Annotated in this window: 111 protein-coding genes, 3 tRNA genes and 1 pseudogene (1 of these 115 running past the window's edge); 64 read left to right on the top strand and 51 right to left on the bottom strand. The window is 68.6% G+C overall.

Going from position 1 to position 115343, the window contains the following annotated elements:
• On the top strand, window positions 1-570 hold the 3' end of the coding sequence (locus PUT80_RS16465) for a TNT domain-containing protein (RefSeq protein WP_275292647.1). The gene continues 1323 nt to the left of window position 1, outside the view; the window shows 570 of its 1893 coding nt (coding positions 1324-1893); its start codon lies beyond the left edge, outside the window; it ends in the stop codon at window positions 568-570.
• On the opposite strand, the gene PUT80_RS16460 is transcribed toward PUT80_RS16465, so the two are convergent.
• The 3 genes from PUT80_RS16460 to PUT80_RS16450 all read right to left on the bottom strand — a co-directional run bounded on the left by PUT80_RS16460 (window position 556) and on the right by PUT80_RS16450 (window position 4256).
• Complete coding sequence (locus PUT80_RS16460) at window positions 556-1389, bottom strand: class I SAM-dependent methyltransferase (protein WP_275292645.1); 834 nt, start codon at window positions 1387-1389, stop codon at window positions 556-558. The genes PUT80_RS16465 and PUT80_RS16460 overlap by 15 nt on opposite strands.
• A complete protein-coding gene (locus PUT80_RS16455) occupies window positions 1374-2699 on the bottom strand; it encodes an ATP-binding protein (RefSeq protein ID WP_134664165.1) in 1326 nt (441 codons plus the stop codon). Before PUT80_RS16455 ends, PUT80_RS16460 begins: the two co-directional genes overlap by 16 nt.
• Before the next feature lie 111 nt (window positions 2700-2810).
• Window positions 2811-4256, bottom strand: coding sequence for a CCA tRNA nucleotidyltransferase (locus tag PUT80_RS16450; protein ID WP_043831411.1), 1446 nt, complete (start codon window positions 4254-4256; stop codon window positions 2811-2813).
• A 101-nt stretch (window positions 4257-4357) separates the two neighbouring features.
• Between PUT80_RS16450 and PUT80_RS16445 the strand changes: the two genes are divergently transcribed.
• The 9 genes from PUT80_RS16445 (at window position 4358) to PUT80_RS16405 (ending at window position 15548) form a co-directional block, all read left to right on the top strand.
• The gene (locus PUT80_RS16445) at window positions 4358-4864 is read left to right on the top strand and encodes an NUDIX hydrolase (protein WP_037809118.1); all 507 of its coding nucleotides are present in this window, start codon (window positions 4358-4360) and stop codon (window positions 4862-4864) included.
• A gap of 14 nt (window positions 4865-4878) precedes the next feature.
• Entirely contained in the window at window positions 4879-7041 is a 2163-nt protein-coding gene (locus PUT80_RS16440; protein WP_275292642.1) for a DUF6049 family protein, read from the top strand.
• Window positions 7042-7743: 702 nt separating this feature from the next.
• Window positions 7744-9522, top strand: coding sequence for a murein biosynthesis integral membrane protein MurJ (gene murJ / locus PUT80_RS16435; protein WP_235146700.1), 1779 nt, complete (start codon window positions 7744-7746; stop codon window positions 9520-9522).
• A gap of 79 nt (window positions 9523-9601) precedes the next feature.
• Window positions 9602-11200 (top strand): protein kinase family protein, encoded by a 1599-nt coding sequence (locus tag PUT80_RS16430; protein ID WP_037809120.1) that lies wholly within the window; start codon window positions 9602-9604, stop codon window positions 11198-11200.
• Window positions 11201-11231: 31 nt separating this feature from the next.
• Window positions 11232-11897: an RNA polymerase sigma factor SigM gene (gene sigM, locus PUT80_RS16425; protein ID WP_043831404.1), complete on the top strand. Its 666-nt coding sequence runs from the start codon at window positions 11232-11234 to the stop codon at window positions 11895-11897.
• Window positions 11894-12691: a hypothetical protein gene (locus PUT80_RS16420; protein ID WP_134728051.1), complete on the top strand. Its 798-nt coding sequence runs from the start codon at window positions 11894-11896 to the stop codon at window positions 12689-12691. The genes sigM and PUT80_RS16420 overlap by 4 nt, the downstream gene beginning before the upstream one ends.
• 95 nt (window positions 12692-12786) lie before the next feature.
• Window positions 12787-13779, top strand: a complete 993-nt coding sequence (gene trxB / locus PUT80_RS16415; RefSeq protein WP_037809124.1) for a thioredoxin-disulfide reductase — start codon at window positions 12787-12789, stop codon at window positions 13777-13779.
• 28 nt (window positions 13780-13807) lie between these two features.
• Window positions 13808-14131 (top strand): thioredoxin, encoded by a 324-nt coding sequence (trxA, locus tag PUT80_RS16410; RefSeq protein ID WP_009085330.1) that lies wholly within the window; start codon window positions 13808-13810, stop codon window positions 14129-14131.
• 268 nt (window positions 14132-14399) lie between these two features.
• Complete coding sequence (locus PUT80_RS16405; RefSeq protein ID WP_037809125.1) at window positions 14400-15548, top strand: N-acetylmuramoyl-L-alanine amidase; 1149 nt, start codon at window positions 14400-14402, stop codon at window positions 15546-15548.
• Between the two features lie 797 nt (window positions 15549-16345).
• Here the strand turns inward: PUT80_RS16405 and PUT80_RS16400 are convergent.
• A complete protein-coding gene (locus PUT80_RS16400) occupies window positions 16346-16990 on the bottom strand; it encodes a GNAT family N-acetyltransferase (protein WP_106961273.1) in 645 nt (214 codons plus the stop codon).
• A gap of 182 nt (window positions 16991-17172) precedes the next feature.
• On the opposite strand from PUT80_RS16400, the gene PUT80_RS16395 reads away from it, so the two are divergent.
• A complete protein-coding gene (locus PUT80_RS16395) occupies window positions 17173-18492 on the top strand; it encodes a PLP-dependent aminotransferase family protein (protein ID WP_043831398.1) in 1320 nt (439 codons plus the stop codon).
• A gap of 30 nt (window positions 18493-18522) precedes the next feature.
• Entirely contained in the window at window positions 18523-19473 is a 951-nt protein-coding gene (locus tag PUT80_RS16390) for a D-alanine--D-alanine ligase (protein ID WP_009085339.1), read from the top strand.
• 131 nt (window positions 19474-19604) lie between these two features.
• Here the strand turns inward: PUT80_RS16390 and PUT80_RS16385 are convergent, their stop codons facing one another.
• From PUT80_RS16385 to rpmH, 8 genes are all read right to left on the bottom strand, one after another.
• Complete coding sequence (locus PUT80_RS16385) at window positions 19605-20615, bottom strand: ParB/RepB/Spo0J family partition protein (protein WP_037809127.1); 1011 nt, start codon at window positions 20613-20615, stop codon at window positions 19605-19607.
• Entirely contained in the window at window positions 20612-21535 is a 924-nt protein-coding gene (locus tag PUT80_RS16380) for a ParA family protein (RefSeq protein WP_037809129.1), read from the bottom strand. The genes PUT80_RS16385 and PUT80_RS16380 overlap by 4 nt, the downstream gene beginning before the upstream one ends.
• A gap of 86 nt (window positions 21536-21621) precedes the next feature.
• On the bottom strand, window positions 21622-22302 hold the full coding sequence (gene rsmG / locus PUT80_RS16375; protein WP_037809131.1) for a 16S rRNA (guanine(527)-N(7))-methyltransferase RsmG: 681 nt from the start codon (window positions 22300-22302) through the stop codon (window positions 21622-21624).
• Between the two features lie 539 nt (window positions 22303-22841).
• Window positions 22842-23381: a R3H domain-containing nucleic acid-binding protein gene (locus PUT80_RS16370; RefSeq protein WP_037809133.1), complete on the bottom strand. Its 540-nt coding sequence runs from the start codon at window positions 23379-23381 to the stop codon at window positions 22842-22844.
• 28 nt (window positions 23382-23409) lie between these two features.
• Window positions 23410-24567, bottom strand: coding sequence for a membrane protein insertase YidC (gene yidC / locus PUT80_RS16365; protein WP_037809135.1), 1158 nt, complete (start codon window positions 24565-24567; stop codon window positions 23410-23412).
• Window positions 24568-24571: 4 nt separating this feature from the next.
• Complete coding sequence (gene yidD / locus PUT80_RS16360; protein ID WP_037809137.1) at window positions 24572-24898, bottom strand: membrane protein insertion efficiency factor YidD; 327 nt, start codon at window positions 24896-24898, stop codon at window positions 24572-24574.
• A gap of 6 nt (window positions 24899-24904) precedes the next feature.
• Window positions 24905-25336: a ribonuclease P protein component gene (gene rnpA / locus PUT80_RS16355; protein WP_037809139.1), complete on the bottom strand. Its 432-nt coding sequence runs from the start codon at window positions 25334-25336 to the stop codon at window positions 24905-24907.
• A 22-nt stretch (window positions 25337-25358) separates the two neighbouring features.
• The gene (rpmH, locus tag PUT80_RS16350) at window positions 25359-25502 is read right to left on the bottom strand and encodes a 50S ribosomal protein L34 (RefSeq protein WP_037363527.1); all 144 of its coding nucleotides are present in this window, start codon (window positions 25500-25502) and stop codon (window positions 25359-25361) included.
• A gap of 600 nt (window positions 25503-26102) precedes the next feature.
• On the opposite strand from rpmH, the gene dnaA reads away from it, so the two are divergent.
• The 13 genes from dnaA (at window position 26103) to PUT80_RS16285 (ending at window position 40993) form a co-directional block, all read left to right on the top strand.
• Window positions 26103-27785: a chromosomal replication initiator protein DnaA gene (gene dnaA, locus PUT80_RS16345; protein ID WP_037809141.1), complete on the top strand. Its 1683-nt coding sequence runs from the start codon at window positions 26103-26105 to the stop codon at window positions 27783-27785.
• 910 nt (window positions 27786-28695) lie between these two features.
• Window positions 28696-29829, top strand: coding sequence for a DNA polymerase III subunit beta (dnaN, locus tag PUT80_RS16340; RefSeq protein WP_037809143.1), 1134 nt, complete (start codon window positions 28696-28698; stop codon window positions 29827-29829).
• A gap of 49 nt (window positions 29830-29878) precedes the next feature.
• The gene (gnd, locus tag PUT80_RS16335; RefSeq protein ID WP_037809145.1) at window positions 29879-30769 is read left to right on the top strand and encodes a phosphogluconate dehydrogenase (NAD(+)-dependent, decarboxylating); all 891 of its coding nucleotides are present in this window, start codon (window positions 29879-29881) and stop codon (window positions 30767-30769) included.
• 18 nt (window positions 30770-30787) lie between these two features.
• Entirely contained in the window at window positions 30788-31942 is a 1155-nt protein-coding gene (gene recF, locus PUT80_RS16330) for a DNA replication/repair protein RecF (RefSeq protein WP_037809147.1), read from the top strand.
• A 109-nt stretch (window positions 31943-32051) separates the two neighbouring features.
• Window positions 32052-32687, top strand: coding sequence for a DciA family protein (locus PUT80_RS16325; RefSeq protein ID WP_275292625.1), 636 nt, complete (start codon window positions 32052-32054; stop codon window positions 32685-32687).
• A 197-nt stretch (window positions 32688-32884) separates the two neighbouring features.
• Complete coding sequence (gene gyrB, locus PUT80_RS16320) at window positions 32885-34852, top strand: DNA topoisomerase (ATP-hydrolyzing) subunit B (RefSeq protein WP_037809150.1); 1968 nt, start codon at window positions 32885-32887, stop codon at window positions 34850-34852.
• 48 nt (window positions 34853-34900) lie between these two features.
• Complete coding sequence (gene gyrA, locus PUT80_RS16315) at window positions 34901-37513, top strand: DNA gyrase subunit A (RefSeq protein ID WP_037809152.1); 2613 nt, start codon at window positions 34901-34903, stop codon at window positions 37511-37513.
• A 35-nt stretch (window positions 37514-37548) separates the two neighbouring features.
• A complete protein-coding gene (locus PUT80_RS16310; protein ID WP_275292622.1) occupies window positions 37549-38199 on the top strand; it encodes a DUF3566 domain-containing protein in 651 nt (216 codons plus the stop codon).
• 50 nt (window positions 38200-38249) lie between these two features.
• A tRNA-Ile gene (locus tag PUT80_RS16305) sits at window positions 38250-38323 on the top strand.
• Between the two features lie 89 nt (window positions 38324-38412).
• Window positions 38413-39792 carry a hypothetical protein gene (locus tag PUT80_RS16300; protein WP_275292620.1) on the top strand — a complete coding sequence of 460 codons (1380 nt, stop codon included), beginning with the start codon at window positions 38413-38415 and terminating at the stop codon, window positions 39790-39792.
• A complete protein-coding gene (locus PUT80_RS16295; RefSeq protein ID WP_134664673.1) occupies window positions 39789-40559 on the top strand; it encodes a phosphotransferase in 771 nt (256 codons plus the stop codon). The genes PUT80_RS16300 and PUT80_RS16295 overlap by 4 nt, the downstream gene beginning before the upstream one ends.
• A gap of 160 nt (window positions 40560-40719) precedes the next feature.
• Window positions 40720-40890 (top strand): DLW-39 family protein, encoded by a 171-nt coding sequence (locus PUT80_RS16290; RefSeq protein ID WP_020663676.1) that lies wholly within the window; start codon window positions 40720-40722, stop codon window positions 40888-40890.
• Window positions 40891-40920: 30 nt separating this feature from the next.
• A tRNA-Ala gene (locus PUT80_RS16285) sits at window positions 40921-40993 on the top strand.
• Between the two features lie 43 nt (window positions 40994-41036).
• Here PUT80_RS16285 and PUT80_RS16280 read toward each other — a convergent pair.
• Entirely contained in the window at window positions 41037-41360 is a 324-nt protein-coding gene (locus PUT80_RS16280; RefSeq protein ID WP_275292616.1) for a hypothetical protein, read from the bottom strand.
• A gap of 321 nt (window positions 41361-41681) precedes the next feature.
• Between PUT80_RS16280 and PUT80_RS16275 the strand changes: the two genes are divergently transcribed.
• Window positions 41682-42329 (top strand): antibiotic biosynthesis monooxygenase, encoded by a 648-nt coding sequence (locus PUT80_RS16275; RefSeq protein ID WP_275292614.1) that lies wholly within the window; start codon window positions 41682-41684, stop codon window positions 42327-42329.
• A gap of 1 nt (window position 42330) precedes the next feature.
• On the opposite strand, the gene PUT80_RS16270 is transcribed toward PUT80_RS16275, so the two are convergent.
• Complete coding sequence (locus PUT80_RS16270; protein WP_275292695.1) at window positions 42331-42612, bottom strand: ester cyclase; 282 nt, start codon at window positions 42610-42612, stop codon at window positions 42331-42333.
• Between the two features lie 47 nt (window positions 42613-42659).
• On the opposite strand from PUT80_RS16270, the gene PUT80_RS16265 reads away from it, so the two are divergent.
• The 4 genes and pseudogenes from PUT80_RS16265 to PUT80_RS16250 all read left to right on the top strand — a co-directional run bounded on the left by PUT80_RS16265 (window position 42660) and on the right by PUT80_RS16250 (window position 44819).
• Complete coding sequence (locus tag PUT80_RS16265) at window positions 42660-42971, top strand: hypothetical protein (protein WP_275292612.1); 312 nt, start codon at window positions 42660-42662, stop codon at window positions 42969-42971.
• Window positions 42972-43234: 263 nt separating this feature from the next.
• Window positions 43235-43558 (top strand): annotated as a pseudogene (locus PUT80_RS16260) (alpha/beta hydrolase); the annotation flags it as partial.
• Between the two features lie 109 nt (window positions 43559-43667).
• Window positions 43668-44066, top strand: coding sequence for a hypothetical protein (locus tag PUT80_RS16255; protein WP_275292698.1), 399 nt, complete (start codon window positions 43668-43670; stop codon window positions 44064-44066).
• 105 nt (window positions 44067-44171) lie between these two features.
• A complete protein-coding gene (locus PUT80_RS16250; protein ID WP_275292610.1) occupies window positions 44172-44819 on the top strand; it encodes a hypothetical protein in 648 nt (215 codons plus the stop codon).
• Window positions 44820-44889: 70 nt separating this feature from the next.
• Here the strand turns inward: PUT80_RS16250 and PUT80_RS16245 are convergent, their stop codons facing one another.
• Window positions 44890-45513, bottom strand: coding sequence for a TetR/AcrR family transcriptional regulator (locus PUT80_RS16245; protein WP_275292608.1), 624 nt, complete (start codon window positions 45511-45513; stop codon window positions 44890-44892).
• 64 nt (window positions 45514-45577) lie between these two features.
• Here PUT80_RS16245 and PUT80_RS16240 point away from each other — a divergent pair, with 64 nt between their 5' ends.
• A complete protein-coding gene (locus PUT80_RS16240; protein ID WP_275292606.1) occupies window positions 45578-47641 on the top strand; it encodes an AAA family ATPase in 2064 nt (687 codons plus the stop codon).
• Here the strand turns inward: PUT80_RS16240 and PUT80_RS16235 are convergent.
• Both PUT80_RS16235 and PUT80_RS16230 read right to left on the bottom strand, forming a co-directional pair.
• A complete protein-coding gene (locus PUT80_RS16235; RefSeq protein ID WP_275292604.1) occupies window positions 47623-48822 on the bottom strand; it encodes a glycosyltransferase 87 family protein in 1200 nt (399 codons plus the stop codon). The genes PUT80_RS16240 and PUT80_RS16235 overlap by 19 nt on opposite strands.
• Window positions 48823-48843: 21 nt before the next feature.
• Window positions 48844-49662, bottom strand: a complete 819-nt coding sequence (locus PUT80_RS16230; protein ID WP_275292601.1) for an AraC family transcriptional regulator — start codon at window positions 49660-49662, stop codon at window positions 48844-48846.
• Between the two features lie 97 nt (window positions 49663-49759).
• Between PUT80_RS16230 and PUT80_RS16225 the strand changes: the two genes are divergently transcribed.
• Complete coding sequence (locus tag PUT80_RS16225; protein WP_275292599.1) at window positions 49760-51169, top strand: amidase; 1410 nt, start codon at window positions 49760-49762, stop codon at window positions 51167-51169.
• On the opposite strand, the gene PUT80_RS16220 is transcribed toward PUT80_RS16225, so the two are convergent.
• Genes PUT80_RS16220 through PUT80_RS16210 form a run of 3 tightly spaced genes read right to left on the bottom strand, consistent with a single transcriptional unit; the run spans window position 51166 to window position 54452 of the window.
• Window positions 51166-53544 (bottom strand): excinuclease ABC subunit UvrA, encoded by a 2379-nt coding sequence (locus PUT80_RS16220; protein ID WP_275292597.1) that lies wholly within the window; start codon window positions 53542-53544, stop codon window positions 51166-51168. The two genes, PUT80_RS16225 and PUT80_RS16220, sit on opposite strands and share 4 nt — an antisense overlap.
• Before the next feature lie 43 nt (window positions 53545-53587).
• The gene (locus tag PUT80_RS16215; RefSeq protein WP_037809456.1) at window positions 53588-53998 is read right to left on the bottom strand and encodes a VOC family protein; all 411 of its coding nucleotides are present in this window, start codon (window positions 53996-53998) and stop codon (window positions 53588-53590) included.
• A gap of 10 nt (window positions 53999-54008) precedes the next feature.
• Window positions 54009-54452, bottom strand: a complete 444-nt coding sequence (locus PUT80_RS16210) for a helix-turn-helix transcriptional regulator (protein WP_009085513.1) — start codon at window positions 54450-54452, stop codon at window positions 54009-54011.
• Window positions 54453-54559: 107 nt separating this feature from the next.
• On the opposite strand from PUT80_RS16210, the gene PUT80_RS16205 reads away from it, so the two are divergent.
• Complete coding sequence (locus PUT80_RS16205) at window positions 54560-55444, top strand: hypothetical protein (RefSeq protein ID WP_275292594.1); 885 nt, start codon at window positions 54560-54562, stop codon at window positions 55442-55444.
• Here PUT80_RS16205 and PUT80_RS16200 read toward each other — a convergent pair.
• Together PUT80_RS16200 and PUT80_RS16195 are read right to left on the bottom strand one after the other, a co-directional pair.
• Entirely contained in the window at window positions 55441-56079 is a 639-nt protein-coding gene (locus tag PUT80_RS16200) for a pyridoxal 5'-phosphate synthase (RefSeq protein ID WP_275292592.1), read from the bottom strand. The genes PUT80_RS16205 and PUT80_RS16200 overlap by 4 nt on opposite strands.
• Window position 56080: 1 nt before the next feature.
• Window positions 56081-56752: a hypothetical protein gene (locus PUT80_RS16195; protein WP_134664711.1), complete on the bottom strand. Its 672-nt coding sequence runs from the start codon at window positions 56750-56752 to the stop codon at window positions 56081-56083.
• A 95-nt stretch (window positions 56753-56847) separates the two neighbouring features.
• Here PUT80_RS16195 and PUT80_RS16190 point away from each other — a divergent pair, with 95 nt between their 5' ends.
• Window positions 56848-57375 carry a DUF2020 domain-containing protein gene (locus tag PUT80_RS16190; protein WP_275292590.1) on the top strand — a complete coding sequence of 176 codons (528 nt, stop codon included), beginning with the start codon at window positions 56848-56850 and terminating at the stop codon, window positions 57373-57375.
• Window positions 57376-57516: 141 nt separating this feature from the next.
• Window positions 57517-57969: a hypothetical protein gene (locus PUT80_RS16185; protein WP_037809176.1), complete on the top strand. Its 453-nt coding sequence runs from the start codon at window positions 57517-57519 to the stop codon at window positions 57967-57969.
• A gap of 109 nt (window positions 57970-58078) precedes the next feature.
• Here the strand turns inward: PUT80_RS16185 and PUT80_RS16180 are convergent, their stop codons facing one another.
• Complete coding sequence (locus PUT80_RS16180) at window positions 58079-58720, bottom strand: hypothetical protein (RefSeq protein WP_238603689.1); 642 nt, start codon at window positions 58718-58720, stop codon at window positions 58079-58081.
• A 206-nt stretch (window positions 58721-58926) separates the two neighbouring features.
• Here PUT80_RS16180 and PUT80_RS16175 point away from each other — a divergent pair, with 206 nt between their 5' ends.
• Together PUT80_RS16175 and PUT80_RS16170 are read left to right on the top strand one after the other, a co-directional pair.
• The gene (locus tag PUT80_RS16175; RefSeq protein ID WP_009085526.1) at window positions 58927-59451 is read left to right on the top strand and encodes a peptidylprolyl isomerase; all 525 of its coding nucleotides are present in this window, start codon (window positions 58927-58929) and stop codon (window positions 59449-59451) included.
• A gap of 43 nt (window positions 59452-59494) precedes the next feature.
• On the top strand, window positions 59495-60448 hold the full coding sequence (locus tag PUT80_RS16170; protein WP_275292587.1) for a rhomboid family intramembrane serine protease: 954 nt from the start codon (window positions 59495-59497) through the stop codon (window positions 60446-60448).
• On the opposite strand, the gene PUT80_RS16165 is transcribed toward PUT80_RS16170, so the two are convergent.
• Together PUT80_RS16165 and crgA are read right to left on the bottom strand one after the other, a co-directional pair.
• Window positions 60437-60862 (bottom strand): PH domain-containing protein, encoded by a 426-nt coding sequence (locus tag PUT80_RS16165; RefSeq protein ID WP_275292585.1) that lies wholly within the window; start codon window positions 60860-60862, stop codon window positions 60437-60439. The genes PUT80_RS16170 and PUT80_RS16165 overlap by 12 nt on opposite strands.
• A gap of 85 nt (window positions 60863-60947) precedes the next feature.
• Complete coding sequence (crgA, locus tag PUT80_RS16160; RefSeq protein ID WP_037809181.1) at window positions 60948-61214, bottom strand: cell division protein CrgA; 267 nt, start codon at window positions 61212-61214, stop codon at window positions 60948-60950.
• Window positions 61215-61815: 601 nt separating this feature from the next.
• On the opposite strand from crgA, the gene PUT80_RS16155 reads away from it, so the two are divergent.
• The 4 genes from PUT80_RS16155 to PUT80_RS16140 all read left to right on the top strand — a co-directional run bounded on the left by PUT80_RS16155 (window position 61816) and on the right by PUT80_RS16140 (window position 64495).
• On the top strand, window positions 61816-62760 hold the full coding sequence (locus tag PUT80_RS16155) for a class E sortase (protein ID WP_275292582.1): 945 nt from the start codon (window positions 61816-61818) through the stop codon (window positions 62758-62760).
• Complete coding sequence (locus tag PUT80_RS16150) at window positions 62760-62918, top strand: hypothetical protein (protein WP_162836037.1); 159 nt, start codon at window positions 62760-62762, stop codon at window positions 62916-62918. The genes PUT80_RS16155 and PUT80_RS16150 overlap by 1 nt, the downstream gene beginning before the upstream one ends.
• Window positions 62870-63883 (top strand): LLM class flavin-dependent oxidoreductase, encoded by a 1014-nt coding sequence (locus tag PUT80_RS16145; RefSeq protein ID WP_275292580.1) that lies wholly within the window; start codon window positions 62870-62872, stop codon window positions 63881-63883. Before PUT80_RS16150 ends, PUT80_RS16145 begins: the two co-directional genes overlap by 49 nt.
• 120 nt (window positions 63884-64003) lie before the next feature.
• Complete coding sequence (locus tag PUT80_RS16140; RefSeq protein WP_134728033.1) at window positions 64004-64495, top strand: hypothetical protein; 492 nt, start codon at window positions 64004-64006, stop codon at window positions 64493-64495.
• A gap of 55 nt (window positions 64496-64550) precedes the next feature.
• Here the strand turns inward: PUT80_RS16140 and PUT80_RS16135 are convergent, their stop codons facing one another.
• Window positions 64551-64937 (bottom strand): SCO5389 family protein, encoded by a 387-nt coding sequence (locus tag PUT80_RS16135; RefSeq protein ID WP_037809185.1) that lies wholly within the window; start codon window positions 64935-64937, stop codon window positions 64551-64553.
• Window positions 64938-65067: 130 nt separating this feature from the next.
• On the bottom strand, window positions 65068-65667 hold the full coding sequence (locus tag PUT80_RS16130; RefSeq protein ID WP_275292577.1) for a TetR/AcrR family transcriptional regulator: 600 nt from the start codon (window positions 65665-65667) through the stop codon (window positions 65068-65070).
• A gap of 61 nt (window positions 65668-65728) precedes the next feature.
• Here PUT80_RS16130 and PUT80_RS16125 point away from each other — a divergent pair, with 61 nt between their 5' ends.
• Complete coding sequence (locus PUT80_RS16125; protein WP_275292575.1) at window positions 65729-66631, top strand: NADP-dependent oxidoreductase; 903 nt, start codon at window positions 65729-65731, stop codon at window positions 66629-66631.
• Window positions 66632-66633: 2 nt separating this feature from the next.
• Here the strand turns inward: PUT80_RS16125 and PUT80_RS16120 are convergent, their stop codons facing one another.
• Window positions 66634-67959: an FAD-dependent oxidoreductase gene (locus PUT80_RS16120; protein ID WP_275292693.1), complete on the bottom strand. Its 1326-nt coding sequence runs from the start codon at window positions 67957-67959 to the stop codon at window positions 66634-66636.
• 111 nt (window positions 67960-68070) lie between these two features.
• Between PUT80_RS16120 and PUT80_RS16115 the strand changes: the two genes are divergently transcribed.
• From PUT80_RS16115 to PUT80_RS16100, 4 genes are all read left to right on the top strand, one after another.
• Entirely contained in the window at window positions 68071-68715 is a 645-nt protein-coding gene (locus tag PUT80_RS16115) for an aminodeoxychorismate/anthranilate synthase component II (protein ID WP_134664629.1), read from the top strand.
• A gap of 14 nt (window positions 68716-68729) precedes the next feature.
• A complete protein-coding gene (locus PUT80_RS16110; protein WP_240014434.1) occupies window positions 68730-69533 on the top strand; it encodes an ATP-binding cassette domain-containing protein in 804 nt (267 codons plus the stop codon).
• Window positions 69521-70165, top strand: a complete 645-nt coding sequence (locus PUT80_RS16105; protein ID WP_134664625.1) for a hypothetical protein — start codon at window positions 69521-69523, stop codon at window positions 70163-70165. Before PUT80_RS16110 ends, PUT80_RS16105 begins: the two co-directional genes overlap by 13 nt.
• A gap of 104 nt (window positions 70166-70269) precedes the next feature.
• Window positions 70270-70599, top strand: coding sequence for a hypothetical protein (locus tag PUT80_RS16100; RefSeq protein ID WP_043831325.1), 330 nt, complete (start codon window positions 70270-70272; stop codon window positions 70597-70599).
• Window positions 70600-70668: 69 nt separating this feature from the next.
• Here PUT80_RS16100 and pknB read toward each other — a convergent pair whose 3' ends face one another.
• The 7 genes from pknB to PUT80_RS16065 form a co-directional block, all read right to left on the bottom strand.
• Window positions 70669-72663, bottom strand: a complete 1995-nt coding sequence (pknB, locus tag PUT80_RS16095) for a Stk1 family PASTA domain-containing Ser/Thr kinase (RefSeq protein WP_275292571.1) — start codon at window positions 72661-72663, stop codon at window positions 70669-70671.
• Window positions 72660-73904, bottom strand: coding sequence for a serine/threonine-protein kinase (locus PUT80_RS16090; RefSeq protein ID WP_037809201.1), 1245 nt, complete (start codon window positions 73902-73904; stop codon window positions 72660-72662). The genes pknB and PUT80_RS16090 overlap by 4 nt, the downstream gene beginning before the upstream one ends.
• Before the next feature lie 3 nt (window positions 73905-73907).
• Window positions 73908-75371, bottom strand: coding sequence for a penicillin-binding transpeptidase domain-containing protein (locus tag PUT80_RS16085; RefSeq protein ID WP_134664619.1), 1464 nt, complete (start codon window positions 75369-75371; stop codon window positions 73908-73910).
• The gene (locus PUT80_RS16080) at window positions 75368-76855 is read right to left on the bottom strand and encodes an FtsW/RodA/SpoVE family cell cycle protein (RefSeq protein ID WP_037809207.1); all 1488 of its coding nucleotides are present in this window, start codon (window positions 76853-76855) and stop codon (window positions 75368-75370) included. The genes PUT80_RS16085 and PUT80_RS16080 overlap by 4 nt, the downstream gene beginning before the upstream one ends.
• Complete coding sequence (locus PUT80_RS16075; RefSeq protein ID WP_037809208.1) at window positions 76855-78231, bottom strand: PP2C family serine/threonine-protein phosphatase; 1377 nt, start codon at window positions 78229-78231, stop codon at window positions 76855-76857. Before PUT80_RS16075 ends, PUT80_RS16080 begins: the two co-directional genes overlap by 1 nt.
• On the bottom strand, window positions 78228-78689 hold the full coding sequence (locus tag PUT80_RS16070; RefSeq protein WP_037718919.1) for an FHA domain-containing protein: 462 nt from the start codon (window positions 78687-78689) through the stop codon (window positions 78228-78230). The genes PUT80_RS16075 and PUT80_RS16070 overlap by 4 nt, the downstream gene beginning before the upstream one ends.
• 102 nt (window positions 78690-78791) lie before the next feature.
• Window positions 78792-80021, bottom strand: a complete 1230-nt coding sequence (locus tag PUT80_RS16065; protein ID WP_275292565.1) for a DUF3662 and FHA domain-containing protein — start codon at window positions 80019-80021, stop codon at window positions 78792-78794.
• Window positions 80022-80151: 130 nt separating this feature from the next.
• Between PUT80_RS16065 and PUT80_RS16060 the strand changes: the two genes are divergently transcribed.
• Window positions 80152-80237: transfer RNA gene (locus PUT80_RS16060), tRNA-Leu, on the top strand.
• Between the two features lie 204 nt (window positions 80238-80441).
• On the opposite strand, the gene PUT80_RS16055 is transcribed toward PUT80_RS16060, so the two are convergent.
• The 4 genes from PUT80_RS16055 to PUT80_RS16040 are packed head-to-tail and all read right to left on the bottom strand — an operon-like array spanning window position 80442 to window position 83070.
• The gene (locus tag PUT80_RS16055; RefSeq protein WP_275292563.1) at window positions 80442-81287 is read right to left on the bottom strand and encodes a hypothetical protein; all 846 of its coding nucleotides are present in this window, start codon (window positions 81285-81287) and stop codon (window positions 80442-80444) included.
• A complete protein-coding gene (locus PUT80_RS16050) occupies window positions 81284-81772 on the bottom strand; it encodes a hypothetical protein (protein ID WP_275292561.1) in 489 nt (162 codons plus the stop codon). The genes PUT80_RS16055 and PUT80_RS16050 overlap by 4 nt, the downstream gene beginning before the upstream one ends.
• Window positions 81773-81787: 15 nt before the next feature.
• Window positions 81788-82702, bottom strand: a complete 915-nt coding sequence (locus PUT80_RS16045) for a hypothetical protein (RefSeq protein WP_043831317.1) — start codon at window positions 82700-82702, stop codon at window positions 81788-81790.
• A complete protein-coding gene (locus PUT80_RS16040) occupies window positions 82699-83070 on the bottom strand; it encodes a hypothetical protein (RefSeq protein ID WP_275292691.1) in 372 nt (123 codons plus the stop codon). Before PUT80_RS16040 ends, PUT80_RS16045 begins: the two co-directional genes overlap by 4 nt.
• 323 nt (window positions 83071-83393) lie before the next feature.
• Between PUT80_RS16040 and PUT80_RS16035 the strand changes: the two genes are divergently transcribed.
• Window positions 83394-85448, top strand: a complete 2055-nt coding sequence (locus PUT80_RS16035; protein ID WP_275292559.1) for a hypothetical protein — start codon at window positions 83394-83396, stop codon at window positions 85446-85448.
• Here PUT80_RS16035 and PUT80_RS16030 read toward each other — a convergent pair.
• Window positions 85410-86942, bottom strand: coding sequence for a hypothetical protein (locus PUT80_RS16030; protein WP_275292557.1), 1533 nt, complete (start codon window positions 86940-86942; stop codon window positions 85410-85412). The two genes, PUT80_RS16035 and PUT80_RS16030, sit on opposite strands and share 39 nt — an antisense overlap.
• Before the next feature lie 231 nt (window positions 86943-87173).
• On the opposite strand from PUT80_RS16030, the gene PUT80_RS16025 reads away from it, so the two are divergent.
• On the top strand, window positions 87174-89183 hold the full coding sequence (locus tag PUT80_RS16025; protein WP_275292555.1) for an NB-ARC domain-containing protein: 2010 nt from the start codon (window positions 87174-87176) through the stop codon (window positions 89181-89183).
• On the opposite strand, the gene PUT80_RS16020 is transcribed toward PUT80_RS16025, so the two are convergent.
• The 5 genes from PUT80_RS16020 to PUT80_RS16000 form a co-directional block, all read right to left on the bottom strand.
• Entirely contained in the window at window positions 89184-90776 is a 1593-nt protein-coding gene (locus PUT80_RS16020; RefSeq protein ID WP_275292553.1) for a hypothetical protein, read from the bottom strand. It lies immediately after the preceding gene.
• A 48-nt stretch (window positions 90777-90824) separates the two neighbouring features.
• Window positions 90825-91160, bottom strand: a complete 336-nt coding sequence (locus PUT80_RS16015) for a hypothetical protein (RefSeq protein ID WP_037809218.1) — start codon at window positions 91158-91160, stop codon at window positions 90825-90827.
• Window positions 91161-91196: 36 nt separating this feature from the next.
• The gene (locus PUT80_RS16010) at window positions 91197-91931 is read right to left on the bottom strand and encodes a trypsin-like serine protease (RefSeq protein ID WP_037809220.1); all 735 of its coding nucleotides are present in this window, start codon (window positions 91929-91931) and stop codon (window positions 91197-91199) included.
• Between the two features lie 124 nt (window positions 91932-92055).
• Window positions 92056-92814, bottom strand: a complete 759-nt coding sequence (locus tag PUT80_RS16005; RefSeq protein ID WP_238603674.1) for a trypsin-like serine protease — start codon at window positions 92812-92814, stop codon at window positions 92056-92058.
• 122 nt (window positions 92815-92936) lie between these two features.
• Window positions 92937-93311, bottom strand: a complete 375-nt coding sequence (locus PUT80_RS16000) for an FKBP-type peptidyl-prolyl cis-trans isomerase (RefSeq protein WP_037809223.1) — start codon at window positions 93309-93311, stop codon at window positions 92937-92939.
• A 163-nt stretch (window positions 93312-93474) separates the two neighbouring features.
• Here PUT80_RS16000 and PUT80_RS15995 point away from each other — a divergent pair, with 163 nt between their 5' ends.
• The 4 genes from PUT80_RS15995 (at window position 93475) to PUT80_RS15980 (ending at window position 99423) form a co-directional block, all read left to right on the top strand.
• Window positions 93475-96690, top strand: a complete 3216-nt coding sequence (locus PUT80_RS15995; protein WP_275292548.1) for a penicillin acylase family protein — start codon at window positions 93475-93477, stop codon at window positions 96688-96690.
• 146 nt (window positions 96691-96836) lie between these two features.
• The gene (locus PUT80_RS15990) at window positions 96837-97868 is read left to right on the top strand and encodes a PLP-dependent transferase (RefSeq protein WP_134728020.1); all 1032 of its coding nucleotides are present in this window, start codon (window positions 96837-96839) and stop codon (window positions 97866-97868) included.
• Between the two features lie 236 nt (window positions 97869-98104).
• On the top strand, window positions 98105-98824 hold the full coding sequence (locus PUT80_RS15985; protein WP_238603671.1) for a hypothetical protein: 720 nt from the start codon (window positions 98105-98107) through the stop codon (window positions 98822-98824).
• Entirely contained in the window at window positions 98824-99423 is a 600-nt protein-coding gene (locus PUT80_RS15980) for a class F sortase (RefSeq protein WP_037809225.1), read from the top strand. The genes PUT80_RS15985 and PUT80_RS15980 overlap by 1 nt, the downstream gene beginning before the upstream one ends.
• A 105-nt stretch (window positions 99424-99528) precedes the next feature.
• Here the strand turns inward: PUT80_RS15980 and PUT80_RS15975 are convergent, their stop codons facing one another.
• Entirely contained in the window at window positions 99529-100266 is a 738-nt protein-coding gene (locus PUT80_RS15975; protein ID WP_037809227.1) for a FadR/GntR family transcriptional regulator, read from the bottom strand.
• Window positions 100267-100343: 77 nt separating this feature from the next.
• On the opposite strand from PUT80_RS15975, the gene PUT80_RS15970 reads away from it, so the two are divergent.
• The 8 genes from PUT80_RS15970 to PUT80_RS15935 are packed head-to-tail and all read left to right on the top strand — an operon-like array spanning window position 100344 to window position 108658.
• Window positions 100344-101834, top strand: a complete 1491-nt coding sequence (locus PUT80_RS15970) for an ABC transporter substrate-binding protein (protein WP_275292543.1) — start codon at window positions 100344-100346, stop codon at window positions 101832-101834.
• Entirely contained in the window at window positions 101831-102775 is a 945-nt protein-coding gene (locus PUT80_RS15965) for an ABC transporter permease (RefSeq protein ID WP_037809230.1), read from the top strand. The genes PUT80_RS15970 and PUT80_RS15965 overlap by 4 nt, the downstream gene beginning before the upstream one ends.
• Window positions 102775-103590 (top strand): ABC transporter permease, encoded by an 816-nt coding sequence (locus PUT80_RS15960; protein WP_043831301.1) that lies wholly within the window; start codon window positions 102775-102777, stop codon window positions 103588-103590. Before PUT80_RS15965 ends, PUT80_RS15960 begins: the two co-directional genes overlap by 1 nt.
• Window positions 103587-104321 (top strand): ABC transporter ATP-binding protein, encoded by a 735-nt coding sequence (locus tag PUT80_RS15955; protein WP_275292538.1) that lies wholly within the window; start codon window positions 103587-103589, stop codon window positions 104319-104321. The genes PUT80_RS15960 and PUT80_RS15955 overlap by 4 nt, the downstream gene beginning before the upstream one ends.
• Window positions 104318-105085, top strand: coding sequence for an ATP-binding cassette domain-containing protein (locus PUT80_RS15950; RefSeq protein WP_275292536.1), 768 nt, complete (start codon window positions 104318-104320; stop codon window positions 105083-105085). Before PUT80_RS15955 ends, PUT80_RS15950 begins: the two co-directional genes overlap by 4 nt.
• Entirely contained in the window at window positions 105078-106502 is a 1425-nt protein-coding gene (locus PUT80_RS15945) for an aldehyde dehydrogenase family protein (RefSeq protein WP_275292534.1), read from the top strand. The genes PUT80_RS15950 and PUT80_RS15945 overlap by 8 nt, the downstream gene beginning before the upstream one ends.
• Complete coding sequence (locus tag PUT80_RS15940) at window positions 106499-107257, top strand: SDR family oxidoreductase (protein WP_037809250.1); 759 nt, start codon at window positions 106499-106501, stop codon at window positions 107255-107257. The genes PUT80_RS15945 and PUT80_RS15940 overlap by 4 nt, the downstream gene beginning before the upstream one ends.
• A gap of 15 nt (window positions 107258-107272) precedes the next feature.
• The gene (locus tag PUT80_RS15935; protein WP_275292532.1) at window positions 107273-108658 is read left to right on the top strand and encodes an amidase; all 1386 of its coding nucleotides are present in this window, start codon (window positions 107273-107275) and stop codon (window positions 108656-108658) included.
• Window positions 108659-108663: 5 nt separating this feature from the next.
• Here the strand turns inward: PUT80_RS15935 and PUT80_RS15930 are convergent, their stop codons facing one another.
• From PUT80_RS15930 to PUT80_RS15915, 4 genes are read right to left on the bottom strand one after another with little or no spacing between them, the layout of a single operon-like run.
• Window positions 108664-109335: a DUF4276 family protein gene (locus PUT80_RS15930; protein WP_037809254.1), complete on the bottom strand. Its 672-nt coding sequence runs from the start codon at window positions 109333-109335 to the stop codon at window positions 108664-108666.
• Window positions 109328-110446, bottom strand: a complete 1119-nt coding sequence (locus tag PUT80_RS15925; protein WP_275292530.1) for an AAA family ATPase — start codon at window positions 110444-110446, stop codon at window positions 109328-109330. Before PUT80_RS15925 ends, PUT80_RS15930 begins: the two co-directional genes overlap by 8 nt.
• Before the next feature lie 39 nt (window positions 110447-110485).
• Window positions 110486-111346 (bottom strand): CoA ester lyase, encoded by an 861-nt coding sequence (locus tag PUT80_RS15920; RefSeq protein ID WP_037809256.1) that lies wholly within the window; start codon window positions 111344-111346, stop codon window positions 110486-110488.
• The gene (locus PUT80_RS15915) at window positions 111343-112413 is read right to left on the bottom strand and encodes a CoA ester lyase (RefSeq protein ID WP_037809257.1); all 1071 of its coding nucleotides are present in this window, start codon (window positions 112411-112413) and stop codon (window positions 111343-111345) included. Before PUT80_RS15915 ends, PUT80_RS15920 begins: the two co-directional genes overlap by 4 nt.
• Window positions 112414-112832: 419 nt before the next feature.
• Between PUT80_RS15915 and PUT80_RS15910 the strand changes: the two genes are divergently transcribed.
• Genes PUT80_RS15910 through PUT80_RS15900 form a run of 3 tightly spaced genes read left to right on the top strand, consistent with a single transcriptional unit; the run spans window position 112833 to window position 115131 of the window.
• The gene (locus PUT80_RS15910; protein WP_037809258.1) at window positions 112833-113495 is read left to right on the top strand and encodes a hypothetical protein; all 663 of its coding nucleotides are present in this window, start codon (window positions 112833-112835) and stop codon (window positions 113493-113495) included.
• A 41-nt stretch (window positions 113496-113536) separates the two neighbouring features.
• Entirely contained in the window at window positions 113537-114187 is a 651-nt protein-coding gene (locus PUT80_RS15905) for an SDR family oxidoreductase (RefSeq protein WP_134664582.1), read from the top strand.
• Window positions 114187-115131 (top strand): ribose-phosphate pyrophosphokinase, encoded by a 945-nt coding sequence (locus PUT80_RS15900; protein WP_037809261.1) that lies wholly within the window; start codon window positions 114187-114189, stop codon window positions 115129-115131. Before PUT80_RS15905 ends, PUT80_RS15900 begins: the two co-directional genes overlap by 1 nt.
• Before the next feature lie 12 nt (window positions 115132-115143).
• Here the strand turns inward: PUT80_RS15900 and PUT80_RS15895 are convergent.
• Window positions 115144-115343: D-arabinono-1,4-lactone oxidase (locus PUT80_RS15895; protein ID WP_275292523.1), on the bottom strand; the 200-nt coding region annotated here is incomplete at its 5' end.

Below are 115343 nucleotides of genomic sequence, written 5' to 3'. Positions count from 1 at the left end.
GCGCTGTTGCAGCAGCGGCTCGTCGAACACGGCGTGCCGTCGTCGGCGTACCGGATCGGCGCGAACGAGGTGCCCGCCGAAGGCGTGTGGACGTTGCGCCGCGCGGAAAACGGCTGGGAGGTGTCGCGTCCGCCCGCAGTGGAGCCGGTGGCGTTCGCCAATCTCGCCGACGCGGCCCGGTTCCTCCTCGGCACGCTGCTGATGCTGCCGCCGCAGGCCCCGGACGAATCCGATCAGCCCGCGGACTGGCCGATCCTGCCGATGCGCGGCGAGCCGCCGCTGTCGTTCTTCCGCGGCAAACGGATCGTCGTGCTGCCCGCCGGAACCACGGTGGTCCGCTTCGGGCCCGAGACCGGGAACCTGGTGCACGCGAATTCGGTGCGGTTCCTGGAAACCTCGCTGACGCCGGACCGCGAACGCGACCGGCACGAGTACCGCGTGCAGCGCACTATCCGGGTGCTGACCGGCGTCACCGCGCCGTGGGCGCAACAGCCCGGCGGGGCCACCGCGTACCTGCTGCCGCGGCCGATCGCGCAGCACCTCGAGCAGGGCGCGCTATCCCGGCTGTGAAGCCGTGATCAGCACGGCGGGCGACCACCAGTAGTCCGCGAGCGGTTCCACCGTCACGTCGGCGAACCCGGCGGCCTCGAGCTGCCGGGTCCACTGCGCGGCCGGATGTTCCCAGTTCGTCCGTGCCGTCCCGGCGGCAACGCCGAGCAGCACCGGCAGCAGAAATCCTTGTGCCACCAGGGAAGCCTGCTCGCCGTATTCGGCGACGCCGCGTTCGTACCTACGCACGAGCGACTCCAGGTCAGCGGTGTCCGGCACGTCGAATTCGGCCAGCACCAATCGTTCCGTCCGCGCTCGCAACGCACTCAGCACCTCAGCGCGGACGGAGGGCTCGATCGACTGCAGCGCGAACGTCGACTGCGTGAGGTTCCACGTGGAACCATCCGCGGCGAGAAAGTCCTGCGCGGTCAACGAAAACCGACGCGCACCAAGCACTTCGACGTCCGCGAGCAGTGCCTCCGACGGCTCCACCAGGTCGATCCGCTCCGGCCGGAACGAGGCCCGCGACAACGCCGGTTCGATCGCCAACCCGTCGCCGCACCCGAGATCCAGCAACGCGGCCGGACGCCAGGAGTCGTACCGCGCGGCCAGTTCTTCGCTCAACCGCCGGTACAGCTCGACGTTGCCGCCACCGCGGATGAACGCCGTGAACGCGGCCGGCTGGTCGTACACCGGACCGCTCGGACCCGCCGCGAGATACGTCGCCAGCTCGGCGCCCAACGGCGTTCCAGCCTCTGCGGCAAGCGCACCGGCTCGCTCAACCTCGCCGTCCCGGTACGCCGCCAGCGCACCCGCCACCCCGCTCACAGCGGCACCCACAACGTCACCCTCGTTCCGCTCCCCGGACTCGATTCGACCAGCGAGGTCCCGCCGACCTCGGACAACCGCGCGGTGATCGACTCGCTGATGCCGAACCCGGCCGGCCGGTCCGCCGGACTGAACCCGGTGCCGTGATCCCGCGTGATCACCGCGATCCCGCCGTTGCGTTCCTCCACGCGTACCACGACCTTGTCCGTCTCCGCGTGCTTCATCGTGTTGCGCATGGCTTCCCGCACCGCGTCGCGGATCGCGATCTGCCGGACCTCGGACAGCGTGTCGTCGTCCAGTTCGGCGATCACCAGCTGCGCGCGCAGCCCGTCCCGCGCCATCTCCGCGGCCAGCGCCGCGAGCTTCTCGCCGAGCGGCCGCGCGCCCTCCTCGGCCCGCTGCGCGGCGGCGGTCTCGATCGTCTGCCGCAGTTCGATCGCCTGCGCCCGGGCCAGGCGCTGCACCTCGACCAGCCGCTGATCCGAATCGCCCGGACCGCCGAGCGCGATCGCTTCCAGCGTCTGCAGCACCGTGTCGTGCAGCATCCGGTGCTGCCGCGCGCGTTCGGCGAGCCGTCCGTTGCGGATCCCGTACGCCAGCGCCAGCCGGATCCCGAGCCCGAGCAGGATCAGCGCGCCGACCGCGGTGAACAGGACGCCGAACATCGTCGGGTACAGCGACGCGGCCTGCGCGAAATCGAAGGTGCCGTGGTTGAGCAGGTCCGACAACAAGCGCACTGGCAGGCTGAGCGCCGCCAGCCCGATCCCGGACGGGATGCCGACGGCGAGGGTGAGCAGGGCGACGCTGCCGAGCAGGTGCTTGTCCGCGACGCCGACCGCGTCGTGGAACACCGCGGGCGACACCGTCGCGCCGATGAACAGCTCGAACGCGAGCGTGGCGACGAGGTCGATCAGCAGCAACCGGCCCGCGAGATCACTGCGGAACGGGGCCCGGCGCATCATCCAGAACAGGCCGAACGCGCTCAGCGCCACCGAGCACACCGCGACGATCGCGACCGACGCCAGCCCGGCCGACCCGTGCCTGACCGCGTACGACCCGAACGTCGCGGGCACCATCAGCAGCCGGTAGACCAGCGGAACCAGCACCACGTACCGAGCCGCGCGCAGCAGCAGCCCGTCGCGCTGCCGCTCGTCGACCGGACCGGCCATCCGCGAGATCCGCTGCAACGCGCGCACCGGGGTCGGATCGCCGATCTCGTCGGTCAGCCCGGTCGTCGCCGTGGCCAGCGCGGGCGTGCCGCGGCGCAGCAGCATGACGAGAAAGCTGGCTCCGCGCCGGTCCCCGTCCTGCTGCCGCGTCATCGATCCCCCCGGTTCGGTTCGAGACAGGGAGTATCTCGGCTGCCCGGGCGATGATCCAGAGGCCAAAGGGGGATCGTGGTGAACCCGCGATCCCGAATTCATTTCTTGGGGCTATTCGCCCGAACCGAGGCCCTCCGCCGCCGCCCACTTCTTCAGCTCGGCGACCGCCTCGTCGTGCTCCAGCGGACCGCGGTCCAGCCGCAGCTCCTTGAGGAACTTCCAGGCCTGCCCGACCTGCGGGCCCGGCGGGAGGCCGAGCAGCCGCATGATCTCGTTGCCGTCGAGGTCCGGCCGGACCCGGTCAAGATCCTCCTGCTCCTTGATCCGCGCGATGCGGGCCTCGAGATCGTCGTAGGTCGCCTGCAGCGCGGCCGCCTTGCGCTTGTTGCGCGTGGTCGAATCGGCGCGGACGAGCTTGTGCAGACGGGTCAGCAGGTCGCCGGCGTCGGTGACGTAGCGGCGGACCGCCGAATCGGTCCACTCGCCGCCGCCGTACCCGTGAAACCGCAGGTGGAGGAACACGAGCTGGGAGACCTGCTCGATGATCTCCTTCGAGTACTTCAGCGCCCGCAAACGTTTGCGGGCCATCCGAGCACCGACCACCTCGTGGTGGTGGAAGCTCACGCCGCCGCCCTGGGTGAACTCGCGGGTGGCCGGTTTGCCGATGTCGTGCAGCAGCGCGGCCAGCCGCAGCACGAGGTCCGGCTCGCTGGTCGGTTCGTGCGATTTCTCCAGCTCGATCGCCTGCGCGAGCACGGTCAGCGAATGCTGGTAGACGTCCTTGTGCTGGTGGTGCTCGTCGATCGCCAGCCGCATGCCGGGCAATTCGGGCAGCACCCGGTCGGCCAGCCCGGTGTCGACCAGCAGCTCAAGGCCCGGCCGCGGGTCGGGGGCCAGCATCAGCTTCGACAGCTCGGTCTGGACCCGTTCGGCGGTGATCCGGTCGATCTCCTCGGCCATCGACGTCATCGCCTCGACCACGCGCGGCGACGCGGTGAAGCCGAGCTGCGCGGAGAACCGGGCCGCGCGCATCATCCGCAGCGGGTCGTCGGCGAACGACTCCTGCGGCAGCGCCGGGGTGTCGAGCACCTTCAGCCGGAGCGCGTCCATGCCGTCGTGCGGGTCGATGAACGTCTTCCCGACCAGGTCGATCGCCATCGCGTTGACGGTGAAGTCGCGGCGCAGCAGGTCGCCCTCGATGGTGTCGCCGAAGGTGACCTCGGGGTTGCGGCCGACGCGGTCGTAGCTGTCCGCGCGGAACGTGGTGATCTCCAGCGTCGTGCCGTTCTTGGTGACGCCGACGGTGCCGAACGCGATGCCGACGTCCCAGACCGCGTCACCCCATTCGCTCACGATCTGCAGCACCCGGTCCGGGCGCGCGTCGGTGGTGAAGTCGAGGTCGTTGGACAGCCTGCCGAGCAGCGCGTCGCGCACGCTGCCACCGACCAGGTACAAGCTGTGGCCGGCGCGGGCGAAGCGCTCGGCCAGCTCGTCGGCCAACGGGGACACTCGCATCAATTCCGTCACCGCGTTCTGCTGGGCGACCAGGTTGTTCACTCGAATCCCACCACGAAAATGACGCCGCCACCGCGGACGCCGCCGGACACGGACACGGAGAGCCAGAGTACCCGGGCGACCGTTTGCTCTAGCATCGCAGCATGTCTGGATCCGCCGGTCGCGCCGGGCCGCCGACGCCGCGCCGGCGGCGACGGCGCCACCGCGGCAGGCGGCTGACCACGGTCGACGAGACCTCGGCGGGCGGACTGGTCGTCGACCCGGAGCGCGAACACGCGGTGCTGATCGGGCGGCTCGACCGACACGGCAGACTGCTGTGGTCGCTGCCGAAGGGCCACATCGAGGACGGGGAGACGGTGGAGCAGACCGCGGTGCGCGAGGTGAAGGAGGAAACCGGCATCTCCGCGCGCGTCCTGCACCCGCTTGGCGCCATCGATTACTGGTTCGTCGCGCAGCAGCGCCGGGTGCACAAGACCGTGCACCATTTCCTGCTCGAAGCCACCGGTGGCGAACTGTCGGACGAGGACGTCGAGGTGACCGAGGTCGCCTGGGTTCCGCTGGCCGAGCTGGAGACCACCCTCGCCTACGCGGACGAGCGCAAGCTGGTTCGCGGGGCAGCAGAACTTTTCGCGCCCGACGAGCGCGGCTGAGAGGGAGCACCCGAGTGAAGCGGCCCGCCGCCTTCTTGCTGTCTTTGCTGATCGTCGCCGCCACCGCGTTGTTCGGTGCGCCGGCGGGCGCGCAGGAGAATCCGTCTCCGGAACCGGCGCGGCTGCGGCTCGACCTCGGCCAGCTGACCCCGCGCGTGATTTCCAGCGCGGACCAGGCGATCACGGTGGCCGGGACGGTCACCAACACCGGATCGCGCCGGATCGTCAAGCCGATGGCCCGGCTGCAGATCGGCGAACGCCTCGCCAGCCCGCGCGCGATGGACTCGGTGCTCGCCGGGACCCCGGTGCAGGACACCCCGCTGACCGAGTTCACCACGCTCGCCGAGGACCTGGAGCCCGGTCAGAGCGCCCGGCTGAACATCACCGTGCCGCTCACCGGGCCGCGCGGCGCTGGCCTCCGGCCGGGCGTGTACCCGCTGCTGGTGAACGTGAACGGCACCCCGGAGTACGGCGGCCCGGCCCGGCTCGCCGCGGTGAGCTTGCTCATGCCGGTGCTGTCGACGCCGGGTCACGCGAACAACCAGTCGACGCAGCGGCATTCGAAACTGGCCGTGCTGTGGCCGATCACCGACAGCACCCCGCACGTCCAGTCCGCCCCGTTCGGCGTGCCGATGACGCTGACCGACGATTCGCTCGCCGACCAGCTGAGCCCCGGCGGACGGCTGTATTCGCTGGTCTCGGCGGCGCGAGCGGCGCAGGAGACGAATCCGAAGATCGGCGGCTCGCTCTGCTTCGCGCTCGATCCGGACCTGTTGCGCACCGTGGACGCGATGAAGAACGGCTACCGGGTCAGCGGCGGGGCGACGGGCAAGGGCGCGGACGCCGCGTCGAACTGGCTGGCGGCGCTGCGTGCGCTGGTCACCGGCCGGTGCGTGATCCCGCTGCCGTTCGCCGACGCCGACCTCACCACGCTGGGCAAGATCCGCGGCGCCGACGGCAACCCCGACGCCGGCCTCATGACCACGGCGCTGAACGGCACCGCGACGATCCGCCAGGTGCTCGGCGTCGAGTCGAAGAGCGGCGTGCTGTGGCCGGGCGGGACGCCGGACGACAAGGCGCTGTCGGCGATTTCGTCGGGCGGCTTCCAGACCGTGCTCACCGACAGCGGCAAGCTGCGGGCGGGCGGTGACGACGAGACGGTCACCGGCGCGGCGACCCTGTCCGACGGCCTGCGCGCGCAGCCGACCAACTCGATGGCCACCGCCGGTCTCACCGGATTCACGCCGAGCCCGCAGGCGCCGACCACCTACAGCGGAGCGTCGCAGCGCGCGGTCTCCACGCAGAACGGTCTCGCCGCGGTCGCGTTCGAAGCCGGGCTCGGCCGCACCGAAGGAACCACCGGCGGGCCGCTGCTCATCGCGCCGCCGCGGCGTTGGGACGCCACCACCGACGAACTGAACGCCTTCCTGTCCGGGCTCGGCAAGCTCACCACCGCGGGCGTGACGGCCGGTTCGACGCTCGACGACCTGCTCGGCACCGCGCCGGAAGGCAGCGCTTCGCTGGCCGCGGACACCCGTTCGGACGGCGGCGCGGCGGTCGCCGGCCAGCTGTCCGGCCTCGACCAGGACGCCACCGGCCTGGTGTCGGCGATGCAGGTCGACCAGCGGAACCAGGTCGAACCGAAGGCCGTCGTCGGTCCGGTGCGCGACGCGCTGGTCCGCGGCAGCTCGACCGCGTTCGGCCCGTCGGCGGTGGCGTCCGCCTCGGCGAACGCCACCGCGGAGCTCGCCGCGATCCGCGACCAGGTGACCGTCGAACAGCCGAAGCAAACGTTTGCGCTCGCGTCCGGGTCCTCGCCGCTGCCGGTGTACGTGCACAACGACCTGCCGGTCGGCGTCACCGCGCAGATCGTGCTGCGGAACAACATGGGCGTCCGGCCGGAACAAGCGGGCAAGAACCTGCTTTTCCCGGCGAAGGGCGGGCAGACCAAGTACGTGCAGATCGAGGCGCTGCGGGCCGGCCGCCTGTCGGTCGATGTGTCCTTGACCACCCCATCGGGCACGGATCTCGGCGCGACCGCGCGGTTCGAGCTGACCTCGACCGAATACGGCCCGATCACCATCATCGTCACCGTCGTCGCTGGTTGCGCGCTGCTTCTGCTGGCGTCCCGGCGGATCTACCGGCGGATCAAGGAAAGCCGCGGCGGCACGCCCTGACAGGCCAAGGGGCCGGGTGCTCGCGCCCGTTCCCGATTACCCTGAGTCCGCGCTGCCACAATGGCAGGGGCAAGGGGACCGCCGAGGATTGGGCACGCGTTGGACAAAGAGCCGGGTCAACCACCCGAGCGTGCGGGTCGTCCTCGGCGGGACGGCGCGGCGCCGAGGCGGAGCGACCAGCCTCGCCGCGCGGTGCGGGACGCCCGTCGCCAGCCGCCCCCTCCGCCGCCGCCCGCCGACCGCAGGCAGCCGCCGCCCAACGGCACCCGCCGGATGCCGTTGCCCGACGAACGTCCGCCCGCCGACCGGGCGCCCTCCGACCGGGTCCAGCCGCGCCGGATCGACCCGCGCCGCGGCGACCCCCGTGAACCCCGCGAACCTCGGGAACCCCGTGACCCCCGGGACCGCGCGCCGCGCCGGGTCCCGCCGCCGCCGCCGAACGGCCAGCGTCCGGCCCCGACCAGGGCCGCCATGCCGCCGGTGCGCAGGCCGCCCCCGCCGAGGCAGTCCGGGCCGCCGTCCGGCCCGCAGCAGCTCCCGCCGTCGGGTCCGCAGCCGATCCCGCCGAACCAGCCGCCGAACCGCGGCCAGCTCCCGCAGCCGACCCCGCCGCCCGCGAACGTGCCGGGCCCGCAGCCGCCGGTGCACCGCGGCCGCGGCCCGCGTCCCGGCACGCCGATCCGGCCGTGGCAGGAAGAGGCGATGCGGGACCCGGACGCCACCCGATTCATCCCGCGCACCGCGGGCGTTCCGCTGGCGGCCCCCTCGCGCTGGCCGACCGCCGACCCGGACGTGCTGCGCCCGTACGACGCGCTGGCCACCCAGGTCATGCCGCGGATCAAGGACGCGCCGCTCGCGCGTCCGGCCGAGGCACCCGAACAGCCGAAGGACGAGGGTCCTTCGGTCGCGAAGGAATCCGGCCGGATGGCGATCGCGTCGCTGATCAGCCGGATCACCGGGTTCCTGTGGAAGGTGCTGCTCGTCGCGGCGATCGGCAACGGGATCGCGACCGACTCGTTCAACGTCGCGAACACGATGCCGAACATCATCTTCGAGCTGCTGCTCGGCGGCGTGCTCACCAGCGTGGTGGTGCCGCTGCTGGTGCGTTCGCAAGACGACCCCGACCACGGCCAGGCCTACGCGCAACGGCTGCTGACCACCGGCGTCACCGTGCTGTTCATCGGCACCGTGATCGCGGTGATCGCGGCGCCGGCGTTCACGTCGCTGTACATCGATTCATCCGGCAACGCGAGCGCGGGCCTGACCACCGCGTTCGCCTACCTGCTGCTGCCGGAGATCTTCTTCTACGGCGTGTTCGCGCTGGTCTCGGCGATGCTGAACGCGAAGCACGTGTTCGGTCCGACCGCGTGGGCCCCGGTGATCAACAACCTGGTGGTCATCTTCACGATCCTCGTGGTGTGGTTGATGCCCGGTTCGATCGACACCGGCAATCCGTCGCTCACCGATCCGAAGGTGCTCACGCTCGGTCTCGGCGTCACCGGCGGCATCGCCGCGCAGGCGCTCATGCTGATCCCGCCGCTGCTGCGGTCGGGCTTCCGCCCGCGCTGGCGCTGGGGCCTGGACAGCCGGATGAAGGAGTTCGGCGGGCTGGCCCTGTGGGTCGTCGGCTACGTCGCGGTCAGCCAGGTCGGCCTCACGATCACCACCCGCGTGCTCACCAAGGGCACCTCGGGCGGCGTCACCGCCTACAACTACGCGTGGCTGCTGTTCCAGCTGCCCTACGGCGTGCTCGGCGTCTCGCTGCTGACCGCGATCATGCCGCGAATGAGCCGTGCCGCCGCCGACGGCGACACGAAGAAGCTGGTCAGCGACCTGTCGTATGCCTCGCGGATCTCGACGGTGACCCTCGTCCCGATCTCCGCGGTGATGACGATCGTCGGCTCGTCGATGGGTGTCGCGCTGTTCGCGCTGGGCAAGGGCTCGCTGGAGGGCGCCGAGCGGATGGGCCAGGCGCTGGCGATCACGGCGTTCGCGCTGCTGCCGTACGCGCTGGTGATGCTCCAGATGCGGGTGTTCTACGCGATGAAGGACGCCCGCACGCCGACGTTGATCATGATCGTGATGACCGTGGTCAAGGTGCCGCTGCTGTTCCTGTGCCCGGTGCTGTTGAACCCGGAGAACGTCGTGCTCGGCGTGATGATGGTGAACGCGCTGACCTACGTGATCGGCGCGATGCTCGGCCAGGTGTGGCTGTGGGTGACGCTCGGCAACCTGCGCAGCAAGCGGGTGATCGGGGTGATCCTGTTCACGGTCGTGGCGAGCGTCCTCGGGGTCGGCGCGGCGTGGGTCGTCGGGCTGATCGTGCCCTCGTCCCTCGGCCCGGTTCTGCACGCCTGGATCAAGCTCGTCCTGCAGGGACTCGTCGGGATCGTGGTCTCGTTCGGGGTGCTCATGGCGCTGAAGGTCGAGGAGCTGAAGCCCGTAACATCGAGATTCACCCGATTGATCAAGCGCGGGTAACGATTGATTCACGACTCACGACGCTTCTACGGCTGATGATCCGGGTACCCTCGGTGCCGGGAGCGAAGCGGGAGAGAGCGTGGACACGAGACGAAGCGAGCAGGCGGGGGACGCCGCGGGCATTCGCGCCCGGGGCGGATCGCTCGCGCCCGGACGCGTCGTAGGGGACGGCCGGTATCGCCTGCTTGCCCAGTTCGGGGTAGACGAGCGGGCCGCCGCGCACCTCTGGCGCGCGCGGGACGGGCAGCTCAAACGAGACGTCGCACTGACGCTGCTGGTCGGCGATCCGGCCGATCCGGAGGCGGCGCGGCAGGCGAGGCGCACCCTGGAACGGGCCGCGCACGCGTCTAAGTTCGGGCACGGCGGCGTCGCGCGGGTGCTGGACGTGCTCAGCCTCGGCAGCGGCGTCACCTCCAGCGAGGGACTGCTCGGCGTCGTGGTGGCGGAGTGGACCAAGGGCAGCGACCTGGTGGACCTGGTCGCGCAGCGCCCGGTGGCCCCCGCCGCGGCCGCGCGGATGGTGCAGGCGCTCGCCGAAGCGGTCGACCACGCCCACCAGAACGGTCTCGTCCTCGGCCTCGACCACCCGCAGCGGCTGCGGCTCACGCCGGGCGGCGCGCTCAAGCTCGCCTTCCCCGGCCCATTGCCGGAAGCGACTCTCCGCGACGACGTCAAGGCGCTCGGCGCGGTGCTGTATCTGCTGCTCACCGGACGCTGGGCGCTGCCGGGCGGACCGCCCGCGATCCCCGCGGCCCCGCTCACGCCGCAGGGGCACGTGGTGCCGCCGCGGTCGCTGGTGCCGGCGGTGCCGCCGGAGCTGTCCTCGCTGGCCGTGCGCACGATCGAGGACGGCGGCAGCGGCGGGATCCGCACCAGCTCGGCCATTCTGCGCGTGCTCGGCCAGGTCGCCGAGCAGGAGGAACGCACCCAGCTGATCAACGCGGTCGGCAAGGACGACCCGGCGGCGGAGACCGACGGCACGATCTGGACCACGAAGAAGCCGGTGAAGGACGTCGCGCGGCGGCGGAAGCTGGCCTTCGGCGTCACCGTGCTGGTGGTCGCGACCGTGGTCATCCTCGCGTGGGGCGGGCTGATGCTGATCAACCTGTTCCAGGGCGACGGCAAGCCGACCGGTCCCACGATCAACGTCGCGGCCCCGCCGAGCAGTGCTCCGGCGAAACCGGGCAACCCGGCGCCACCGCCGGGCAACCAGCCGCCCGCGGCGCCGAAGATCGGCGACCCGGTGGCCCCGAAGTCGGCGACGCTCTACAACCCGCAGGGCTCCGGCGACAACGCGGGCCGGGCGAAGAACACGATCGACGGCGACCCGGGCACGGTCTGGAAGACCGACCAGTACCAGCAGCAGCTGCCCGCGCTGAAGCCCGGCGTCGGCATCGCGGTCTCGTTCGACAACCCGGTGAACCTCGCGCAGGTGAAGATTAGCGCGGACAGCCCGGGCACGAAGGTCGAGATCCGGTCGGCGGACAGCAAGAATCCGCAGCTCGACGACACGAAGGTGGTCGGAAGCGGCGACCTGAACGGGCCGGACACCACGATCACCCTGCAGCAGCCGACGCAAAGCCAGTACTTCATCGTCTGGATCACCCAGCTGGGCGACAACGGCGGCGACGGCTTCCTGAGCCAGATCGGAGAGCTGAGCTTCCTGCCTGCGGCGTGAGCTGCGAGCACGACTCAGTAGGCTCTGCCGGGTGACGGCTGCAGCTCCCACGGATGCGGATCTGATCGCGGCGCACGCCGCGGGCGATCCGCATGCGTTCAGTGAACTGGTCCGGCGGCATCGAGACCGCATGTGGGCGGTAGCGCTGCGCACGCTGCGCGATCCGGAAGAGGCGGCGGACGCGCTGCAGGAGGCGTTCATCTCGGCCTTCCGCGCGGCGGGCAAGTTCCGCGCGGAGTCGCAGGTCACGACCTGGCTGCACCGGATCGTGGTGAATGCGTGCCTCGACCGGATCCGGCGGAAGCAGGCCCGGCCGACCGTGCCGCTGCCCGAGACCGGCGAGTACAACGAACCGGCCGCGCCCGGCGACTCGATGGCCGAGAAGGAGACCAGCCTGCTGGTCCGCAAAGCGCTCGACGAGCTGCCCGAAGACCAGCGCGCGCCGATCCTGCTCGTCGACGTCGAGGGCTATTCGGTGGCCGAGACGGCGAAGATGCTCGGCATCGCCGAGGGCACGGTCAAGAGCCGGTGCGCGCGCGGGCGGGGAAAACTCGCGAAGGTTCTCGGGCATCTGCGGAACCCGGACGGGGGTGGCGACGTCCCAACTAACGAAAGCAAACGCAAGCACGCCACTTCGGAGGGGTCCCGGAGTGCCGGGCGAGCCCAGCGCTCGCCGGGGAACGGGGAGGGACGATGACGGACGAGAGCCGGGGGGCAGGCGGAACCATCGGGCCGCCCTGGTCTGTCGACCTGCTCGCCGACCTCCACGCCGGGGTCCTCGACGACCAGGAGGCAGCGCAGCTGTGGCCGCGGGTGAACGCGGATCCGGAGGCGCGCGCGATCATCGAGGCCCTGGAGGCGACCACCGCCGACCTGTCCGCGCTCGCCGCGGAACCGGCGCCGCCGATGCCCGCCGAGTTCGCGGCAAGGCTCGACGCCGCGCTCGCCGCGGAGTCGGCGGCCCGGCAGGAGGCGACGTTTCCGGCGGCCGCACCGGAGCCCGCTGAACAGGCGGTCGCGCCGGTGGTGGACCTGTCGGCGGCGCGGAAACGGCGGAACCGGCAGCTCGGCTGGGGCGCCGGGATCCTGACCGCCGCCGCGGCCGCCGCGGTAGCGATCACGCTGACCGTTCCCGGTGCGACCAAGACCAATACGTCCGGTGTCGCCGCGCCCGCGCCGTCTTCGGCAAGCGGCCCGTCCGTCGGCAGCGACGGCAGCGGTGCGGAAGCGCTGCTGGGCGGCGGTCTCGGCGTGCGGAACTACGGTCCGCTGCAGGACTCGAAACGCTTCGACGCGTGCGTCGCGGCGGCCGGCATGGACCCGGCGGTGCGGCCGGAGGGCGTGCGGCCGGTGACCGTCGAGGGCAAGCCGGGCGTGGTGGCGATTTACACCACCGGCAAGCTCGCGCAGTTCCGGCTGGTCGCGTTCGGCGCGGACTGCGGGCCGGGGAACGCGGACAAGCTGTTCGACAAGGTGGTCGGCAAGAAGTAGCGGGCAGGACGTAGCGGGCGTCACCGCCGGGAACACCTCCACCTACGATCGTGTTGAGCCTGGAGCACAGGTCATGACGAGCGGAGGGTTGACGGGTGGCTGCCGAGGAAATCAGGAACCTGATCGTCGTCGGGTCGGGTCCTGCCGGTTACACCGCAGCGGTCTACGCGGCGCGCGCACAGCTCGAACCGCTGGTGTTCGAGGGCACGCAGTTCGGCGGCGCGCTGATGACGACCACCGAGGTCGAGAACTTCCCGGGCTTCCGCGACGGGATCCAGGGTCCGGACCTGATGGAGGAGATGCGCAAGCAGGCCGAACGGTTCGGCGCGGAGCTGCGCGCGGAGGACGTCGAGTCGCTTGAGCTGACCGGCGACGTGAAGTACGTCGTCGCGAACGGCAAGCGCTACGCCGCCCGCGCCGTCGTGCTGGCCATGGGCGCCGCCGCGCGGTACCTGAAGGTGCCGGGCGAGCAGGAGCTGCTCGGCCGCGGCGTGTCCGCCTGTGCGACCTGTGACGGTTTCTTCTTCCGCGACCACGACATCGCGGTGGCCGGCGGCGGCGACTCGGCGATGGAGGAGGCGACCTTCCTGACGAAGTTCGCCAAGTCCGTCACGATCGTGCACCGCCGCGACGAGTTCCGGGCGTCGAAGATCATGCTCGAACGCGCTCGCGCGAACGACAAGATCAAGTGGCAGCTGAACTCGCAGATCACCGGCGTCGAAGGCGACGGGACCGTGTCCGGCCTGAAGGTGCGCGACACGCAGTCCGGCGAGGAGAAGACCCTCGACGTGACCGGGTTCTTCGTCGCGATCGGCCACGATCCGCGCAGCGAACTGGTGCGCGGTCAGGTGGACGTGGACGAGGACGGCTACGTGCTCACGCAGGGCCGCACGTCGTACACGAACCTGCCCGGGGTGTTCGCCGCCGGCGACCTCGTGGACCGCACCTACCGGCAGGCGATCACCGCGGCCGGTTCCGGCTGCAGCGCGGCGATCGACGCGGAACGATGGCTCGCGGAGCACGGCGAGGCCGAGGCGAACGAAGCACCGGAACTGGTCGGCGGCGGCTACGGCGCCGGCGAGCACTGACTTTCCCACCGAGTTGAAGGAGCAAGCGATGTCCGAACCCGTGAAGGTGACCGACAAGTCGTTCGTGGACGACGTCCTGACCAGCGAGAAGCCCGTTCTCGTCGACTTCTGGGCGACCTGGTGCGGGCCGTGCAAGATGGTCGCCCCGGTGCTCGAGGAGATCGCGAAGGAAAACGGCGACAAGATCACCGTCGCGAAGCTCGACATCGACGAGAACCCGAACACGGCGCGTGACTACCAGGTGATGTCGATTCCGACGCTGATCCTGTTCCAGGGCGGCAAGCCGGTGAAGCAGATCGTGGGCGCGAAGCCGAAGGCCGCGCTGCTGTCCGATCTCGCCGACGTGCTCTGAGCGGTCCACCTGCTGAGAACCCGGGCCAGCGGCTATCGACTCGCCGGTCCGGGTTCTCGCACGTTCGGGAACCACCCGCACGGGGGTGGGCGCGCAGGTGCACTCGGCGTGTCCGCCGCGCGGCGACGCACCCGCCGGTGGCGCACCGACCGGGCCTGCGTCCTTACCGAGAGTTCACAGGGCACAATAGGTGCCTGGGTACACCCCCTACCCGGGTTTCTGTTTCGCATCGAGCCGGTTTCGGTGCCTGAGGAAGAGCGAGGAGTGCATGCGGGTACTCCGCCGCGGTGACGCCGGTCCCGACGTCGCCGAGATCAGGTCGATCCTTGCCGGGATGGATCTGCTCCCGCCGGTGGCGGGGACCGAGCGGTACAACACGTTCGACGTCGCGGTGGAGCAGGCCGTGCGCGCGTTCCAGCAGCGCCGCGGGCTCATCACCGACGGGGTGGTGGGCCCGGCGACGTACCAGGCGCTCAAGGGCGCGAGCTATCACCTCGGGAGCCGCCCGCTCCAGTACCTTTTGTCGTCGCCGGTGCACGGCGACGACGTTTTCACTCTTCAGGAGCGGCTCACCGAACTGGGCTTCGACGCGGGCCGCCCGGACGGCTACTTCGGCCCCCAGACCGAACGCGCCCTGCGCACGTTCCAGCGCGACATGCGGCTGACGTCGGACGGCATCTGCGGCCCGGCCACCATCCGCGAACTGCACCGACTGTCCTCGCCGCGCGCTCGCGGCGGCCGCCCGGTTTTCCTGCGCGAGCAGGAGCAGGTGCGCCAGGCAGGCCCGCGGCTGCGCGGCAAGCGCATCGTGATCGACCCGGGCCACGGCGGCGAGGACCTCGGTGTCGTCGCGGGCGGCCTGCGCGAGGCGGACATCGCCTGGGACCTGGCGCGGCGGCTCGAAGGCCGGATGCAGGCCACCGGCATGGAGGCCCTGATCAGCCGGGGCCCGAACCACAGCCCGACCGATTTCGAACGCGCCCGTTTCGCCAACGACGCCGGCGCGGACCTGTTCCTGTCGCTGCACAGCGACGGCAACCCGTCGCCGCGCGCACAGGGCGTCGCGAGCTTCCACTTCGGCACCGGCAACGGCACGACGTCCACCGTCGGAGAACTGCTGGCCGGCTTCATCCAGCGCGAGGTCGCCGCCCGTACCGGCCTGCTGGACTGCCGCACGCACTACAAGACGTGGGAGATCTTCACCCGCACGCGCTGCCCGGCCGTCCGCGTGGAAATCGGCTACCTGACGAACCCGGACGACGCCGCCCGCCTTGGCGACCCCGCCTTCCGCGACGTCGTGGCCGAGGGCATCCTCATCGCGGTCAAGCGCCTCTACCTCCTCGGCGAAGGCGACCAGCCCACCGGCACCTTCACCTTCGCCGACGTACTGGCCCACGAACTGGCCAAAGCCGAATAGCCCTCTCTCGCTATTCGCCCCCTCCGGTTCTCCCTGCCTTACCCCGAGCCCACCCTGATTCGCCCTGCCCCGGCCTTTCCCCGCGAAGACCGCCCCAGGGCCCACTCAGCGCGCCCCGCCGCCGCACCGCCCTCTCAGCCCGTGTTTACCCGTGCTGACCCGCCCGCACCCCGAGCAACCACTACCCACAGTCACCACCAGCCGCCGCCCCCTCAGCGACCCCTCCCGAGCACCGCCACCCCCGAACCAACCGCACCCGCGCCCTAAAACAACCGGAGCCCCCACACCGCTTAACCGGCGCCACAAGAACTTGCGCCCCACTGCCACAACACCCACCACACCTGGGGACAGCCCCCACCCTTCCCGGGGGGCGTCCCCAGATCCATTCTATCCATCCACAGCTTTTCCACGGCCTCTATCTGCAATCTGTGGATAACTCGGGGACTCTTCCACAGTTGTGCACAGGTACCGGGAGTGGGTGTTTTCCGTGCGGATTCGAGGTGGTATGGGGCTCGTCGGACTCGGTCCTGGGGCGTCCGAGGTCCACCCCCGGCGGCGGCGAACAGGCCGGGGCTGACCTCGGGCGATGCTGGTCGAGCGGCCGTACAGCCCAGTCGGGAATGAGGGGTTGCGGTGAGCAGTGAAGCGGGCGAGCGGCGGTAGTTGTCGCAAAGGTGGGCACGGAGAGTGACCGGGTAGCCGGGGAGTGGCGGAGTACTGCGGGCTAGCCGGGACGGGCGTTCATGGTGGGTGCCAGCGAGGTCATTCTGGCTGACCTGCCTGGGGCACGAAGCCGGTCAGGCGCGGCCGAGGCTCGGTTCCGCGGTCGTGATCGTCACTTGGCCCAGCAGACGTTCGAGCGCCGCTTCGACGTCTTCCTTCCAGGTGATCGCCGAGCGCAGTTCCAGGCGCAGGCGCGGGTACTTCGGGTGCGGGCGCACCGTTTTGAAGCCCACGCTCTGCAGGAACGCGGCGGGGAGCACGCACGAGTGCTGGCCCAGCGGGTCCTCGTCGTCAGGGGTGGCGTCACCGAAGGATTCGATCGCGCGGACGCCGCGTTTGGTCAGGTCCTTCGCCACGGCCTGCACCAGCATCCGGCCGAGGCCGCCGCCGCGGAATTCCGGCAGGACCTGGAAGGCGGTGAGCAGGACGGCGTCGGCGCTCGGCGGCGACGTCGGGAAGGCGAGCGAACGGGGCACCGCGTTCGGCGGGGCGTAGAGCACGAACCCGACCGGCAGCGTGTCGCTGTAGACGATGCGGCCGCAGGAACCCCATTCCAGCAGCACGCTGGACACCCAGGCTTCCTTCTCGACCTCGGTGGAGCCGTACTCCTCGGCCTGCGCCTTCAGGTGCGGCGCGAGCTCCCAGTACACGCACTGCCGGCAGTTCTTGGGAAGGTGCTCGAGATTGTCCAGGGTGACGCCCACCACGCGACGTGACACCTGAAACCTCCCTGGACCCCGCAACTCCGGCCATCGCGCCCGCAAGAGCGCAGGCAGCACCGGAAGAACCACCCCGAGGATAGGCCGATGTGACAAGCGCCGGAAGAGCGGGGAGCCGGAAGAGGCCGCGGTTACACTCGATGGATCTACCAGCAGGTACCCACCGAGCCCTCAGGTGTCCGATGACCGAGAACCGCCCCGCCAAGCCGCAGACCGGCCGCCACAATCTCGACCCGCACCTCGACCGGTACGCAGCACGTACCGCCGGGATGACCGCATCCGAGATCCGCGCGCTTTTCGCAGTGGCGAGCCGGCCGGAGGTCGTCTCGCTCGCCGGCGGCATGCCGAACCTCGCCGCGCTGCCGCTCGACACCCTCTCGGCTCAGGTCGGCGAGATCATCGCCGAGGAGGGGCTCGTCGCCCTGCAGTACGGGTCCGCGCACGGGATTCCCGCGCTGCGTGACCAGATCTGCGAAATCATGGCTCTCGAGGGGATCAAGGCGCACCCCGACGACGTCGTGGTCACCGTCGGTTCCCAGATGGGCCTCGACATGGTGACCCGGCTTTTCTGCGACCCGGGTGACGTCGTGATCGCCGAAGGCCCGTCGTACGTCGGCGCGCTCGGCTCGTTTTCCGCTTACCAGGCGAACGTCGTGCACGTCGCGATGGACGAGCACGGTCTCGTGCCTGAAGGGTTGCGGGAAGCCTTGCGCCAGGCCGAAAAGGCCGGGCAGCGGGTCAAATTCCTTTACACGATCCCGAATTTCCACAACCCGGCCGGCGTGACGCTGTCGGTCGACCGGCGGCCGGAAATCGTCGAGATCTGCCGCGAGCACGGCGTGCTGATCATCGAGGACAACCCGTACGGCCTGCTCGGTTTCGACGGCCAGACCTACCCGGCGCTGCGCTCGCTCGACCCGGACAACGTCGTGTACCTCGGCTCGTTCTCGAAGACGTTCGCCTCCGGGCTGCGCGTCGGCTGGGTGCTCGCGCCGCACGCGGTGCGCGAAAAGCTCGTGCTGGCAGCGGAATCCGCGACGCTGTGCCCGCCGACTTTCAACCAGATGATCGTCTCGCGCTACCTCGCGACGCACGATTGGAAGGGCCAGATCAAGAAGTTCCGGGAGAACTACCGCGAACGCCGCGACGCGATGTTGTCGGCGCTGCAACAGTATTTGCCGCCCGGCTGCTCCTGGACCAACCCCGACGGCGGCTTTTACGTGTGGGTCACCGTGCCGGAAGGCGTTGACACGAAAGCGATGTTGCCGCGCGCGGTCACCGCTCGGGTCGCGTACGCGTCCGGCACCGGTTTCTACGCCGACGGTTTCGGCTCCCGCCAGATGCGGTTGTCGTACTGCTATCCGACGCCGGAACGCATCCGCGAGGGCGTGCGCCGGCTCGCCGCCGTGCTCGAGTCCGAAATGGACCTCAACCGCACCTTCGGTAGCGTGAAGGCGCGCACCATCCCGGGGCCCGAGACCCCGTCTCCGGACACGGTCTGACCGGCCCAGCAACACTAAGGAGTTCCCACGGTGGTCGACCGTACCGTTGCCGTGCTCGCCGGCGGGCTTTCCCACGAACGCGACGTTTCGCTCCGCTCCGGGCGCAGGCTTTCCGCCGCGCTGCGGGCCGAGGGCCTCACGGTGGAGGAGTGGGACACCGACGCCGGGCTGCTGGAACGGCTGCGCACGCAGCGTCCGGACGCGGTTGTCGTCGCCCTGCACGGCGGTGAGGGCGAGAACGGCTCGGTGCAGACCGTGCTGGAGATGCTCGACGTGCCGTTCGTCGGCACCCACTCGCAGGGCTGCCGCCGCGCCTGGGACAAGCCGACCGCGAAGGCGTTCGTGCAGCAGGCCGGGTTCTCGACGCCGGACTGGATTGTGTTGCCGCACAGCACTTTCCGCGAACTGGGCGCGCAGTCGGTGCTCGACGCGATGGTCGAGCGGCTCGGTCTGCCGCTGATCCTCAAGCCGGATCAGGGCGGGTCGGCGCTCGGCACGCAGGTGGTCCGGGAAGCGGCGGAGCTGCCCGCGGCGATGGTCGGCTGCTTCGCTTACGGCGACACCGTGCTCGCGGAACGGTTCGTAGACGGCGTTGAAGTGGCCGTCACGGTCATCGAAGGGGAGAACGGGGCCGAGGCCCTGCCCGCGGTAGAGATCGTGCCGGAGAGCGGCGTCTACGACTACACCGCGCGCTACACCGCGGGGCTCACCGACTTCTTCACCCCGGCCCGGATTTCCGACGAGGCCGCGAAGGCGGTCAGTGAACTCGCCGTCGGCGCGCACCGGTGGCTCGGGCTGCGCGACATCTCGCGCACCGACGCGGTGATCACGCCGGACGGGGGAGTCCACTTCCTCGAAGTGAACCTCTCGCCGGGTCTCACCGAAACGTCGACGGTGCCGATGGCGGTCGAAGCCGCCGGCACCACGCTCGGTTCAGTTTTCGCGGACCTCGTCGCGCGCGCCGTCGCTCGCGCGAACTGAAAACTGGCGGACGGGGGCGGGCGGCGGACTGCCGCCCCTCCCCGCGCCGATCGATTCCGGCGGCCACTCCGCGTGACCGTGGCCGCCTCGATCCGCAATCATCACCGTGACGAAACGCCCCTGGGTGATCCCTAATCGGTTTCGTCGCTCTGATTCGCCGATTTTTCCCCGGAATTCGCGTCGATGATCCCGACGATCCGCTCAAGATCGTCAACCGACCCGAACTCGAGAACGATGCGCCCCTTGCGCCGGCCGAGGTCGACCTTCACCCGGGTGTCGAACCGATCGGACAGCCGGTTCGCGAGTTCCTGCAATCCGGGCGCCTGGATCTGCTTTCGGGGAGCGGCCTTCGGCTTCGCCGGCTTCTCGCTCTTCTTCAGCGTGACGGCTTCCTCGGTGGCCCGCACCGACATGCCCTCCGCGACGATCCGCGCCGCCAGTTCCTCCTGGCTTTCCGGATCCTCCAACGACAGCAGCGCCCGCGCGTGCCCGGCGGACAGCACGCCCGCGGCCACCCGCCGCTGCACGGGGAGGGGGAGCTTGAGCAACCGGATGGTGTTCGTGATGACCGGACGGCTGCGGCCGATGCGCCCGGCCAGCTCCTCGTGCGTCACCGCGAACTCGTCGAGCAGCTGCTGATAGGCCGCCGCCTCTTCGAGCGGGTTCAGCTGCACGCGGTGGATGTTCTCCAGCAGCGCGTCCCGCAGCATCGACTCGTCGGCAGTCTGCCGCACGATCGCCGGGATCGCCTCGAGCTCCGCCTGCTGCGAGGCGCGCAGCCGGCGCTCGCCCATGACGAGTTCGTACTCGTCGTCGCCGAGTTCGCGGACGACGATCGGCTGCATGAGCCCGAACTCGCGGATCGAATGCTCGAGTTCGGCGAGTGCTTCCTCGTCGAAAACCTGGCGCGGCTGCTTCGGGTTCGGCTTGACCGAGCTGACCGGGATCTCGCGGTACACCGCGCCGGCGACCTCGCCGCTCGGCTGGCCCGCGGCACCGTTCGCCGCGAACCAGCCCTTGTCCTCGCGTACCGCTTTCTCCGCGGGCGTGCTGGCCTCGGTCGCGGCCGGAGGAGGCGTCGCCGGTCCGGTCGGGATCAGGGCCGCCAGTCCGCGGCCGAGCCCTCCTCTGCGCTCAGTCATGCGGTGCTGCTCCTCTCGTTCACACCCCGCTCGGCGATCTCCTTCGCCGCGTCGAGATAGCTCATGGCGCCACGTGAACCGGGGTCGTAGGAGAGGACGGTCTGGCCGTAGCCAGGCGCCTCGGACACCTTCACGCTGCGCGGGATGACGGTCTTCAGCACCGTTTCGCCGAAGTGGTTCCGGACCTCGTTGGTCACCTGGTCGGCCAGTTTGGTGCGACCGTCGTACATGGTGAGCAGAATCGTCGACACGCTGAGTTCGCGGTTGAGGTGCTGCTGCACGAGTTCGATGTTGCTGAGGAGCTGCCCGAGACCTTCGAGTGCGTAGTACTCGCACTGGATCGGGATGAGCACTTCCTGCGCCGCCACCATCGCGTTGACGGTGAGGAGACCGAGCGACGGCGGGCAGTCGATGAAGACGTAGTCGACGCCGATCTCGTCGAGCGCGCCGGACGACAGCGCCTCCTTGAGCCGCGTCTCGCGGTTCGCCATGGAGACGAGTTCGATCTCGGCGCCGGCGAGGTCGATCGTCGCGGGCACGCAGTAGAGGTTGGGGGACTGCTCGCTCTGCTGCGCGGCCTCGGCGATCGAGACCTCGCCAATGAGCACCTCGTAGATCGACGGCGTCCCGGAGCGGTGGTCGATGTCGAGCGCGGTGCTGGCGTTGCCCTGCGGGTCGAGGTCGATCACCAACGTTTTCAGCCCGTGCACGGCGAGCGCCGCCGCCAGGTTGACGGTGCTCGTCGTCTTGCCGACCCCGCCCTTCTGGTTGGCGACGGTGAGCACCCGGCGACGAGACGGACGGGGGAGTACCCCTTCCTTGGGGTGGAGCACGCTCGCGGCGCGAACGGCTTCTTCAGCGATCGGCGTCCAGCCCATCTCCTGGCTGGCCTCCGCGGAGTCGGACGGCGGGGGATTCACCGGTCTCGACACCTCCTCCTGGTAGACGATTCGGGGGCGTTCACACCGCGATGTTTCACGTGGAACGGCGCGGCTGTTGTCGTTCGCTAGCTCCGTCTGCCGCGTGGCCGGTTCGGCTTCGGCGGCAGGCGACGGATCAGGACCACCGTGCTGGGGACTTCGAGTACTGCCTTCCCGCATTCCGCGACCTGTGGTTCGGCCCCACCGGCCTTGCGCACCGCGTCGCGGTCACGGGAGATCTCTTCGGCGGCGCTGGCGCCTTTGAGGGCAACCAGTCGACCTTCGGGACGAACCAGGGGAAGGCACCAGCCCGCGAGCCGAGCAAGAGGGGCGACCGCGCGGGCGGTGACGACGTCTGCGCCACTCAGCTGCTCGCGTACGGACCGCTCCTCGGCGCGTCCACGGACGATGGTGATCGGGAGTTCCAGCTTCTCGGCGACCTCGGCCAACCAGTCAACCCGGCGAGCCATGGGTTCCAAGAGCACGATATCGAGGTCCGGTCGAGCGATCGCCAGCGGTACTCCCGGAAGCCCCGCGCCCGACCCGACGTCGACCACGCGCGCCTCGGACGGGATCTGCTCACCGATCACCGCGGAGTTCAGCACGTGCCGCTCCCACAGCCGGTCGACCTCACGCGGTCCGATCAACCCTCGCTCGACCCCATGAGTCGCCAGCAGCTCCACGTACCCGGCGGCTTGCTCGACGCGCTCCCCGAACACCTCCACCGCCGCGGTCCGGACCGTCCCGGTGGCGCCGTCCAAGCTCACTACTCGCACTCCTCGCTCCGCGCGTTTCACGTGAAACGCGCTCGATTGATTGTCCCTGATGCCGACGCCAAATCGAGCCGACAGACCGCAACTGTGGACAAGTCCACTCGAGTCGCCGAGCGATCCACAGGTCGTTTCACGTGAAACGCGATCGGCCGGGGGAGGAGGCGGCGAGTTTCACGTGAAACGCCACGCTTGTAATTCGCGGCGGCGTCGAGTCGGAGCGATGACGATCCTCGGGCGACGGAAGGCTCGGGCGTCACTCGTCGGGTGCAGGGGAGCCGGGCGGCGGCTGATGAACGTGACGGCAGTCGTCCTTGCCTAACCGCTGCCTAGAACATGACAGGGGGCAGGAGTGTCGCCAGCGGACGACGCGCGACGCGGCATCGCCTAGAGGCCAGGGGCTGCTCGGCGGGTTCGGCAGGCACGGTGCCGGTCGTACTCGCGGTGCCGAGAGACTGCGTCAGAAGGAAGGCATAAAAGAAGCGGCCCACCGGAGTGAATCCGGTGGGCCGCTTCCGCTCAGTGCTTCCGAGGGCTCAGTCCTCGGGGAAGATCACCACGCGCCGCTTCGGGTCCTCGCCCTCGCTCTCGCTCGTGACGCCCTTGACCGTCGCGACCGCGTCGTGGACGACCTTGCGCTCGAACGGGCTCATCGGCTGCAGGCGAACCCGCTCGCCGCTCGACAGCACCGACTCCGCGGTGGACCGGCCGAGTTCGCGGAGCTCCTCGCGGCGGTCCGCGCGCCAGCCGGCGATGTCCAGCATCAGCCGGCTGCGCGAGCCGGTCTCCTGCTGGACCGCGAGACGGGTCAGCTCCTGCAGCGCTTCGAGCACCGTGCCGCGGGGGCCGACCAGCTTTTCGAGGTCGTCGCCGCCGTCGATGCTCACGATCGCGCGGCCCGCTTCGACGTCCAGGTCGATGTCGCCGTCGTAGTCGAGCAGGTCCAGCAGGCGCTCGAGATAGTCGCCAGCGATGTCGCCCTCTTGCACGAGAGCGTCGTCACCGCCCGCCTTCGGCTCGGCCGCCGCACTCGTCTCTTCCTGATCGGCGTCGATCGTGTCGACCGTCTCCGACATCTTCAGTCTCCTCTCCGAACCCGAAGCGTCAGCGACGCTTCCGGCCCGACTTCCTGTTCGAGTCCTTGAGGAGCCCGGGCACTCCGGTGCCGTTCTCCTTCGATCCGTTCTGGGTCGACGTCTGCTCCGGCGCGCTCTCCGCCGCCTCGGCTGTCTCGGCTGCCTTCTTCGGCGAGGAAGCGACACCGCCGGACTTGCCGCTGGAGGACGAGGTCTGTGCGAAGCCGTGCGCCGAACCCGCCTTGGTCACCTTGCCCTGCTGACCCTGCTGCTGGTTCTTCTTCTGCTGCACCGGCTTCTGCCCGACCTTCGGCGCGGTCGGCTTCTGGCCCGGCTTCGGGCCGAGCGACGCGCGCTTCTCGGCCGCCTCGGCCTTGCGGGCTTCCTCTTCCTTGTCGATCTTCGTGTAGACGAGGCGCTGCTGCATGAGCGTCCAGCCGTTGTTCGCCAGCCAGTAGAAGAGCAGGCCGAGCGGGAAGAACGCACCGAAGACGAGCACACCGAGCGGGAAGACGTACATGGTGAGCTTGTTCATGATCGCGGTCTGCGCGGTGCCCGCGGCCGACGCGTTCTGCCGGGAGACCGAGTGCCGCGCGGTGAGGTGCGTGGCGATCGAGGCGATGATCATCAGCGGCAGCGCGACCGGGAGGACCTCCCAGTGCCACCCGCCGTTCGCGACGTGCCCGGCGACGGCGCCGACGCCGTTGTTGACCGCCTCGCCCAGGTTGACGCCGAAGAGCTTCGCGCTGACGTAGGAGTTCACGTCATGGGCGTTGAAGAAGTAGTTCTCGGTCTTCGGGCTGCCGTCGGCGGGCTTCATGGTGAACGCGCGCAGCACGTGGTTCAGGCCGATGAAGACCGGGATCTGAAGGATCATCGGAAGGCAGCTGCCGAGCGGGTTGACGCCGTGCTCGCGCTGGAGCTTCTGCATCTCCTGCGCCTGGCGCTGCCGGTCGTTCGCGTACTTCTTCTGGATCTTCTTCATTTCCGGCGCGAAGTCTTGCATCTTCTTCATCGACCGGACCTGGTTCACGAACGGCTTGAACATGATGCCGCGGACGGTGAACGTCAGGAAGATGATGCCGAGGATCCACGAGATCGCGGTCGCTTCCCCGAAGACGAACCCGAAGACCTTGTGCCAACACCACAAGATGAAGGACACGGGGTAGTAGATGAAATCGAGCACTGAGCTACTCCTCGATCGGTGTTTCAGGCGTGCGGTGCCGCCACGAGAACTTCTCGGGCACCGGGTCGCGGCCGGGCGGGGTCCACGGGCCGCAGCGAAGCAGCCGGCGCAGCGCGAGGTAGGAGCCCTTGGCCGCGCCGTGGCGGGTCAGTGCTTCGACTGCGTACGCGCTGCAGCTCGGGTAGAACCGGCAGGCCGGAGGAAGAAAGGGCGAAATCGCCTTGCGGTAGAACCGCACGGGGAGGAGCAGCACCCACGCGACCGGTCCAGGCCGGGGCGGCGACTCGTCCTCGGGTACTTCGGTGGTGCTGTGTTCGGAGGTGGCGTCCATAGCCGTTTACACCGCTGATCCGTGGTCGGGTGCCGTGCCCTGCTGGCGCGGCTGCCGGGGAGCATCGGCCCCGGCCGGGCGGCCGGACGGCGCGAGGCCGAGCCGGCGCAGTGCGGCGTCGAGATCCGCGGCGAGCTCAGCGCTCGACGCGGACGCGGCCGGAGGCAATGCCCGTACCACCAACGAGCTGCCCGCGGGCAGTGTTCCGAGACGCGCGGAAACCAGGTGCCGCAACCGCCGGGTCACCCGGTGGCGCACCACCGAGTTCCCGACGGCCTTGCTCACCACAAAACCCGCCCTGGCCGCGAACGAAGCGGCCACGGACGGGTCCGTGGTCAACGCGTGGACGACGAGGCGGCGCCTGCCGGCTCGGGACCCCCGGCGGAGGACGACCCGGAAGTCCTCGCTCCGCCGCAGACGTGCGCCAGCGGGCAGCACGACGCGGTCCGGCTGAGCCGGATCAGGCGGACAGCTCGGCGCGGCCCTTGCGACGGCGCGCCGCGAGGATCGCCCGGCCCGCACGGGTCCGCATGCGCAGGCGGAAACCGTGGGTCTTCGCGCGACGACGGTTGTTCGGCTGGAAGGTGCGCTTGCCCTTGCTCACTGCTTCTCCTGTGTCTCGGCCGTCGGGCGACGGCGGATTCCCCGGCGCCCGGCGTGTCGTGCGGGTCGCACGGAAGTTCGTGCTGTCTCCTACCACCGGGTGGCCTCGTCACGACGAGCGACGACATACGTAGGCACGCGAAACGCACCCGTCGCATACGGGAGACCTTACGAGGGTACGCACCCCGGTCGTGAACGCTGCAGGCGCCCCTCCGGCGCCCTCGGCGACCGACCGGCGAGACTGCCTTCCGGCACGGCGCGGCACCGAATGGCAACACGCCGTACACCGTGAAATGCTTGCGCAGCACCACGTCTTGTGGCATCGAGCAGGGCTTGTTAGCGTGCCTCTCTCGGCCTCCGGGCAGGACTGATTCGGCCTCGCCGACGCCGGGGGGTGTGGAGGTGCCCGGGGAGTACGCCGAGCCCGCAGGTCGCGTGGCTGCGGACGGCCGTACATTAGTGCACAGCTGTGGACAACTTTGTGGATATCGCTGTGCCGTCGCGCGGGTGAGTCCGGACCGCGTGCTCGAGGCGAGCTTCCAGGACGTGCTCGGGGCGGGTCGCAGGCGTGCGCGCCGACGAGGGGAGGGGAGTCAGACCGGTGTCGGAGCACCAGCACAATCTGGGCGTCATCTGGGAGCAGGTGGTGCGGGAGCTGTCCGACGGCACCCTCTCCCCGCAGCAACGAGCCTGGATGCGGGTGACCCGCCCGATCGGTCTCCTCGACGGCACCGCGCTGCTCGCCGCGCCGAGCGATTTCGCGAAGGAAGCCATCGAACGCGCGCTGCGCACCTCGATCACCGAAGCACTGTCGCGGCGGCTCGGCCGTCCGGTGTCGCTCGCGGTGAAGGTCGACAGCACCGAACCGGTCGCGCCCGCCCCCCGCTATGCGGCGTCACCCGCCCGGGTGGAAAACGATGTCCCGCGGCCGGAGCCGGTGCCGCAGGCGAGCCCGCACCTGGAGAACGGCCAGGCCGACCACGTGCGCCCGGAGCGCCCGAAGCCGAAACCGCCGCCGCGCCGGCCTCAGGTCGAAGCGGCCGGTCTTCCGCCGGCCCGGGTCGACCCGCCGCCGCCACCGCCTCCTCAGCAGCCGCTGCACCCCGTCCTCGACGACCTCGAGGACCCGGACGAAGAAGTCGACGAAGAGGGCGAAGCGCTGGCGACCGCGAACGAGATCTGGCCCCGGTTCGCCGGGCAGCCGATCGCGGGCCAGCCCTACACCGCTCCCGCGCAGCCGCAGACGTCGAAGACGAAGCTGAACGAGAAGTACAACTTCGACACCTTCGTCATCGGCGCGTCCAACCGCTTCGCGCACGCCGCCGCGGTCGCCGTCGCCGAGGCGCCCGCCCGCGCGTACAACCCGCTGTTCATCTGGGGCGAGTCCGGGCTCGGCAAGACGCACCTGCTGCACGCGGTCGGGCACTACGCCCAGCGGCTGTTCCCCGGCATGCGCGTGCGCTACGTCTCGACCGAAGAGTTCACGAACGACTTCATCAACTCGCTGCGCGATGACCGCAAGGTCGCGTTTCAGCGCCGCTACCGCGACGTCGACATCCTGCTGGTGGACGACATCCAGTTCCTGGAGGGCAAGGAAGGAACCCAGGAGGAGTTCTTCCACACCTTCAACACGCTGCACAACCAGAACAAGCAGATCGTCGTCAGCTCCGACCGGCCGCCCAAGCGGCTGGAAACCCTGGAGGACCGGCTGCGGACGCGGTTCGAATGGGGCCTGATCACCGACATCCAGCCGCCTGAGCTGGAGACCCGGATCGCGATCCTGCGCAAGAAGGCCGCTCAGGACCGGCTCGCGGTGCCCGGCGAGGTGCTGGAGTTCATCGCGTCGCGGGTCGAGGCGAACATCCGCGAACTGGAGGGCGCGCTGATCCGCGTCACCGCGTTCGCGTCGCTGAACCAGCAGCCGGTGGAAGTCGGGCTCGCCGAGATCGTGCTGCGCGACCTGATCCCGGATTCGCACACGCCGGAGATCACCGCGCCGACCATCATGGGCGTCACCGCCGAGTTCTTCGACGTGACGCTCGACGAGCTGTGCGGGCCCGGCAAGACGAAGGCGCTCGCCACAGCGCGGCAGATCGCGATGTACCTCTGCCGCGAGCTGACCGAGATGTCGCTGCCGAAGATCGGCCAGACGTTCGGCGGCCGCGACCACACGACCGTCATGCACGCGGACAAGAAGATCCGCAAGGAGATGGCAGAGCGCCGGCGGATTTACGACCAGGTGCAGGAGCTCACCTCGCGCATCAAGCAGCGCGCTCGGCAGTAGCCGACTGCCGCTTTTGGACACTCGCTTGTAGACAGTCTGGTTTCGACGATAAGGGCACCACGGACCACCCGTGGTGCCCTTTTTGCTGCCATGACTGGCTTCTCGCGCGTACGCAGCCGAAGCGTGCGTACGGATAAGCAGCGGAGCGAAGCACGCGTACGCATCCACAGACGTCCACAGCCTGTGTACAGAGAATTTCCCAAACTCATTGATACACAAGGGGTTTTCCCCAGGGTGTGTGCAGTTTGCCCACAGTGCCAACGAATCCCAGACCTGCGGCGACCCGGATTTGATCCACATCCCGTTCACGCCGGATCCACAGGTTGTCCCCAGGGTTGTCCACGCGGATTCCCCAGGTTGCCCACAGGTCATCCACAACTGTGGGTCGTCACTCACCAGGGCGATCCCGGCCGCTTCGGCTGCCCCCAGAGCCTGGGTACAACTCGGTCCCAACCTGGGGACAACCGTGGGGATAACTGGGGACAACTGTGGATGAATCCGGGACGGCTCGAAACCATCCACGGATCGCCCGAACCATCCACCGATCCGCCACCAGGGCTGCCCACAGGCCGACGCACGCCACGACCAGCGCGAACGAGCGCTGTCCACACAATCCACAGCCCCTATTACTGCTACTGGTTTTTCATCTCTTCTAAGAAAGAACAGAACAAAAACAGGCGGAGGACGAAACTGGGGACAAGCCGAGATTCGTGTCGTCTTGTCGACAAAGTGAAGGGGAGGCCGAGGTGACGGCACCCCCGGCGACGGCCTAACGTGGATGTCTGCAGCTGGTCCGTTCCCGCGCGGGGCGGACCGGACCGGCGGGGACCCGGTCGCGCGCGGTGCTCACGACTGGCGCCCGGCGACCCCTTCACGAGCCGAGGGGCTCGGCTGTCGAAAGGAAGCGCGCATGAAGATCCGCGTCGAGCGCGACGGGCTCGCCGACGCCGTCGCGTGGGTGGCCAGAAGCCTCCCCTCCCGGCCTCCGGTGCCGGTGCTGGGCGGTGTTCTCCTCGACGCGGGCGCGGACGGGGAGTCCGACGCGCTCACGGTCTCCGGCTTCGACTACGAGGTCTCGGCCACGGTCGGCGTGCCCGCGACCATCGCCGACGGCGGACGGCTGCTCGTCTCCGGCCGCCTCCTCGCCGACATCACCAAGGCGCTCCCCGCGCAGCCGGTGGAGATCTCCGTCGACGGCGCCCGCGCCACCATCACGTGCGGCAGCGCCCGGTTCAGCCTCCCGACCATGCCGGTCGAGGACTATCCGCAGCTGCCGTCCCAGCCCGCGCACGCGGGCGAGCTCACCGGCGACGTCTTCGGCCAGGCGGTCACCCAGGTCGCCACCGCGGCGGGCAAGGACGACACGCTCCCCATGCTCACCGGCATGCGGCTGGAGATCTCCGGCGAGACGCTCACCCTCGTCGCCACCGACCGGTTCCGGCTCGCCATGCGCGAGTTCACCTGGAAGCCCGCCGAGGGCCTGTCCGACGCCGCGGTGCTCGTCCCGGCGCGCACGCTCGCCGAGGCGGCCAAGACGCTCGGCGGCGCGGGCACCACCGTGCAGCTCGCGCTCGCTTCCGGCGACGGTCTGCTCGGCCTGTCCGGGGCCGGCCGCTACACGACCACCCGGCTGCTCGACGCCGAGTTCCCGCCGTACCGCCAGCTGCTGCCCGCGAACCACACCTCGCGCGCGGTCATCGAGGTCAGCGCGCTCACCGAGTCGATCAAGCGCGTGTCGCTGGTCGCCGAGCGCGGCACCCAGGTGCGGCTCGAATTCGGCGACGGCTCCCTGCGGCTGTCCGCGGGCGGCGACGACGAGGGCAGCGCCGAGGAAGAACTCCAGGTCGACTACGAGGGCGAGCCGGTCACCATCGCGTTCAACCCCGGCTACCTCGTCGACGGCCTCGGCGCGCTGCACAGCGACCGGGCCGAGCTGACGTTCACCACGCCCAACCGCCCGGCGCTGATCAAGCCAGCCGACGCCGAGGGCAACGTCGTCCCCGGGTATCTGTACCTGCTCATGCCGGTCCGGCTGCCGGGCTGAGCGGCGCGCGTCCAACCGAGGAAAACCGATCCAATCCAAAGGGGATCTCATGGTTCAGCTGGGTCTCGTCGGCCTGGGCAAGATGGGCTTCAACATGCGCGAGCGGCTGCGTGCCGCCGGGCACGAGGTGGTCGGCTACGACCGCAACCAGGACGTCAGCGACTCGACCTCGCTCGAAGACCTGGTGTCCAAGCTGTCCGGTCCCCGGATCGTGTGGATCATGGTCCCGGCGGGCGAGCCGACCCGGCAGACCGTGACCGAACTCGGGCAGCTGCTGTCCGAGGGCGACCTGGTGATCGACGGCGGGAACTCGAAGTTCACCGACGACAAGCTGAACGCTGATCTGCTCGCCGCGCACGGTGTCGGCTACCTCGACTGCGGCGTCTCCGGCGGCGTGTGGGGCAAGGACAACGGCTACGGCCTGATGGTCGGCGGCGCGGCGTCGGACGTCCAGCGCGCGATGCCGATCTTCGACGCGCTCCGTCCGGAGGGCCCGCGCGAGGAAGGCTTCTCGCACGCCGGCTCGGTCGGTGCCGGGCACTACGCGAAGATGATCCACAACGGCATCGAGTACGGCATCATGCAGGCCTACGCCGAGGGCTTCGAGCTGCTCGAAGCCGCGAAGACCGTCGACGACGTGCCCGCCGTGATCAAGGGCTGGCAGCGCGGCACCGTGGTCCGCTCCTGGCTGCTCGACCTGCTGGTGCGCGCGCTGGACGAGGACCCGGACCTGGACGACCTCGAAGGCTACGTCGAGGACTCCGGCGAAGGCCGCTGGACGCTGGAGGAAGCGGTCAACAACGCGGTGCCCGCGCCGGTGCTGTCGGCCGCGCTGTTCGCCCGGTTCTCCTCCCGGCAGAAGGACTCCGCCGCGATGCGTGCCGTCGCCGCGCTGCGCAACCAGTTCGGCGGCCACGCTGTGAAGAAGGCCGGGAGCTAGCTCCCGCGGTCCCCGCCCGTGTATCTGCGACATCTCCAGGTCACCGACTTCCGGTCCTGGCCGCTGGCCGACCTCGCCCTCGAACCGGGGCCGGTCGTGCTCGTCGGCCAGAACGGCCGGGGGAAGACGAACCTGCTCGAAGCGATCGGCTACGTGGCGACCCTCGGTTCGCACCGGGTCGCCACGGACGCCCCGCTCGTCCGGCACGGCTGTGAGCGCGCGCTCGTCCGGGTCGCGGTCGTCAACGAAGACCGCGAGCTGACGGTCGAACTCGAGATCACGCCCGGCCGCGCCAACCGTGCGCGCGTGAACCGCGGCGCGGTCGGCAAGCCGCGCGACGTGCTCGGCATTCTGCGTACGGTGCTGTTCTCTCCGGAGGACCTCTCGCTGGTGCGCGGCGATCCGAGCGAACGCCGTCGGTTCATGGACGAACTGCTCGTGCTTCGCGCGCCTCGGTACGCAGGCGTGCGCGCGGACTACGAGAAGGTGCTTAAGCAGCGCAACGCGCTTCTCAAGACCGCGGGCAAACGTCGTACTGGTCGCGAAGACCCGTACGCGCTGTCGACGCTCGACGTCTGGGACGACCATCTTTCAGTGGCTGGCGCGCAGCTGCTGGCGGCACGGCTGAACCTCATCGCGGACCTCGCGCCGTACACGGCCGACGCCTATATGGGGGTCGCGCCCGACTCTCGCCCGGCGAAGATCGCGTACAAGTCTTCGCTCGGCGAAGCGCTTCCGCCGTCGTACGGAGTGCCTGGCGGAGAGCGTGCCGAGGCAGAGGTACTGCGCGAGCTGTTGCTGAAGGCGCTGGCGGACACGCGGCGGCAGGAATTGGAGCGAGGGATCAGCCTGGTCGGCCCGCATCGGGACGAACTGGAGCTGATTCTCGGCGAAGCGCCGGCGAAGGGGTACGCGAGCCACGGCGAGTCGTGGTCGTTCGCGCTCGCGTTGCGGCTCGGAAGTTACGAACTTCTGCGCGCCGAAGCGGGCGAACCGGTCTTGTTGCTGGACGATGTGTTTGCCGAACTCGACCGCAAGCGCCGGGCGCGGCTGGCCGAGGTCTCCGCGAGCGCCGAGCAGGTGCTCATCACCGCGGCGGTGGCCGAGGACGTGCCCGAGGAGCTCGCCGGTGCGAGGTTCACGGTGGCCGACGGGGAGGTGAACCGTGCCTGAACAGCCACGACGACCACGCGGGGTGACCGGGGTCACGCGGGTTGCCCACCGATCTGGGGACAAACCTGTGGACAGTGTGGATAAACCCGGAGCCGCGTTATCGCCGCGAGTGACGAACCGGCCGGATGGCGGTCTTGACACCCCGGGAGCGGACGACACTTCCGGAAATCCCGCGCGTGGCGCGACTGAGCGTGACAGTTCCACTGGGCCGAACGAGACGGCCGCTGGGGACAAACCGAGCGGCCGCGACCTCGCGCACGCCGCGCTCGAAGCGGCGAAGGCGAAAGCCCGCGAACGCGGAGCCCCGCCGAACCTCCGGCGCGGCCGGATCAACGGGGGCGGCGGGCAGAACCGGGCACGGCGGCGCTGGTCCGGTCCCGGCGCGGATCCGCGCGACCCGCAGCCGCTCGGCAGGCTCGTCTCGCGGCTGATCTCCGACAGCGGCTGGCAGGACACGATGACGAACGCGCGCGTGTTCGGGCAGTGGGCCCGGCTCGTGGGCGAGGACGTCGCCGAACACGCCCAGCCGGTCGCGCTGAAAGACGGCGAGCTGACCGTCCGCGCGAGTTCCACCGCGTGGGCGACGCAGTTGCGGTTGCTGCAGGGCAAATTGCTGGCGAAGATCGCCGCGGGCGTCGGGAACGGCGTGGTCAAGCGGATGCGGATCCAGGGTCCGACTGCTCCGAGCTGGCGGAAAGGGCCCCGGCACGTGCCTGGTCGCGGGCCGCGTGACACGTACGGCTGACGGGGGTTGCGCTCCGGCGGATGAGTTCCCCGAGAACCGGGCCGCGCAGCTTCGGATACGAGATGACTCAACTGAGGGTGATTTCGTCCCTCTGCGACCGGCTGAGGGGTGTCCTAGCCGCATGTGAGCGCGTGCGGGCAAGTACACTGTTGTAGTAGCGGGCGTCCGCTCGGGCGAGACGAGGAGAAACAACGCCGGTGACCGAGAACAAGAGCGAGTACAACGCGTCGTCCATCACCGTGCTCGAAGGCCTCGAAGCAGTTCGCAAGCGCCCCGGCATGTACATCGGTTCCACCGGTGAGCGCGGCCTCCACCACCTGGTCCAGGAGGTGGTGGACAACTCCGTGGACGAGGCGATGGCGGGGTACGCCACCAAGGTCGAGGTTACCCTGCTCGCGGACGGCGGGGTGCGCGTCGTCGACGACGGCCGCGGCATCCCGGTCGACATGCACCCCAAGGAGAAGAAGCCGACCCTCGAGGTCGTGCTGACCATCCTGCACGCGGGCGGCAAGTTCGACAGCGACTCCTACGCGGTGTCCGGCGGTCTGCACGGCGTCGGCGTCTCCGTGGTGAACGCGCTGTCGACGAAGCTGCTCGCCGAGATCAAGGTGAACGGGCGCAGCTGGCGCCAGGAGTACACCAACCAGGTCCCCGGTCCGCTCGAGGACCTCGGCCCGGCCAGCGACACCGGCACCACCATCACCTTCTGGGCCGACGGCAGCATCTTCGAGACCACCACCTACAACTTCGAGACCATCTCGCGCCGCCTGCAGGAGATGGCGTTCCTCAACAAGGGCCTCACCCTGTCGCTGCGCGACGAGCGCGTCGCCGACGAGGAGACCGAAGAGGACGCCGCGGGCAAGCAGGCCAGGGTCAAGGAAGTCGTCTACTGCTACCCGGGCGGGCTCGAGGACTTCGTCAAGCACATCAACGGCAGCAAGGACCCGATCCACGAGAGCGTCATCTCCTTCGACGCCAAGGGCGCCGGCCTCGAGGTCGAGGTCGCGATGCAGTGGAACACCGGGTTCACGCCGTCGGTGTACACCTTCGCCAACACGATCAACACGCACGAGGGCGGCACGCACGAAGAGGGCTTCCGCGCCGCGCTCACCCGCGTGGTCAACGCGTACGCGCGCGACAAGAAGCTGCTCAAGGAGAAGGACGCGAACCTGACCGGCGACGACGTGCGCGAGGGTCTCGCCGCGATCGTGTCGATCAAGCTGTCCGAACCGCAGTTCGAGGGCCAGACCAAGACCAAGCTGGGCAACAGCGAGGCCAAGACGTTCGTGCAGCAGCAGTCGAACGAATGGCTCGGCGACTGGTTCGAGCGCAACCCGAGCGAAGCCAAGACGATCATCAACAAGTCGATCTCGTCGGCGCAGGCCCGGCTCGCCGCCCGCAAGGCGCGCGACCTGGTGCGGCGCAAGGGCGCGCTGGAGATCGGCGGTCTGCCGGGCAAGCTCAAGGACTGCCGTTCGAACGACCCCGGCGAGTGCGAGCTCTACATCGTGGAGGGCGACTCGGCCGGCGGTTCGGCCAAGGAAGGCCGCGACTCGATGTACCAGGCGATCCTGCCGATCCGGGGCAAGATCATCAACGTCGAGAAGGCCCGCATCGACCGCGTCCTCAAGAACACCGAGGTCCAGTCGCTGATCACCGCGCTCGGCACCGGCATCCACGACGATTTCGACATCTCGAAGCTGCGGTACCACAAGATCGTGCTGATGGCCGACGCCGACGTCGACGGCCAGCACATCACCACGCTGCTGCTCACCCTGCTGTTCCGGTTCATGACGCCGCTGATCGAGCACGGCCACGTGTTCCTGTCGCGGCCGCCGCTGTACAAGATCAAGTGGCCGCGGTCGGAGCCGGAGTACGCGTACTCCGACAAGGAACGCGACGCGGTCATCCAGGCCGGCGTCGAGGCGGGCCGCCGTCTTCCGAAGGACGACGCGATCCAGCGGTACAAGGGTCTCGGCGAGATGAACGCCGAGGAGCTGTGGGAGACCACGATGGACCCGGCGAACCGGCTGCTCGGGCAGGTCACCCTCGACGACGCCGCACAGGCCGACGAACTGTTCTCCGTGCTGATGGGCGAGGACGTGGAAGCCCGCCGTTCGTTCATCACGCGCAACGCCAAGGACGTGCGCTTCCTGGACGTGTAGGCGTCCCCTTCTCACCCGCTTCCCAGGACTGCTCACAAGAAGGACCCCATGACGGAAACCTTGCCGCCGGAACACGACCGGATCGAGCCGGTCGACATCCAGCAGGAGATGCAGCGCTCCTACATCGACTACGCGATGAGCGTCATCGTGTCGCGGGCGCTGCCGGACGTGCGCGACGGCCTCAAGCCGGTGGCGCGCCGGATCCTGTACTCGATGTTCGACTCCGGGTTCCGCCCGGACCGCGGGTACAACAAGTGCTCCCGCGTCGTCGGCGACGTCATGGGCAACTACCACCCGCACGGCGACTCGGCGATCTACGACGCGCTGGTGCGGCTCGCCCAGCCGTGGTCGCTGCGCTATCCGCTGATCGACGGCCAGGGCAACTTCGGCTCGTCGGGCAACGACCCCGCGGCCGCGATGCGGTACACCGAGTCCCGGCTCGCGCCGCTCGCGATGCAGATGCTCGCGGACATCGAAGAGGACACCGTCGATTTCCGCGACAACTACGACGGGCGTACCCAGGAGCCCGACGTTTTGCCGTCGCGGTTCCCGAACCTGCTGGTCAACGGCGGTTCCGGGATCGCGGTCGGGATGGCGACGAACATCCCGCCGCACAACCTGCGCGAGGTGTCCGAAGGCGTCGTGTGGGCGCTGGAGAACCCGGAAGCGACCGACGACGAACTGCTGGCCGCGCTGCTCGTGCGGATCAAGGGCCCGGACTTCCCGACCAAGGCGATGATCCTCGGCACCTCCGGCATCGAGGACGCCTACCGCACCGGTCGCGGTTCGATCCGGATGCGCGCGGTCGTCGAGGTCGAGGAGGACGCGAAGGGCCGCACCATCCTGGTCGTGTCCGAGCTGCCGTATCAGGTGAACCCGGACAACCTGGTGGAGAACATCGCCCACCTGGTGCGCGACGGCAAGATCACCGGCATCGCGGACATCGCGGACGAGTCCAACAGCCGTTCCGGCATGCGGATCGTCATCACGATCAAGCGCGACGCGGTGGCGAAGGTCGTGCTGAACAACCTGTTCAAGCACACCCAGCTGCAGCAGAACTTCGGCGTGAACATGCTGGCGCTGGTCGACGACGTGCCGCGCACGCTGCGGCTCGACCAGATCATCCGGCACTACGTGAAGCACCAGGTCGACGTGATCGTGCGGCGGACCCGGTACCGGCTGCGCAAGGCCGAGGAACGGGCCCACATCCTGCGCGGTCTGGTCAAGGCGCTCGACATGCTGGACGAGGTGATCGCCCTGATCCGGCGGTCGCCCTCGGCCGACGAGGCCCGGCCGGGCCTGATGTCGCTGCTCGAGATCGACGAGATCCAGGCGACCGCGATCCTGGACATGCAGCTGCGCAGGCTGGCCGCGCTGGAGCGGCAGCGGATCATCGACACCCTGGCCGAGATCGAGCTGGAGATCGCCGACCTCAAGGACATCCTCGCGAAGCCGGAGCGGCAGCGGTCGATCATCCGCGACGAGCTGATGGAGATCGTCGACAAGTACGGCGACGACCGGCGCACGCAGATCATCCCGTTCGACGGCGACGTGTCGGTCGAGGACCTGATCGCGCAGGAAGACGTCGTCGTCACCATCACCCGCACGGGCTACGCCAAGCGGACGAAAACCGATCTGTACCGGTCGCAGAAGCGCGGCGGCAAGGGCGTGCAGGGCGCGACGCTGAAGCAGGACGACATCGTCCAGCACTTCTTCGTGTGCTCCACGCACGACTGGATCCTGTTCTTCACGAACAAGGGCCGGGTGTACCGGGCGAAGGCCTACGACCTGCCCGAGGCCAACCGCAACGCGCGCGGCCAGCACGTGGCGAACCTGCTCGCGTTCCAGCCGGACGAGCAGATCGCCCAGGTCATCGAGATCCCGAACTACGAGGTCGCGCCGTACCTGGTGCTCGCCACGCAGCGCGGCCTGGTGAAGAAGACGAAGCTCACCGACTTCGACTCCAACCGCGCGGGCGGGCTCATCGCGATCAACCTGCGCGAGGGTGACGAGCTGATGGGCGCGGTGCTGGCCGCGGCCGAGGACGACCTGCTGCTGGTGTCGGCGGGCGGCCAGTCGATCCGCTTCCACGCCACCGACGAGGCGCTGCGCCCGATGGGACGGCCGACCTCGGGCGTGCTGGGCATGCGGTTCAACGAGGGTGACGAGCTGCTCGGCATCAGCGTGGTCAAACCGGACAAGTTCCTGCTGGTCGCCACGGACGGCGCGTATGCGAAGCGGACGCCGATCGAGGACTATCCGGTACAGGGCCGCGGCGGCAAGGGCGTGCTCACCATTCAGCACGACAGCAAACGTGGCAGGCTGGTGGGGGCACTCATCGTCGACGAGGACGACGAGCTGTTCGCCATCACGTCCAGCGGCGGGGTCATCCGCACGCCGGCGCGGGACGTGCGCAAGGCGGGCAGGCAGACCAAGGGCGTTCGGCTGATGAACCTGGGTGACGGAACCACTCTTCTCGCGGTCGCACGCAACGCGGACGAGGGTTCGGACGTCGCCAATGGTGGCGAGGACTCCGCCGAGGAAGCTCCCGAGATTTCGGGGACTCCGGAAGACTCGGCCTCCGAGACGGTTTCGGAGGACGCGGCGGAGGCTACGCCAGAGGAGCCCACAGCAGAAGACGGCACGGCGCCGGAGCAGTGATCGGCGCCCCACGCACGGGTAAGGACTGACTCAACGTGGCACCATCCGACAAGGCCGACGACGCGTCGGCCAACCCGCCCTGGCAGCGCACCGCCAAGGACGGCGGCGGCGACTCCGAGGCCATGGCCACGGCGCGGATCGCGACCGAGGACGTGCCCACCGCGGCTTCCGAGCCGGCCGCGCCCGAGAACGACTACCCGGTGACCGGCTCGGCGGCGCCCCGGCTCTTCGGAGGCGAGGCGCCACCGCCGGCGGCGGACGTGCCGGCCGCGGGCCGCACCCGGCCGACGCCGAGCGCGCTGCGCCGCCCCGGCCGGGGCCCGCGGCGGGCGAGCCTGCAGATCAAGCGGTTCGACCCGTGGTCGGTGCTGAAGCTGGCACTGGTGCTCGGCGTCGCGATGTTCTTCGTCTGGCTGGTCGCGGTCGGCGTGCTCTACACGGTGCTCGACGGCATGGGCGTGTGGGACAAGCTGAACGGCACGTACTCGTCCCTGGTCGGCGGCGAGGGCGCGAACGCGTCCGCGGAACCGCTGATCAGCGCCGGTCGCGTGTTCGGCATCGCGGCCATCCTCGGGGCGATCAACATCGTGCTGGTGTCCGCGCTGGCCACGGTGAGCGCCTTCATTTACAACGTGTCGGCGGACCTCGCGGGCGGCCTGGAGGTCACGCTCTCGGAGCGAGAGTAACCCGGTTGCAAGGGCGGATGGGGAGTCCGGTAGAGTTCTCCTCGTTCGACGGGCCCATAGCTCAGGCGGTTAGAGCGCTTCGCTGATAACGAAGAGGTCCCAGGTTCAAGTCCTGGTGGGCCCACATTTCCGGAAGGCCGGTTCGCAGTCGCGGACCGGCCTTTCTGGTATTTCGGATGACTGCCCGGCGGGGTTCTCGCCAGAATCAGCGGCATGCAGACTCCCGCGCAGATCCGTGCGCAGCTGAGCCTCGGCCGTGATCAGTCTGGTCTGGCCGAAACCGAGGCATGGCTCGCGTCGGCGACTGCGCGCGAGCTGCTGCGGATCGACCACTACGCCCGCCAGGCTCGTTATCCGGTGCCGCTGCTGGGACGGGCAAGCAGCTGGAAGCTGAAGAATGCCGCCCCGGTGGTCGCGGTGCTGGCTTCGATGCATCCCGACGGTCGTCTTCGCGAGCAGGCCGTTCGCGTGTTGTGCGGGTTGGCTGGTGCGTTGAGCGACCGGGCGTTGGCGATCCGGGTTGCCGATCACGTCGAGGTTGTCCGCGAGGTTGCCGAAGAAGAGGTGCTGCGGCGTACGACGTTGGCGCAAGCGGAGCGGATCGTGCCGCTGGTGCAGCGGATTTCGCAGCGCGGTCGGGGTTCGGAGGTGCATGCGCGCTATCTGCAGGCGCTGGTCGACGCGCATGGCGAGGCGTCGGTGTGGGCGTGCTTGCGAAGTTCCGCGGACGTCGACGTACGGCGGACCGCGTTCCGGCACAGTTTTGAGACCGGATTGCTCGGCTCGGTGGACGCGGTCCGGTTGCTTCCTCGGGAACGGGACCAGGGCGTTCGTCGGAAGTTGATCCAGGTGATTGCCGAGACGGCGACGCCGGAGGTTATCGCCGAGACGTTGCTTCGCGGCCGGTCCGCGGAAAGCCGGGTGCTGGGGTTGGTGAAGCTGACCGCGGCGCAGCTCGATCCCGTTGCGGTGGAACAACTTCTGCTCGACCGGTCGGTGCTGGTTCGGTTGTGGGCGCGGTTGCGCTGGCAGGAAATGGGCCGGGATGCGGGCGAGGTTTATGCCGCGGTCGCGCGTTCTGCTGCCAAGCCGGCAGTGCGGGCTCGTGCGTATGCCGGGCTCGCGGAAAACGGGGCTGAGTTTGACCGGGCGGAGGTTGTCGAGCTCGCGCAGAGCGCGGATTTGGCGTTGAAGAAAACCGGATTGTCGTTGCTGCGCGGCAAAGTTGTCGCTGCGGACGTGCCTTGGCTGCTGCGGGAGATGACCGGGGAGGACTCACGGGTGGCCCGGCTGGCGGGAGACGTGCTGAGCGGCAGTCCGCAATTGTGGTCGTTGGCGGACCTGGGTGTGCTGAAGGATTCCGCAGACGTCGTGGTTCAGCGTCGGGGATGGTGGCTGCATCGCAGTCTCGGCGGTTGGGAGGCGGTGATAGTCGACCTGGAGTCCGGAGCGTTCCGGGATCGGCTGGAGCTGCCGATGTATGTTCGGCCGACTGCCGTGCAGCAGCAACGGATCGCGGACCTGCTCGGCACGCTTTCCCTTGGCCTCGATCAGGTTTCGGGGATCGCGTTCGCGGCTGGGCTTCCGCGGTGAGCGGCGAGGAACTGGGCGAGGGCTGGGACAGCGTCGCGACGCTCGTTGACGGGCGGTGGGTCGAGCGACGGCCCAAACGGGACGAGGTGCGCGCGTGGCTGCTGCGCGAGACGCGGGTGCTGCCCTGGCTGGCTCCGCAGTTGCCGTTGACGGTGCCGATTCCGTTGGTGTGGCGGGAAAATCCGTTGGTGATCCGGCATGAACTGGTGCCGGGCGAGCCGGGCGAACTGACCGCTGACGACGGTCGGGTGCTCGGCCGGTTCCTCCGCGCTTTGCACAGCGCGGACGTCGCCAAGGCGCGTGAACTCGGTGCCGCGACGGAAGTACTGGCGCTGGACGCGGTCCCGCCGTTGCTCGGTCCGCTCGCTGATCGCGGGTGGGCGCTGCTGGCGGAAGTCCGGGGTTATCCAGCAAACACCGTCATCCATGCCGACCTGGGACCGGAGCATGTGCTGAAGCAGGACGGCCGGGTGAGCGGGGTGATCGACTGGACCGACGTGTCTGTCGGCGACCCCGCGCGGGACCTGGCGTGGCTGCTGCACGGGACCTCGGCGGAGTGCGTCGCGGGGTTCTCCGCGGAGTACGAGGTCACGCCGGAACTGCGCCGGCGCGCTGGGGCGTGGAACCGGCTGGGGCCGTGGTACGAGGTGACGTACGGGCTGGAGAACGACCGGCCTGACCTGGTCGAATCGGGCCTCGCCGGCACCCGCGCGCGGCTCGCGGAGACGAGTCAGCCCTGCCGGGAAGAGAAGGACCGGCAGGGCTGAGTTGTGCGTGGCCGCTGGGACCGCCTGTTTCAACGGACCGCTCACTCCGGATATTCCCCGGTGTTCCACGTGGAACGAGCGAGACGGAACCGCTGGACGGGACGCGCGGCGGGTCCGGTAGCATCGTGGGGTAGCGCAAGCACTCAGAAGGGGGCTTCAGGTGAAGAAGCTGTTGGCACTCGCGGTCGTCGCGGGCGGCGTCCTGTTCGTCGTCAAGCGCAACAAGGCGGCCAAGGCCGAGGCTGACCTGTGGCGGGAAGCCACCACGCCTGCCGCCCCGTCGGCGAACGGCAGCGCGCCGGCCAAGGCCGCGGACGCGTCGCGCAACTGACGTAGTACTTAGCGGACCTCGGTCCGCACCGGGCCTGTAGCTCAATTGGTAGAGCACCGCCTTTGCAAGGCGGGGGTCAGGGGTTCGATTCCCCTCAGGTCCACCCGCACTCCCCGTTCGGCCGAAGCCGGACGGGGATTTGTGCGTCAGGGGCTCTGCTTCAGACGGTCGATGATCTTGAAAATGGCCTCGCCGAACACCTGGTTGAGCGTCGGCTCCTGGTAGTCCTCGCTGCGGAAAGTCGAGTTCGTGACCACGCGACGGCCCACTTTGAACGACAGATCCTCGTGACCCGGGGCATCGGAATTCAGCAGATCTCGCCGTCGCCCACCTTCCTGTTCGAGGTGGCTTCCTTGGGCTGACCGCCCGGACCGGCGACGCGGGTCGCAGTTGCCGTGGTCCGTGCGGAAGCAATCGCTCCACGCGTACTGCCGAGGTCCCTTGCCGTGCTCGCCGGGATCGGCGCTCAACTGGGACGGCTGTACGGGGGATTGTTCCTCGGCCCGGCCGGAAACCGTGTCGTTGGTGAACGAAAGTCCCCAGTCCTCGGCTTTGTAGATCTCGTAGATCTGCAGGTCGCCGCGGGCTTAGCCCGCGACTACGGTGCTGCATCCGACTGTCAACAGTGCCGATACCCCGAGACAGCCCGCCATCATGGCGTGCTTGGAAATGATCAAGATCCCCTGCACTCGTAGCCGTCAGAGTAACGAGAGTCGTGGTTGATGACTTGACTTCAACTTGCCTTGAAGTTCGATCCTTCGTGAGTCATCATCGATCTTGGAAGGACCCTCATGACTGTCAATCGCGTTGCGCGCCCTGACTTTGTGCGCACGGACGTCGACGCTGTGCTGGTTGCCGAAACGACCGTCGAGGCGGCGGAGGTGCTTGCCCGGCTGGAGAAAGAGCCGTGGCCGGCCGGGCTGATTTCGTTCAATACCTTGGCGAGTACCGTGGGCGAAGGCACGCTGGTCTATACCCAGTGGGCCGAGGGAGCAGCTGATCCCGGTCTGGTGCAACGGGTTTCCGGAAGTGATCCGGTCGAATACCGGTTGTATCGCAGCGGAAATCGGGACAACGCGACCGTTCCGGGGTGCATTGTCGTGGTGAGCGTTGAGTTCGACGGTGCGGACGCGCAGCGCCAGCGGCGTTGGGTGGACACCGTGTTCGGCGCGTTGGCCAGTGAGGAGAAACCCGCGCCGGGTGGGCTGTCCGGGCACTTCCATGTCAGCATCGACGGGACGCGAGTGCTCAACTACGCGGAGTGGGCCGACGAACAGTCGCATCGCGACGCGTTGGCGCGGTCCGACCGGGGGACGGTCGGGGTGTCCGACGAATGGCAGAAGGTGCAGGAATTCCCGGGCGTGCGCGGCGGCGGGTTCCGGCGGTATCGGATGGTGCGCAGTCTTTCGCTCGGACTGTCCGCGAAAGAGCCAGCCTGATTCAGGCGTCTTGCGGAGCGAAGTCGGGCGCGGGCAGCGTGCCGAGCTGGATGCGGGCGCCGAGTTCGTCCCGGACGCCCCAGTGTTCGGCGAGCAAAGTGCCTTCGGTGCGGTAAATGTGCACCGTGGTCATCTGGTACGGCTTGCCTGCGGTGCCCGCGCCGTGCACCGCGTCCACTCCGGTTCCGGTGGCGGTCGCGCGGACAACGACGCGGTCGTCGGTGGCGAAGATGTCGTCGATCGCGTATCTGATGTTCAGCACGTGGTGCACGAAGGTAAGGATCTGCCGGTAGCCCGCGGGGCACCGGATACATCGCCGGTTCGGGCTCGGTGGCGGCGACCGCTCCTCGGTTCGAAGCGGCGAAACGTGCTTGGCGCGAGGGCGGCCGGATCGGGGAGCCGCGGCTGGTTTCGTTGGCGTACTTCGTTTTGGGAGACGTCGACGCCGGGTTGGCGAACGTCCGGGACTTCTATCGGTTGGCTCCCAAGGAAGTCGCGGACAGTGTCGTGCCGTGTGTGTCTCCGGAGATGGTTCGGAAATGCATCGCGGAGTTCGCCGAGTTGGGCGCGGATGAGTTGGTTTTCGTGCCGACGACGGACGACGTCGACGAAATCGCCCGGCTGGCGGACGTCGTCAGCTGACCATCGTTCTGGAAGATGATTTCGCTATCGGGGGCCATCATCGATGCTGCCGGGGGTCGCGCGGCTCCAAGCTGAAGTCATGAGATTACGCGTAATTGCGATCGTCGCGGCGATGCTCGCCGTGGTCGGGGCGGGGACAGCGCAGGCGGCACCGAGATTGGCGTTGCCGCGGCCTGGCGGGGTCAGCCCGGTCGGTACTACTACCTTTCACTTTCACCGACAATTCCCGCGCGGATCCGTAGGTTCCTTCGCAGCGGCGGGAAATGATGGTGACGCTGTGGTATCCGGCGCAGTATCCCGGATGGCGGCCCACGCAGTACCTCACTCAGCGAGAGTCGGAGCTGATGGTGAAGGAGCTGGGCGATAAGTCGGTGCCGGAGGATGCGCTGACTAAGGTGCGGACACATTCCACTGTGGACGCTCGGCCGCAGTTCCGGCGGATGCCGTTGGTGGTGCTCTCGCCTGGGTTCACGTTGCCGCGCGCGACGTTGTCGTCGTTGGCGGAGGAGCTGGCCAGCCGCGGGTATGTCGTGGCGGGGATCGGGCACAACTACGAGTCGACGGCGATTACCTTCCCGGACGGGCATACGACGGAATGCGTGGCATGCGTTGCGAAGGACTGGGTGAAACTTGTCAAAGCCCGGGCGGCGGACGTGCCGTTCGTGCTCGATCGGGGGAGCCAGCACGGCGCCGGCGATGCTGGCCGACCGGCGGATCCGCGCCGGGGCGATGCTGGACGGCATGTACTACCTCCCGGTGACCGGGCTGGATCGGCCGTTTCTGCAGTTCGGAGCGCCGGTGCACGAGCCGGGCGGGACGGTCGATCCGTCGTGGGATTCGGCGTGGCGCGAGATGACCGGATGGAAGCGGTGGATCACCGTTAACGACGGGGAACACAGCATGTTCACTGATCAGCTGCTGCTCTGCCAGCAGGCCGGGGTGCCGGTGCCGGGACTGAAGATCGATCCGCTGCGGGCGATCCGGGTCAGCGAGGCGTACCTGACCGCGTTCCTGGACGAGCACCTGCGCGGGGTGCCCCAGCGGCTGCTGGACGGGCCGTCGCCGCGGTACCCCGAAGTGCGGTTTTGGGGCTGAAGCGCTTTCCTGGCGAAGTCCGCGGAATTTCTTCGCAACCCCCTCCGGCGGTGTGCGTCTCTATAGGCAAAGGGAAAGCCAAGAGCTGGTCAGGGGAGAATGGAAATGCTCAGGAAGACTGTCAAATTGGCCACCGTCGGAGCGGCTCTCGGTGCGGTCGCACTGCTTTCCGCGTGCTCTGGCCAGAATTCGGCAGCCCCGGCGAGCTACCAATCCGCCCCGGTCAACGTCGCGGCGAAAAGCCAGGTGCAGCAGCCGGAAACGCCGGTGAAAAAGGGCGGCAGCGGCGGTGGCGGGGCCAGTGCGGAGGACGTTAATTGCAGCACCCTCGGAGGTCCGGTCGGTCCGCGCAAGGTTGATTTGATCGCGGACGAAACCAAGGCAGGTACCGTTGGTTGCGTCGAAGCGTTCAATGTCATCACCGAATACTTCGACAATATCGACAAGGCCATCGGGTCCAACTACATGATGACTGTCCGGGGTTGGCAGTGCCTGACCGACACCGGCGCGGAGGGCACGCACGAGATCCGCTGCGCGAAGGACGGTTTCAAGCTGCACACCACGCCGCCGAAGGACGAGGACACTCCGGACCCGCAGGAGCAGGGCACGGGGTACAACGGGGTGCCGATCGACCCGCCCGCCGACCAGGACCAGGGCACCGGCTACCACGGGGTTCCGGTGGACCCGCCGAACGCGCAGGACCAGGGGACTGGGTACCAGGGCGTGCCGGTCGACAGCCCGGATCAGAACTGAGCGAGCGCGAACTGCGGAAGTGGGCCAGGCCTTGCGAGGTCTGGCCCTTTTCGCGCGGCCCCGGACTGAGTCACAGCACCGAAGCCAGACCCTCCCGCAACATCCGATACGCCGCCTCCGCCCGGGCGACAGCATCCGGATAAGTCTCATCAGCGCTTCGCCCACCGCGGATCTCCCGGGCGTTGTGGAACCCCAAGATCCGCTGCGCCCCGAAGATCTGCGCAGCCACCAACCGTGCGGTGAACTCGTCCGGAACCCCGCACGACGCGCGCAGTTCCTCCACCAGTTCCTGTTCCTTCTCCAGCAAATACGTGGCAAGCCGCGCCAGTAATGCAGGCGTTGAGTACAGCAGCGTGTGGCACGTGATCGCGTCCGGCGAGTCGTTCAGGCCGGTCAGCGGGTCGCGGGCGGCCAGGCGGTCCAGGAAAGACCGTTCCAGCGCGGACAGCGCCGACACCTCAGGCGGCCGCGCGCGGACGATCTCCGCGGGGCCGTTTTCGTCGACGAACTGGTGGATGACCAGGTCTTCCTTCGTCGGGAAGTACGCGAACAGCGTCGGCTTCGAGATCTCGGCTTCGGCGGCGATGTCGGCCACCGACACCCCGTCGAAGCCGGATTCGCGGAACAGGCGCAGGGCCGCCGAGGCGATGGCTTCCCTCGTGCGGTGGCGTTTGAGCTCGCGCAGTCCTGACACGGCCGTCAGCCTAACCGGAACTCGAACCAGGATAAAAACTTGACTCGGTTGTATATTTAACCCAGTGAAGATACTGGAACCAGAGATCCGGGTAGAGCGCGAGTTTCTCCAGGCCTGTCACGCCGAGCTGGACCGCATGCGGGCGGAGATCAAGACCGCGATCGCGACGGGAATGGGCGAGGGCGACGCGGTCGACGACAAGTACTTCAACCACGTCCTCAGGCAGTTTCGCATCGAGATCGCCGAGGAGCTAGCGGATATTGACGACGCGCCGCTCTTCTTCGGCCGCCTCGACTATCCGCCGGGCGAGGTCTACGAGGCGGCGCGCGGGTCGCGCACCCGATCGCCCGAGCATGACCTCGTTTACCTGGGCCGCAGAGGGATTCGTGACGACGACGGCGAACCTCTGGTGATCGATTGGCGGGCGCCGCTCGCGAGGGCGTTTTACGAAGCCGATCACGATCATCCGATGGGCGTGCGGGTCCGGCGGCGCTACGGGTTCGACCAGGCCGGAGTGCTCAGCGCGTACGAGGACGAGCCGCTCGATCGGCCAGGCTCGGCGGAGAATCGGCTGCTCACCGCGGAGATCGAGCGGCCTCGGCAGGGGCCGATGCGCGACATCGTCGCGACGATCCAGCCGGACCAGATGCGGCTCGTTCGCGCGCCGGTCGACCGGACGATCTGCATCCAGGGCGCACCGGGGACCGGCAAAACCGCGGTGGGGCTGCATCGGCTGGCGTACCTGCTCTACACCGAGCGGGTGCGGCTGCAGAAGGCAGGCGGGGTCGCGGTGATCGGGCCGAACCGGTCGTTTCTCGCGTACATCGCGGGCGTGCTTCCGGCGCTCGGCGAGGTGGCGGTTTCCCAAGCCACGATTGACGAACTGACCGGGGCGGGCCAGCCGGCCGAGTACGTCGACGATCCGCGGACGGCGCGCATCAAGGGCGACGTCCGGATGGCGGAGGTCGTCCGGCGGCACGTGTGGGCGCGGATCCGGCCGGTCGACCGGACGCTCGAGGTGAAGTACCAGCACCGGACCTGGCGGTTGTATCCCGAGGACATCGCCGAGGAACTCACGGAAATCCTCAGCCGCGGCGCGGATTACAGCGCGGGGCGAGAATTGCTGGCCCAGCGGCTCGCGCACCGGGTCCTGCGCGAGATGGAGCGGTCCGGCGGTACGAGCGCGACCCTCCATCAGCTTCGCCGCAATGCCGCGATCAACAAGGCGGTCCGCGACATGTGGCCTGCCGTCGAGCCCGCGCGGCTGGTCTATGACTTGCTTACCGATAACGCGCTTCTCGCCGAAGCGGCCGACGGAATTCTCACTGCTGAGGAACAGGAAGCGCTCCTCCGTCCGCGTCCGCGCAGTCGCAAGGCGATGACCTGGTCGACGCTCGATCTCGCGTTGCTGGACGAGGTCGCGGCGCTGATCGAGCGGCCGGCGAAGCTCGGGCACGTCGTGGTCGACGAGGCGCAGGACCTCAGCCCGATGCATCTGCGGGCGATCGCACGCAGACTGGCTGGTGCGTGCACGGTTCTCGGCGACGTCGCGCAGGCGACCAGTCCGTCCGCGGTCCGCGATTGGACGACCGTGCTCACCCATCTCGACCGGCCCGGCGGGCGAATCGAAGAACTCACGCACGGCTACCGCGTTCCGGCGGATGTCCTCGACTTCGCTGCCCGGCTGCTCCCGCACATCGCGCCGGAGCTGCGGAGTCCCACGTCGTTCCGGCATTCCGCGGATGCCTTGCACCTGACCGCAACGGACGAGACGGTCGCCGCTGCGGTCGACGCTTGCGCGACAGCTTTACAGGAGGAAGGGTCGATCGGGCTGCTGGCCGCGGACGCGGATATCCCCGAATTGCACCGCGTCCTCACCGAGCGCGGGCTGGACCACGTGGTGCTGGGTACCGACGGAACAGCTCGGATCACCCTGGCACCGGTGAGTTTGGCGAAGGGGCTGGAGTACGACACGGTCCTGGTGGTCGAACCGGCGCGCATCGTGGCGGCGGAAGAGCGTGGGCTGCAACGGTTGTACGTCGCGCTCACCCGGGCGGTCAGCACCTTGCACGTACTCCACGCGGACCCGTTGCCGGAGCCGTTGCTGGCTCAGACCGCGGCGGTCTGACGGCGCGTCGAGTAGCACTGCCAGCCCAGAAAACCCAGCGCCAGCAGCAAGTAGCTGTTGCCGATGACGTGCTCGACCGGTCCCCAGGACAGCTCCAGGTACCCGTTCTTCGGCAGCCACGAATGCGGGGCGATCACTAAAATCGCCGCCACGGCAGCCAAACCGGCGACCGCGGTCCGGGTGTGCGCGCGAGCGGCGAACAGCACGATCGCGGGCACGATCCACACCCAGTGGTGCGACCACGAAATCGGCGAACACACCAGAATCGCGGCCGCGTTGAGCAGGAACGCCATCGACGGGTCGGCGCGCAGCATCGCGGGAACGGTCAGCGCGAGCGCGGCCAGGGTCAGCACCGCGACCAGGATCAGCGTCGGCGTTTCGGCGAGCCCGAACCGGTGCACCGCGCCCTGGATGGTCTGGTTTGTCGCGAAAATCGATCCGCTCATCCCGGACGCGCCGGTCAATCCGCCGCCGAACCAGTACTTCATCGACGCTTCCGGCGCGATCACGAACCCGGCCGCGCCGGCGAGCACGAAGGTGACCACCGTGGTCAGTGCCGCCCGGAAGTCCCTTTTCACCAGGAAGAACAGCAGGAATCCGGCCGGCGTGATCTTCATGGCGGCGGCGAGGCCCAGCAGGACGCCGCGGGGCAGCCGCGTCCGGGGGCCGAGGCAGTCGATCACCACGAGGGCCATCAGCAGGAGGTTGATCTGCCCGAACCACAACGTCTCGCGGACCGGTTCGAACGCCAGCGAACCAGCCCCGATCACGAGCGCGGCCAGCATCGCGGTCCGCCGCCCGGCATGGGGCCGGACCACGACGTAGACCGTGCCGCACAGGCACGCCAGTGAGACGGCGAGCATTAGCATCGCGCCCAATGGCAACGGCATCGCGGCGAACACCAGGAACACGACGGCCGCGAACGGCGGGTAGATGAACGGCAGGATCAGCCCGGCGCGGGTCGGCGGGAGCGGACCGTAGACGTCCTCGCCCTGGGCGAGCGCCCGCGCGCCGGACCGGTAGATCTCCAGGTCGAGCGGCCACATCGTGCAGACGAGCCACAGAACCGTCACTGCCACCGCCATCGAGGCGAGGACCAGCAGGAACACCGCCGGACGACGGGTGCCGGCGTCGTCTAGCCACCGGCGCAGCGCGACAGCGGGGGGCCGGATGGAAGTCACTCCGCGATCATGCCGGTGCGATCACCCGTTCGCGCAGTGGGGGCGAGACCAGGCGACCTCGTCGACCGCGAGCCACGGCGCGTTCGCGGCGGCGGAGGGGGTGACCCCGGCGAAGGCTTTGACCTCGTGGTGCAGGTGCGACTGGTCGACATAGCCGCTCTCCGCCGCCACCAAAGCGGGACTTTCGCCCGCGGCGAGCCGGTGCACCGCGTGGTCGAACCGGACCAGTTGCGCGGCGCGTTTCGGGCTGAGCCCGAGCTGGCTCCGGAACCGCGACCACAGGCGTTTCCGGCTCCATCCGGTCTCGTCGGCCAGCTGCTCGATCCGCACCTGACCGTGGTGCGCGTCCATCCGCCGCCAGGCGAAGGCGACTTCCGGATCGACCGTGCGACCGGCCTCGTATCGCTTGCCCAAAGCGGCTTCTACCAGGGCGAACCGGTCGTTCCAGGAGTCGAGCGCGCGCAGCCGGCCGGGCAGTTCGGTGGGCCAGACGTCATCAAGGGACACGACCTCGCCGCTCAACTCCGTCCCGAGCACCGCGTGTGCGACCTCGGGCGACAGCCGGATCTGCACGCATTCGATGCCCTGCCCGCGCACGCGCATGCCGTGCGGCACGAGTCCGGCGACGACGCTGCCGCGTGCCACGTCGTTGACGAGCAGCTTTTCGCGCAGGTTGAGAAACAGCGTGACGGCCGGGTACGGGACCACTGTCAGGTCCACCTGGTCCACGGTGTCGCCGACGAATCCGGCCATTCGCACCCCGGGCAGCCGGAGCGGCCGGGACGGCACGGCGATGCCCCACACCGCTGGTCCGTCGCGAGCCCACTCGGCTGGTCGCATGCCGCCATCGTACGTAACTTCGTCCGCGCGACATTTCTCCAAGACCGGCCGCCACCGCCCCGACCAGGCTGAACGGGTACCGGAAAGGGGATCCGTGATGATCAATCCGTTCAGCTCCGCCGTCGAAGTCGCCGCCGCCATCCGCGCGAAGGAGGTGAGCCCGGTCGAGGTCGCTGATTGCTACCTCGACCGCATCGCCGAGCTGGATCCGAAGTTCAACGCCTTCTGCTTCCGCGCCGACGACGAGGTCCGTGCCGCGGCGAAAGCCGCCGCCGACGCTGTGGTGCGGTGCGCGCCGGAAGAACTGCCGCCGTTCCACGGGGTTCCGCTGCCGATCAAGGACCTCGTCAACGTCGCCGGCTGGCCGACCACTTACGGCTCGCTGGCCACCGACCGTTCCCCGCAGCCCAAGTCGGACCCGATCGTGCAGCGGTTCACCGACGCGGGTTTCCTCCCGCTCGGCAAGACCACGACGTCGGAATTCGGCGCGGTGCCCTTCACCGAGAGCGAGGCGCAGGGCATCTCGCGCAACCCGTGGGACCCGGACCGCACGCCCGGCGGTTCGTCGAGCGGCGCGGGGGTCGCCGTCATCGCCGGAATGGCCCCGGTTGCGCACGCGGAGGACGGCGGCGGATCGATCCGCATCCCGGCGTCGTGCACAGGTCTCGTCGGGCTGAAGCCGACCCGCGGCCTGGTCACGAACGCCGTGGTGGAGGTCGAGGGCTTCGCGACCAGCGGAGTCGTCAGCCGGACGCTGGCCGACACCGCCGCCGCGCTGGACGTCCTCACGAGGCACGACCCGGGCGCGTGGTGGTCGCAGCCGACGCCCACCCGGTCGCTCGCCGACGCGCTGAACACCGAACCCCCGACTCGCCTGCGGATCGGTGTCCTCACCACCTCGCTGATCGACGGCATTGAGGTCGACCCGGCCTGCCTGACCGCGGTCGACAAAACCCTTCGCGCGCTGGAGGAAGCCGGACACCAAATTGTCGACAAACCGCTTCCGCTGCCGACATCCGAGGAACTGCTGGCGACATTCCTGAAGGTCTGGAACGTCGCCAGCGCAGGCGTCCCGGTGCTCGACCCGGACCGCATCGAACCGCACAACCGGGCACAGCGCGAAGCCGCGAAGTCGGTCGATTCCTGGACTTACGCGGAGAGCGTGCACCAGACCCAGGTGTTCTCCCGCCGGATTGTCGAGGCCTTCGTCGGCAGCTTCGACCTGCTGGTCACGCCGACCATGGCGTGCCTCCCGCCGAAGGTCGGCGCGTGGCGAGCGAGCGGAAATCCGGTGGTGGCGGCGTACCCGATGGGCGTGTTCACGTCGCTGTTCAACGTGACCGGCCAGCCCGCGATCTCCCTCCCGCTGCACCACGACGAGGCGAGCGGCCTGCCGGTCGGCGTCCAGCTGGTGGCCGCGCCCTGGCGGGAAGACCTGCTGCTGCAGGTCTCCCGCACCCTGGAACAGGCGCTGCCCTGGGCCGACCGGCGGCCGCCGCTCGACTAGCCCACGTAGGCGGCCAGGTGCTTCCCGGTCAGCGTCCGCTTCCTCTTCACCAGCTCGGCGGGCGTCCCCTCGAAGACCACCTGGCCGCCGTCGTGCCCGGCGCCGGGGCCGAGGTCGATGATCCAGTCGGCGTGCGCCATCACGGCCTGGTGGTGCTCGATGACGATCACCGACTTGCCCGATTCGACCAGGTGGTCCAGCAGCCCGAGCAGCTGTTCCACGTCGGCGAGGTGCAGGCCGGTGGTCGGCTCGTCGAGGATGTAAACGCCGCCGTTCGACCCCATGTGCGTGGCCAGCTTCAGCCGCTGCCGCTCGCCGCCGGACAGCGTGGTCAGCGGCTGGCCGAGGGTCAGGTAGCCGAGTCCGACCTGTTCCATCCGCTCGAGAATCCGGTGCGCGGCGGGGGTTTTCGCGTCGCCGTCGGCGAAGAACGCGGTGGCCTGGGAGACCGACATCGCGAGCACCTCGCTGATGTCGCGTCCGCCGAAGTGGTACTCCAGAACCGAGGCGTCGAACCGCTTGCCCTCGCAGACCTCGCAGGTGGTGGCGACTCCGGCCATCATCCCGAGGTCGGTGTAGATGACGCCGTTGCCGTTGCAGTTCGGGCACGCGCCTTCGGAGTTGGCGCTGAACAGCGCGGGCTTCACGTTGTTGGCCTTGGCGAAGGCCTTGCGGATCGGTTCGAGCAGCCCGGTGTAGGTCGCCGGGTTGCTCCGCCGCGAACCGCGGATCGGGGCCTGATCGACCGAAACGACGTCGTCGGATTCCCGAATGGACCCGTGGATCAGCGAGCTCTTACCCGATCCGGCGACCCCGGTGATCACGCACAGCACGCCGAGCGGGATGTCGACGTCCACGTCCTGCAGGTTGTGCGTGTTCGCGCCGCGGATTTCCAGCACGCCCGTGCGCTCCCGCACCGACGGCTTGAGCGAGGCACGGTCGTCCAAATGCTTGCCGGTCAACGTCTTGCTCGCGCGCAGACCGTCCACAGTGCCCTCGAAACACACCGTGCCGCCGTTCGTGCCCGCGCCCGGCCCGAGGTCGACCACGTGGTCGGCGATCGCGATCGCCTCCGGCTTGTGCTCCACCACGAGGACGGTGTTTCCCTTGTCCCGCAAGCGGAGCAGCAGGTCGTTCATCCGCTGGATGTCGTGCGGGTGCAGGCCGATGGTGGGCTCGTCGAAGACGTACGTGACGTCGGTGAGCGACGAGCCGAGGTGCCGGACCATCTTCACCCGCTGCGCTTCGCCGCCGGACAACGTGCCCGCCGGCCGGTCCAGCGACAGGTAGCCGAGACCGATCTCCACGAACGATTCGAGCGTCTCGTGCAGCGATTTCAGCAGCGGCGCGACCGACGGGTCGGACAGCTTCCCGACCCAGTCGGCGAGGTCGCTGATCTGCATCGCGCACACGTCGGCGATGCTCATCCCGTCGATCTTGGACGACCGCGCCAGCTCGCTCAGCCGCGTCCCGTCGCATTCCGGGCAGGTCGCGAAGGTGACCGCGCGGTCCACGAACGCGCGGATGTGCGGCTGCATCGCCTCGACGTCCTTGGACAGATACGACTTCTGGATCCGCAGCACCAGACCCTCGTAGGTCATGTTGATGCCTTCGATCTTCATCCGCGTCGGTTCCTTGTACAGGAAGTCCTGCAGCTCGCGCTTCGTGTACTTGCGGATCGGCTTGTCCGGGTCGACCAGCCCGGACCCGGTGTAGAGCCGGTAGTTCCAGCCGCCCGGGGTGTAGCCGGGGATGGTCAGCGCGCCCTCGGCGAGCGACTTCGAGTCGTCGTACAGCTGGGAGAGGTCGATGTCGTTGATCGAACCGCGGCCCTCGCAGCGCGGGCACATGCCGCCGGTGACGCTGAAGCTGCGCCGCTCCTTGATCTCCTTCCCGGCGCGCCGCACGGTGACCGCACCCGCGCCGCTGATCGAGGCGACGTTGAACGAGAACGCCTGCGACGACCCGATGTGCGGGGTGCCGAGCCTGCTGAACAGGATCCGCAGCATCGCGTTGGCGTCGGTGGCGGTGCCGACCGTCGACCGCGGATCGGCCCCCATCCGCTGCTGGTCGACGATGATCGCGGTGGTCAGCCCGTCGAGCACGTCGACCTCGGGACGGGCCAGCGTCGGCATGAAACCCTGCACGAAACTGCTGTAGGTCTCGTTGATCAGCCGCTGCGATTCGGCCGCGATCGTGCTGAACACCAGCGAGCTCTTGCCCGAGCCGGACACCCCGGTGAACACCGTCAGCCGGCGCTTCGGGAGTTCGACGCTGACGTCCTTGAGGTTGTTCACGCGGGCGCCCTGCACGCGGATCAGGTCATGGCTGTCCGCGGCGTGCCCCGGCGTGGTCTTCCCCTTGGCCTTGGTCATCTCTCTCCCAGTTTCTTTTCCCGGCGGTCCGGCTCGGACTGCTTCAGCTCGCTTGCTGGATGCGGATGAGGTTCCCGGCCGGGTCGCGGAACGAGCAGTCCCGGACGCCGTAGGGCTGGTCGGTGGGCTCCTGCACGACCTCGGCGTCGCTGGCCTGCAACCGGTTGAAGGTCGCGTCGACGTCCTTCGTGGCCAGGTTCAGCGCGGCGTAGGTGCCCTTGGCCATCATTTCGGTGATCATCCGGCGTTCGTCGTCGGTGAGGCCGGGGAACGCGGCGACCGGCTGCAGTACGAGCGAGGTGTCCGGCTGTCCGGGCGGGCCGACGGTAATCCAGGCCATGTCGCCGTATTTGACGTTGTTGCGCACCTCGAAGCCGAGGACGTCGCGGTAGAAGGTCAGCGTCGCTTCCGGATCGGTGTGCGGGAGGAAGCTCGCGTGAATCGTCATGTCCATGCCGATCACACTAGGTTCGCGCCGAACGGGGTGCTTCTCGATTCCTGATCGGTCGGGTGACCTGTTTGGCGACGCACGGCGCCATGCCCTCGGTCGCCCCGGTCTCCTCCTGGCGGTACACGCTCGGCGGCTTTCCGACCAGCTCGGTGAAGCGCGTGCTGAACGTCCCCAGCGACGAGAACCCGACCTCGAAACACACCTCGGTGACGCTCAGGTCGCCGCGCCGGAGCAACGCCATCGCGCGCTCGATGCGGCGGGTCATCAGATACGAATACGGCGACTCTCCGTAAGCGGCGCGGAACTGCCGGCTCAGGTGCCCGGCGGACACGTTGACGCTCCGCGCGAGCGCCTCGACGTCCAGGGGACGCGCGTACTCGCGGTCGATCCGGTCGCGCACCCGGCGCAACCGTGCGAGATCGGCCAATCGCTGCGCGTCGTCCGGTTTGCTGGTCACTTCCGAATCGTGCCACGGCGATCGCCCGAGCCCCAGCAATCCGCTCTTTCGGGCTGGTGGCCGATTCGTTCAAGACCCTCGCGCCGGACTCGTGCGACGGTTTCCGGGTGACTGTGAACTTGGAGGCCGTCGCCCCGTTCCTCGCCGGGCACGGCAGGGTGCTGGACCAGCGGCGGTTCGAGCTGCTGAACGGAAACGGACGGGCCGAGGAGGTGCTCGCGGCGGTCGCCGCCTACCGGAATCCGGACGGAGGGTACGGCTGGGGTCTGGAGCCGGACCTGCGCGCGCCGGAAAGCCAGCCGGGCGGCGCGCTGCACGCGTTCGAAGTGTTCGCCGATGTCGCGCCGGTGACCACGCCGCACGCGGTGCAGTTGTGCGACTGGCTGGAATCGGTGTCGTTCACCGACGGCGGGCTGCCGTTCGCGTTCCCGGTCGCCGATCCGGCCGCGTGCGCTCCCTTTTGGACCGGAGCCGATCCGGCGGCGTTCTCCTTGCAGAGCACCGCGTTCGTCACCTCCGCGGGGTGGCGGGTCGCCGAACCCGACCCGGCGGTCGCGGCGCATCCGTGGCTCGCGCGGGCGACCGAGACCTGCCTGCGGGCGATCCGGGAGCTCGAGGAGATGCCGCACGTCATCGAGTTGAGCTTCGCGATCCACCTGCTCGACGCCGTGCACGGCAGGTATCCGGAGGCCGATGAACTCCTGACGAAGCTGGGGAAGTTCTTGCCGGAGAGCGGAATCGTCCCGGTGCAGGGCGGTTCCGAAGGCGAGGTGCTGCGTCCGCTCGACTTCAGCCCGGTGCCCGGCCCGTCCAGGCGGTTGTTCACCGCGGAGGCGGTCGAAGCGGATCTGACCCGGTTGGAACAGGGCCAGCAGCCCGACGGCGGGTGGACGGTCGACTTCGCCAGCTTCTCCCCGGCGGCCGCGCTGGAATGGCGCGGTTACGCCACCGTCGGCGCGATCTCCAAGCTGCGCGCCAACTCGCGGCTCTAGGGCCAGAGGCGTTCGCGGACCCAGCCCGCGGGTTCGCGGCGGTAGCGGACCCGGAGGTGCTGCCGGTCGTGCGAGGCCTGCCAGAACTCCACCGATTCCGGCTGGATCAGGTAGCGCGTCCACGTTTCCGGTGCCACGTCCGGGTTCTCCGCGACCCAATCCGCAGCCGCCGCGGCCGCTTCGACGAGCTTCGCCGGATCGGAAAGCACCTCCGACTGATGCCCGACGTACGCCTCGGCCCGCGACTCGGGCGGCCGAGCGAGGAAGTCGTCGGCGGACACCTCGGGCGCGGCCGGGACCACCAAGCCCCGCACCCGGACCTGACGTCCGCGGCCAGGCCAGAAGAACGTCAACGCCGCGCGCGGATTCGCCGCCAGCTGCTGGCCTTTCGGGCTTTCCGAACTCGTCGCGACCGCCCAGCCGTCCGCGTCGACGTTCTTCAGGATCACCACGCGAGCGTCCGGAGCGCCGTCGGCGTCCACTGTGGACAGAGTGACGGCGTGCGGGGCCAGCACGTGCTCGCCCGCCTCGGTCAGCCAGGCGAGGAACAGCTCCTCGGGCGTTTCCGGGGTGTGGTCCGGGTCGAATTCCGGGAGCTGTTCGGGAAACGACTGCCAGCCGCGCAACGAAACCATGTCACCGACCGTACGGCGGTTGCCCCGGCGGCGGGTAGTGCGGCGGCTGCGGCCCGGCCGGTCCGGCGGCGGGCGGGGGACCGGTCTGCGGCATCGGCCCGGACGGGATCTGCCCCGGGAATCCGCCGGGACCCGGTTGCGGGGGCTGACCGTAGGCGGCCTGTTGCTGCTGCCATTGCACCTGCTGGAGAGCCTCGCCCGGCTGCGGGAAACAGAACGTCAGCTTGGCCCTGATCGCGCCGTGCATCGCCGCGCCCCAGAGCTTCCCGCCGGTGAACGCGTAGGTCGCGCCCGCCTGCGGATCCACCGCGACCATCCGGGTTTCGCCGCCGAACTGGTTGCTCGTCTTCGCGCTCGCCAGCTGCGCGGCGTCCGGGTGCACGCGGCCGACGAGCCCGCAGATCACCACCGACGCGGCGGTCCAGCCGATCGTGCCCTGCACGTTGGCGCGGGCGTGCTGCGTCGCCATGCCGGTGAACTGCTGCAGCGTCGCCGCGTCGATCTCCGGATAGGCCCCGGCGACCACGCAATAGTTCATGGTGGACAGCATGATCGACTCGGTGAACAGGCCGACCGCGCACGTCACCGGTCCGATCTGGACGGTGTTGAGCCTGCCGCCGCTGCGCACCACGCGTTCGGCGACCACCTGCAGGTACTGCTCGGGCGTGAGCACGTCCGCGACCTCCCCGGGCTGAGCGGAATCCGACGTCATCGTCGCACGCGCCGCCTTCGCACGGACTTCACCGGGCATGGTTGACTGTGCCCGCCATGCGCCGACTTCTCGTTCTCGCCCCAGCCCTGGTCCTGCTCGCCGGCTGCAACCCGTCGAGCCCGGCGAAGGAGACTCCGTCTTCGGTGCCGGCGAGTTCCGCTTCGGCCTCCGCGGCGCTGCCGCCGGATCCGCAGCCCGCGCGCACCGCGGAGTGTCCGTACCTGTCCAACGAGACGGTGCAGGACGCGAACGGACAGCACGTCACCAAGGTGAGCGTGTCCGACGACGAGCCGCATCCGACGTGCTTTTTCTACCGTCCGGACGGCAGCCTCCAGCTGACCGTGCGGGTGTACGTGGGCAAGAGCGACGTCGCGACCGCGCTGGTCAACAAGGCCGCGCCGGTCGACACGTCGAACCCGGCTTCGGAGCCCGCGGGGTGGAAGGGCGGCTACCAGCCGGCCGGGGACGGAGTGGTCTACGCCGTCGCCAAGGGCGAGGCCGCCGTCATCGTGACGAGCAACCAGAAGCAGAGCATCAAAGCACGCACAGTGGCGAAAAAGGCTATCGCTGCCCTGAAGCTCTGAGTAACGGGCTCCGCACGGGTGAGTGAAGTTGATCTTGTATTACTCTAAGCAGCACGCGCGGTTCCCCCAACACTCGCGCGGCGGGTGCCCGTCCGGCACCGAATACTTTGGTTACCCCTTTTCGACGACAAGGACAGATTCGTGGCTGACACCCTCAAGGAAATCCTGCTTGACTCGAGCCGTCGCCCCACCGTGGTCGCCGACTTCGCGGAGCTCGTGGACGCCGAGGTCGCCGACAAGGGCGGGGTCTCCGGCGCGGTCGTGAAGACCGGCTTCGCCGCCGTGAAGAAGATCAAGCCGGGCATCATCCCGTCCGCGATCGACAGCCTCCTGGACGACTTCTCCGCCGCCCTCGAGCCGTTCTACAGCGACTTCCGCGCCCAGGGCGGCAACGACTTCGGCGCCTACCTGACCAGCCGCTCGGACGAGGCGTCGGACGCGCTGCTCGGGGTCACCGACGCCCGCGCCGAGCGCAGCAGCCGCGACAGCATCAAGAAGGTCTACTCGAAGCTGCGCCCGAACGGCAAGAAGAACGTCGAGGAGGCGCTGCCGCGTCTCGGCCAGCTGATCGACAAGCACGCCGCCGCGGCCTGATCCGGCCAGGCTCCGCCCGGCTTCCGGCCACTGGCCGGATCGGCGGAACCGCTTAAGCGATACGAAAAAGGGCCCCGGGACGCACTTCCCGGGGCCCTTTTTCGCGCGTTCAGTTCTTCTTCTCGGCGGCCGACGGGCTCGGCGCCTTGCCGTTCGTCTTCGGCTCGCCCGGCTTGGCGTCCTTCGCGTCCTTGGCCTCGGCGGCCGGCTTCGCGGGCGGAGCCGGGGGAGCAGGCGGGGTGGCCTTCGGCGGCGCCGGGGCGACCGGCGGCTCCTGCTGCCGCGACTTCAGCGCGACGGCGGTGCCGACCGCGACCGCGCCGAGACCGAGGATCCACGGCCAGCGGCGACGCTTGCGGGTGCCCTTGGCCGCGCTCTTCGCCTCCTCCAGAGCGGCGCGGAACTCCTTCTTCGCCGCCTTGAAGTCCTTCTTGCCGCGGCGCTTCGACTCGCCCGCCGACGCGGCGGCCTTGATCGCGGCCTTCTTGGCCTTGCGGCCCGGCTTCTTCATCTCGGCGATGCGGGCGAGCGCTTCCTTGCGCGCCGCGGCGGAGCTCTTCTTCAGCTCCTTGCGGGTCAGCTCCGTCTTCTTCGCCAGCTTGCGCCGGGCGCGGCGGCTCCGCTTCCCCAGCTCCTCCGCGCCGGCCTCGGCGGCCTTCGCGCCCGCCTTGCCCGCCTCGACGACCAGCTTCCGCAGGTCCGCCGAGCCGGACTTGGCCGACTCACCGACCGATTCCACGGCCCGGGTCATGGTCTTCACCTCATCAATCGTTGTGAAACAGATCTGTTGCTTGACATCTATCCTGCCCTTTTTCCGCCGACACCGCTGCGGCTTCCCGCTGCGGGCCTCGCGGAAACCTCGGGAAAGTGCCTTCTTCCTGGGCCGGTGTCCAGCGCGACGGGCCGGGGACGCCCCCTGAACCCCCCATTTGTGCGAAGGGGTGGCACGATGGCGGCGTGACTGAAAGCGCCCGCAAGGCCACCCTGCACACCAACCAGGGTGACATCCACGTGAACCTGCTGCCCGACCACGCGCCGAAGACCGTGGCGAACTTCGTGGGGCTGGCCACCGGCTCCAAGGAGTACACCCAGCCGAACGCGAAGGGCGGCAACTCCGGTCCGTTCTACGACGGCTCGATCTTCCACCGCGTCATCGACGGCTTCATGATCCAGGGCGGTGACCCGACGGGCACCGGCCGCGGCGGCCCCGGCTACAAGTTCGGCGACGAGTTCCACCCCGAGCTGCAGTTCTCCAAGCCGTACCTGCTGGCCATGGCGAACGCCGGGCCGGGCACCAACGGCTCGCAGTTCTTCATCACCGTCGCGCCGACCTCGCACCTGAACTTCCGGCACACGATCTTCGGCGAGGTCGCGGACCAGGAGTCCCGCAATGTCGTCGACGCCATCGCGACGACCGCGACCGGACCGGCGGACCGCCCGCTGTCCGACGTGGTCATCGAGAAGATCACCGTCGAAGACTGACGCGCCGCAGGCAGGGATGGGGTTTCGGTAGGTTGGAGTCATCGTGAGCCAACCGCCGAACCCGTCCGCGCCCTCTCTTCCCGGTTGCTGGTGGCATCCGAACCGCCCGACCGGTCTCAGCTGTGCCCGCTGCGGACGTCCGGCCTGCCCGGACTGCCTGCGCGAAGCCCCGGTGGGGTTCCAGTGCACGGACTGCGTCCAGTCCGGGGCGCAACAGCAGAAACAGCAGCACCGGCAGTATCAAGACGCAGGAATGGGCTCCCGCACGATCGCCGGGGCCCGGCTGTCGAACTCTTACACCGTCACGGCGACTCTGATCGCGGTGAACGTGGTGGTCTTCCTGATCACCGTCGTCCAGGCGAAGAGCCTGTTCAACAACAATCTGTCCCTCACCCACGCGTGGTTTTCTCTGGAGCCCGTGCTCACGCTCGGCGCGGGCGAGTGGTGGCGGATTTTCACCTCGGGCTTCCTGCATTACGGACCCATCCACATCGCGGCGAACGCGTTCTCGCTGTGGATGATCGGCCGTGCGCTGGAGCAGGTCTTCGGCAAGGTCCGGTACCTGGCGCTCTACTTCGTGTCGATGCTCGGAGCCTCCGCCGCGGTGCTGCTTTTCGGGGATGGCAGGCCGACGGTAGGCGCCTCCGGCGCGATCTTCGGGCTTCTCGGCGCCTACGCGGTCATCACGCTCAAACTGCGGCTCAACCCGACCGCGCTGCTCATCAACCTGGTGATCAACGCCTACATCACCTTCACGATCCCCGGCATTTCGATCTGGGCCCACGCTGGCGGCCTCGTTACCGGGGCACTGGTGACAGCCGCCATTCTCTACGCTCCCGCCCGCAACCTGGTCCGGTGGCAGGCGATCGGCACGGCCGTCATCGCGATCGCGCTCGCCGGGCTGATCAGCTGGCGAGCCACGGACTACCCGTCGCTGGATTGCTCTCCCCGGCTGGTTCAGGGGGAGTACCGGTACTCGTGCGAGCTATCCCGCTGAGCGGGCCCGCAGTTCGGTAAGCACGTCCAGCACGTCGCGAGGATCCTCGCCGAGGTCGGTCTGCCCGAAGATGAACAACTGCTCGTCGCGCTCCAGTTCGAGCGTCACGCCGTCGCGGCCGAGGCGGCGGGTGCTGCGCAGCCGGACCGTCGTGCCGGTCCAGGGGAGCCGGTGCGTGCCGGAGAGCGTGCGGGCCTGAAGACCGTGCTCGTCGGCGGCCAGGCGCGGCCGCACGAGCGTCCAGTGGCCCGCGAACGCGCCGACGGCCAGGGTCGCGAGGCCGGTGAGCACCGCGCCCTTGCCGTCGCCGAAGAGCGCGTCCGCGACGGTTCCGACCAGCAGCAATGCGGTCAGGCCCCACGCCACTACCACGAGGTTTCGGCGCGGGGCCCAGGAGGTCGGGTGGTTATCCACAGGGGTTATCCACACTGGGGATGAGTCACACCGGTGTGATTCGGTGTCAATCGGCCGACCGGAGCAAAGCTGATCCGGCGGATGGTCAGCGCCACCGCATCGTCATCAGCAGGCCGGCGATCATCGCGGCGAATCCGATGGCGAAATTCCAGTTTCCGAGCTCGCTGAGGAACGAAACTTTGTCGCCGGCGATGTAGTTCACGACCAGCCACACCAGCCCGAGGAGCATGAGGCCGAACATGACGATCTTGTAGAACAGGTTCGACGGTCCCGCGGCCTGGACCTTCACCGGGGTGCGGCGGTCGACAGGCGGGGTGTACGCGGTCTTCTTGCGGACCTTCGACTTCGGCATCGTTTCCTCGCGTGCTCTCGGGCATTCCTGGTGGCGGCATCCTGGACGAGGTCCCGCTGTCGGGGTGCGCAACCAGCGCCACGTGCACACGTTAACGTAAAGGACGGCTCCGCAGCACCGGGCGGGAGCGGTCGGGTTTCTCAGACTGTGACAATAGCGCCACCTGGAGTGCCGAGGAGGCCTCCGGCCGGGCGCGGGAGGAGCTTGCGTGACGCCGCAAGATTGGCCGGGCGAGGACGACCGCCGCCCCGGCACCGGACCTGACCGCCCGGTCCGCCGTCAGCCGCCGCCGCCGAGAAGGCAGCCAGGGGAGACCCCGCCGCGGCGAAGAGTAGCCGGGAACCCCAGCGGCAGATCACCCGAACAGCGCACGCCGATCGACCGGGGCGGACCGCGCCGGGACGGCGGCGAAAACCGGCCCGTGCAGGGCCGGCCGGGCGAAGGCAGGCCCCGCGAGGGTGACCCCCGCGGCGGTGATTTCGGCGGTCCGCGCGATCCCGGACCCCGCCGTACCGCGGAGTTCCGCGCCGAAGGCGGTCCGCAACGACGTCCCGGCGACCCAGGCGGACGTCCTCGCCGCCAGCCGGAAGAAGGCCGTCAGATGCCGCGCCGAGTCGGCGCCGCGGCCCCGGACCCGTCCCGGCGGCGGATGACCGGCCCGGAGTTCGCCGAGCAGCCGACCGAGGTGTTCTCCGCGGTCGCGGTGGAGGACAAGGACGACAAGAAGACCCCGCCGCCGCTGGGCAAGGGCGGGCTCGCGATCCGCACCGCGGGCGAAATCTTCATCACGCTCGGCGTGGTCGTGCTGCTGTTCATGGTGTACGAGGTGTGGGTCACCGACCTGTTCTCCGCCGAGAAACAGCACACCGCGAGCGATCAGCTCGACGGCGACTGGGCGAAGGACCGCACGCTGCACCCGGAGCTGATCGACGGCAAGGCGTTCGCGCGCATCCACATCCCCTCGTTCGGCGCGGACTGGAACTTCACCATCCAGGAAGGCACCGGCGAGGATTCGCTGGCGATCGGCCCCGGCCACTACAAGGGCACCGCGCTGCCGGGCGAACCGGGCAACTTCGGCGTCGCCGGGCACCGCGTCGGCAAGGGCGCGCCGTTCAACGACCTGGACAACCTGAGCTCCTGCGACCAGATCGTGATCGAAACGCACACCGATTTCTTCATCTATCAGGTGCTGCCCTACGACGACGAGGTCAAGGGCTGGAGCAGCGGCAAGGGCGCGCAGCCGGAGTGCAAGGGCGTGTCGACGCTGCGCAACTCGAGCATCCCCGGCGGCGGACCGTACGACGAGACGTTCGGCCGCAAGGTCGTCCAGCCGAGCCAGGGCGACGCGGTGAACCCGGTGCCGTACAAGCCGGCCGGGGCGCTGCCGAAGGCGCAGCAGGCTTCGCTGCTCACGCTCACCACGTGTCACCCGCAGTTCTCGGCGAAGGAACGGTTGATCATCACCTCGGTGCTGACCCGCCAGGTGCCGAAGACGCAGGTGCCGGATTACACGACGTTGCTGAAGAAGATCGGAGTCGCGTCCTGATGTACGGCTGGCTCTGGCGGCATCTGCCCGGACCGTTCGCGGTGAAGTTCGTGATCGCGCTCGTGCTGGTGCTCGGAATCGTGGCGCTGCTGATGTTCGTGGTGTTCCCGTGGCTGGACCCGCTGCTGTGGTTCAACAACGTGTCGGTGAGCAACTGAGGTTCGGAGTCTTCCTGGTCTCGGGCCGCTTCCCGGGCCAGGACGACGCCGCCGTACTGCGCCGCACTGTCCGCGCGGCTCGCGCGGCCGAGGTCGCCGGTTTCGACGACGTGTGGCTGGCCGAGCACCACTTCATGCCGTATGGCGTGTGCCCGTCAGCCATCACGCTGGCCGCGCACGTGCTGGGCCAGACGTCGCGAATCGATGTGGGCACGGCGGTAAGCGTGCTGTCCACGACGCATCCGGTCGCGTTGGCAGAACAGTGGTCCATGCTCGACGCGGTTTCTGACGGCCGCCTGCGATTAGGCGTCGGCCGAGGTGGGCCGTGGCAGGACCTGGAGGTATTCGGGACCGGATTGCCGCGCTATGAAACGGGTTTCGCCGAGTCGCTGGACCTGTTGCTGACCGCCACTGGCGGTCGAGTCTCGGCCCGGGGCGCGCATTTCTCCTTCCGCGAGGTACCGCTGCGCCCGACTCCGCAACGCACCCCACAAGTCGTGGTGGCCTGCGGTGGCCCGACTTCCTCCGCGGTCCAGTTGGCTGCGAAACGTGAACTGCCGTTGTTGCTGGGCCTGCACGCGGATGACACGGAGAAGGCCGCCACTGTTGCTGCTTACGGTGCTCCCGCGGCCCACGTGTCGACGGTGCTGTGCCAGGTCGGCGACGATGCTTCCGCGGTGGTGCGCCACGCTTTGCCGGGGTGGCTGGCGGATGGCTTAGCCGCCCATGTGCCGGTGGACGATCGGCCTGGTCCGGGGCGGGATCCTTGGGAGTACACGGAAAAACTGTGCGCGATCCATCCGGTGGGGTCGGTTGAGCATTGCGTCGAGACTTTGCGGACGAGTTTTGCGCGCACTGGGGTGTCGCACGTGATCATGTTCGTGGAAGCTTCCGGCACGGAGGAGGGCACGATGGCAAACATCGCGCGGATTGGTGCCGAGGTGTTGCCCGCCCTGCGGGGATAGCCGGACGCTGGTTTTCCGGACACGGGGTTCGCGCGCGACTATCTCACGCCCTGTAACACCGATGGCGATCCTTGCGAGTTCAAACCTGACACGTTCAGCGGCGAACGGTGGGGAGAACGAATGTCGGCTCACAAACTCATCGTTTTTGCCATCGCCGCAGCTGTCTTGGCGATTTCCCTGGCCGGATGCGGATCGTCGACAGGTGCCGATCCAGCAGAACCTGCCTCGCCAGTGTCGACGTGGAAGAGCATGTTCGACTCGAGCACAGTGAACCCCTCGGCACCGCTGCCGACCACGGAGAGCACGTCCGTCCCGCCGGCGGCGAACGATTTCGAGATTGCGCTGAAGACCGTTTCCAAGCATTGCTTTGGCTCTGCCGGTTGCAATGTGGTGGTAGAGCCGAAATTCACGTACAAGGGCACGTCGGATCTGGATCACTACACGTGCGACATCACGTACGAGATCACCGGTGACAAGAGCGGTCCGATCACGGAGACCGCAACGGGCACGACCCCGGGGAAAACGATGGTGCGCAACACCGTGATGACTACGTCCTCCACGAAGACCAAGGTCGCCGCGGCGGTGACTTCAGCCGAGTGCAAAGCAAGCTGAAGCGGCCCGGCCAGAGAAACCCTGACCGGGCCGGTCGTCCAACCCGAAACCGGACTCAGCAGTCCCGTAGCTCAGGGCTCTGGTTCAGCAACTGCCCCCGAGGCGAAACGAACGCCCGGTACCGATCCCCGTCCGTCTCGCGGAACACGGCTACCCGGTGGCAGTTCTGGAACGCCAGCTTCACCCCGAAATGCCGTTCCAGCCCGCCCCGGATCGCGTCTGAGGCCAGTGCTCGCAGCAGCTGACCGCGGGCGGTCTCGTCCGGCGGCGGGGTTTCGTTGTCCGCGAATCCGTCCGCGGCGGTGTCTGCTTCCGCGATCACTCCGGTGATGACCTCCCACGCGTACGGCAGCGATTCCCGCACGCAGGCCACGAACTCGGCGTCGGAGACCTCCCCGCGTTCGGCCTTTTCCAGCAGCGCGGGCGATACGTCCAAGGACAAGACAACCTCCATGGTCAGCGGTACCCCTCAGAGCTACCGGCCCGCCCGACCCGGCCACAAGAGAAAACGAGTTTCATCACCACTTTGGTGGATCACTCCCACCGGAACAGCCGCACGGTGAGCATCCTTGCTAAGCGCGGCCGAGCGGCACCCGCACAGCTGGCGGCAGCGGTCCGGCATCCGGGTGCGCCCGGAACGACTGGATCAGCAACGCCGTGAACCGACGCACCGCTGCGAGCCGCGCAGAAGCTGGTTCCACCCGGATCCCCTCGTTGGCGACCAACGCCAGCACAAGGTCTTCCAGTACGAAATCCGCGCGCAGCTCGCCAGCGTCCTTAGCTCGGCGGATGAGTTCGAGCAGCAGCCGCAGGGTGTGGGCTCGGTCGGCGGCGAAGTCGAGTCGCCGGGGGAGTTGGGCGACGAACGCGCGAAAGCCCTGGTCACGGGCATGCGCCTCGGTCAGCTTCTCCAGCACGAGGACGAAACCCTGCCACGGATTAGCCGCCGCCAGGCCCTCTTCGACGATTGACGAGCACAGCGCCAGTTCCTCGGCGAACGCTTCGGCGATCAGTGCGTCTTTGGTCGGAAAATGCCGGTAAACCGTCGCGACGCTCACCTCGGCCTGCCGGGCGATCTCCCGCATCGGTACGCCGTATCCGCGGACCGTGAAAGCCACCCGCGCCGCCGCGAGGATGCGGACTCGGTTGTGGGCGGCGTCGGTCCGTCTCACTTCGGCCGCCACCCCTCTCACTTCCGGCTGGATCGCTGACCTGCTGGAATACCTTCGGCACATGAAAGCCGTCCAGTTTTCCCAGTATGGCCCGCCCAGCGTCGTGCACGTCGCCGATGTCGCCGAACCGCACGCCGGACCCGGGGAGATTCGCGTTTCCGTGCGCGCGTCCGGGTTTTCCGCGGGCGAAACCATCATCCGATCGGGAGCGCGCAAGGACACGATGCCGGTGACGTTCCCGTTCCGGACGGGCTACGACGCTGCTGGCGTGGTCGACGAGGTGGGCGACGGGGTCACCGGAATAGTGCCCGGCGAGCACGTCTTCGGCATGACCGACGCGAATCGTCGGGGAGCCAACGCGGAGTACGCAGTCTTGGTGCATTGGGCTGCCAAACCGGACGCCTGGAGCTGGGCGGAGGCGGGCGGTGCCGCGGGCGCGATCGAAACGGCGACCCGGGTGTTGGATCAGCTTCCTGGCGGAAGGATCCTGGTGAACGGCGCGGCGGGTGGCGTCGGCACGGTCGCGGTTCAGTTGGCGATCGCGCGCGGGGCCGCCGTTATCGGCACGGCGAGCCCGCGCAACCACGATTTCCTGCGTTCCCTCGGGGCCGAGGCGACGACGTACGGTCCGGGGCTGGTCGACCGAGTCGGCGGCGTCGACGCGGTCTTCGACTGTGCCGGGGGAGCATTGCCGGACCTGATCGAGATCGCCGGAGACCCCGCGCGGGTCGTGACGATCACCGACACCACCGCGCCACAGCACGGCGTGCACTTCTCGCACGGTGCCGCGCTCCCTGGTGCGGATCCGTTGGCAGTACACGGACTTGCCCCAGCAGTAGAGCTCGCTGAGGGAGGCCAATTGAGGATTCCAGTCGCAGCGACCTTCCCGCTGAGCGAAGCCGCGGCCGCGCATGAGTTGAGCGAAAGCAGGCACGCCCGCGGGAAGATCGTCTACTTGAACTGACCTCAGGCGCGCGAAACCCGCACCATCTCGTCGCGTTCCACGACCTTCACCCGCTCGCGTCCCTCGGCCTCGCCGAGCGACTTCTCGTGCGCGTCGAGTTTGCCCCAGCCTTCCCAGGTGGTGAACGAAATCCCGCGCGCGGCAAGGAATTCCAGGATCGCGTCCGGAGACGAATGCCGCGGCGCGGCGAGGGTGTCCGCGTCCGCCAAGAGGTTCGCGACGGTCTCGGCCGCGTCGCCCTTCGTGTGGCCGATCAGGCCGACCGGGCCGCGTTTGATCCAGCCGGTCACGTACACGCCGGGGACCTGGTTCTCGTCCAGGTCCAGCACCCGGCCGCCCTGGTTCGGGATCACGCCCGCGGTGTGGTCGAACGGGATTTCCGGCAGGTGCGACGACAGGTACCCGACCGCGCGGTACACCGCCTGCACGTCCCAGTCGTGGAACTCGCCGGTGCCGACGACCTTGCCGTCGCGGTACTCGGTGCGTTCGGTGCGCAGGCCGACGACCTTGCCGTCCTCGCCGAGCACCTCGACCGGCGCGTGGAAGAAGTGCAGGTGCAGCCGGCGCGGGCGGGTGCCCTCGTCGCGAATCGCCCATTCCTGCAGCGTCTTCACGACCATGTCGGTCTGCTTCGAGGACCGCAGTTCGGCGACGCTGGCCTCGTCGAACTCCATGTCCTCGGGGTGCACGATCACCTCGACGTTCGGCGAGTGGTCCAGCTCGCGCAGCTCCAGCGGCGAGAACTTCGCCTGGGCCGGACCGCGGCGGCCGAACACGTGCACGTCGGTGACCGGGCTGGCCTTGAGGCCCTCGTAGACGTTCGCCGGGATGTCGGTCGGCAGCAGTTCGTCGGCGGTCTTGGCGAGCACGCGCGCTACGTCCAGCGCGACGTTGCCGACGCCGAGCACCGCGACCGACGACGCGGTGAGCGGCCAGGTGCGCGGCACGTCCGGGTGGCCGTCGTACCAGGACACGAAGTCGGCGGCGCCGTGGCTGCCTTCGAGGTCGATGCCGGGGAGGTCGAGCGCGCGGTCGGCCATCGCGCCGGTCGCGAAGATGACCGCGTCGTAGAACTCGCGCAGGTCGTCCAGCTTCAGGTCGGTGCCGTAGTCGACGTTGCCGAGCAGCCGGATGTTCGGCCGGTCCAGCACCTTGTGCAGGGCGTTGACGATGCCCTTGATGCGCGGGTGGTCGGGCGCGACGCCGTAGCGGATCAGCCCGAACGGCGCGGGCATGCGCTCGAACAGGTCGATCTCGACGTCTGTGCCTGACACGTCGGACTTGTCCAGCAGGTCGGCGGCGTAGATGCCGGCGGGGCCGGCGCCCACCACGGCGACACGAAGGATTCGGCTCACCCGCTCCACGGTAAGTTAGGTGATCCTAACAATCACTGTGATCTGGCGTACGGTCCAGCAGGTGGGAGCCGCTAAGCTGGCGGCATGCGCGTTCTCGTCGTCGACAACTACGACAGCTTCGTCTACAACCTCGTCCAGTACCTGGCGCAGCTCGGCGCCGACTGCACGGTGTGGCGCAACGACGTCGTCGACCTCGACCGCGTGCCGGACTTCGACGCGGTGCTCGTCTCCCCGGGTCCTGGAACGCCGGAACGCGCAGGTCAGAGCATTGAAGTGATCGCGAAATGCGCCGAGACGCGCACGCCGATGCTGGGCGTCTGCCTCGGCCACCAGGCGCTGGGAGTGCACTTCGGAGCCACCGTCGACCGCGCGGACGAGCTGCTGCACGGCAAGACCAGCCAGGTACGGCACACCGGCTCCGGCATCCTCGCCGGGCTGCCGGAGGAGTTCACCGCCACTCGCTACCACTCGCTCACCGTGCTGCCGGACACCATCGATCCGGACATTTTCGAGGTCACCGGCACCACCGAAACCGGCATCGTGATGGGCATGCGGCACCGCGAACTGCCGCTGGAGGGCGTGCAGTTCCACCCCGAATCCGTGCTCACCGAATGCGGCCACCGGATGCTGGCGAACTGGATGGCCTCGGCGGGCCACCCGGTCGCGCCGACCGTCGTCGACGACCTGGAGCGGGCCACCCGCACCCTGCAGAAGGCCGCGACTGCGTGACCGCGCCGACCCCGCTGATCCGGCTCAGCGGAGTCGGAAAACGGTACGGCAGCGGCGAACCCGTCCTGACGCACATCGATTTCGAGGTGCCCGCCGGACGGGTGGTCGGCGTCCTCGGCACTAACGGATCGGGCAAATCGACGCTGCTGCGGATCCTCGCCGGGGTGTCGCGGGCGTCGTACGGCGACATCACCGGGAGCCCGGCGGTCGGCTACCTGCCCGACCGGTTCCCCGGCGGCCAGCGGCTGAGCGCGCGGGCGTACCTGCGGCATCTGGCGCGGATCCGCGGGCTGACTGACCTGTCCGGGATCGATCCGCTGCTGAAACGGCTCGCGCTGGTCGGCAGTCCGGACGCGCAGCTGCGCACGCTGTCGAAGGGCAACGCGCAGAAGGTCGGCCTCGCCCAAGCCGTGCTGGTGCGGCCGGACCTGCTGATCCTCGACGAACCCTGGTCCGGCCTCGACGTCGGCACGCACGCGGTGCTCGGCGAACTGGTCGCGGAAACCCGCGCACGCGGCGCGAGCGTCGTGTTCACCGACCACCGGCCGGACGTCGTGCGCGAACACGCCGACGAGGTGTACCGGCTCGCTTCCGGCCGGGTCGCGCCGCTGGAAACGCATCCGGAGCGGAAGCGGATCACGCTGCTGCCGGTGTCGTCGAGCGTCGACAACTGGTCCGCCGAACCAGGCGTGCACGCGGTCGCCGACCAAGCAGGCGGCGTGGTCCTGACGGTCGACGCCGAACACGCCGACGCCGTGCTGCTGCGCGCGTTGTCCGGCGGCTGGTCGGTGCGGGAGGTGGCGCCGTGCTCGCAGTGAGCCGCTATTACCTGGCGCTGCTCGGCCATTCGCAACGCTATTTGCCAGCCGGGCTCGCGTACCTCGCGTTGTGCTCAATCCTTTACGCAGACCCGAGTTCGCCAGTGCTTCCGCTGTTTGGCGTGAGCGGCGCGGGGGTTCTCGTACTCGGCTGTTGGCTCACGATCGCGTTGTTGGACATCGAAGATCCGGTGCAGCGCCTGATCACGCTCAACCACGCGGGCGGCAACCGCAAAACGATCGGCGGCGCGGTGCTGACGGTGTTCGGCTGCACCTTGGTGTGCACGCTGGTGACCGTCGGCTGGGCGGCGACGCATCGGAATCAGTTGCAGGCACAGATCATCGGTGCCGGGCTGGCGACCCATCTCGCGTGCGCTCTGGTCGGCATCGCGATCGGCTTGCCGTGCTCGCGGCTGCTTGTGTCGCGCATCGGCTGGACTGTGCTCGCCGCGGTTCTCGTGCTTGGCGTGGTGCTGCTGGGAAAGTGGGTTCCGCTGGTGCATCCGCTGCTGCAAGCGCTGATGAACGGCTCCCCGTACGGCGGTCCGCTCGGTTTGGCGACAGGCACGTCGGTGGTGCTGCTGGCGGCGAGCATGACGGTGGTGGGCACGGTCTCGACCCGCCGGTCCTGACCTTTCTGCAAATTGCATTCGGCAAATGCCGATTTGGGGGTTCCGGGTCGGGCTGCGAGTCGGTTACCCTCGCGCCGTCTGTTGGGCCCGGGAGGGGAGCATCCGTGACGGCAGGGATCGCCGCGATCACCGTGGACGGCTCAGCGGACGAGGTGCGGCACCTCGTTTCCTGGCTCGGCGCCGAGGACGAACTGGCCGGGCGCGTGCGGCTCGCCGGGCCGGGCAGCGGCGTGGTCGTGATGGTGAGCAGCCGGTCGGCGGGTGCCTTCTGCCGGTCGCTATTCGGCTGGCTGCACCGGCAGCGCGACGGACGGCGCGTGTCGCTCACTGTGAAGCGCTCCGGGGCCGTCGAAGAGCTGGACGTCGACTGCGGCGGCGGGCACGACGTCGACGAGGTGCTCGCCAGCGTGCGGAATTTCCTCGACCAAGACTGATCGGCCGGCGCGAAAAAAGGGCCCGCACGGTGCGCACCGTGCGGGCCCTCCTTATGCGCTGCGAGCGGGTCAGCCGCCGTTGTTGTTGCGGATCCCGCCCGGCGGGAAGATCCCGCCGCCGGAGCTCGACGTCGGCGAGCCGCCGCTGCCGTCATCGGCCTTGAACGTCAGCGTGATCGCCTGGGTCGGGCTGATCTGGCTGCCCGCCTGCGGGTTCTGCTTCACCACGGTGTTGGCCTTGCCGCTGCCGGACGAGGTCGTCTGGGTTTGGATGCTGCCCGACCACCCCAGGCTCTGCAGCTTCTGCGTCGCCTGGTCCTGGGTCATCCCGGTCAGGTCCGGCATCTGGATCTGCTGCGGACCGGACGACACGGTCAGCTTCACCGTGCTGTTCGGGGGCAGGTTGCCGCCGTTCGGCTGCTGGTCGATGACCTGGTCTTTCGGCTGGTCCGAGGCCTGGTCGACCCGCTGGGCCTTGAAACCGGCGTTCTGCAGGATCTGCTTCGCCGTCGCGTAGTCCTTGCCGACCGTGTTCGGCACTTCCTTCTGGTTGACGCCGGACCCGACGACGATGTCCACCGGCGTGCCTTCGGTGGCCGAGGAGTTCGCGGTCGGGTTCTGCGACACGACCTTGCCGACGTCGTCCGGGGTGTCGACGGGCTGCGAGGTCGTGTTGCCGAGCTTCAGCTTGGCCTGTTCGAGCGCCGTCTTCGCGTCTTCCGCCGACTTGCCGTGCAGGTCCGGCACGGTGGTGTTGCCCGGCTTCTGCCCGACGGTCAGCGTGATCGTGGACGTGGTCGGCACCGTCTTGCCGACCTCCGGGTCGATCGCGATGACCTTGCCGATCTGGTCCTCGGTGCAGGTCTGCCCGCCGGGGTTGCTCGCCTCCGGACCGCACACCACGTTCTTGTTCGGCGCGAACGACGAGAAGCCCGCCTGCTGCAGCGCCGCCTTCGCCTGGGTGACCTGCTGGTTGACCACCGGCGGGATCTGCGCCGTCTCGTTCTTGTCGCGGAACGATCCGCTCAGCCAGAAGATCAGCAGCACCACACCCGCCACGAGCAGCGCGGCGATCACCCCGAAGATGATCCGGCGGCGGCGCTTGGCGCGCGGGTCCTCGTCCGGCTCGTCGGCGTAGTCGTCGTAGGCCACCGGCTGGCGGCGGTCGGCGTTCATCACCTGGGTGCGCTCGTCGTCCGACATCACCATCGGGGCCGACGGACGCTGCCCGGACAGCGTCCGGACCAGGTCCGACCGCATTTCGGCGGCCGACTGGTACCGGTTCGCCGGGCCCTTGGCCAGCGCCTTCAGCACGACCGCGTCCAGCTCCGGCGACACGGCCGGGTTCACCGACGACGGCGGGTTCGGGTCCTCCCGCACGTGCTGGTACGCCACCGCGACCGGGGAATCGCCGGTGAACGGCGGCTCGCCGGTGATCAGTTCGTACAGCACGCAGCCCGCCGCGTAGACGTCCGACCGGGCGTCCACCGACTCGCCGCGCGCCTGCTCCGGCGAGAGGTACTGGGCGGTGCCGATGACGGCCGCGGTCTGCGTCATCGCCGACTGGCCGTCGTGCATGGCGCGCGCGATGCCGAAGTCCATCACCTTGACGGCGCCGTTCTTCGTGATCATCACGTTCGCCGGCTTCACGTCGCGGTGCACGATGCCGTGCCGGTGCGAGAAGTCGAGCGCGGCGCAGACGTCGGCCATGACCTCCATCGCGCGCTTCTGCGACAGCGGGCCCTCGGTCTTGACGATGTCCCGCAGCGTCCGGCCTTCGACGTACTCCATCACGATGTACGGCAGCGGACCGACGTCGGTGTTCGCCTCGCCGGTGTCGTACACGGCGACGATCGCGGGATGGTTCAGCGCGGCCGCGTTCTGCGCCTCGCGCCGGAACCGCTCCTGGAACTGCGGATCGCGGGCGAGGTCCGCGCGCAGGACCTTGATCGCGACTTCCCGGCCCAGCCGCACGTCGTGCCCGTGGTGGACCTCGGACATACCGCCGTACCCGAGCGTGTCGCCCAGCTCGTACCGATTGGAGAGCAGTCTGGGTGTCGTCATCGCTTCGTGCCGTTCCATTCCGTCCAAGGTGTGGTCATCATGCCTTGCAGGCCCTGGGCCTCGCTCGTACCGGCCGGGGTGGCTGAGGTCGGTCCGCTCCCGCTGTCCACGCTTCGCGGCGGTCCTCCGTTGCCGGAGGACACCACTCTCGCGATCAAGAACGCCACGGCCACCAGGACCACGACGATGACCACCGCGAGCAGCACCCACCAGCCCCACTGGTTCCGTTTCGGCGGCGGGACCGGCGGACCGGGCGGGCCCGGCGGAGCCGACAGCGGCCGGAACGCCGGGTTGGAACTGGGTCCGACCGGGGCACCGGCCGCCTGCGGCACTGCGGGCGGAACCGGTGGCACCGGCGGTGCCTGACCTGCCGCGTAGGCGGCGTTGACCAGGCCGAGCGGGGTGGGCAGCGGGCGGCCGGCGCGGACCGCGGCGATCGCGCCGGCGAACTCGCCGCCGCTGGCATAGCGCTGCCGGGGGTCCTTCACGAGCGTCGCCTCGATCACCGCCCGCGCGCCCGGCGGGACGTCCGGCGGCAGCGGCGGCGGGACGTCGCGGATGTGCATCATCGCGACCGTCACCGCGTTCTCGGACAGGAACGGCCGGTGCCCGGCGAGGCATTCGTACCCGCACACCGCGAGCGAATAGACGTCGCTGGCCGGTTCCGCGTCCTGGCCGAGCGCCTGCTCCGGCGCGATGTAGTGCGCGGTGCCCATGACCATGCCGGACCGGGTGACCGGGGCCGCGTCGGCGGCCTTGGCCACGCCGAAGTCGGTGATCTTCACCTTGCCCGCGGGGGTGACCAGGATGTTGCCCGGCTTCACGTCGCGGTGCACCAGGCCCTGTTCGTGCGCGGCCTGCAGCGCGGTGCCCGCCTGCTCGAGCAGGTCGAGCGTGTAGTCCGCGGTGAGCCTGCCGTGCTTGGCGAGGATGCCCGCCAGCGGATCGCCCTCCACGTACTCCATCACCAGGTACGCGATTGAGAGGTCCTCGTTGACCGTCTCGCCGTAGTCGTGCACCGCGGCGATCCCGGCGTGGTTGAGCGAGGCGGTCATCCGCGCCTCGGTCCGGAAGCGGTGCAGGAATTCGGCGTCGCCGGACAGCTCGGCCTTCAGCACCTTCACCGCGACGATCCGGTCGAGCCGGGTGTCGCTCGCCTGCCAGACCTCGCCCATCCCGCCGACGGCGATCCGGTTCGTCAGCTTGTAGCGCTCGGCCAGCAGCTGACCCGAGGACAGCATCGGCTATCCACCCCCGAGCCGGGCGGCGATGGCGGCGCGGCCGATCTCGGCGGCCACCGAGCCGCCGGTCGCGGCGAGACCGCGGTTGCCGCCGTTCTCGACGATGACCGACACGGCGATCTGCGGGTTGTCCGACGGCGCGAACGCGGTGTACCACGCGTGCGGCGGGGTGTTCTTGGAGTCGGCGCCGTGCTCGGCGGTGCCGGTCTTCGACGCGATCTTCAGCGCGTCGTTCTTGCCGCCGCCCTTGGTGAAGGACTCCGACGCGATCATCATGTCGGTGAGGATCTTGTCGTTCTCCGGCGACAGCGCGGGCTTGCCGGTGAGCTGCTCCGGGTCGACGTTCTCGACCGTCGACAGGTCCGGGGCCAGGATCGACTCGATCAGCTGCGGCTTCATCGCGTAGCCGTTGTTCGCGACGGTCGCCGAAAGCAGGCAGTCCTGCAGCGGGGTGAGCCGGACGTCGCGCTGGCCGATGCCGCTCTGGTAGAGCGCGCCCGGCGAGTCGAGCGCGCCGACGGTCGAGCCGACGACCCGCATCGGCACGGTCAGGTCGTTCTGCCCGATGCCGAAGTTGGTCGCGGCCGCCTTCATCTTGTCCGCGCCGAGCTGGCCCGCGAAGGTCGCGAACGGGACGTTGCACGAATGCGCCAGCGCGTCCTTGAACGTGTTGCCGGGGCAGGTTTCGCCGCCGTAGTTCTCCAGCGTCGTGTTCGTACCCGGCAGCTGCACGTTCGGCGCGGTGCTGATCTGGGTGTCCGGGCCGATCCCGCTCTCCAGCGCCGCGGTCGCGGTGACGATCTTGAACGTCGACCCCGGCGGGTAGTTCTCCGAGATCGCCCGGTTCAGCATCGGGTTCTTCGGGTCCTTGGAGTAGGCGTCCCAGGCCTTGTTCTGGTCGGTGCCGTGCGTCGCGAGCTGGTTCGGGTCGTACGACGGGGTCGAGACCATCGCCAGGATGCGGCCGGTCTTCGGCTCCATCGCGACCACCGCGCCGGTGTAGCCGCGCTGCGTCATCAGGTCGTAGGCGGCCTTCTGCACCTTCGGGTCGATGGTGAGCTTCACGTTGCCGCCGCGCGGATCGCGGCCGGTGACCATGTCCGACAGCCTGCGCACGAACAGCCGCGGGTCCGACCCGTTCAGCACGTCGTCCTCGGCGCGCTCGAGCCCGCCCGCGCCGTAGTTGATCGAGTAGTACCCGGTGACCGGGGCGTACATCGGTCCGTCGGCGTAGGTGCGGAAGAACTTGAACTTGTCGGTGGAGGGCTTCACGCCGGCGAGCACGGTGCCGTCCGGCGTGACGATCTGCCCGCGCTGCCGGGAGTACTCGTCGTAGAGCACGCGCTGGTTGCGCGGATCGGTGCGGTACGTGTCGGCCTTGATGACCTGGACGTAGGTGATGTTGGCCAGCAGCAGCACGATCATCGCGAGCATCGCCATGCCGACCTTGCGCAGGGGGGCGTTCACGCGGTCCTCCCGTTCGGGTCGCCTTCGGCGGGCGGACGCCGCACCATGACGGTGTGCGCCTCGGCGATCGGAGCCTGCGGCTGCTGCGGCTTCGGCCGGGAGGCCGGCCTGCGCGCCGCGTCCGAAATGCGCAGCATCAGGGCGACCAGGATGTAGTTCGCCAGCAGCGAAGAGCCGCCGTAGGACAGGAACGGCGCGGTGACGCCGGTTTCCGGGATGAGCGCGGTGACGCCGCCGACGACCACGAAGATCTGGATCACGATGGTGAAGGCGAGCCCGCCGCCGAGCAGTTTGCCGAACGTGTCGCGCACCGCCAGCGCGCTGCGCATGCCGCGCATCGCCAGCAGCATGTACAGCATCAGCACCGCGGCCAGGCCGATGAAGCCGAGCTCCTCGCCGATCGCGGCGGTGATGAAGTCGGTGCTCGCGGCGGGCGGGATGTCCGGACGGCCGGCGCCGAGCCCGGTGCCGCCGACGCCGCCGGTGCCGAGCCCGAACAACGCCTGTGCGAGCTGGTAGCTGCCGCCGAGCACGTCGTAGCGCGGGCCGAGCGGGTCGGTCCAGTTCTCGACCCGCTGCTGCACGTGGCCGAACAGGTTGTAGGCGATGATGCAGCCGCCGATGAAGAACGTCAGCCCGACGACGACCCAGATCGCGCGTTCGGTCGCGACGTAGAGCATCACCAGGATGATGCTGAAATACAGCAGCGACGTGCCGAGGTCCTTCTCGAACACCAGCACGCCGATCGCGACGGCGGCGGCGATCAGGATCGGGCCGAGGTCACGGGCGCGCGGCAGTTCCACGCCGAGGAACTTCTTGCCCGCCACCATGAACAAATCGCGTTTGGACACCAGGAACGACGCGAAGAAGATCATCAGCAGGATCTTCGCGAACTCGCCCGGCTGGATCGAGAAGAACGGCAGCTTCAGCCACACCTTCGCGCCGCCCGCCTCGGACAGGCTGGCGGGCAGCACCGCGGGCAGCGCGAGCGCGCCGAGCCCGACCAGTCCGGCGATGTAGCTGTAGCGGGTCAGCGTGCGGTGGTCGTTGACCACCACGAGCACGATCACGAACAGCACCAGCGAAACCGCGGTGAACAGCAGCTGCTTGGTGATCTCCGGCGAGTACTCCTTGCCGCGCTGCATGAACGATTCGGCCTTCGCCAGATCGAGCCGGTGAATCATCACCAGCCCGATCCCGTTGAGCAGCGCGACGCACGGCAGCAGCACCGGGTCCGCGTACGGGGCCCACCGGCGCACGGCGAGGTGCGTCGTGGCGAGCACGCCGAGGTAAGCGAGTCCCACCCACAGGATCGAGAGCGTCAGCTCCTGCTCCTGGTTGGCCTCGACGATGACCAGCGCGAGCGTGACGATGCCCGCCGCGAACGCCAGCAACGCGAGCTCCGTGCCCCTGCGCTTGGGGAGGTCTCGCGGCGGATTCGTGGCGAACTGGGCGGACGTCGGGTCGGCCAGCGGCTGGCCCATCAGTTACCGCCCCCCGTCGGCGGCGTACCCGCCGTCGAGCAGTCCCTCCCCGCAGGCTGGTTCGCCGACGAAGGCGTGCCCCCGGGAGGCGCCACGCTGGACGAGGGCGCGCCCGACTGCGGGGTGCCCGGAGGATTGGCCGGCTTGCAGTCCGACAGCTTCTTCTTGAGACGCAGGAAATCGTCGATGTACTTGCGCGCGTCGTCGAGGCTTTCGCGCTTCACACCGTTCTGCACGGCGATGCGCGCGTCCTCCTGCAACGCGGAGACGCGGAGCTTGTCGGTGCACAGCTGGCCCGGCGGGCACGAGCCCTGCTCGAGCGAGTGCAGGTCGATGCCGAGGATGCTGCCCGGGACGCCGCGGTAGATCACGACCTCCTGATCGGGGCCTTCTCCGACGTAGTACTGGCTGAGCACGAAGTATCGAGTCGCGATCGCGGCGGCGCCCAGCACGATCAGCACCACGACCGCCCCCACGAGCCAGCGGAACCGTTTCCGCCGTTTCGCTTTCGGGTCTTCCGGCGGGGGCTGCTGCTCCGGTCGCGGCTGCGGCGGCGGCTGGGTCAGCGCGCGCGCCCTCGCCGCCGGGGAATCCCCCTGATGCATCTCGTCGCTGCCGTCGCCCGCCGCGCCGCCCACGATCGGGGCGTCGTCGCCGAAATCGACGTCGACCACGTCGGCGATGATGACGGTCACGTTGTCGGTGCCGCCGCCCTTGAGCGCCAGTTCGATCATCCGGTCGGCGCAGTCCTGCGGGTCCGGGATCTGCACGGCCTCGGCGAGCGTTTCGTCGCTGACCATTCCGGACAAACCGTCGGAGCAAATCAGGTACCGGTCACCGGGACGCGCCTCGCGCACGGTCAGGCTCGGCTCGACCTCGTGTCCGGTGAGCGCCTTGAGCAGCAGCGACCGCTGCGGGTGCACCGCGGCCTCTTCCGGCGTGATGCGGCCCTGTTCGAGCAGTTCGTTGACGAAACTGTCGTCGCGGGTGATCTGGGCGAACTGGCCGCCGCGCATCAGATACGCGCGCGAGTCGCCGACGTGGACCAGACCAAGTCTGCTTCCCGCGAACAGGACGGCGGTGAGCGTGGTGCCCATGCCGTCCAGGTCGGGGTCCTGGGAGACCAGTTCGGCGATCGCCGCGTTGCCGTTCTGGACGGCTTCGCGAAGCTGGGCGAGCAGGTCGTCGCCCGGCTCGTCGTCGTCGAGCGGGGCGAGCGAGGCGATGACGACCTTGCTGGCCACCTCACCTGCGGCGTGCCCGCCCATGCCGTCGGCGAGCGCGAGGAGACGCGGGCCGGCGTACACGGAGTCCTGGTTGTTGGAACGCACCAGGCCCCGGTCGCTGCGGGCCGCGTAGCGGAGGACGAGAGTCATGGGCGAAGCTCGATCACCGTCTTGCCGATCCGGATGGGGACTCCGAGCGGGACCCGGAGGGGTGCAGTGACCTTAGCCCGGTCGAGGTAGGTCCCGTTCGTCGAGCCCAGATCTTCCACGTACCAGTCCTCCCCGCGCAGCGCGATCCGGGCGTGCCGGGTCGATGCGTAGTCGTCGTCGAGCACCAGCGTCGAGTCGTCGGCCCGGCCGATCAGGATCGGCCGCCCGTCGAGCGCGATGCGGGTGCCCGCGAGGGCCCCGTGCGTCACGAGCAACTGCTGCGGGGCCTTGCTGCCCCGCGGCTTCTTCTCTTTGTTGCGGCGGAAGGACGGCACCTGGACCCGAAGGCCCGACGCGGCGTAGAGGTCCGAGCGCACGACTCGGAGCGCGGCGAACACAAAGAGCCAGAGCAGCACGAGAAAGCCCACTCTGGTGAGTTGAACGACCAGCTCTGGCACTTGTTGTGTCCGCTCCCGCCTGTGCCTGCAAGCCGCGGCGCCACGCGCACCGCGGTTCCCCCCGCATGACAATTCTGCGGGAACCCCGTGGACGGTCTGCGATCAGCCCTGGGTTCGGAACACCAGAGACGAATGACCCACCCGGATCACGTCGCCGTCCGCCAGCTGCCACGTCTGCACCGGAGTGCCGTTGACCGTGGTCCCGTTGGTCGACCCGATGTCGGCGAGCGTCGCGCTCTGCCCGTCCCAGGTGATCTCCAGGTGCCGCCGCGAAACGCCGGTGTCCGGAAGCCGGAAGTCCGCGTCCTGCCCGCGGCCGACGACGTTGCCGCCCTGCTTCAGCGAGTAGGTGCGGTTGGAGCCGTCGTCCAGCTGGAGGCTCGCCTGAAGCTGCCTGCCCGCGGCCGGGGCGCCCTGCTGCGCGTACGGGTCCTGCCCGTAAGCCGCCTGCGGCTGGCCGCCGTACTGGTCGTACCCGCCCTGCTGGCCGTAGCCCTGGTCGTAGCCGGCCTGCGGGGCCTGGCCGTAACCCTGGTCATAGCCCTGCTGCGGCTGCCCGTAACCCTGGTCGTACCCGCCCTGCAGAGCCTGGCCGCCGTAACCCTGGTCGTAGCCGCCCTGCTGGCCGTAACCCTGGTCGTAGCCCTGCGCGGGCGGCTGCCCGCCGTAGCCCTGGTCGTAACCGGGCTGCGGAGCCTGTCCGCCGTACTGGTCGTAGCCCTGCGCGGGGGGCTGGCCGCCGTAGCCCTGGTCGTAGCCCTGCGCGGGAGGCTGGCCGCCGTAACCCTGGTCGTACCCGGGCTGCTGGCCACCCTGCTGTCCGTAGCCGTACTGGCCCTGCTGGCCGTACGGGTCACCCTGGTCGTATTGGCCGTAGCCGGGGGGCTGGCTCATTGGTGGGTCTCCTGCGTTGCTGGGTCGTGCCGACCGTGACGGCCCTTCTCCCGCAGTGTCGCGGGCGTCGGGATCGACGGACGAACGGGTCTTGAACTGTCCAGTATGCAGCGCCTCGTTGCGCTCGAGTGATACGACGACGTCACCATAGGTGTCCCAGCCCTGCGCGGCGAGGTGTTCCGCCACCGCCCTCGCGAGAACCCCGGTGACCCGCTGCTCATCGCCGGCCATGCGATCGTGGTCAGCCGCCCCCAACGACACGATGTAGTGATTCGGGGCGAGCTGCCGACCGCCTGCCAGCTCACGAACGTTCTCCTCGCCTTCCCTCTCGAGCGCAACCGCCACTTCCTGCGTGACGACGTTGCCGCCGAACATGCGCGCGAAAGTATTCCCCACCAGGTTCTCGAGTCGCCTGTCAAAGCGCTCAACGCGACCCACCGGGGACAACCTCCTCACACGTGTGCTTCCGCATCGATCCTATCCGGGGGAGGAAGGGTTGGGCATGCCCCCGGTGAAACCCGTCAGAAGGCCCTGCTAAGCTTTGCTGGCTGCCTCAAGGAAGCAACTCGGGCGAGTGGCGGAATGGCAGACGCGCACGGTTCAGGTCCGTGTGTCCGAAAGGACGTGAGGGTTCAACTCCCTCCTCGCCCACCATGGTCAGAGCCCCAGCCGCTTGCGCGACTGGGGCTCTTTTCCGTTTGTCGGTCGTTCCTCTGCCCGGGGGCCGAGCCCCCGGACCCCCGCGGTGCCTTTGGTGCGGTTGGCGGGCGGGGCCGGTTTTGGGTGGGGTCGGTCGGGCTGGTTGGTTGGCTTGTTGCGGTGGGTGTGGGCCAGGGCACATTTTTTGGTGGGTGGTGGTTAGAAGGCGTCGTTCACGTCTGGGTGGGGGGCGTTGAGATCGCAGTACGAGTACAGCTCGGTGTGGTTGTCGTCTGCGTTCTTCGGGATGTTCTGCAGCGGGACGATCCAGGTGCTGCGTTCTCCTGGCGAGCAGGACGGGCTCGACGGCGGTTCTTGCGGGGTGCCGGCCGGGTTGCCCTTGCCGTCCGGAGGCACCAGGTCGCCGCCCACGATCGCGCCGTTCGCGTCGCGGAACACGACGGCGGTACGGCGGCTCGCCAGTGCTCGGCAGTTCGTCGATTTCTCGGTGTATCGGACCGCGTCGGCGGGCAGGGACGCCTTCGCGCGGCTGGTCGACTCGTAAGTGTCGGTCGCCGGGGTGAATCCGCCGAGCGCGCCGTTCGGCAGCCAGGTCGTCGTTTGGACGTCGACGTCGGCCGAGATCACCTTGTCTGTCCCGCCGACGTTGATGAGCGGCCTGCCGATGCCGGCTCGTTGACCAGGCAGCAGCACCGGGACCTCCATGGTCATCGGCGCGCCTTGAATCGGGCCGGGCGGCAGGCCGTTGACGGAGACGATCACCTTGAACGTGACTTTGGTCCGGTAGGCGATGCGGTCGCTGGTGTTGCGCAGCACCGCACCCATGCTCGCCAGCCCGGACGACGAAGCACCCTTTTCCGCGACTTCGACCGCACCGCCGCCCGGTGCGCTCTTCGCCGACACCGGCTGTTCTCGGACTGAATTCGGAATATCGCACGGCTTCGCCGCCGAGTCGCCGCGGGTGGACAGCACCACCGTGACGACCCCGGCGGCTACGACTAGCGTCGTGACGATTCCGGCCACGACCAGGTTGCGTTTTTTCATTCGTAGTACCGCTTCTTCAGCTCGTCCACCTGGTCTTGGAAGTCCTGGATCAACTTCGCCGCCGCAACGGAAACATCGACGCTGAACTGGTCTTCGGGTATCTCGCGGACGGTTCCGGGCTTGATCGCGACCGAGAAATTCTCCATGCCTACCGCGGAGATAGCGACCCGTTCGCCTGCTGACGCGCCGACTGCTTCGACGTTGGCCCGGTCGGTGAAGAAATGTGAATCACGCAGGTCGTCAACATCGATGTTCAGGCCGGTCTCGTCGATCGCCGCCCGGTACTGCCTCTGCCACCCGGCCCACAGCAGCCGCGCCAGGCTGGCCAGCGCGGTCTCCAGAGCTGATTCGTCGATGAAGTCGTAGACGCTTTCTCCGAACGACACGGTGATGTCGGTGCGTTGGCGCAACTCGGCTTCGATTTCCGCACCAGGTGCGCGCACGCGTACCTGAATTCCGTCGAGCGTCTCGGCAAGATCCGGCACAGTCCCCTCCTGTCGTCAGTCCGATCCGCCCATGCCGCTGTCGCTGGCCAGGTCATGTTCGTTCATTCCGGCCAGCTTCGGCCGGGCGGAGACGAGCTTGTCTTTGTTCGCGCGCACGGCGCCGGCGAGCGCCCGCACCTTGTCCGCGATCTCCCGCGTCTCGACCTCTTCGATGTGCCGGTGGAGCTCGTCGATCGCCTGCTTCATCGAGTTGATGATCGTCTCGACGGAGTCCCCCGATGCGGTGAGTCCGGCCACGCCCGCGCTGCCCGCGGAAGCGACCGCCCCGATCGCGGCCAGCGGCACCACGCCTCCCGTCGCGATAGCGACGAAAACACCGCCGACCGCGCCGACCGCGGAGAGCACCGAGAAATCGAAAGTCCACTGGTTCTTGCCGCAACCCCCAGCGTTGTCCAGCGCGTTCTTGGTGTTTTCCGCGATCTTGTCGACGTCGTCGCGGGCCTTGGCCCACATTGCCTGGTGCGCCTGCAGGACACCCTTGAGGGTGGACAACACGGTGAACTGGTTCCCCGCGACAGTTTTGAAGGTGTCGATGAAACCGGCCTTGAACGCCATCGCCGCCTCGCCGGTCCAGCCTTGGAGGTAGCTGCCCGCGGTCGTCATCTTGTCCAAAACCGGGTTGCCCAGACTCACCTCGCTGCTGAGTTCGGTCGTGTGCACCGACCCGGGGTTCACCTTGGCCATCGCCGCGTTGAGGTCGGCGATCAGCGGGTCGTACGCGGAGGGATCGGGCATCCTGGAAAACGGCTCGAACATCGATTCGATGAACGAGTAGTGCTGGTTGAACGGTCCAGGGTCGCGGACCACTCCGGATTGCGTCGCGTACTTTTGATCATGTTCCTTGATCGCCAGCTCGACGGCCTTGTCCTTGATGTCTTTGGCGTGCTGCATAAGCTGGTCGAAGGTCACAGCTTGCCGTCCAGGTCCGGGTCGGTGCGGGCGCGGCGGTGCAGTTCGTCGCTCGCTGATTGATCGGTACCCGCGTAATGCTGTGCCGCTGTGCCGAGCGCGGCAGCCGTGTCGTCCAGATTGGTCTTCGTTTCCTTGAGGAATCCGGCGACAGTCTCGTGCAGATCAAGATATGCCTGGTAGACCGGCCCTAGCGCGCCGCCGCCGAACTGCTCTGGGCGGCGCATCGCGCGATCCACGCCGCCGAGGACCCGATCGCAGCTGCCGATCGCGTCCCCGTAGCCGGCCGAGACGGCCGGGAAGTCGACCTTTGCCACTTTCTCCAGTTCATACAGGTCAACGCCAAACTCTTTGCCTTGATGAACCATGTTTCCCACCCCTCAATCCTCATCGCCCGTCATGGTTGCCGTTGCGGGTTCTCTCTTCCTTCTGCGAAAGCGGTCGCTGAAGAGAGCGGCAGGCTGGGGCGAGGATTCCGGGGACGTGCTCGTTCGGCCATCTGCGTCCTCCCCTTGCGCCTGGCCATGCCCGTACCTTCACTGAGCTGATCTGATGGTAACCAAGCTGTCACGGTGTGTCCTGGAAATGACGCAGACCGCGGTTCGTGGGCAGCGTTCAGACAGTGCGATGTTGATGCTCGCGCCGCGGTGAATCGGTAAGCTTGCGGTGACTCGGGGTGAGGGGCGGACTAGTGCACAACGAAGTCAGATCGGTCGACGGCGGCAGTTCTCTCGTGCAGGCGCAGTACATCGGCACGGTCAACCAGCAGCTGCCGGGACCCGAACGGGTGGTGCCGCACGAAACGCCACGAGCGCTGCGGCGATTGGTCGGGCGAAACGAACAAATCGAGGCCTGTCTTGCCGATCAGCGTGCGCCGCTCGTCGTGTTCGACGGATTGACTGGGGTCGGTCGGCGCGCGTTGGCCCGGTATGTCGCTGAGCAAGTAAAGGATCGCTATCCCGGCGGGGCCTATTACACGGATTACGCGACACACACGGTCGACGGTGAGTCGGTGATTTCCGCGGCCCTGCGTTCATTGCTGCGCCGCGACGGGGTCCGCGACGAAGTGATGCCCGCCGAACCTGGGTTGGCGAGTCTGTGGCGAAGCCGGTCGTCCGGGGCGGCTGCCGTGCTGTTGCTGGAGAATGTCACGGAATCCGAGCAGTTTCTGCAGTTGATGCCTGGCGGACGGGATTGGCTGGTGCTCGTCGCGGGCCGCGTGGAGTCGCGGCTTGAGGTCCGCGAGTTCGGCGGCGAGACGATCCCCGTCGAGCCGCTCGACGACGAGCAGGCTGCTGAGTTGTTTCGCGAGCTGAGCGGACTGGACGCGGACCCAGACGATCCGGTGGTAGCTGAGATCCTCGGCTACTGCGGCGGATTGCCGTTGGCCCTCCGGAACGCCGCGACGCTCGTCGTGGTCGGGCGGTGTCCTTCGTTGCCGGAGCTAGCCGCTCGGCTTCGGCGTTCACGCGCCGAGTTGATGCGATCCGACCGTGGGCCGAATAAGGGGAACCCGGTGTTCGAAGCGACGTACCAGGAAGCGACCGAACCTGCTCAGCGCGCATACCGGCTGCTCGGCGCGTACCCGGCGATCGACTTCACCCCGCCGGTCTTCGATCTGCTGATCGGGCTGGACGAGGCCACGTCGAGGGACATTCTCGCCGAGTTGGTCCTGCTGAAGGTGCTCCAGGAAGAGCACGGCCGGTACTCCATGCATCCGCTCGTCCATGACCACGCGGCATCCCTTTCGGGACTGGACGACGAGGAAACGCACGAGGCGCTCGCCCGGGTGGTGCGCGGGTTCCGCAACGCCGCCTACTACGCGGACGCGGCGATGATCGGCGTCGAGCGGTACCGGGTCGCGGACGCGCCGGAGATCGCGGACCCCTTCAGCGGCGATCGCCGGGCCAACGGATTGGCCTGGTTCGAGGAGAACCGGCGCGCGCTGCACGAATTGCTGCCGGTGGCCGAGAAGATCGGCCTGGTCGACGAGATTTGGCAGATCGCCGAGTCGCTCGCGGCCTACTACTTCGACCGCAAGCGGCAGGCCGATTCGCTCAGCAGTCTCCGGCACGGCATCAAGGCCGCGGAAGAGGCCGGGAATCGCGCGGCGGAGGCGCGCTTGCGGAGTCTGGCGTCGCGTCCGCTGACGGATCTCGAGCAGTTCGAGCAAGCCGGGGACTTCGTGCGACGTTCGATCGAGCTGGCGGACCAGGACGGGCACCTCGTGCTGCGGGCCTCGGTGCGAGAGTTCGCCGGTCGATACCACGATTTGACCGATCAACCGGAGCTGGCGCAGCAGCGGTACCGCGAGTCGATCGAGTTGAACGAGGCGGCTGGGGAGACCCGGGGAGAGGCGCTGAGCCGGATGTTCCTCGGCCAGTCGCTCGGCGATGCGGAGGGCCTGCGTGAGTTGGAAACAGCGCATCGCGCGTTCGGCGAGCTTGGCGACAGTCGCTCGGCTGCGCGCGCCTTGCTGATCACCGGTCAGGTGCGCGTACGCACCGGGCTGCCGGGCGGCGTTGACGCGTTGACCGAGGCGGCAGAGGCTTTCCAAACGAGCGGGGCGACTTTCTACGAGGCCCAGGCTCGGGAGGCGCTGCACGGTGCGCTGGTCGAGGAGAATCCGGCGGAGGCACGCAGCCACCTGGATCGGGCGATTCAACTGTATCGAGAACTGGGCAGTCCGCGGGCGGAGAAGTTGGCGTCAGAAAACGACGGTGGTCTCGACGGAGCCGAGTCGTAGGGACAACGGACGCCCACCCTCTCGACCAGTCGCCAGACACGCGTGCAGCGTCGAAGCCAGTGCGGCGACGTCAGCTGAGCCGGTGACGGTGAACGTCTCGCCGGCCCTGGTACGCGCGACACATCCGTCCGAGACGGCGGCCGCGGCCAGCGTGCAGGCAGGATGGAGCCGCAATGCGTTGGCACACCAGTCTTCTGGTGCAGGACGCAGTGCGGTTCTGGTGAGCACGGTGGCGTTGCCGATCCGGCCGAGGTTGTCGTCGCTTTCGTCGGCGACTACGTGTCTCAGTCTGGTTGAGGCCCGCTCGACGTCGGGTCGCCATTCTTCTACCGAGCGGGGAAACCGATGCAAGGTAAGGAAATCCGGGCCGGTGAACTCCGGGTACGCGGTGAAGGCGAGCGGAGTGATGGGATTCGGTTCCGGATCCGGTGCGCGAAGGAGTTCGAGCGGACGGGGTTCGAGATCCGTCAGACGGAGTACGAGCGCGTGCAGTTCCGCCGTTGCTCCGTGCGGGTTCGCAAAGGTGCGCTCAGCGAGATCCTGCTGCCACGGCTGGGTTTCGGCCTCGTCGATTTGGTCCCGCAACGGCCGGTCCCGGGTGAGCCGGGACGCGTGCTGACCGAGCAGTTCGGCGCTGGTGCCAGGCACGACCTCGCTGCCGAACGTGCCAAGCAGCAACGGCCGTCCCGTCGCGGCGGCCAGCAAAGAGACCGATCCGTGGTCCCCCACGACGACATCCGCGGCGACGATGGCGGCCTGCCACCCGCGTTCCGGCGGGAGGAGCAGCAGCCCGGCGTCCTGGGCCGCGGCGAACCAGGCCCGGATCTGAAACGGCCGGTAGCGCGACCAGACGTTGGGATGGAGCACGAGACCGACGGCCGCGGAGTCATAGTCCAGTGACGCCAGCAGCTCGGCAGGGAGCCGAGGACGGCGGCCGATCAACGAGGTCTTCCCCCAGGTAGAGCTGACCAGCACGAATTTGCGATCAGCCACGCCGAGCGCGGCGCGGTAGTGCTCGCGGTGCGGTTCGCTCCGGAGAAGCTGCTCGAACTGCGGATCGCCGACGAGCACGGTCCTGCCGTCGGTCAGCGGGTCGGCGTCGCGCAACTGTTTCTGCTGGCTCGGATGCGACACCGCCATCAACACCCGCCCGGACCGCAGCGCGGCGGACGGGATCAGCCCGGAAAGCCGGGTGCCTGCCGAACCGGAGTCGGGAACGTACTTGTGGAATCCGACGCCGTGCGGAAGAACGAGAACCGGTCCGGAGACGTGGTCGAAATCGATGTTTTCGCTAGCCGTGATCGCGAGTGCGTAATGGAGTTCCGGAACGTTTTCCCACGGCGTGCAATGCGCTTCCGCGCGGGCCAGCAACTCCTCGACGCCCGCGCTGAACCGAGACCCGCGGTCGACCGTGAACGTGAAGCGAATCCGCTGGTCATCCTGAAACAGACGGCAGACCTCGAGCAGCTTGATCGCTGAAGTCCAGGTGCGCACGACCCCGAGCACGACGACCGGGTCGAAGGTCCGCCACCTGCTTTGCTGCTTTGCTGCTTTGCTGCTTTGCTGCTTTGCTGCTTTGCTGCTTTGCTGCTCAATTCAATTCTACCAAATCCGTCCTGGAATTCCTGGGCAGAACCTTACCCGGACCCGATCGTGGTGAAAGGCTGGACACGGACCGTGACGTTTCCGGTAGCCTGAGCCGGGACCAGCTGGGCGGGGGAAACGGTGAGCGACGGCAACTACTTCGACGGCGAGGCGGACAAGGTCTTCCAGGCGCGCGACGTGTACGGCGACGTGCACTTCCACGGGCCGCGGGAGCCCGCGGCGCCGGCGTTGCAGGTCCAGGCGCCCCCGGAGCATTACCGGAACAACGAGCGTCAGCTGGCCGCGCTCACTCGCATTCATGACGAGGTGCCGGGCCGGGTAGCGATCGCGATCGTGCGAGGTGCGCCGGGCAGCGGGCGGACGACGCTGTGCGAAACCTGGCTGCACCAGCATCAGGACCGGTTCGACCGGTTTTACGACGTGCGCGTGGGCCACCGGGCCGGCGCTGATGTGCTGGCCGAGTTGCTGTCCAAGCTGGGTTACGGGCCGGACGAGATGCAGGCGAGTCTCGAGGGGCGCGCGGCGATGTGGCAGTCGCAGACCGCCAAATTCAAGGTCGCGTTGCTGGTCGACGACGCGTTGAGCGCGGCGGAAGTCAAGGCGCTGCTGCCGACGCATCCCGGCTCGTACGTGCTCGTAGTCGGGTCTGGGCTGGAGGCGCTGCGCGCCCGGTATTCCGCTCGCGAAGTCGAGTTGGAACCGTTGAGCGACGAGGCGGCGCTGGGCGTGCTGATGGCACTGGTGGGTGACGAAAAGCTCGCCGCGGAGCCAGAACAGCTGAAAGAACTGTTGCGGATCTGCGCGGGATCTGCCGCGGAACTCAACGTCGCGGGCGTGCTCCTGGCGCGGCCGGGTGCGACGGTGCGGCGGCTGGTCGGGCGGATCCGAGCGAAAGGTGCACTGGCCAGCGCGGTGTACGACGTTGCCTACGAGCAGATGGGCGAGCGTGAGCAAGCGGCGTACCGGGTCTTCGGCGCGCATCCGGGCGACGGCACCGTTCGGCTGGAAACTGTGGCGGCGCTTCTCGCCCTCGACGAGTACGACACCGAGGACACCCTGCAGAAGCTGGTCTCTGCCAAGTTGATCGAGGTCATCGGAGATCGCTACCGGATGTCCGAGCTGGCGCGCATGCACGCAGCGACGCTGGCCGGTGAGCTTTCCGACGCCGTGGTCGGTTACTACGCCGAGCACGGGCTCCGGATCGCGGAACGCGCGCTGTCGACTGGCTGGCCGGCGAAAATCTGGCCGGGCTTCACGCCGGCACCGTCTGAGGTGGACGCCTGGGAGTGGTTGTTCGACGAGCAGGCGAACCTGTTTGCCGCGGCGGAGGTCGCGTTGCAGGAGGGGGCGCACGAAAACGTCATCCGGCTGGCGAGGGCGTTGTGGCCGGTCTACAAAGACGGCGCTTACCCCGTCGAGCTGTTGGCGGTGAGCCAGGACGCGGTCCGGGCCGCGCAGGCCGCCGCGATGCCGCTTGCCGAGGGGCTTGTCCGTACCCAGCTCGGGTTCGCTCAGATGCAGCGGCGGGATTGGGCGGCGGCGCTGGAGCAGTACGCCGCGGCGGCCGAGCTGGCCACGACGCCGGAGGAACACGCGTCCGCGCTGGAAGCACGCGGGCTCGCGTTCTTCGAGCCGGGGTTGATCGCGCAGCAGCAGGGGCGGCCGGACGACGCGGTTCCGCTGCTGGGCCAGGCGGGAGTCTGCTTTCGGGAAAGTCTCGAGCTTGCCGAGCAGATCGGTGATCCTCGTAGGCTCGCGTTGATCCGGATGCATCTGGCCAAGGTCGTGCCGCCGGAGGAAGCGGCGATCCTGCTGGAGCAGGCGGAGCAGGGGCTGAAGAACGAGCCGGGCAATCTGGTGAAGATCCGGCTGTGGCAGGGGCGGAAGCTGATCGAGGCTGGTTCGTACGAGGAAGGCGCGGCTCTGCTGGCCGAACTCGATGCCGCGGCGGAGAAGGCCAAGCTGCAGCGAGAACGTATCGCGGCGTTGCGGTCTCGGGCGGAGGCCGCGCTTGCTCGTGGCTACCGTGACCAGGCGAAGGCGCACGCGGAGGACGCGTTGAACATCGCTCGGATGCACGGTTTCACCGCTGAGGCGACCGATCTGCTGATCTGGCTCGAACAGCTCTGACTATCCATAGTGGACAGTAAGCCGCACCTCGTGCTTGCGGCCGCCCGCGGTGAAGGGGAGTTCTTCGGGGAAATCCAAGCCCAGCAGGTCGCGCGTGTACAGCAGCGACGGCACGGCTTGTGGCAGGTCGGTGCCGGTGAAGGAGACGACCAGGCCGTCTCGGCTGCCGGCTAGCCAGCCTGGTCCGGCTGGGCACGCGGCCCATTCGCAGCCGGGGAATTCGGCGAGGGTGACGGCGATCCAGCGGCCTGGGTCGGGAAAGCGGTCGCCCAGAATGATGTCGGCGCGGCGTAGTTGGCGTGGGTCGGGGGCGTCGACGTGGACGACTAGGTGAGCGTCGGTGGTGGCTCCGGCGAATCTGGTGACTTCGTCGCCGCGGATCCGGATCCACTGTGCGCCGGGTTCTGGGCGTTGGACGCGCGGCAGTGGGAACGCGGTGAATCCGGCGGGTTGGGCCGGGAGCGGGAGGTTGAGCGTGCGGTAGCCGAGTTCGGTCAGCAACGCTGCGGATTGGCCGGGGACGCTGGTGGCGAGTTCGGTCGCGGCGATCAAGGCTGGTGGCTGGGTCGCGGTGCGCAGTTGGGTGGCCAGGTTTTCGTCGGTGAGCGCGGGGGCGGCGCGCAGCAGGGCGGCTACCGGGGAATCCGGATCGACGGCGTCGTGCGGTGCGGCGGCCAGCAGGACTGGGGTGCCCAGGCAGGCGGAGTAGTAGGTGACGGAGCCGTGGTCGCCGATGGTGACGTCGGCGGCTACTGCGGCTGGTTGCCACAGGTCTTCTTCCGGCAGGACGATTACGCCTGCGCGTTCGCATTCTCGCAGCCACATTTTCAGTTGCCACGGGTAATGGCCCTGACCGATGTTCGGGTGCAGGGCCAGGACGACGGCGAATTCGTCCAGCGGTAGCTGCTGGGCGATTCGTTGGGGGAGGTCGGGACCGGAGCCGTACGACGAGAGTTGGCCCCACGTGGACGAAATCAGTACCAGGGTTTGTTCGCCGGTTACGCCGAGGGCTTGGCGGTAGGATTCGCGGAGTTCCCGGGCGTCGCGCAGGCGGTCCAGGCAGGAGTCTCCGGCGATGACGGCGTGGTCAGCGGCTTCCGGACAGTACTGCCGCAGCCGGGTGAGTTGTTCGGGGTGGGACAGGACGTGATGTTCGGCGATCACCTCGCCGTTGTGCATCAGCCATTGCTCGGACAAGCCAAATACAGGCTTTCGCGATCCGGTTTTCTGTTCACCGGTTTCCAAGAATTTATTATACCCCATTCCATGCGGCAAAACCGTCAACGGAGCGCGCAATTTATGCAAATCTCCGCCGTAACTGGCCGCCAGCGCCCAGTCGAAGTCCTCCGTCACGACGTCTTCCCACGGCTCCAGCGGGATCCCGCGCGCGGCGAGGTACTCCTGCGTTCCCCGGGTGAACGCGCTCGAATCCGGGCACGTGAACACCACCTGCACCCGGGGGTCCCCAGCGAACAGCGGCAGCACGTCCAGCAAGCGGGTCGCCGCGGTGACGTTGTGCACTACCGCCAGCAGCGTCCGTTCCGTGGGCACGGTGCGCCATCGGCGCGGCACGGGGTAAGACGACGACGGCACGGAGAGCGATCCTACCGATCGCGCTCCGTGCCGGTCGTCGGAAAAGGCTCAGAGGCTGATATTGCCTTGTACGTCACGCAGCTGGACGACCTTGGCCCCTTCGGCCACGGTGCCCACGTGGTTCGTCACCCCGCCGCTGCGGGCCTCCTGGTGCACCTCGAACTCGGTGCGCAGCGCCGCGCCGAAGTCCGGGTCCTGGCGGCTGGCCTCGTCGAGGCGTTCGGCCAGTGCGGTGACGGTGGCCGGGTTGTCGGGGGTGGCCGCCTCCAGTTCCGCGGTTGCCTTGCTGTTGCCGGAGAACTTGCGCTTGACCAGGTCATACAGCCCGGTCGCGGCCTTTGTGGCCAGCGCGGTGGCGACAGCGGTCAGGATCGGCTCGGGCATGCGACTCTCCTCAGGTCGGCGGCCCCTCCACCGTACTCACTTCGCGTGCTCGTCGATCCAGTCGGCGATCACATCGATGCGCGACGTCGTCTCCGCGCCGGTGTGCGGGCAGTCCGGGCCGTTGTTCTCGATCGAGATCAGCTTGCCGTCGGTGAAGTACGGCGCGCCCGTGTCGTAGGTGCACGCGCTGGTGGACGCTTGCGGGGCGACGCCGTGGATGCCGACTGTCGTGCCGCCGACCGACGAGATCTTCATCGTGCCCTGCTGCAACTGCTTGGACGGCACCGGATTCTGTGCCGTCCGGCTGCCCCAGCCCGCCAGCGTCACCTGCTGTCCGACGCCGGGCACCAGGTGGTTCACCGTGAGCGGCTTGACCTCGGAGACCGGGCTGTCGAGCTGGGCCAGCGCGACGTCGTTCGGGCCGGCTTGCAGGACCTGGGTGACCTTGCGCTGGACGCCTTTCTCCTTGGTCTCGTCGACCAGACCCAGCGACACCGTCGTCGGGTACGGCACCGGGCCGGACACCCGGTTCTTGTTGGCGTCGTGGAAACAGTGGCCGGTGGTGACGATCCACTGCGGTGCGACGAGCGCTGCCGAACAGAAGCTCGAGTACGTGCTTCCGTTCGGCAGCGGGATTCCGGTCATGCTCAGCTTCGCGGCGAAGCCGAATTGGCCTGGCGGGACGTCAGAACCGTTGGCGACGGCCAAGGCCGGGCTCGCGGTGAGGATGGGCAGGAGTACTGCTGCGGAGATCGCGGCGCGGACGCGCATTCTGTCCCTTCGTCCGGGTCACCGGCGGACGCCGATGAACTCGGCCTTCCACGCTAACGACACCGTCCGCGATGCGGAATTCCCTTGATGGGCGACGAAAACCGACCGATCTCGCGACTTGTCCTCACTGGGTGTGCGAGGCGATCCAATCCTTGAGGATGTCGACGCGCGCGGTCGTCTCCGGCGTGGAGTGGGGGCAGTCCGGGCCGGTCGACTCGACCGAGACGAGCCGGCCGGTGTTGTCGCCGTCGTCGACGAAGTACGGCGCGCCCGAGTCGTAGCTGCACGCGCTGGTGTCCTTCTTCGGCGAGACGCCGATGATGCTCGCGGTGGTGGCGTCCGAGCCGACCACCTGCATTTCGCCCTGCTGCAGCTTGTCCGACGGCTTCGGCGAAACCTCGGTCAGGCTGCCCCATCCGGCGAGCAGCACCTTCTGGCCGTTGGCCGGCGCGGCGGGCGAAACAGTCAGCGGTTTGATGTCGGTGACCGGCTGGTCGAGCTTCGCAAGCGCGACGTCGTTGACGCCCGCCTGCTGCACCTCGGTGACCTGCCGACGCTCGCCCTTGCCCGGCTCGTCGGTGGTCGCGCCGAGAAGCACTGAAGTCCCGTAGGGCACCGGGCCGGAAACCGGCTTGCGGTTGACGTCGTGGAAACAGTGCCCGGCGGTGATGATCCACTGCGGCGCGATCAGGGAACCCGAGCATCCGCTCGAATAAGTGGTGCCGTCCGCGCGCGGGATGACGGGCATCGACAGCTTGGCCGCGAACGGATACTCGCCGGGCGCCACATCGTTGCCGTTCGCGACCGCGGACGCGGGAGCCGCGACGGCGAGCGCGGCGCCGGCGGCGAGGAAGGCAGCGGAAAGGGCAGCACGCAAACGCATGAAATATCCTCCGGAAGACGACTACTCAATGCGAACGTTAGGCGCCTTCCGGTTCCCCCGAAAGGGGGATCAGCCGGGGCTGCCCGTTCGGGCTTTCCCGGCTGCCCGCGTTTTCGTGCAGATCAGCTCACGCCGACAAGATCGACGACGAAAATCAGCGTTTCGTTCGGGGCGATCACGCCGCCCGCGCCGCGTTCGCCGTAAGCCAGGTGCGGCGGGATGACCAGCTGGCGGCGGCCGCCGACCTTCATGCCGGTCACGCCCTGGTCCCAGCCCGGGATGACCTGGCCGGCGCCGAGCTGGAAATCGAGCGGCGCGCCGCGGTCGTAAGAGGCGTCGAATTGCGCGCCGGTGGAGTGCGAGACGCCGACGTAATGCACGCTGACCGCATTGCCGGACTTGGCTTCGGGGCCGTCGCCGACCGTGATGTCTTTGATCTGCAGCTCGGCGGGCGGCGGTCCGTCCGGGCGCTCGACTTGGGGCTTTTCCACGCTCATGGGGCTCACCGTACCTATCGGGCAAACGCTGCGCCGGATGGAGTACCGCCAGACGGACTACTCCCAACGAGGGGATAAACGCGAAAACTCTTCACATGTGCGCTACCCGTCGGTAGCGTGCGCTGGGTCACCCTGGGGCATCCTTCGTGGACGGAGCTGTGGCATGCGACGACGCATTCCCATCCTGGCCGCGGGCGCGGTAGCCGTGCTCACGGCCGGGCTAGTGCAGATCGGGACCGCGGCACCGGCTTCCGCCGCGTTGCCCGGCAACGACTATTGCGCTGGCCAGTGCAACGACATCCTCCCGCCGGGCGAGAACGGCAGCGCGACGCTCGCCGAAATCCTTGCCAACAAGGCGTTCGGCACCCAGCCCGGGCACGCCGACGACCAGCTCGGCAAATACGCCGATCTGGCGGGCGGGTACCAGACCCTGACGACCGACACGATCGGCAAATTCTTCAACGACTCGTCCTTCGGGGTGCCCGCCGACCAGGTCGCGAGCACGATCAAACCGCGCGACGACGTGACGATCACGCGCGACAAGGCCACCGGCGTCCCGCACATCCAGGGCACGACGCGGTCCGGCACGGAATACGGCGCGGGATACGCCGCGGCGCAGGATCGCTTGTGGCTCATGGACATCATGCGTCGCGTCGGCCGCGGACAGCTGACGTCGTACGCGGGCGGCGCGGAAGCGAACCGCGAGCTGGAGCAGTCTTTCTTCGCCTCCGCGCCCTACACCGAGGACGAGCTGCAGCAGCAGATCGACGCGGTGGCGGCGAGCGGCCCGCGCGGCAAGCAGGGTCTCGCCGACGCGCAGGCGTACATCGAAGGCATCAACAAATACATCACCGATTCGCACAACGGCCGGTACTTCCCCGGCGAGTACGTGCTGACCGGGCACGTCGACGCGATCACCAACGCGGGCACCATCGAACCGTTCAAGCTCACCGACCTCGTCGTGCTCGCCTCAGTGGTCGGCGCGCAGTTCGGCGCGGGCGGTGGCGGCGAGGTGCAGAACGCGGTCGCGAAGCTGGCGCTGCAGGAGAAGTACGGCGTCGAGCAGGGCGAAAAGGTGTGGCAGAGCCTGCGTGCCGCGGACGACCCCGAGGCCGTGAAGACCCTGCACGACGGGCAGAACTTCCCCTACGGCAACACTCCGGCGAACCCGCAGGGCGCGGCGTTGCCGGACAAGGGCTCGGTGACGAACCAGCAGCTCGTGTTCGACCCGACCGGTTCGGCCGCCGCCGCGCAGCCGAAGGTCAAGGTCGCCGCGCCGAAGGACCAGGAGTCCGCGCGCGGCATGTTCGACAACGGCGTGCTGCCGGGCAACATGCTCAAGGAAAAGCACGGCATGTCCAACGCGCTGCTGGTGTCCGGTGCGAAGACCGCCAGCGGGCATCCGGTCGCCGTGTTCGGTCCGCAGACCGGGTACTTCGCGCCGCAGCTGTTGCTGCTGCAGGAAATCCAGGGGCCGGGCATCAGCGCGCGGGGCGCGTCGTTCGCCGGGCTCAGCATGTACGTGCTGCTCGGCCGCGGCCAGGACTACTCGTGGAGCGCGACGACCGCGGCGCAGGACATCATCGACACCTACGCGCTGCCGCTGTGCGACCCGAGCGGCAAACCGGCCACAAAGGACTCGAACTACTACCTCTACCAGGGCAAATGCCTCCCGATGGACACCGTGGAGCGCAAGAACGCCTGGTCGCCGACGGTCGCGGACGGCACCGCCGCCGGGTCCTACACCCTGCGCAGCTACCGCACGAAGTACGGCCCGGTGACCTCGCGGGCGACGGTGGACGGGAAGCCGGTGGCGTACTCGTCGCTGCGGTCCTCGTACTTCCACGAGGTGGATTCGCTGATCGGGTTCCAGGAGTTCAACGACCCGGGCTTCGTCAAATCGGCCGCGGACTTCCAGCGCGCCGCGAACGACGTCAACTTCACCTTCAACTGGTTCTACGCCGATTCGAAGGACATCGCGTACTTCAACTCCGGTGCGAACCCGGTGCGCAATTCCACTGTGGACCCGATGATGCCCGCGTGGGGCGATCGCGGGTTCGACTGGAAGGGCTGGAACCCGGCCGGCAACAAGGCGGACTACACGCCCGCGTCGGAACATCCGCAGTCGGTGAACCAGGACTACTACATCAGCTGGAACAACGCGCAGTCCAACGGCTACGCGTCCGGCGGTGCGGACAAGTCCGCCGTGCACCGCGGCGATCTGCTCGACGCGCGGGTCAAGGCGCTGCTTTCCAGCGGCACCAAGGTGACCCGGGTGAACCTGACCCAGGCGATGGAGGACGCCGCGCTGGCCGACCTGCGGGCGGAGAAGGTACTGCCGCTGTTGTTGCAGGTGCTGGACAAGGCTCCGCTCACCGGTGCCGCGGCGGACGCCGAGGCGAAGCTCAAGACGTGGATGCAGCACGGACACCAGCGCGTCGAGTCCAGTCCGGGAAGCAAGACTTACAACGACGCGGACGCGATCCGGATCATGGACGCGTGGTGGCCGCTGCTGGTCACCGGCGAGTTCAAACCGGCGATGGGCGACGACGCGTTCGGCGCGATGACGAACGTGCTGCAGATCAACGAAAGCCCGTCCGGCTTCCAGAACGAGACGCCGGGCAAGCACGTCGGGCAGCCGCACCAGGGTTCGGCGTACCAGCACGGCTGGTGGGGGTACGTCAGCAAGGACATCCGCACCGCGCTCGGGCAGCCGGTCGCGGGTCCGCTCGGCGCGAAGTTCTGCGGTGGCGGCGATCTGACCGCGTGCCGCCAGACCCTGGTCGACTCGCTGACCGCGGCCGCCGGCCAGCCCGCGAACACGGTGTACCCGGGTGATTCCGACTGCTCGGCGGGCGACCAGTGGTGCGCGGACACGATCATCCAGCGTCCGCTGGGCGGCATCGCGCACGGCAAGATCAGCACGCAGAACCGGCCGACTTTCCAGCAGGTCGTCGAGTACCCGGCGCATCGCGGCGACAACGTCTCGAACCTCGCGGCGGGCAAGCCGGTGAACGCTTCCAGCGCGGAAACCGGCTTCTACAACTCCCCGGCCTCGAACGCGGTCGACGGCAACCCCGGCACCCGCTGGGCGAGCGACTGGAGCGACAACCAGTCGATCACCGTGGACCTCGGCTCGGTGCAGAAGGTTTCGCGAGCGGTGCTGTCGTGGGAGAAGGCGTACGCGAAGGGATACAAGATCCAGTTGTCTACCGACGGCACCGACTGGCACGACGCGGCTGTGGTGACGGACGGGAACGGCGGGACGGACAACGTCTCGTTCGCGCCTTCGGACGCGCGGTTCGTTCGGATGCAGGGAGTCACGCGCGGGACCAAGTACGGGTATTCGCTGTATGAGTTCGAGGTTTACGCGCACTGACCGCAGTCGTTGCGGAACCGCCCCGGCCAGCAGGATCGGCCGGGGCGGTTCTTGTGCTCTGGGTATCGCCCACGTTGTGGAATGGTTGACCACCTGGTGACATTCGTCGCCTGCCGTTTCGGCGGTCGCGAAGTTACCGTGTCCGCATGGACGACTGGACTCCGCGGACCCGCGCGATCGCGGCGGGCCGGCCGCACGGCCCTGGCGAGCCGCTGAACACGCCGATCGTGGCCACGAGCACCTTCGAGGCCGGCGGTGACGCGGTGTATTCCCGCTCCGACGGCACCGCTACCTGGGACGCCTTCGAAGAGGTCGTCGGATCCCTTGAAGGCGGCACCGCGGTCTCCTTCGCGTCTGGCGTCGCGACGTTGTCCGCCGTGCTGGATTCGTTGCCGGTCGGGTCAACGGTCGCGGTTCCGTCGTTCAGTTACGCCGTCACGCGCGGAGCGTTGAAACACGCGCAGCAGCTCGGTCGGCTCACGGTCACCGAATTGGAGCCGACGGACACGCAGGCGTGGCTCGACTGCGACGCTGATCTGTTGTGGCTCGAATCGCCGACTAACCCGACGCTCGACGTGATGGAGATCGAGACCATCGCGCGCGGCACGAGGGGACGCGTAGTCGTCGACAACACCTTCGCGACTTCGCTGCATCAGCAACCGCTGTCGCTCGGCGCGGACATTGTTGTGCACAGCGCGACGAAGCTCATCGGCGGACACAGCGACCTTCTGCTCGGCGTCGCGGTCGCGGCCGATCAGGACATTGTGGACGAACTTCGCGCGGCGCGGACTCGGGTCGGCGCGACGCCGGGCGCGCTTGAAGCGTGGCTCGCGTTGCGCGGTTTGCGGACGCTTCCGGTTCGTCTTGCCGAGCAAACTCGCACCGCGCAATTGCTGGTGTCCCGGTTGGCGGAACACCCGGCGGTAACCAAGGTCCGCTACCCCGGTTTCGGGATGATGGCGGCGTTCGAGGTCGCCGATGCCGACGCCGCGGACAAGGTGTGCGCGAGCGTCCGGTTGATCCGGCCCGCGACCAGCCTTGGCGGGGTGGAAAGCCTGGTGGAACGGCGTGCGTGGCTGCCCGGCGAGGAACGCGTGCCGCCGGGGCTCATCCGGTTTTCGATCGGTTTGGAAGACCCGGAAGACCTGTGGCGGGATTTGCTGACCGCGCTCGGCTGATTTCCGCCATTCCTTAACGAGGGCTGTGCGGGTTGCCTCGCAACTGTTACGGTATGGGCACGACGGGCCGGATTCCCGGCGATCGGGCGGAATCATCGCTACCGAGAAGGCGTTCGTTACCGCTTTCCCTCGTGTCATTAATCACCAGCTAAAGAGTTACCCCTTTGGGCTGAATGTCGGCAGGATCAGCACGCGCGGTGGGGGTCATCGCGCTTTTCCTCAGAGGGGTAATCATCTTGAAGAAGACCCTGGGCAGACTCGCGGGCGCAGTGCTCGCGGGCGCCCTGATCAGCCTCACCGTCGTGCCTGCCGCGAACGCGGAGACCGCGCCGGAAACCTCGGCCTCGGCTCCGGCCACCTCGGGCGAGACGGCTCCCACCTCGGAGGCCCCGGCCAGCGAGACCGGCAAGCCGACCGAGACGAGCAAGCCGACCGAGACCGGCGCGCCGACGGAGACCGGCAAGCCGACCGAAACCGGTAAGCCGACTGAGACGGGCAAGCCGACCGAGACCGGCAAGCCGACTGACACCAGCAAGCCGACCACGCCGACCTCCTCGGAGACCTCCACTCCGGAGGAGCCGCCGTACGTCGACGACACCGGCTACGGCGTCGACCTCGACGAGAACCTCGGCGTCGTCGTGATCGCGTGCGCGGCGGGCGAGCCGACCGGCCTGCGCTCCAACGACTTCGACCTCCTCGAGGGCCCGCACCAGGACGAGACCGACGGTCGCTACTGGGAGTGGCTCGTCAAGCGCCACGACGGCGTCTCCTTCGACAGCGGCACCGTGCGCGCGGAGTGGACCTGCGGCGGCAAGCCGACCGACGGCGGCACGCTTCCCCCGGCGGGCGGCGCGGGCGCTGGTTCGGCCGGCACCACCGGCGGCCAGGGCGGCTCGCAGGTGAAGTACGCGCCGAAGCACGGCATCGAGACCGGCTTCGGGGGCATGGCCGCCTGATGACCAGGAAGTACGGGCAGGGCGTCGCTCTCGCGGGCGCTCTGCTCCTCTCCCTCTCGCTGAGCGCGTGCGGTGGTTCGGACGCCCCGGCGGCGCCCGCCGCGCAGGCTCCGGCCAGTGCGGCGGTTCCGGTGACCAAGCCGTTCACCGGACTGCGGCCGACCTCGGTCGAGATCCCGAAGATCGGCGCGAAATCGTCGCTGATCACCGTCCTGCCGAACAAGGACGGGCAGATTTCGGTGCCGTCGGTGAAGAACCCGATGCAGGCCGCGTGGTACCGGCTCTCGCCGGTGCCGGGCGACGTGGGCCCGGCGATCGTGCTCGGGCACGTCGACGGCAACCACAAGCCGGGCATCTTCTACAAGCTCAAGGACGTCAACCCGGGCGACGAGATCGACATCGAACGCAGCGACGGCAAGAAGCTGAAGTTCGTCGTGGACCACAAGGACCAGGTCCCCAAGGACACGTTCCCGACCCAGGCCGTCTTCGGCAACACGGACAAGCCGCAGCTGCGCCTCATCACCTGCGGCGGCGTGTTCGACCACGCCGAGCACAGCTACAAGGACAACATCGTGGTGTACGCGAACCTGGTCTCCTGACTCAGGTCCAGCGCCGCCCCAATGTGGCATTGGGTGCATCTGACGCACCGAACGCCACATTGGGTGCATGTGACGCACCCAATGCCACATTGGGGTGCTTGCGACTCAGGTCAGCAACGGGGTGAGCAGCGTTCGCTGTTCCTTCGGCACGTACTCCGAGTAGTTGTCATACAGCGCTTGCCGCGCCAGCCGCGCCGCCGACTCTCCGTCGGCGGCGCGGATCGCGTTCAGCACCTCTTCGTGGTGGCGCAGCCAGGAACGCATCAGCGTGCCGCGGTCGTTGGCGTGGCTGAGTTTGTCCTCGATCAATTCCAGCACGACGCCGCGGACCACTTCGCCGCTCACCACCAGCAGCGGATTTCGGGACACCCGGGCAATGACGTCGTGGAATGCGACGTCCGCGCGGCTGAATTCGGCGTATCCGTCCGCCTCCGCCATTCCTTCCAACGCGCCGTCGAGCGCGGTCAAATCCTCGGCGGTGCGCAGTTCCGCGGCCAGCAGGTGCGAGGAACCGTCGAGCACCATCCGGAATTGCAGCAGTTCCGCGAGTCCGACGTGTTCCGCGCGCGCCAGCCGGTGCATCGACCGGTGCAACGCGCCCGGGGACGCGGCCAGCACCTCGGGTCCGCGCGGATCGCCCGGTCGCGACCGGATCAGCTCGGCGGCCTGCAACACCCGCAGCGCCTCGCGCACGGTCGAGCGGCCGACGCCGAACTGCGTCATCAGCTCCCGTTCGCCGGGCAGCCGTTCGCCGGGCTTGAGGCGGCCGCTGACCACGGCCTCCTCGATCTGCTCGACGATCCGCTCGTAGGCGCGGACCGGAGCCACCGGTTCGAACTTCATCTTGACCTCGGTGTCTTCCGGATGCGAGTCTGCTGTCCGAGTTACTGGTCAGACCAGTGTACTGAGCAGGAGGCGGAATGAAAGCCCGGAGCACTGCGGCGGCACTGGCACTGCTGCTCGTGACGTCCGGCTGCTCGGCAGGCTCCAGCGCGAGTGTTTCCCCAGGTCCGGACACGCTTTCCGTCGGGTACACGGCGGAACCGGCCAACTTCGACTTCACTCATTCCGACGGCGTGGCCATCCCGCAGGCGCTGCTCTACAACGTCTACGAGGGCCTGGTGAAGCTCGATCCGCAGGGCCGGATCGTGCCGCTGCTCGCGAAGTCCTGGACGATCAGCCCGGACCGCAAGACCTACGACTTCCAGCTTCAGCAGGGCGTCAAGTTCAGCAACGGAGCGCCGTTCACCGCCGCCGACGTCCAGTTTTCGCTGATGCGGGTGAAGACCGACTGGACGATCTCGATCAAGTCGGCGATGGACGTCGTGGACCACGTCGAGGTCGTCGCGCCGGATCACGCACGCGTCGTGCTGGCGAAACCGAGCAACGGCTGGCTGTTCAGCCTCACCAGCAGGCTCGGCGCGATGTTCAGCCCGACCGGTGTCGCGGATCTGGCGAACCATCCGGTCGGGACCGGACCGTACGAGGTGGCCTCGCGTCGTCGCGGCGATTCCATTGTCCTGCGGGAGAATCCGCGGTACTGGGGGCGGAAACCGGCGTATCGCACGGTCGTGCTCGAGTACTTCGCCGATCCGACCGCGCTCAACAACGCCTTGCTGTCCAACGGGATCGACGTGATCTCCAACCTCACGTCGGCCGATTCGATCCCGCAGTTCCAGGGCGACGACCGGTTCACCGTGCAGCAGGGCACCACGAACAGCGAGGTCACGCTGGCGTTCAACGGCCGGCGCGCGCCGCTGAACGACGTGCGCGTCCGCCGCGCGCTCACCTACGCCATCGACCGGAAAGCCGTACTGGACCTCGTTTTCAGCGGTCGCGGCACGCTCATCGGCAGCATGGTCCCGCCCACTGACCCGTGGTACGAGGACCTGTCGAAGGTCTATTCCTACGACCCGGCGAAGGCGAAACAGCTGCTCGCCGAGGCGGGCGTGCACGATCTGAAGCTGCGGCTGCGGATTCCGAACCTGCCGTACGCGGTATCGGCGGCGCAGGTGGTGCAGTCGCAGCTGGCGGACGTCGGGGTCACCGCGACGATCGAACCGCTCGACTTCCCGGCGGTGTGGCTCAAGCAGGTCTTCACCGACCACGACTACGACCTGTCGATCATCCAGCACGTCGAAGCCCGCGACATCTCGACGTTCGGAAAACCCAAGTACTACTGGGGTTACGACAACAAACGCGTGCAGCAGTTGCTCGCCGCGGCGGACAGCGGCACCCCGCAGGAGCAGGTGAGCGACATGAAGGAGGTCGCGCGGCAGCTGAACGCCGACGCGGCCGCGGACTGGCTGTTCTTGTTCCCGAACGTCGTGGTCGCCAAGAAGAAGGTGACCGGGCTCGCGCGAAACCAGGTCAGCGAGTCCTTCGATCTGACCGGGGTGAGGCCGGCATGACCGCGCGCGTGCTGCGGCGGGTGGCCGTGTTCGCGGTGAGCCTGTTCGTGGCGTCCATTGTGGTGTTCCTGTTCATGGCGGTGCTGCCGGGCGATCCGGCGCAGGTCGCGCTCGGCGTGAACGCGACGCCCGAACTGCTCGCGAAGACCCGCGCCGAATTCGGCATCGACCGGCCGCTGGTCGAGCAGTACCTGAGCTGGATGGGCGGGGTGCTGCACGGCGACTTCGGCCGGTCCTACGTCACGCGCGAGGCGATCAGCCCGCAGTTGCTCGACCGGCTCGGCGTCACGTTGTGGCTGGTCGGCGCGGGAATGATCGTCGCGCTGGTGATCGCACTCCCGGCTGGCGCGTTCGCCGCGGTGCGGCACCGGAAAGCCAGCGGCGTCGCGGTTTCCGGGCTGTCGCAGGTCGGCGTGGCGATCCCGGCGTTCCTCGCGGGGATCATCCTGGTGCAGATTTTCGCCGTGCAGCTGCGGTGGCTGCCGAGCGGCGGATGGACGCCACCAGACCAGAACGCGGGCGAATTCCTGCGCGGCCTGATCCTTCCGGCGTTGTCGCTCGGTCTCGTGCAGGGCGCGGTGCTCACGCGCTACGTCCGCTCGGCGGTGCTCGATACGCTCGGCCAGGACTACCTCCGCACCGCCCGGTCCAAGGGACTCTTGCCTGGTCAGGCGCTGTTCCGGCACGGGTTGCGCAACGCGTCCGTCCCGGTGGTGACCGTGCTGGGCCTGCAGTTGACGACGCTGCTGATCGGCGCGGTCGTGGTGGAGCGAGTGTTCGTGTTGCCCGGGCTCGGCAGCATGCTGCTGGACGCGGTCGCGCAGCGCGATTTGCTGACCGTGCAAGGGATCGTGCTGGTGCTGGTGGCCGGGGTGCTGCTGGTGAACTTCGTGGTCGACGTGCTCTATTCGGTGCTCGACCCGAGACTGCGGGGGTCCTGATGCGCCGCAACGGAAATCTCCTGCTCGGCGGGATACTGGTCGCGCTCGTCGTGGTGGCCGCGCTGGTGTCGTTCGTCTGGACGCCGTACGACCCGGTGCAGGTCAACGCGGCGGACCGGCTGCTGGGCTTCTCGGCCGAGCACCTGTTCGGCACGGACAAATTCGGTCGTGACGTCTTCAGTCAGATCCTCGTCGGCGCGCGAACGACGTTGTACGTCGGCGTCGTCGCGGTCGGCATCGCCGCGGTGATCGGCACGCCGCTGGGCGTGCTGGCGGCGATGGCCCCGCGGTGGCTCGGCGAGTTCGTGATGCGGGTGAACGACCTGGTGCTCGCGTTTCCCGCGCTGCTGCTGGCGATCATGTTCGGCGCGGTGTTCGGCGCGGACACGCTCACCGCGATGGTCGCCATCGGCATCGCGACCATCCCGTCGTTCGCCCGGATCGCGCGGTCGGGCTCGCTGCAGGTGATGAGCAGCGAATACGTGCTCGCGGCGCGGGCGGGCGGCCGGTCGCGGACGCGGATCGCCTGGTCGCACGTAATGCCGAACATCGGCGGGCTGCTGATCGTGCAGGCGTCAGTGTCGTTCGCGATCGCGGTGCTGGCCGAAGCGGCGTTGTCGTTCCTCGGTTTCGGCACGCGGCCGCCGACGCCGTCGTGGGGCCGGATGCTGCAGGAATCGCAGGAGCTGCTCACCGCGCATCCGCGGCTGGCGCTCGTGCCCGGTGTCGCGATCGCGGTGGCAGTGCTCGGTTTCAACCTTCTCGGCGACGGTCTGCGCGACCGTCTCGACCCCCGATTGGCGGCGCGGGTATGACGCTGACCGTGGAGAACCTGCAGGTCTCGGACCTGGTGCGCGGGATTTCGTTCGAGCTGGGCGCGGGCGAACGGGTCGGGCTGATCGGCGAATCCGGGTCCGGGAAATCGCTCACCGCGCTGTCCGTGCTGGGCCTGCTGCCGGAAGGATTGTCGGCCACCGGTTCGGTACGGCTGGACGATCGCGAGCTGCTCGGCGCGTCCGAGAAGGAGCTCTCCCGGTTGCGCGGCAACGGGATGGCGATGGTGTTCCAGGAGCCGATGACGGCGCTGAACCCGGCGATGCGGATCGGACGGCAGGTCACCGAGCCGTTCCGGGTGCACGGCCGTCGCGGGCGTCCGGCGGAGGAACTGCTGGCCGCGGTCGGATTGCCGGACGTTGCGCGGGCGTATCCGCATCAGCTGTCCGGCGGGCAGCGGCAGCGGGTGGTGCTGGCGATCGCGCTGGCCAACGACCCGGCGCTGCTGATCTGCGACGAGCCGACCACCGCGCTGGACGTCACGGTGCAGGCGCAGATCCTCGGCCTGATTCGCGAGCGGCTGTCGGCGGAGAGTTCGCTGCTGTTCATCACGCACGATCTGGCGGTGGTGGCGCAGATGTGCGACCGGGTGCTGGTGATGCTCGACGGGTCCATTGTGGAGCATGGCTCGACGCGGGAGGTTTTGACCGCGCCTCAGCATTCTTATACGCAGCGGTTGCTCGCGGCTTCCGATCTGGAGGGGGCGCGATGATCTCCGTACGGGATTTGGAACGGCGGTATGCGCGGCGGGACGTGCATGCGTTGCGCGGCGTGAGTTTCGACGTTTCCGCTGGTGAACGGTTCGGGATTGTCGGCGAATCGGGGTCCGGGAAGTCCACGCTGGTGCGGTTGCTGGCCGCGTTGGACCGGCCGACCGCGGGCTCGGTGTCGTTCCAGGGGAAGCGGATCGACTCGCTGCCCGAACGGAAACTGCGGTTCCTGCGCAGCGAAATGCAGATCGTGTTCCAGGATCCGATGGGCTCGCTCGATCCGCGGATGCGCGTGCGGGACATCGTGTCCGAACCGCTCGGCCGCCGGTCGCCGGAGCGTGTCGCGGAACTGCTGACCGCGGTCGGGCTGCCCGAGGACGCGGCGATGCGGTACCCGCACCAGTTCTCCGGCGGGCAACGGCAACGGATTTCGATCGCCCGCGCGCTCGCGCCGAACCCGAGCGTGCTGATCGCGGACGAACCGGTGAGCGCGCTGGACGTTTCGGTGCGCGCGCAGATCCTGGACCTGCTGGCCCGGCTGGTCGAAGAGTTCTCGCTGACGTTGATTTTCGTCTCGCACGACCTCGGCGTGGTGCGGCACGTGTGCGATCGCGTCGCGGTGATGCGGCGCGGCGAGATCGTGGAAATCGGTGCGGTCGAGCAGGTTTACGCCGCTCCGGAGCACGAGTACACCCGGGAACTGCTGGCCGCCGCGCCGAATCTGCGGACCGAGCTGGCCCGGTTGAAGGGAGAAACGGATGCCTGACTACCCGGACGGCCTGCCGGTCGGTCCCGGCTGGGTGTCCACAGTGGATACTGCGGACGTCGTGTTTCCCTACGACGGCAGCGTGATCGGCACCGCGCCGGTCGGCACTGCCGCGCTGGCTTCGCGTGCTGTCGACGAAGCGGTGGCAGTGGCTCGCGAAGTCGCTTCGCTGCCTTCACGGACTCGCCGCACCTTGCTGAACGACGTGGCTTCGGCCGTGCGCGAGCGTCGGGCAGAGTTCGAGCAGCTGCTCGTGTTGGAGACCGGAAAACCGCTGGTCGACTGCCAGGTTGAGGTCGCGCGGACGATCGTCACCTGGGAGGCCGCGGCCGAGGAAGTGTCTCGGCTGCACGGCGAAACTGTGCCGCTCGACCTGCTGCCGTCCGGCGACGGACTGGTCGGGTTCTGGAAGCGCAAGCCGATCGGGGTGGTCGTCGGCATCGCCGGGTTCAACTACCCGCTGCTGCTCGCGTCGCACAAGATCGCTCCGGCGATTGCGGCGGCTTGTCCGGTGGTCGTGAAACCGGCGCCGCAAACCCCGCTGGCGACGCTGTGGCTGGTGCACCTGGTCCGCTCGCTAACCGATCTTCCCGCGATGGTCCAGCTGGTCACCGGAGACGCTTCGGTCGGATCGGCGCTGGTCACGGACCGACGGATCGGCGCGGTGTCCTTCACCGGCTCGGCCGCCGTCGGCCACCAGATCGCCCGCGACGCCGCGCCGACGAAGACCCTGCTGGAGCTGGGCTCGAACGCCGCACTGGTGGTCGCCGAGGACGCCGACCTCGACGCGGCCGCGGACGCCGTGCTGCGCGGCGGGTTCTACGCGTCCGGACAAGCCTGTATTTCCATACAGCGCGTGCTGGCGGTGTCTTCCGTAGCTGAAGAATTCACCTCCAGAGTGCTTGCGCGGCTTGGTGAAGTGACCGTTGGCGACCCGCGCTCCCCGGACACGAGAGTGTCCGCGCTGATCGACGAACGCTCGACCGCCCGGGTCGCCGAGTGGGTCGACAAAGCGACCGCGGCGGGCGCCCGGCTGCTGGCGGGCGGTTCGGTGCGCGACGGCGTGCTGGAGCCGACGGTGCTCGCGGACGTCCCGGACGGCGTCGAATGCTGGGACGAGGAGATCTTCGGACCAGTCGTCTGCCTGCGCACAGTGTCCGATGTGGACGAAGCCTTCGCCGCGGTCAACGCGTCGCGGTACGGCTTGCACGCGAGCGTGTACAGCCGCTCGCTGAAGACCGCGTTCCGTGCGCTGGACGAGCTGGAGGTCGGCGGGGTAGTGGTGAACGAGGTGCCGGGTTTCCGGTCCGACACGATGCCGTACGGCGGGGTCAAGGATTCCGGGATAGGCCGCGAGGGGCCGCGATTCGCCGTCGAAGAGCTGACCGTGACCAGGATGGCGGTGCTGCGCCCGTGAACTACGCCGAACTGTTCCGCATGGACGGCCGCCGCGCCGTCGTGCTCGGCGCGGGCAGCGGGATCGGCCGCGAAGCCGCCCGAGCCTTGGCCGCGCACGGCGCGTCGGTGATCTGCGCGGATCGGGACGTCGCCGCCGCGCGGGAGACCGGCGTCGGCGAAGCGTACGAGATCGACCTGCTCGCCCCTGGTGCCGTCGAAGCCGCCGCTGCTGAACTGGGTCCACTGGACGCTGTCGTGCTGACCGCAGCTACCAACGTTCGGAAACGCCTTCTCGACTACACCCGCGAAGAGTTCGACCGCGTGGTGGAACTGAACCTGGGCGTCGCCTTCGAGGTGTTGCGCGCGTTCGGCGCCCCGATGGTCGAGCAGGGCCGGGGAAGCATCATCGGCTTCTCCTCAATCCGCGGCACCACCGTCGAACCAGGCCAAGGCCCGTACGCAGCGACGAAGGGCGGCTTAGTGCAACTGTTCCGTACAGCGGCCGCTGAGTTCGGACCGTCCGGCGTACGCGTCAACGCCATCGCCCCTGGCGTTGTCGAGACGCCCTTGACCGCACAGATCAAAGCGCGCCCCGACTGGTACGACGCCTACGCCCAGAAAGGCGCCCTCGGCCGCTGGGCGCGCGCGGACGAACTGGCCGGCGCCGTCGTGTACCTCGCTTCGGACGCTTCGACCTTCGTCACCGGCTCCGTCCTGGCCGTCGACGGCGGCTGGACCGCAGTCGACGGCCGTTTTGACCCACCCGCTTCGTGAATCGGAGGTTCCGCGATGACCGAATTGGCTGACCTGACCGCTAACGAGCTGGTAGCCGGGTACCGCGCGCAGACGTTCTCGCCCGTCGAAGTCACCGAAGCCGTCCTCGCGCGCATCGATGCTCGCGAACCCGAACTGCGTGCCCTGTACGCGTACGACGCCGCTTCAGCGCGCGAAGCAGCGAAGGCGTCCGAAGCCCGCTGGCACGCCGGTGAGCCTTCCGGTCCCATCGACGGCGTCCCTCTGACGCTGAAGGAAAACATCGCCTCCGTCGGCGTCCCCACACCCCTAGGCACTGCTGCCACGGCCTTGAAGCCCGCCGCTGCAGACGCCCCCGCCGCAGCCCGCGTACGCGAGTCGGGCGCAGTACTGCTGGCAAAGACGACCATGCCCGACTACGGCATGCTCACCTCAGGCCTCTCGAGCTTCCACGCCGCTTCGCGCAACCCGTGGGACGTCACACGCACCCCCGGCGGCTCCAGCGCCGGCGCCGCCTCCGCAGCCGCCGCGGGCTACGGCCCCTTGCACGTAGGCACCGACATCGGCGGCTCGATCCGCCTCCCCGCCGGTTGGTGCGGCTTGGTCGGCCTGAAACCCAGCTTCGGCCGCGTCCCGGTGGACCCGCCCTTCCTAGGCCGCGTCGCCGGGCCCCTGACCAGGACCGTCGCCGACACCGCCCTGCTGATGAGCGTCCTGGCCCAACCCGACTCGCGAGACCACCTGAGCCTGCCGCCCGAGCCCATCGACTGGCTTTCCCTGACGGGTTCGCTAAACGGTCTCCGCGTCGGCCTGCACCTCGACCCCGGCGTCGGCCTCCCGGTAACCCCAGCTGTCGCCGACGCGGTCACCGCAGCCGCCGATGTGTTCGCCTCCGCCGGTGCGATCGTGGAACCGGTCGCCCCGTTCCTGACCCGCGAACACCTGAACGGCCTGGACACCTTCTGGCGAGTCCGCGCCTGGTCGGACCTGGCCGCGCTGTCGGAGGAACAGCGTGCGCAAGTCCTGCCGTACATCGCGGAGTGGGCAGCCGGGGGAGCGAATGCGTCCGGTGTGGACACTTACCGAGGTTTCGCCGCCATCGACGCGATCAGCGTGGCAGCCCTGCGAGCGACGGAACCGTACGACGTCGTGCTGTCGCCGACCTGCCCCGTCCTGCCCCCGCCCGCCGACTGGCCATCCCCGACAAACGACCCGACGCGGCCGTTCGAGCACATCGCTTTCACCGTGCCGTACAACATGTCCGGCCAGCCCGCGGTGTCAGTGAACTGCGGCTATACGACGGAGGGCTTGCCGATCGGGCTGCAGATCGCGGGACGCCGGTTCGCGGACCTGGAGGTCCTGCGGGTCGCGGCGGAGTTCGAGAAGCTGCGCGGGGAACAGCGTCCTTGGCCGGTCAGTTGACCCGGCTAGCGTTTCGCCTGCTCCTCGAGTTTGGTTAACCACGCCTTGAAACGCGGGCACTTGCCTTTCAAACCGACTACGCCAAGATCGGCGATCGCCAGCGGTCCTTCGATCACCTTCTGGTAGCCCGCACAGTACTGGAGGAGGCGTTTGGAAGGTGCTGTCTTCGCTCCTCCATTGATCAGTTCCGGGCCTCCGGCGGCGTCGCAGTCCGCGCGGAGACGCTCGGCCAATTCCGGCTCGCCTCTCAGCTCGCTGAGCTGATCAGCAGCCGCGAAAACCCACGATTCGAGTTCGTGCAAGACCAGATTCGGGAGAAAGCGGCGGTCGGGGATGGCCGCCGCGATCTCGTGCTCAACGTGTTCCACCTGGAGTTCCGCCGAACCAGCCGGACGATCGGAGACTCCAGGTGCGTCGGAGGGAAATCCGTAGAAATCGAAGATCGTGGTCAGCGTGGTGAGGGACTTCTGCCCAAGCAGGTGCTGGATCTCCCGGCGGATCTTCGCCCAGGAAGAAACGCCGCCGCGGTGGGTAACCGACGAGGTCTGTGTTCGCACGACCGACACGGTTACGGTTGCCCAGCCGGCCTCCCGCAAATGGTCGACCAGGAGTTCCTGCGCGACTGTCAGTTCCGACTGCCCTTCGACCAACAGGTGAAGGCGTTTGGGGTCAGTCATTCAGGACGCTGCCCCTCGAACCGGGCTGTCCTCCGATGAGGTTCTTCTCCCACAGTTCACCAAGCGAGTAATCCTCGAGCCAGGTCCGCAGCGCGTCGGGATTCGGCTTCCCGAAGGAAGAACTGCCGTCGTGTTGTTCGACCACGATGAGGTCGTCGACAGTGAACTGGTTCATGAGCGTGACCGATTGAGTGGCGATCAGCACCTGGCTGTGCGCCGCCGCTCGCCGAAGCATGTCCGCCAGCACGACGATCGCGTAAGGGTGCAGGCCAAGTTCCGGCTCGTCCAGGACGACCAGGCCGGGCAGCTGCGGCTGCATCAGCAAGGTGGCCAGGCAGACGAACCGCAAAGTGCCGTCGGACATCTGTTCGGCGGAGAAGACCCCGTCGAGGTCTTTGTGGATCCAGCGGAGCCGGACGCGGTCGGTTCCGTATTCGTCGTCGAGGACGAAGTCCTTGAAGAAGGGCGCGACCAGCCGGACTGTGCTGGTGATCCGGCGGTAAGCCGCTTTGTCCTCCGGCCGGTCGCTCCGTCGCAGCCTCAGGAGAACGGGCGCGAGGTTGGCGGCGTCGTCTCGCAGCGCGAGGTTGTCCGCTGTCGGGGCTTGACGTTTGACTGGCGCGTCCCGGCTCGTGTCGTCGAAGTGATAGACCCGGCAGCCCTTGAGCACGGTGTGAATGAGTTCAGCGGCCTCGTCGTGCTCGTCTATCGCTTGTTCTAGGCGCGATTCGCGGTGCCCTTGACCGAGCTCTCGTCGGTACGGCGATTCAGGAGTCGCGCTGCTGATCTCCTCGAGATCGAAGATCAGTTCGTCGTTGGCCGCGGGCACGAGCCGGATGCGGTATTTCGCTGGTGACAGATCGAGGGCCAGTCCAATGCTGGACAGGGCGCTTCCCTTGTAGCCCATTTCGGCGGCCCCGCCGTGGAGACCGACGTACAACCCGAGGTCGCCGTCGACAACGCTGCTCAGCAGACCCAGCGCCTGGATGAAGTTGCTCTTGCCCGCGCCGTTCGCGCCGACCAGCACATTCATGCTGCCGAGAGGCACACGTGCCGAACGGATCGAGGTGAACCCCTCGATGGTGATCGCGCTGAGCGAGTGCCGAGCCATGCGCACACTGTACGGCCGGGCCCCGGCACCCGGCCCGCGTTACTGCGCCCCGATCGCCTCCGCCAACGCCAGCACCCGCCGCGCGTTCTCCACATGCAGGTTCTCGATCATCCGCCCATCCACCGTCACCACGCCGCGTCCCGCAGCCGAAGCCTCCTCGAACGCCGCGATGATCCGTCGTGACCGGTCGATTTCTTCCTCCGACGGAGCGAAGACCCGGTTGCACGGCTCCACCTGCGAAGGATGGATCAACGTCTTCCCGTCGAACCCGTACTGCCGCCCCTGCAAGCACTCCGCCTCGAAGCCCTCAGCGTCCTTGACGTCGTTGTAAACCCCGTCCAGGATCACCTTCCCGGTCGCCCGCGCGGCGAGCAGGCACAGCGAAAGCCCGCCCAGCAACGGACCCCGGCCCGGTACGAACTCCGCGTGCAGTTCCTTCGCCAGGTCGTTCGTGCCCATCACCAGCACGGTCAACCGTTCCGACGCTCCCGCGATCTCCTCCGCGTGCAGCATCGCGACCGGCGTCTCCACCATCGCCCAGATCTTCGTGTGCTCCGGTGCTCCGCCAAGCTCCAGCGCGCGCTCGATGTTGTGCACCTCAGCCGCCGAGTTCACCTTCGGCACCACCACCGCGGCGGGGCCGGCGGCAGCGGCGGCGCGCAGGTCGGCGTCGTGCCATTCGGTGTCCAGGCCGTTGACTCGGATCGTCACTTCGCGCGAGCCGTAAGTGCCAACAGCGGCGCACACCCGCTCCCGCGCGGCTTCCTTCGCATCGGGGGCGACGGCGTCTTCCAAGTCCAGGATCAACGCATCCGCAGGCAGAGACTTGGCCTTCTCCAGCGCGCGTTCGTTCGCACCGGGCATGTACAGCACGGACCGCCGCGGGCGGAGTTCGGTCATGACTGGATCTCCTTCGTCGCGGCGTCGTACGCGGCGGCCAGTTCGGGGTCGGTGGCGGCCAGTTCGTCAGCCAGTTCCACGACCACCCGGCACTGCTTGACCGAGGCGTCGTCCTGCATTTTCCCGTCGATCATCACCGCGCCGGTGCCGTCGCCCATCTCGGCGATCACGCGCCGGGCCCAGGCCACGTCGGCGGGGGACGGCGAGAAAACCTTCTTCGCGATGTCGATCTGCACCGGGTGCAGGCTCCACGCGCCGACGCAGCCGAGCAGGAACGCGTTGCGGAACTGGTCCTCGCAGGCCACCACGTCGCGGATGTCCCCGAACGGCCCGTAGTACGGAAGGATTCCGTTCATCGCGCACGCGTCGACCATCCGCGCGACCGTGTAGTGCCACAGGTCCTGCTGATACGTCGAGCGGCCTTCGTTCAGGTCCTCGCCGACCGGGTCGGTGCGCACCAGGTAACCCGGGTGGCCGCCGCCGACGCGGGTCGTCTTCATCCGGCGGCTCGCGGCCAGGTCGGCCGGGCCCAGCGAGATGCCCTGCATGCGCGGCGAGGCGCCGGCGATCTCCTCGACGTTCGCCACGCCGCTCGCCGTCTCCAGGATCGCGTGCACCAGCAGCGGTTCGGTCAGCCCGGCCCGCGCTTCCAGTTGCGCCAGCAACCGGTCGACGTAATGAATGTCCTGCGCGCCTTCGACCTTCGGGATCATGATCACGTCGAGCTTGTCGCCGATCTCGGTGACCAGCGTGATCAGGTCGTCGAGCACCCACGGCGAGTCGAGGCTGTTCACCCGCGTCCACAGCTGCGTGCGGCCGAAGTCCGTCGCCTTCGCGATCGACACCAGCCCGGCGCGGGCGGCTTCCTTGCGGTCCGCGCGGACCGCGTCCTCGAGGTTGCCGAGCAGCACGTCGGTCTTCTTCGCGAGGTCGGGGACCTTCGCGGCCATCTTTTCGTTGCCCGGATCGAAAAAGTGGATCATGCGCGACGGGCGCACCGGGATCTGCCGCGGCGGTTGCGGCGCTCCGACGGCGAGCGGGGCGAAGAAGTCCTTCGGCGAGCGCATCCTGGTCCTCCCGGCGGGTACTTGACCGACGGGTAACCCTAAACCGGAGACGCGAACCCCCGCTGCGGCGAAGCTCACCCGCCAACCGGGTGACGCCCGTGACCAGCGGAAGTCCACTGTGGAACCGCGTTGATTAGGCCGATCGGAGTAAGGAACTGCGCCGCTTGCCCTGCCCCGCGAGGGGTGGCGCGACACCCGGCGGAAGCGCTCCGTGCCCACCACTCACCCCCGTCTCACTCGGTTGGCCGCACGGTCGGGCTGAAGTCGAACGACCGCCCACCGACCGGTCACCGACCGCTGAGCGCCGCCGATCGCACGCGGCGGGGCAACCCGGAGACCTCGCGTCTTTGCCCTGGTACTCAGTTCATGTACCGGTTTTCGCCGGTCATGAGGAACAGGTGCTTGAAGGAGGCGGACTCGTGGCGGCTACCCCACAGAACACCGAGCGCTCGACGGTCGCCGGCGGTGCGAAGCGCAGCCGGACGACGGCGAGCCGGGTGCTGCCGCCGATCGAGCTCCCCGCGAGCGTCGACGAGCTGGCGCGCAAGGCCGCGGCCCTTCTGGGCTGGAACGGCGTGGTGCTGCCCGCGACGACCCTGCTCGGCCGCAAGGTCAGCATCGTCGCGAAGCTCAAGACCGACGTGCACGCGGAGCGGATCGCGATGGGTGTCGGTCCCGTCGCCGATCGCGCCCTCGTCGACACCTGGACCTGGCCAGAGCTGGCCGCGACCGCACCCGCGCCGGCCGCCGAGATCATCGGCGTCCTCGCGGTCGCCCGGCACTGGCGGACCGCGATGGCCTCCGCGGTGCCCTTTTCGCGCTACGGCGAGGCCGCGATGGTGCTCCCATCGCCTGCCGTGCTGACCGATGACTACGTGACGAACTGCCTGCCGCGCGCCCGCGCGTACGGGCTCGCGGTCGTCACCGCCGACCCGTACGCCACCGCCGACCTCGACCTCGACACCCACCACGACCGGGTGCTGCTGCAGGAGGACCCGGTTTCGCGCTGGGTCAACGAGATGGCCTACGACCTGCTGCTGCGCGAGGACTCCGACGCCCCGGTCCCCGCCGAGGCGGACTGAAGCACCGGCCTCGGGCCGCGCGCGGCGATAGAGTCGGGCTCATGCGAGTCGTCATTGCTGGCGGACACGGCCAGATCGCCCTGCACCTGGAAAAGCTGCTCGCGCAGCGGCACGACGCGCCGGTCGGCATCGTGCGCAACCCCGAGCACGAAGCCGACCTCACCGCCGTCGGCGCCGAGACTGTCGTGCTCGACCTCGAAAAGTCCGATGTGGACGCTGTCGCCAACGTGCTCGAGGGTGCGGACGCCGCGGTGTTCGCCGCCGGGGCCGGCCCGGGCAGCGGCGAAGGCCGCAAGGACACCGTCGACCGCGGCGCGGCAGTGCTGTTCGCCGACGCCGCGCAGCGGGCGGGCGTCCGCCGGTTCATCCAGGTCGGCTCGATCAATGCGGACAAGGCGGACGACCCCGGCTTCGAACCGGTTTTCGCCGCCTACCTGCGGGCCAAGCGCGCCGCCGAGGAGGACCTCAAGGCCCGCGACCTCGACTGGACGATCCTGCGCCCCGGCCGCCTGACCAACGATTCCGGCACCGGTCAGGTGAAGATCGCGGAGAAGGTCGGCGGCGGGGAGATCCCGCGCGAGGACGTCGCCGCGGTGCTGCTGGCGCTGCTCGACACTCCGGCGACGGCCCGGCGCACGCTGGAGCTGGTCTCCGGCGACGCTTCCATCGCCGACGCGCTGTCCCGGATCTGATGCGCGACATCGCGGTTTTCAGCGGCAGCGCACACCCCGAACTCGCCGCGGAAATCTGCGTCAACCTGGGCGTTCCGCTGCTTCCGGTGGAGATCGACCGGTTCGCCAACGACTGCCTCCAGGTCCAGCTCCAGGCCAACTGCCGCGAGCGGGACGTCTTCCTGATCCAGCCGCTGGTCAAACCGGTGCAGGAGAACCTGGTCGAGCTGCTGTTGATGCTCGACGCGGCCCGAGGCGCCTCGGCCGCGCGCACCACCGTGGTGATGCCGCACTATTCGTACGCGCGCTCGGACAAGAAGGACGCGCCGCGGATCTCCATCGGCGGCAGGCTGGTCGCCGATCTGATGGTCACCGCGGGCGCGAACCGCGTGCTCACCATGACCCTGCACTCGCCGCAGGTGCACGGGTTCTTCAGCGTGCCGGTCGACCATCTGCACGCGCTGCACGAGCTGGCCCAGTACTTCCGGCAGTACGACCTCTCCGAAACCACGGTCGTGTCGCCGGATTTGGGCAACGCCAAGGAAGCCGCGCATTTCGCCCGGCTGCTCGGCGCCAAGGTCGCGGCGGGCGCGAAACAGCGGTTCGCCGACGACCGCGTCGAGATCACGTCGGTGATCGGCGAGATCGCCGGACGCGACATCATCGTGCTGGACGACGAGATCGCCCGCGGCAGCACGGTGCTGGAACTGCTGGACCGGCTGCGTGAGATGGGCGCGCGGTCGATCCGGGTGGCCTGCACGCACGGGCTGTTCGCCGACGGCGCGCTCAAGCGGATCGGCGGCCAGGAGGACGTCCTGGAGATCGTCTGCACGAACACCGTGCCGGTGCCCGCCGAGGAACGCACGGAGAAATTGCGGATCCTGTCCATCGCCCCGGCGCTGGCCGAGGCGATGCGGCGAATCCACAATGGAGAGTCGGTCAGTTCGCTGTTCGAGCCGAACTGATCCCCGGGCTGATCAGACGCTGCCGAGTACCCGGTCGAGATAGGTGTTGGTGAACGTCCCGGCCGGGTCGCACTCCTTGCGGATCCGCAGGAAATCGTCGAAGTGCGGGTAGCGGGTGCGCAGCACGGACGCGTCGAGGTCGTGCATTTTGCCCCAGTGCGGCCGTCCGCCGACCTGGCCCACGACGTTCTCGAACGCGGTGAAGTACTCGC

Source organism: Amycolatopsis sp. La24 (genome assembly GCF_029087445.1).
GTDB classification, from domain to species: domain Bacteria; phylum Actinomycetota; class Actinomycetes; order Mycobacteriales; family Pseudonocardiaceae; genus Amycolatopsis; species Amycolatopsis nivea.
The sequence above is the reverse complement of the archived record's forward strand: the minus strand, read 5'-3'. Positions and strand labels throughout refer to the sequence as shown.

Bases quoted from the DNA above. Each gene is read 5' to 3' on its own strand.
- PUT80_RS15935 (WP_275292532.1), top strand. From the start codon at position 107,273: ATGACCGAATTGGCTGACCTGACCGCTAACGAGCTGGTAGCCGGGTAC.
- PUT80_RS16395 (WP_043831398.1), top strand. From the start codon at position 17,173: ATGACCGAGAACCGCCCCGCCAAGCCGCAGACCGGCCGCCACAATCTC.
- trxA (WP_009085330.1), top strand. From the start codon at position 13,808: ATGTCCGAACCCGTGAAGGTGACCGACAAGTCGTTCGTGGACGACGTC.
- PUT80_RS16190 (WP_275292590.1), top strand. From the start codon at position 56,848: ATGCGCCGACTTCTCGTTCTCGCCCCAGCCCTGGTCCTGCTCGCCGGC.
- PUT80_RS16455 (WP_134664165.1), bottom strand. From the start codon at position 2,699: ATGACGCGGCAGCAGGACGGGGACCGGCGCGGAGCCAGCTTTCTCGTC.
- PUT80_RS16150 (WP_162836037.1), top strand. From the start codon at position 62,760: ATGTACGGCTGGCTCTGGCGGCATCTGCCCGGACCGTTCGCGGTGAAG.
- PUT80_RS15965 (WP_037809230.1), top strand. From the start codon at position 101,831: ATGACCGCGCGCGTGCTGCGGCGGGTGGCCGTGTTCGCGGTGAGCCTG.
- dnaN (WP_037809143.1), top strand. From the start codon at position 28,696: ATGAAGATCCGCGTCGAGCGCGACGGGCTCGCCGACGCCGTCGCGTGG.
- PUT80_RS16125 (WP_275292575.1), top strand. From the start codon at position 65,729: ATGAAAGCCGTCCAGTTTTCCCAGTATGGCCCGCCCAGCGTCGTGCAC.
- PUT80_RS16080 (WP_037809207.1), bottom strand. From the start codon at position 76,855: ATGGGCCAGCCGCTGGCCGACCCGACGTCCGCCCAGTTCGCCACGAAT.
- PUT80_RS16300 (WP_275292620.1), top strand. From the start codon at position 38,413: ATGCAGACTCCCGCGCAGATCCGTGCGCAGCTGAGCCTCGGCCGTGAT.
- PUT80_RS16055 (WP_275292563.1), bottom strand. From the start codon at position 81,287: ATGAAAAAACGCAACCTGGTCGTGGCCGGAATCGTCACGACGCTAGTC.
- PUT80_RS15960 (WP_043831301.1), top strand. From the start codon at position 102,775: ATGCGCCGCAACGGAAATCTCCTGCTCGGCGGGATACTGGTCGCGCTC.
- PUT80_RS15970 (WP_275292543.1), top strand. From the start codon at position 100,344: ATGAAAGCCCGGAGCACTGCGGCGGCACTGGCACTGCTGCTCGTGACG.
- PUT80_RS16405 (WP_037809125.1), top strand. From the start codon at position 14,400: ATGCGGGTACTCCGCCGCGGTGACGCCGGTCCCGACGTCGCCGAGATC.
- PUT80_RS16370 (WP_037809133.1), bottom strand. From the start codon at position 23,381: ATGTCGGAGACGGTCGACACGATCGACGCCGATCAGGAAGAGACGAGT.
- PUT80_RS16005 (WP_238603674.1), bottom strand. From the start codon at position 92,814: ATGCGTTTGCGTGCTGCCCTTTCCGCTGCCTTCCTCGCCGCCGGCGCC.
- PUT80_RS16230 (WP_275292601.1), bottom strand. From the start codon at position 49,662: ATGCGACCAGCCGAGTGGGCTCGCGACGGACCAGCGGTGTGGGGCATC.
- PUT80_RS16140 (WP_134728033.1), top strand. From the start codon at position 64,004: ATGTCGGCTCACAAACTCATCGTTTTTGCCATCGCCGCAGCTGTCTTG.
- PUT80_RS16225 (WP_275292599.1), top strand. From the start codon at position 49,760: ATGATCAATCCGTTCAGCTCCGCCGTCGAAGTCGCCGCCGCCATCCGC.
- PUT80_RS16090 (WP_037809201.1), bottom strand. From the start codon at position 73,904: ATGCTGTCCTCGGGTCAGCTGCTGGCCGAGCGCTACAAGCTGACGAAC.
- murJ (WP_235146700.1), top strand. From the start codon at position 7,744: ATGCGGGACCCGGACGCCACCCGATTCATCCCGCGCACCGCGGGCGTT.
- PUT80_RS16255 (WP_275292698.1), top strand. From the start codon at position 43,668: ATGCTGGCCGACCGGCGGATCCGCGCCGGGGCGATGCTGGACGGCATG.
- crgA (WP_037809181.1), bottom strand. From the start codon at position 61,214: ATGCCGAAGTCGAAGGTCCGCAAGAAGACCGCGTACACCCCGCCTGTC.
- PUT80_RS15900 (WP_037809261.1), top strand. From the start codon at position 114,187: ATGCGCGACATCGCGGTTTTCAGCGGCAGCGCACACCCCGAACTCGCC.
- PUT80_RS16420 (WP_134728051.1), top strand. From the start codon at position 11,894: ATGACGGACGAGAGCCGGGGGGCAGGCGGAACCATCGGGCCGCCCTGG.
- PUT80_RS16385 (WP_037809127.1), bottom strand. From the start codon at position 20,615: ATGACTGAGCGCAGAGGAGGGCTCGGCCGCGGACTGGCGGCCCTGATC.
- PUT80_RS15925 (WP_275292530.1), bottom strand. From the start codon at position 110,446: ATGGCTCGGCACTCGCTCAGCGCGATCACCATCGAGGGGTTCACCTCG.
- PUT80_RS15995 (WP_275292548.1), top strand. From the start codon at position 93,475: ATGCGACGACGCATTCCCATCCTGGCCGCGGGCGCGGTAGCCGTGCTC.
- PUT80_RS15905 (WP_134664582.1), top strand. From the start codon at position 113,537: ATGCGAGTCGTCATTGCTGGCGGACACGGCCAGATCGCCCTGCACCTG.
- PUT80_RS15920 (WP_037809256.1), bottom strand. From the start codon at position 111,346: ATGACCGAACTCCGCCCGCGGCGGTCCGTGCTGTACATGCCCGGTGCG.
- gyrA (WP_037809152.1), top strand. From the start codon at position 34,901: ATGACGGAAACCTTGCCGCCGGAACACGACCGGATCGAGCCGGTCGAC.
- PUT80_RS16115 (WP_134664629.1), top strand. From the start codon at position 68,071: ATGCGCGTTCTCGTCGTCGACAACTACGACAGCTTCGTCTACAACCTC.
- PUT80_RS16015 (WP_037809218.1), bottom strand. From the start codon at position 91,160: ATGCCCGAGCCGATCCTGACCGCTGTCGCCACCGCGCTGGCCACAAAG.
- PUT80_RS16180 (WP_238603689.1), bottom strand. From the start codon at position 58,720: ATGACCCGGGCCGTGGAATCGGTCGGTGAGTCGGCCAAGTCCGGCTCG.
- gnd (WP_037809145.1), top strand. From the start codon at position 29,879: ATGGTTCAGCTGGGTCTCGTCGGCCTGGGCAAGATGGGCTTCAACATG.
- PUT80_RS16215 (WP_037809456.1), bottom strand. From the start codon at position 53,998: ATGGACATGACGATTCACGCGAGCTTCCTCCCGCACACCGATCCGGAA.
- PUT80_RS16000 (WP_037809223.1), bottom strand. From the start codon at position 93,311: ATGAGCGTGGAAAAGCCCCAAGTCGAGCGCCCGGACGGACCGCCGCCC.
- pknB (WP_275292571.1), bottom strand. From the start codon at position 72,663: ATGACGACACCCAGACTGCTCTCCAATCGGTACGAGCTGGGCGACACG.
- PUT80_RS16075 (WP_037809208.1), bottom strand. From the start codon at position 78,231: ATGACTCTCGTCCTCCGCTACGCGGCCCGCAGCGACCGGGGCCTGGTG.
- PUT80_RS15930 (WP_037809254.1), bottom strand. From the start codon at position 109,335: ATGACTGACCCCAAACGCCTTCACCTGTTGGTCGAAGGGCAGTCGGAA.
- PUT80_RS16275 (WP_275292614.1), top strand. From the start codon at position 41,682: ATGACTGTCAATCGCGTTGCGCGCCCTGACTTTGTGCGCACGGACGTC.
- PUT80_RS15975 (WP_037809227.1), bottom strand. From the start codon at position 100,266: ATGAAGTTCGAACCGGTGGCTCCGGTCCGCGCCTACGAGCGGATCGTC.
- PUT80_RS15955 (WP_275292538.1), top strand. From the start codon at position 103,587: ATGACGCTGACCGTGGAGAACCTGCAGGTCTCGGACCTGGTGCGCGGG.
- PUT80_RS15945 (WP_275292534.1), top strand. From the start codon at position 105,078: ATGCCTGACTACCCGGACGGCCTGCCGGTCGGTCCCGGCTGGGTGTCC.
- yidD (WP_037809137.1), bottom strand. From the start codon at position 24,898: ATGGACGCCACCTCCGAACACAGCACCACCGAAGTACCCGAGGACGAG.
- PUT80_RS16040 (WP_275292691.1), bottom strand. From the start codon at position 83,070: ATGGTTCATCAAGGCAAAGAGTTTGGCGTTGACCTGTATGAACTGGAG.
- PUT80_RS15980 (WP_037809225.1), top strand. From the start codon at position 98,824: ATGACCAGGAAGTACGGGCAGGGCGTCGCTCTCGCGGGCGCTCTGCTC.
- PUT80_RS16250 (WP_275292610.1), top strand. From the start codon at position 44,172: ATGCTCAGGAAGACTGTCAAATTGGCCACCGTCGGAGCGGCTCTCGGT.
- PUT80_RS16155 (WP_275292582.1), top strand. From the start codon at position 61,816: ATGCCGCGCCGAGTCGGCGCCGCGGCCCCGGACCCGTCCCGGCGGCGG.
- PUT80_RS16445 (WP_037809118.1), top strand. From the start codon at position 4,358: ATGTCTGGATCCGCCGGTCGCGCCGGGCCGCCGACGCCGCGCCGGCGG.
- PUT80_RS16200 (WP_275292592.1), bottom strand. From the start codon at position 56,079: ATGGTTTCGTTGCGCGGCTGGCAGTCGTTTCCCGAACAGCTCCCGGAA.
- PUT80_RS16220 (WP_275292597.1), bottom strand. From the start codon at position 53,544: ATGACCAAGGCCAAGGGGAAGACCACGCCGGGGCACGCCGCGGACAGC.
- PUT80_RS15915 (WP_037809257.1), bottom strand. From the start codon at position 112,413: ATGCGCTCGCCGAAGGACTTCTTCGCCCCGCTCGCCGTCGGAGCGCCG.
- PUT80_RS15990 (WP_134728020.1), top strand. From the start codon at position 96,837: ATGGACGACTGGACTCCGCGGACCCGCGCGATCGCGGCGGGCCGGCCG.
- PUT80_RS15950 (WP_275292536.1), top strand. From the start codon at position 104,318: ATGATCTCCGTACGGGATTTGGAACGGCGGTATGCGCGGCGGGACGTG.
- PUT80_RS16010 (WP_037809220.1), bottom strand. From the start codon at position 91,931: ATGCGCGTCCGCGCCGCGATCTCCGCAGCAGTACTCCTGCCCATCCTC.